The organism is Phyllobacterium lublinensis, assembly GCF_020164435.1.
Classification (GTDB): domain Bacteria; phylum Pseudomonadota; class Alphaproteobacteria; order Rhizobiales; family Rhizobiaceae; genus Phyllobacterium; species Phyllobacterium lublinensis.
Map to the genome: position 1 here is coordinate 1 of NZ_JAIUDQ010000011.1, position 115343 is coordinate 115343.

At 57.7% G+C, this 115343-nt stretch carries 105 protein-coding genes; 56 read left to right on the forward strand and 49 right to left on the reverse strand.

Going from position 1 to position 115343, the window contains the following annotated elements; translation table 11 throughout:
* Positions 1 to 26: 26 nt before the first annotated feature.
* The 5 genes from K9U38_RS14200 to K9U38_RS14220 form a co-directional block, all read right to left on the reverse strand.
* Positions 27 to 1496, reverse strand: a complete 1470-nt coding sequence (locus tag K9U38_RS14200) for a M81 family metallopeptidase (protein WP_224494997.1) — start codon at positions 1494 to 1496, stop codon at positions 27 to 29.
* Between the two features lie 164 nt (positions 1497 to 1660).
* Positions 1661 to 2029: a RidA family protein gene (locus K9U38_RS14205; protein WP_224495127.1), complete on the reverse strand. Its 369-nt coding sequence runs from the start codon at positions 2027 to 2029 to the stop codon at positions 1661 to 1663.
* A 19-nt stretch (positions 2030 to 2048) separates the two neighbouring features.
* Complete coding sequence (locus K9U38_RS14210; RefSeq protein ID WP_224494998.1) at positions 2049 to 2873, reverse strand: carbohydrate ABC transporter permease; 825 nt, start codon at positions 2871 to 2873, stop codon at positions 2049 to 2051.
* Entirely contained in the window at positions 2870 to 3739 is an 870-nt protein-coding gene (locus K9U38_RS14215) for a carbohydrate ABC transporter permease (protein WP_224494999.1), read from the reverse strand. The genes K9U38_RS14210 and K9U38_RS14215 overlap by 4 nt, the downstream gene beginning before the upstream one ends.
* Positions 3740 to 3816: 77 nt before the next feature.
* The gene (locus K9U38_RS14220) at positions 3817 to 5046 is read right to left on the reverse strand and encodes an ABC transporter substrate-binding protein (RefSeq protein ID WP_224495000.1); all 1230 of its coding nucleotides are present in this window, start codon (positions 5044 to 5046) and stop codon (positions 3817 to 3819) included.
* A 236-nt stretch (positions 5047 to 5282) separates the two neighbouring features.
* On the opposite strand from K9U38_RS14220, the gene K9U38_RS14225 reads away from it, so the two are divergent.
* The 4 genes from K9U38_RS14225 to K9U38_RS14240 are packed head-to-tail and all read left to right on the forward strand — an operon-like array spanning position 5283 to position 9091.
* Positions 5283 to 6065 (forward strand): SDR family oxidoreductase, encoded by a 783-nt coding sequence (locus K9U38_RS14225; protein ID WP_224495001.1) that lies wholly within the window; start codon positions 5283 to 5285, stop codon positions 6063 to 6065.
* Between the two features lie 9 nt (positions 6066 to 6074).
* Positions 6075 to 7142: an ABC transporter ATP-binding protein gene (locus K9U38_RS14230; RefSeq protein ID WP_224495002.1), complete on the forward strand. Its 1068-nt coding sequence runs from the start codon at positions 6075 to 6077 to the stop codon at positions 7140 to 7142.
* A 5-nt stretch (positions 7143 to 7147) separates the two neighbouring features.
* Complete coding sequence (locus K9U38_RS14235; protein WP_224495003.1) at positions 7148 to 8029, forward strand: MurR/RpiR family transcriptional regulator; 882 nt, start codon at positions 7148 to 7150, stop codon at positions 8027 to 8029.
* A gap of 3 nt (positions 8030 to 8032) precedes the next feature.
* The gene (locus K9U38_RS14240) at positions 8033 to 9091 is read left to right on the forward strand and encodes a D-TA family PLP-dependent enzyme (RefSeq protein ID WP_224495004.1); all 1059 of its coding nucleotides are present in this window, start codon (positions 8033 to 8035) and stop codon (positions 9089 to 9091) included.
* A gap of 40 nt (positions 9092 to 9131) precedes the next feature.
* On the opposite strand, the gene repC is transcribed toward K9U38_RS14240, so the two are convergent.
* The 5 genes from repC to K9U38_RS14265 form a co-directional block, all read right to left on the reverse strand.
* Entirely contained in the window at positions 9132 to 10442 is a 1311-nt protein-coding gene (gene repC / locus K9U38_RS14245) for a plasmid replication protein RepC (RefSeq protein WP_224495005.1), read from the reverse strand.
* A gap of 205 nt (positions 10443 to 10647) precedes the next feature.
* Entirely contained in the window at positions 10648 to 11724 is a 1077-nt protein-coding gene (gene repB, locus K9U38_RS14250) for a plasmid partitioning protein RepB (protein WP_224495006.1), read from the reverse strand.
* Positions 11724 to 13016: a plasmid partitioning protein RepA gene (gene repA / locus K9U38_RS14255; RefSeq protein ID WP_370631941.1), complete on the reverse strand. Its 1293-nt coding sequence runs from the start codon at positions 13014 to 13016 to the stop codon at positions 11724 to 11726. The genes repB and repA overlap by 1 nt, the downstream gene beginning before the upstream one ends.
* A 341-nt stretch (positions 13017 to 13357) precedes the next feature.
* Positions 13358 to 14800 carry a TRAP transporter large permease gene (locus K9U38_RS14260; protein ID WP_224495007.1) on the reverse strand — a complete coding sequence of 481 codons (1443 nt, stop codon included), beginning with the start codon at positions 14798 to 14800 and terminating at the stop codon, positions 13358 to 13360.
* Positions 14797 to 15405, reverse strand: a complete 609-nt coding sequence (locus K9U38_RS14265) for a TRAP transporter small permease subunit (RefSeq protein ID WP_224495008.1) — start codon at positions 15403 to 15405, stop codon at positions 14797 to 14799. Before K9U38_RS14265 ends, K9U38_RS14260 begins: the two co-directional genes overlap by 4 nt.
* A 329-nt stretch (positions 15406 to 15734) precedes the next feature.
* On the opposite strand from K9U38_RS14265, the gene K9U38_RS14270 reads away from it, so the two are divergent.
* Positions 15735 to 16565, forward strand: a complete 831-nt coding sequence (locus K9U38_RS14270) for an alpha/beta fold hydrolase (RefSeq protein WP_224495009.1) — start codon at positions 15735 to 15737, stop codon at positions 16563 to 16565.
* Positions 16566 to 16718: 153 nt separating this feature from the next.
* Here the strand turns inward: K9U38_RS14270 and K9U38_RS14275 are convergent, their stop codons facing one another.
* Positions 16719 to 18332, reverse strand: coding sequence for an acyl-CoA synthetase (locus K9U38_RS14275; protein WP_224495010.1), 1614 nt, complete (start codon positions 18330 to 18332; stop codon positions 16719 to 16721).
* Positions 18333 to 18336: 4 nt separating this feature from the next.
* A complete protein-coding gene (locus tag K9U38_RS14280) occupies positions 18337 to 19191 on the reverse strand; it encodes an IclR family transcriptional regulator (RefSeq protein WP_224495011.1) in 855 nt (284 codons plus the stop codon).
* Between the two features lie 188 nt (positions 19192 to 19379).
* Here K9U38_RS14280 and K9U38_RS22130 point away from each other — a divergent pair, with 188 nt between their 5' ends.
* A complete protein-coding gene (locus K9U38_RS22130) occupies positions 19380 to 20246 on the forward strand; it encodes a PCC domain-containing protein (RefSeq protein ID WP_224495012.1) in 867 nt (288 codons plus the stop codon).
* Here the strand turns inward: K9U38_RS22130 and K9U38_RS14290 are convergent.
* Positions 20243 to 21298, reverse strand: a complete 1056-nt coding sequence (locus tag K9U38_RS14290) for a LacI family transcriptional regulator (protein ID WP_224495013.1) — start codon at positions 21296 to 21298, stop codon at positions 20243 to 20245. The two genes, K9U38_RS22130 and K9U38_RS14290, sit on opposite strands and share 4 nt — an antisense overlap.
* A gap of 315 nt (positions 21299 to 21613) precedes the next feature.
* On the opposite strand from K9U38_RS14290, the gene K9U38_RS14295 reads away from it, so the two are divergent.
* The 8 genes from K9U38_RS14295 (at position 21614) to K9U38_RS14330 (ending at position 31166) form a co-directional block, all read left to right on the forward strand.
* Positions 21614 to 22855 carry an ABC transporter substrate-binding protein gene (locus K9U38_RS14295; protein ID WP_224495014.1) on the forward strand — a complete coding sequence of 414 codons (1242 nt, stop codon included), beginning with the start codon at positions 21614 to 21616 and terminating at the stop codon, positions 22853 to 22855.
* 67 nt (positions 22856 to 22922) lie between these two features.
* Positions 22923 to 23831 carry a carbohydrate ABC transporter permease gene (locus K9U38_RS14300; protein WP_224495015.1) on the forward strand — a complete coding sequence of 303 codons (909 nt, stop codon included), beginning with the start codon at positions 22923 to 22925 and terminating at the stop codon, positions 23829 to 23831.
* Positions 23828 to 24727, forward strand: coding sequence for a carbohydrate ABC transporter permease (locus tag K9U38_RS14305; RefSeq protein ID WP_224495016.1), 900 nt, complete (start codon positions 23828 to 23830; stop codon positions 24725 to 24727). The genes K9U38_RS14300 and K9U38_RS14305 overlap by 4 nt, the downstream gene beginning before the upstream one ends.
* Complete coding sequence (locus K9U38_RS14310) at positions 24724 to 25821, forward strand: ABC transporter ATP-binding protein (RefSeq protein WP_370631942.1); 1098 nt, start codon at positions 24724 to 24726, stop codon at positions 25819 to 25821. The genes K9U38_RS14305 and K9U38_RS14310 overlap by 4 nt, the downstream gene beginning before the upstream one ends.
* Before the next feature lie 23 nt (positions 25822 to 25844).
* Positions 25845 to 26591, forward strand: a complete 747-nt coding sequence (locus tag K9U38_RS14315; protein WP_224495018.1) for a sugar phosphate isomerase/epimerase family protein — start codon at positions 25845 to 25847, stop codon at positions 26589 to 26591.
* A 15-nt stretch (positions 26592 to 26606) separates the two neighbouring features.
* Entirely contained in the window at positions 26607 to 27746 is a 1140-nt protein-coding gene (locus K9U38_RS14320; protein ID WP_224495019.1) for a Gfo/Idh/MocA family protein, read from the forward strand.
* A gap of 78 nt (positions 27747 to 27824) precedes the next feature.
* Entirely contained in the window at positions 27825 to 30143 is a 2319-nt protein-coding gene (locus K9U38_RS14325) for a helix-hairpin-helix domain-containing protein (RefSeq protein WP_224495020.1), read from the forward strand.
* A 36-nt stretch (positions 30144 to 30179) separates the two neighbouring features.
* On the forward strand, positions 30180 to 31166 hold the full coding sequence (locus K9U38_RS14330; protein WP_224495021.1) for an aldo/keto reductase: 987 nt from the start codon (positions 30180 to 30182) through the stop codon (positions 31164 to 31166).
* 41 nt (positions 31167 to 31207) lie between these two features.
* Here K9U38_RS14330 and K9U38_RS14335 read toward each other — a convergent pair whose 3' ends face one another.
* The 5 genes from K9U38_RS14335 to K9U38_RS14355 all read right to left on the reverse strand — a co-directional run bounded on the left by K9U38_RS14335 (position 31208) and on the right by K9U38_RS14355 (position 36502).
* Complete coding sequence (locus K9U38_RS14335) at positions 31208 to 32128, reverse strand: sugar phosphate isomerase/epimerase family protein (RefSeq protein ID WP_224495022.1); 921 nt, start codon at positions 32126 to 32128, stop codon at positions 31208 to 31210.
* Positions 32129 to 32144: 16 nt separating this feature from the next.
* Entirely contained in the window at positions 32145 to 33263 is a 1119-nt protein-coding gene (locus K9U38_RS14340) for a sn-glycerol-3-phosphate import ATP-binding protein UgpC (RefSeq protein WP_224495023.1), read from the reverse strand.
* A gap of 12 nt (positions 33264 to 33275) precedes the next feature.
* A complete protein-coding gene (locus K9U38_RS14345) occupies positions 33276 to 34163 on the reverse strand; it encodes an ABC transporter permease subunit (protein ID WP_224495024.1) in 888 nt (295 codons plus the stop codon).
* Between the two features lie 9 nt (positions 34164 to 34172).
* Positions 34173 to 35069, reverse strand: a complete 897-nt coding sequence (locus K9U38_RS14350) for a carbohydrate ABC transporter permease (RefSeq protein ID WP_224495129.1) — start codon at positions 35067 to 35069, stop codon at positions 34173 to 34175.
* A gap of 89 nt (positions 35070 to 35158) precedes the next feature.
* Positions 35159 to 36502: an extracellular solute-binding protein gene (locus tag K9U38_RS14355; protein ID WP_224495025.1), complete on the reverse strand. Its 1344-nt coding sequence runs from the start codon at positions 36500 to 36502 to the stop codon at positions 35159 to 35161.
* A gap of 290 nt (positions 36503 to 36792) precedes the next feature.
* Between K9U38_RS14355 and K9U38_RS14360 the strand changes: the two genes are divergently transcribed.
* Positions 36793 to 37515: a glutathione S-transferase gene (locus K9U38_RS14360; protein ID WP_224495026.1), complete on the forward strand. Its 723-nt coding sequence runs from the start codon at positions 36793 to 36795 to the stop codon at positions 37513 to 37515.
* Positions 37516 to 37579: 64 nt separating this feature from the next.
* Positions 37580 to 37927, forward strand: a complete 348-nt coding sequence (locus tag K9U38_RS14365) for a gamma-glutamylcyclotransferase family protein (protein ID WP_224495027.1) — start codon at positions 37580 to 37582, stop codon at positions 37925 to 37927.
* Here the strand turns inward: K9U38_RS14365 and K9U38_RS14370 are convergent.
* Positions 37912 to 38577, reverse strand: coding sequence for an FMN-dependent NADH-azoreductase (locus tag K9U38_RS14370; protein WP_224495028.1), 666 nt, complete (start codon positions 38575 to 38577; stop codon positions 37912 to 37914). The genes K9U38_RS14365 and K9U38_RS14370 overlap by 16 nt on opposite strands.
* Positions 38578 to 38817: 240 nt before the next feature.
* Here K9U38_RS14370 and pdxR point away from each other — a divergent pair, with 240 nt between their 5' ends.
* The 3 genes from pdxR to K9U38_RS14385 all read left to right on the forward strand — a co-directional run bounded on the left by pdxR (position 38818) and on the right by K9U38_RS14385 (position 41244).
* The gene (gene pdxR, locus K9U38_RS14375; RefSeq protein ID WP_224495029.1) at positions 38818 to 40239 is read left to right on the forward strand and encodes a MocR-like pyridoxine biosynthesis transcription factor PdxR; all 1422 of its coding nucleotides are present in this window, start codon (positions 38818 to 38820) and stop codon (positions 40237 to 40239) included.
* Positions 40240 to 40365: 126 nt separating this feature from the next.
* Positions 40366 to 40851 (forward strand): carboxymuconolactone decarboxylase family protein, encoded by a 486-nt coding sequence (locus K9U38_RS14380; protein WP_224495030.1) that lies wholly within the window; start codon positions 40366 to 40368, stop codon positions 40849 to 40851.
* A 72-nt stretch (positions 40852 to 40923) separates the two neighbouring features.
* Positions 40924 to 41244 carry a DMT family transporter gene (locus K9U38_RS14385; protein ID WP_224495031.1) on the forward strand — a complete coding sequence of 107 codons (321 nt, stop codon included), beginning with the start codon at positions 40924 to 40926 and terminating at the stop codon, positions 41242 to 41244.
* A 38-nt stretch (positions 41245 to 41282) separates the two neighbouring features.
* Here the strand turns inward: K9U38_RS14385 and K9U38_RS14390 are convergent, their stop codons facing one another.
* Positions 41283 to 41963 carry a class I SAM-dependent methyltransferase gene (locus K9U38_RS14390; RefSeq protein ID WP_224495032.1) on the reverse strand — a complete coding sequence of 227 codons (681 nt, stop codon included), beginning with the start codon at positions 41961 to 41963 and terminating at the stop codon, positions 41283 to 41285.
* A gap of 205 nt (positions 41964 to 42168) precedes the next feature.
* On the opposite strand from K9U38_RS14390, the gene K9U38_RS14395 reads away from it, so the two are divergent.
* On the forward strand, positions 42169 to 43272 hold the full coding sequence (locus tag K9U38_RS14395; protein WP_224495033.1) for an LCP family protein: 1104 nt from the start codon (positions 42169 to 42171) through the stop codon (positions 43270 to 43272).
* Positions 43273 to 43327: 55 nt separating this feature from the next.
* Here K9U38_RS14395 and K9U38_RS14400 read toward each other — a convergent pair whose 3' ends face one another.
* The 3 genes from K9U38_RS14400 to K9U38_RS14410 all read right to left on the reverse strand — a co-directional run bounded on the left by K9U38_RS14400 (position 43328) and on the right by K9U38_RS14410 (position 46689).
* The gene (locus K9U38_RS14400; protein ID WP_224495034.1) at positions 43328 to 44317 is read right to left on the reverse strand and encodes a Bug family tripartite tricarboxylate transporter substrate binding protein; all 990 of its coding nucleotides are present in this window, start codon (positions 44315 to 44317) and stop codon (positions 43328 to 43330) included.
* A 152-nt stretch (positions 44318 to 44469) separates the two neighbouring features.
* On the reverse strand, positions 44470 to 45660 hold the full coding sequence (locus K9U38_RS22085; protein ID WP_304622562.1) for a M23 family metallopeptidase: 1191 nt from the start codon (positions 45658 to 45660) through the stop codon (positions 44470 to 44472).
* Positions 45661 to 45801: 141 nt separating this feature from the next.
* The gene (locus K9U38_RS14410) at positions 45802 to 46689 is read right to left on the reverse strand and encodes an alpha/beta hydrolase (protein ID WP_224495035.1); all 888 of its coding nucleotides are present in this window, start codon (positions 46687 to 46689) and stop codon (positions 45802 to 45804) included.
* A gap of 218 nt (positions 46690 to 46907) precedes the next feature.
* Here K9U38_RS14410 and ggt point away from each other — a divergent pair, with 218 nt between their 5' ends.
* Positions 46908 to 48638, forward strand: coding sequence for a gamma-glutamyltransferase (ggt, locus tag K9U38_RS14415; RefSeq protein ID WP_224495131.1), 1731 nt, complete (start codon positions 46908 to 46910; stop codon positions 48636 to 48638).
* Between the two features lie 80 nt (positions 48639 to 48718).
* On the opposite strand, the gene K9U38_RS14420 is transcribed toward ggt, so the two are convergent.
* Positions 48719 to 49894, reverse strand: coding sequence for an aminotransferase (locus tag K9U38_RS14420; RefSeq protein WP_224495036.1), 1176 nt, complete (start codon positions 49892 to 49894; stop codon positions 48719 to 48721).
* A 10-nt stretch (positions 49895 to 49904) separates the two neighbouring features.
* Positions 49905 to 50948: a transcriptional regulator GcvA gene (gcvA, locus tag K9U38_RS14425; RefSeq protein ID WP_224495132.1), complete on the reverse strand. Its 1044-nt coding sequence runs from the start codon at positions 50946 to 50948 to the stop codon at positions 49905 to 49907.
* 216 nt (positions 50949 to 51164) lie between these two features.
* Here gcvA and speB point away from each other — a divergent pair, with 216 nt between their 5' ends.
* From speB to K9U38_RS14475, 10 genes are all read left to right on the forward strand, one after another.
* On the forward strand, positions 51165 to 52226 hold the full coding sequence (gene speB / locus K9U38_RS14430; RefSeq protein WP_224495037.1) for an agmatinase: 1062 nt from the start codon (positions 51165 to 51167) through the stop codon (positions 52224 to 52226).
* 97 nt (positions 52227 to 52323) lie between these two features.
* A complete protein-coding gene (locus tag K9U38_RS14435) occupies positions 52324 to 53130 on the forward strand; it encodes a transporter substrate-binding domain-containing protein (protein WP_224495038.1) in 807 nt (268 codons plus the stop codon).
* 3 nt (positions 53131 to 53133) lie between these two features.
* On the forward strand, positions 53134 to 53802 hold the full coding sequence (locus K9U38_RS14440; RefSeq protein ID WP_224495039.1) for an amino acid ABC transporter permease: 669 nt from the start codon (positions 53134 to 53136) through the stop codon (positions 53800 to 53802).
* A complete protein-coding gene (locus K9U38_RS14445) occupies positions 53799 to 54449 on the forward strand; it encodes an amino acid ABC transporter permease (RefSeq protein WP_224495040.1) in 651 nt (216 codons plus the stop codon). Before K9U38_RS14440 ends, K9U38_RS14445 begins: the two co-directional genes overlap by 4 nt.
* A 74-nt stretch (positions 54450 to 54523) precedes the next feature.
* Positions 54524 to 55612, forward strand: coding sequence for an ABC transporter substrate-binding protein (locus K9U38_RS14450; protein WP_224495041.1), 1089 nt, complete (start codon positions 54524 to 54526; stop codon positions 55610 to 55612).
* Positions 55613 to 55679: 67 nt separating this feature from the next.
* Positions 55680 to 56717 (forward strand): ABC transporter ATP-binding protein, encoded by a 1038-nt coding sequence (locus K9U38_RS14455; RefSeq protein ID WP_224495042.1) that lies wholly within the window; start codon positions 55680 to 55682, stop codon positions 56715 to 56717.
* Positions 56714 to 57568 (forward strand): ABC transporter permease, encoded by an 855-nt coding sequence (locus K9U38_RS14460; RefSeq protein ID WP_224495043.1) that lies wholly within the window; start codon positions 56714 to 56716, stop codon positions 57566 to 57568. The genes K9U38_RS14455 and K9U38_RS14460 overlap by 4 nt, the downstream gene beginning before the upstream one ends.
* The gene (locus tag K9U38_RS14465; RefSeq protein WP_224495044.1) at positions 57565 to 58365 is read left to right on the forward strand and encodes an ABC transporter permease; all 801 of its coding nucleotides are present in this window, start codon (positions 57565 to 57567) and stop codon (positions 58363 to 58365) included. The genes K9U38_RS14460 and K9U38_RS14465 overlap by 4 nt, the downstream gene beginning before the upstream one ends.
* On the forward strand, positions 58362 to 59141 hold the full coding sequence (locus K9U38_RS14470) for a carbon-nitrogen hydrolase family protein (RefSeq protein ID WP_224495045.1): 780 nt from the start codon (positions 58362 to 58364) through the stop codon (positions 59139 to 59141). The genes K9U38_RS14465 and K9U38_RS14470 overlap by 4 nt, the downstream gene beginning before the upstream one ends.
* Positions 59138 to 60250: an NAD(P)/FAD-dependent oxidoreductase gene (locus K9U38_RS14475; RefSeq protein WP_224495046.1), complete on the forward strand. Its 1113-nt coding sequence runs from the start codon at positions 59138 to 59140 to the stop codon at positions 60248 to 60250. The genes K9U38_RS14470 and K9U38_RS14475 overlap by 4 nt, the downstream gene beginning before the upstream one ends.
* On the opposite strand, the gene K9U38_RS14480 is transcribed toward K9U38_RS14475, so the two are convergent.
* Entirely contained in the window at positions 60251 to 61162 is a 912-nt protein-coding gene (locus tag K9U38_RS14480) for a LysR family transcriptional regulator (protein WP_224495047.1), read from the reverse strand.
* 304 nt (positions 61163 to 61466) lie between these two features.
* On the opposite strand from K9U38_RS14480, the gene K9U38_RS14485 reads away from it, so the two are divergent.
* From K9U38_RS14485 to K9U38_RS14510, 6 genes are read left to right on the forward strand one after another with little or no spacing between them, the layout of a single operon-like run.
* Entirely contained in the window at positions 61467 to 62672 is a 1206-nt protein-coding gene (locus K9U38_RS14485) for an ABC transporter substrate-binding protein (protein WP_224495048.1), read from the forward strand.
* Positions 62672 to 63496: an ABC transporter ATP-binding protein gene (locus K9U38_RS14490; protein ID WP_224495049.1), complete on the forward strand. Its 825-nt coding sequence runs from the start codon at positions 62672 to 62674 to the stop codon at positions 63494 to 63496. The genes K9U38_RS14485 and K9U38_RS14490 overlap by 1 nt, the downstream gene beginning before the upstream one ends.
* Positions 63489 to 64193, forward strand: coding sequence for an ABC transporter ATP-binding protein (locus tag K9U38_RS14495; RefSeq protein ID WP_224495050.1), 705 nt, complete (start codon positions 63489 to 63491; stop codon positions 64191 to 64193). The genes K9U38_RS14490 and K9U38_RS14495 overlap by 8 nt, the downstream gene beginning before the upstream one ends.
* Before the next feature lie 4 nt (positions 64194 to 64197).
* A complete protein-coding gene (locus K9U38_RS14500) occupies positions 64198 to 65085 on the forward strand; it encodes a branched-chain amino acid ABC transporter permease (RefSeq protein ID WP_224495051.1) in 888 nt (295 codons plus the stop codon).
* Position 65086: 1 nt separating this feature from the next.
* On the forward strand, positions 65087 to 66070 hold the full coding sequence (locus tag K9U38_RS14505) for a branched-chain amino acid ABC transporter permease (protein ID WP_370631944.1): 984 nt from the start codon (positions 65087 to 65089) through the stop codon (positions 66068 to 66070).
* A 4-nt stretch (positions 66071 to 66074) separates the two neighbouring features.
* Entirely contained in the window at positions 66075 to 67679 is a 1605-nt protein-coding gene (locus K9U38_RS14510; RefSeq protein WP_224495052.1) for a GMC family oxidoreductase, read from the forward strand.
* On the opposite strand, the gene K9U38_RS14515 is transcribed toward K9U38_RS14510, so the two are convergent.
* Together K9U38_RS14515 and K9U38_RS22135 are read right to left on the reverse strand one after the other, a co-directional pair.
* Complete coding sequence (locus tag K9U38_RS14515; RefSeq protein ID WP_224495053.1) at positions 67676 to 68239, reverse strand: methylated-DNA--[protein]-cysteine S-methyltransferase; 564 nt, start codon at positions 68237 to 68239, stop codon at positions 67676 to 67678. The two genes, K9U38_RS14510 and K9U38_RS14515, sit on opposite strands and share 4 nt — an antisense overlap.
* A 102-nt stretch (positions 68240 to 68341) precedes the next feature.
* Positions 68342 to 69082 carry a DUF930 domain-containing protein gene (locus K9U38_RS22135; RefSeq protein ID WP_224495054.1) on the reverse strand — a complete coding sequence of 247 codons (741 nt, stop codon included), beginning with the start codon at positions 69080 to 69082 and terminating at the stop codon, positions 68342 to 68344.
* Positions 69083 to 69501: 419 nt separating this feature from the next.
* On the opposite strand from K9U38_RS22135, the gene K9U38_RS14525 reads away from it, so the two are divergent.
* The 6 genes from K9U38_RS14525 to K9U38_RS14550 all read left to right on the forward strand — a co-directional run bounded on the left by K9U38_RS14525 (position 69502) and on the right by K9U38_RS14550 (position 76373).
* The gene (locus K9U38_RS14525; protein WP_224495055.1) at positions 69502 to 70695 is read left to right on the forward strand and encodes an efflux RND transporter periplasmic adaptor subunit; all 1194 of its coding nucleotides are present in this window, start codon (positions 69502 to 69504) and stop codon (positions 70693 to 70695) included.
* 3 nt (positions 70696 to 70698) lie between these two features.
* Positions 70699 to 73857 carry an efflux RND transporter permease subunit gene (locus tag K9U38_RS14530; RefSeq protein ID WP_224495056.1) on the forward strand — a complete coding sequence of 1053 codons (3159 nt, stop codon included), beginning with the start codon at positions 70699 to 70701 and terminating at the stop codon, positions 73855 to 73857.
* A gap of 140 nt (positions 73858 to 73997) precedes the next feature.
* The gene (locus tag K9U38_RS14535) at positions 73998 to 74489 is read left to right on the forward strand and encodes an acyl-CoA thioesterase (protein WP_224495134.1); all 492 of its coding nucleotides are present in this window, start codon (positions 73998 to 74000) and stop codon (positions 74487 to 74489) included.
* 162 nt (positions 74490 to 74651) lie between these two features.
* On the forward strand, positions 74652 to 75248 hold the full coding sequence (locus K9U38_RS14540; protein WP_224495057.1) for a L,D-transpeptidase: 597 nt from the start codon (positions 74652 to 74654) through the stop codon (positions 75246 to 75248).
* Between the two features lie 198 nt (positions 75249 to 75446).
* A complete protein-coding gene (locus tag K9U38_RS14545) occupies positions 75447 to 75581 on the forward strand; it encodes an ABC transporter (protein WP_224495058.1) in 135 nt (44 codons plus the stop codon).
* A gap of 156 nt (positions 75582 to 75737) precedes the next feature.
* Positions 75738 to 76373 (forward strand): hypothetical protein, encoded by a 636-nt coding sequence (locus tag K9U38_RS14550; protein WP_224495059.1) that lies wholly within the window; start codon positions 75738 to 75740, stop codon positions 76371 to 76373.
* Between the two features lie 418 nt (positions 76374 to 76791).
* Here K9U38_RS14550 and K9U38_RS14555 read toward each other — a convergent pair whose 3' ends face one another.
* The 5 genes from K9U38_RS14555 to K9U38_RS14575 all read right to left on the reverse strand — a co-directional run bounded on the left by K9U38_RS14555 (position 76792) and on the right by K9U38_RS14575 (position 83301).
* A complete protein-coding gene (locus K9U38_RS14555; RefSeq protein WP_224495060.1) occupies positions 76792 to 77832 on the reverse strand; it encodes a glutamine synthetase beta-grasp domain-containing protein in 1041 nt (346 codons plus the stop codon).
* A 285-nt stretch (positions 77833 to 78117) separates the two neighbouring features.
* Entirely contained in the window at positions 78118 to 78573 is a 456-nt protein-coding gene (cueR, locus tag K9U38_RS14560) for a Cu(I)-responsive transcriptional regulator (protein WP_224495061.1), read from the reverse strand.
* An 86-nt stretch (positions 78574 to 78659) separates the two neighbouring features.
* Entirely contained in the window at positions 78660 to 81191 is a 2532-nt protein-coding gene (locus tag K9U38_RS14565; protein WP_370631945.1) for a heavy metal translocating P-type ATPase, read from the reverse strand.
* Between the two features lie 69 nt (positions 81192 to 81260).
* Positions 81261 to 81899 carry a response regulator gene (locus K9U38_RS14570; RefSeq protein WP_224495062.1) on the reverse strand — a complete coding sequence of 213 codons (639 nt, stop codon included), beginning with the start codon at positions 81897 to 81899 and terminating at the stop codon, positions 81261 to 81263.
* Positions 81892 to 83301, reverse strand: a complete 1410-nt coding sequence (locus K9U38_RS14575; RefSeq protein ID WP_224495063.1) for a sensor histidine kinase — start codon at positions 83299 to 83301, stop codon at positions 81892 to 81894. Before K9U38_RS14575 ends, K9U38_RS14570 begins: the two co-directional genes overlap by 8 nt.
* 232 nt (positions 83302 to 83533) lie before the next feature.
* On the opposite strand from K9U38_RS14575, the gene K9U38_RS14580 reads away from it, so the two are divergent.
* On the forward strand, positions 83534 to 83737 hold the full coding sequence (locus K9U38_RS14580) for a hypothetical protein (RefSeq protein ID WP_224495064.1): 204 nt from the start codon (positions 83534 to 83536) through the stop codon (positions 83735 to 83737).
* 41 nt (positions 83738 to 83778) lie between these two features.
* Here the strand turns inward: K9U38_RS14580 and K9U38_RS14585 are convergent, their stop codons facing one another.
* From K9U38_RS14585 to K9U38_RS14615, 7 genes are read right to left on the reverse strand one after another with little or no spacing between them, the layout of a single operon-like run.
* A complete protein-coding gene (locus K9U38_RS14585) occupies positions 83779 to 86871 on the reverse strand; it encodes a proton-conducting transporter transmembrane domain-containing protein (protein WP_224495065.1) in 3093 nt (1030 codons plus the stop codon).
* A complete protein-coding gene (locus K9U38_RS14590) occupies positions 86865 to 87233 on the reverse strand; it encodes a sodium:proton antiporter (RefSeq protein WP_224495066.1) in 369 nt (122 codons plus the stop codon). The genes K9U38_RS14585 and K9U38_RS14590 overlap by 7 nt, the downstream gene beginning before the upstream one ends.
* Positions 87234 to 87254: 21 nt before the next feature.
* Positions 87255 to 87944 carry a Na(+)/H(+) antiporter subunit B gene (locus tag K9U38_RS14595; protein WP_224495067.1) on the reverse strand — a complete coding sequence of 230 codons (690 nt, stop codon included), beginning with the start codon at positions 87942 to 87944 and terminating at the stop codon, positions 87255 to 87257.
* Complete coding sequence (mnhG, locus tag K9U38_RS14600) at positions 87941 to 88279, reverse strand: monovalent cation/H(+) antiporter subunit G (RefSeq protein WP_224495068.1); 339 nt, start codon at positions 88277 to 88279, stop codon at positions 87941 to 87943. The genes K9U38_RS14595 and mnhG overlap by 4 nt, the downstream gene beginning before the upstream one ends.
* Before the next feature lie 5 nt (positions 88280 to 88284).
* The gene (locus tag K9U38_RS14605; RefSeq protein WP_224495069.1) at positions 88285 to 88530 is read right to left on the reverse strand and encodes a Na(+)/H(+) antiporter subunit B; all 246 of its coding nucleotides are present in this window, start codon (positions 88528 to 88530) and stop codon (positions 88285 to 88287) included.
* A 4-nt stretch (positions 88531 to 88534) separates the two neighbouring features.
* Positions 88535 to 88795, reverse strand: a complete 261-nt coding sequence (locus K9U38_RS14610) for an MrpF/PhaF family protein (protein WP_224495070.1) — start codon at positions 88793 to 88795, stop codon at positions 88535 to 88537.
* On the reverse strand, positions 88788 to 89321 hold the full coding sequence (locus K9U38_RS14615; protein ID WP_224495071.1) for a Na+/H+ antiporter subunit E: 534 nt from the start codon (positions 89319 to 89321) through the stop codon (positions 88788 to 88790). Before K9U38_RS14615 ends, K9U38_RS14610 begins: the two co-directional genes overlap by 8 nt.
* 343 nt (positions 89322 to 89664) lie before the next feature.
* Here K9U38_RS14615 and K9U38_RS14620 point away from each other — a divergent pair, with 343 nt between their 5' ends.
* A complete protein-coding gene (locus tag K9U38_RS14620; RefSeq protein ID WP_224495072.1) occupies positions 89665 to 91389 on the forward strand; it encodes a hypothetical protein in 1725 nt (574 codons plus the stop codon).
* A 23-nt stretch (positions 91390 to 91412) separates the two neighbouring features.
* Here K9U38_RS14620 and K9U38_RS14625 read toward each other — a convergent pair whose 3' ends face one another.
* The 3 genes from K9U38_RS14625 to K9U38_RS14635 all read right to left on the reverse strand — a co-directional run bounded on the left by K9U38_RS14625 (position 91413) and on the right by K9U38_RS14635 (position 96231).
* On the reverse strand, positions 91413 to 93245 hold the full coding sequence (locus K9U38_RS14625) for an SLC13 family permease (protein WP_224495073.1): 1833 nt from the start codon (positions 93243 to 93245) through the stop codon (positions 91413 to 91415).
* 182 nt (positions 93246 to 93427) lie between these two features.
* Positions 93428 to 94630, reverse strand: coding sequence for a M20/M25/M40 family metallo-hydrolase (locus tag K9U38_RS14630; protein WP_370631946.1), 1203 nt, complete (start codon positions 94628 to 94630; stop codon positions 93428 to 93430).
* A gap of 50 nt (positions 94631 to 94680) precedes the next feature.
* On the reverse strand, positions 94681 to 96231 hold the full coding sequence (locus tag K9U38_RS14635) for an AbgT family transporter (protein WP_224495075.1): 1551 nt from the start codon (positions 96229 to 96231) through the stop codon (positions 94681 to 94683).
* Between the two features lie 689 nt (positions 96232 to 96920).
* Between K9U38_RS14635 and K9U38_RS14640 the strand changes: the two genes are divergently transcribed.
* From K9U38_RS14640 to gltS, 3 genes are read left to right on the forward strand one after another with little or no spacing between them, the layout of a single operon-like run.
* Positions 96921 to 98033: an efflux RND transporter periplasmic adaptor subunit gene (locus tag K9U38_RS14640; protein ID WP_370631947.1), complete on the forward strand. Its 1113-nt coding sequence runs from the start codon at positions 96921 to 96923 to the stop codon at positions 98031 to 98033.
* A complete protein-coding gene (locus K9U38_RS14645) occupies positions 98030 to 101110 on the forward strand; it encodes an efflux RND transporter permease subunit (protein WP_224495076.1) in 3081 nt (1026 codons plus the stop codon). Before K9U38_RS14640 ends, K9U38_RS14645 begins: the two co-directional genes overlap by 4 nt.
* A gap of 24 nt (positions 101111 to 101134) precedes the next feature.
* Positions 101135 to 102337, forward strand: coding sequence for a sodium/glutamate symporter (gene gltS, locus K9U38_RS14650; protein WP_224495077.1), 1203 nt, complete (start codon positions 101135 to 101137; stop codon positions 102335 to 102337).
* 20 nt (positions 102338 to 102357) lie between these two features.
* Here the strand turns inward: gltS and K9U38_RS14655 are convergent, their stop codons facing one another.
* Complete coding sequence (locus tag K9U38_RS14655) at positions 102358 to 102672, reverse strand: hypothetical protein (RefSeq protein ID WP_224495078.1); 315 nt, start codon at positions 102670 to 102672, stop codon at positions 102358 to 102360.
* 219 nt (positions 102673 to 102891) lie between these two features.
* Here K9U38_RS14655 and K9U38_RS14660 point away from each other — a divergent pair, with 219 nt between their 5' ends.
* From K9U38_RS14660 to K9U38_RS14690, 8 genes are all read left to right on the forward strand, one after another.
* On the forward strand, positions 102892 to 104556 hold the full coding sequence (locus K9U38_RS14660) for an alpha/beta hydrolase (protein ID WP_224495079.1): 1665 nt from the start codon (positions 102892 to 102894) through the stop codon (positions 104554 to 104556).
* Between the two features lie 153 nt (positions 104557 to 104709).
* A complete protein-coding gene (locus tag K9U38_RS14665; protein WP_224495080.1) occupies positions 104710 to 105201 on the forward strand; it encodes a DUF1269 domain-containing protein in 492 nt (163 codons plus the stop codon).
* A gap of 144 nt (positions 105202 to 105345) precedes the next feature.
* Entirely contained in the window at positions 105346 to 106371 is a 1026-nt protein-coding gene (locus K9U38_RS14670) for an AI-2E family transporter (protein ID WP_224495081.1), read from the forward strand.
* 281 nt (positions 106372 to 106652) lie between these two features.
* On the forward strand, positions 106653 to 107801 hold the full coding sequence (locus tag K9U38_RS14675; RefSeq protein WP_224495082.1) for a helix-turn-helix domain-containing protein: 1149 nt from the start codon (positions 106653 to 106655) through the stop codon (positions 107799 to 107801).
* Positions 107802 to 107816: 15 nt separating this feature from the next.
* The gene (locus K9U38_RS22040; RefSeq protein WP_255607277.1) at positions 107817 to 107942 is read left to right on the forward strand and encodes a hypothetical protein; all 126 of its coding nucleotides are present in this window, start codon (positions 107817 to 107819) and stop codon (positions 107940 to 107942) included.
* Between the two features lie 41 nt (positions 107943 to 107983).
* Positions 107984 to 108490 (forward strand): hypothetical protein, encoded by a 507-nt coding sequence (locus K9U38_RS14680; protein WP_224495083.1) that lies wholly within the window; start codon positions 107984 to 107986, stop codon positions 108488 to 108490.
* A gap of 109 nt (positions 108491 to 108599) precedes the next feature.
* Complete coding sequence (locus K9U38_RS14685) at positions 108600 to 109724, forward strand: alpha/beta hydrolase (protein ID WP_224495084.1); 1125 nt, start codon at positions 108600 to 108602, stop codon at positions 109722 to 109724.
* Positions 109725 to 110001: 277 nt separating this feature from the next.
* Positions 110002 to 110754 carry a hypothetical protein gene (locus tag K9U38_RS14690; protein ID WP_224495085.1) on the forward strand — a complete coding sequence of 251 codons (753 nt, stop codon included), beginning with the start codon at positions 110002 to 110004 and terminating at the stop codon, positions 110752 to 110754.
* A 10-nt stretch (positions 110755 to 110764) separates the two neighbouring features.
* On the opposite strand, the gene K9U38_RS14695 is transcribed toward K9U38_RS14690, so the two are convergent.
* The 5 genes from K9U38_RS14695 to K9U38_RS14715 all read right to left on the reverse strand — a co-directional run bounded on the left by K9U38_RS14695 (position 110765) and on the right by K9U38_RS14715 (position 115301).
* The gene (locus tag K9U38_RS14695; RefSeq protein WP_224495086.1) at positions 110765 to 111658 is read right to left on the reverse strand and encodes a TonB family protein; all 894 of its coding nucleotides are present in this window, start codon (positions 111656 to 111658) and stop codon (positions 110765 to 110767) included.
* The gene (gene exbD / locus K9U38_RS14700; protein WP_224495087.1) at positions 111658 to 112128 is read right to left on the reverse strand and encodes a TonB system transport protein ExbD; all 471 of its coding nucleotides are present in this window, start codon (positions 112126 to 112128) and stop codon (positions 111658 to 111660) included. Before exbD ends, K9U38_RS14695 begins: the two co-directional genes overlap by 1 nt.
* 9 nt (positions 112129 to 112137) lie before the next feature.
* The gene (gene exbB / locus K9U38_RS14705) at positions 112138 to 113049 is read right to left on the reverse strand and encodes a tonB-system energizer ExbB (RefSeq protein ID WP_224495088.1); all 912 of its coding nucleotides are present in this window, start codon (positions 113047 to 113049) and stop codon (positions 112138 to 112140) included.
* A gap of 210 nt (positions 113050 to 113259) precedes the next feature.
* On the reverse strand, positions 113260 to 114468 hold the full coding sequence (locus K9U38_RS14710) for an RHE_PE00001 family protein (protein WP_370631948.1): 1209 nt from the start codon (positions 114466 to 114468) through the stop codon (positions 113260 to 113262).
* 131 nt (positions 114469 to 114599) lie between these two features.
* Positions 114600 to 115301, reverse strand: a complete 702-nt coding sequence (locus tag K9U38_RS14715) for a L,D-transpeptidase (protein ID WP_224495138.1) — start codon at positions 115299 to 115301, stop codon at positions 114600 to 114602.
* Between the last annotated feature and the right edge of the window lie 42 nt (positions 115302 to 115343).

A 115343-nucleotide genomic window follows, 5' to 3' on the forward strand; every position in this document is an offset into this window, starting at 1 on the left:
GTCAAACACACCCGGTTCTTTGAACGTCAGAAAGGATTCTCCACCCGCGGCCAGATTTCCCGCGACAGCTTGCGATAGTCGGTCTTCTTGGGATTGGAAGGATACGGTGCCCCTGCGTCGATATAGATGATCTCCGCGGCGACGGGCTCGAAACCCGCATGGAAGTGATTGGTCGATTTGACGAGCAGAATGTCCTTTGCCCGCGGATCGATGCCAATATTCGAGAAGATATCCGGCTCGAAAGTCTGTGTCCGGTTGGTATTGAGGATCACATCAATCGTTGTTCCCTCAAGCTGGATGACCGCCGCAGGTCCAAGTGTCACGCGGCTCTTGCCGAAGCTCTGCCAGCCTTCCGCTACCGCACGCACAACTTTCACGCGTGCATCGATCGGCGCGCCGCCGTCCGGCCCTGCCTTCCCGCCAAACCGAAGTTGGATGATCGCACCCTCACCTGCCGCCAGACAGAACGTCACCGCAATAGGGTCCCATATCGTCGCCACGGCAACATTGTCGATCCCGCGTTCGATGATACGGCGAAGGATCAGCGTACCATCGCCCGCCACGCCGCCCCCCGGATTGTCCCAGACATCGGCAACAACAACCGGCTTGCCCGGACTCGTCGCAACGAGCGCCACGGCTGCGTCAAGTCCCGCCTCGGTGTCCAGCATCGGCATCGCTGTGGTGCCGCGCATGGCGAACAGTTCCATGCCGAGCTTCTCCGCCAGCTTGGCACCCTTCTCGGGCTCGTTGTCCGTAACAACCATGATCTGTGTGCCGAGCTCAGGGACATCGCCAGCCATGAAGCCATGAATGACCGAGACGGAGAGGATCCGATCGTGTCCCTCGAGCGCCTTCAGGCGGTCGACAAATGAGCGCATCGGCTCGCGGCTGGTCGGATAAACGCCGATCATACGGCAGTCGAACGTGGAGATAACAGGCTTGATCTCACCGCGCAGGGCGCGGAGGGCCAAGTCGACCACATGTTCGCCGCGCTCATAGAAATCCGTGTGCGGGAACTCAAGGAACGCCGCCAATATGTTGGCGTTTGCCACGCGCTTGCGGGTCAAATGACTGTGCGGATCGAGCTCGGAAGCGATCAACACACTGGGTCCAACAATGCCGCGAACATGTTCGAGCAGATCACCTTCGCAGTCGTCATGGCCCTGCGCCACCATGGCGCCATGCAATCCGAGGATAACGGCATCGACCGGCATGGCGGCCCTGAGCTGTCCGAGAATCTCGTCGCGCAGCCCCTCGTAGGCCTGCCGCTGCAACAGGCCTCCTGGCTCGGCCCACGTTGCAGTGCCCTCAACGAGTTCAAAGCCTTCGGCCTTCGCCCGTCGGCGTAGGACCACCATCGGCGCAGAGCAGAGGGTCGGCGTCTCCGGATGCTCGCCTGGCCCGGCATAGAATGCCATTTCAAAACTGGCGCGGTCTGTCGGCACCGGCGAGAATGTATTGGTTTCGGTCGCGAGGGACGCGGTAAAAATACGCATGATGGGCTTTCATTTTCAACGTTAGTGGCACGATTGCTGTGCGTGGTTCGATAAGCTCACCATGAGGGAGGTTGGGCGTGCACGATTATCAACCGTTGCAGAACTCAACTCGCTGCAATCAACCCTCCTCCCTCATGGTGAGCTTGTCGAACCACGCACGGCGCTCACGCCGGCTTATAGGCGATGGCCTCGATCTCGATCTTGATATCGATCATCAGCCGCGACTCAATCGTCGTGCGAGCGGGCGGATCCTTTGGAAAATAGCTCGCATAGACCTTGTTGAATGCGCCGAACTCCCGTGCATCCTCGAGGATGACGAACGTCTTCACAACATCGGAAAGATCGGCGTCGGCGAGTGCCAGCGCTGTCTTGATGTTTTCCATTACCTGCTTCGTCTGCGCCTCGATCCCGCCGACGACGACAGTCCCATCGGCGCCAACGGGAACCTGACCGGAAATGTAGATGAAATCCCCTGCCCTTACTGCCGGCGACAGGGGCACATGCGACGTTCCGAAATGTTGCTTGGTCATGATCATACGTCCTTGTCCTGGGTTATTTGACGGCGCCGATGGAGAGCCCGCGCACAAGATAGCGCTGCAGCCAGGCGAAAAGAATGGCGACGGGGACCGAGGCCACGAAGGCGGCGGCCATCACATAGTGCCAGTCGACGGTGTAGCGTCCGGCCACGAGCGAGAAGACTCGTATCGGCAGCGTGTACGTGCCCTCTGTACGCAACATCGTCAAGGCGATGACGAACTCGTTCCACGCATTGATGAATGTAAAGATCGCCGTGACCACCATCGCCGGTACGGCCAGCGGGAGGAAAACGGCGACGAGCGTCCGCCAGCGGCTGGCGCCCTCCATCCACGCGGCCTCCTCCAGATCCCGCGGGATGGTCGAGAAATAGCTCTGCAGCATCCACACGCAAAAGGCGATATTGAACGCTGTATAGATGATGACCAGCACGTTGAGACTGTCGATCATGCCGGCGCCCGCAACGAGCCGGAACAGGCCAATGACAAGAACGATCGGCGATAGCATCTGCGAGACCAGCAGGAACTGCCGGAACGCGTCGCGCCCGACGAACTGATAGCGGCTGAGGGCATAGGCCGCCGGTATCGACACGAGGATCGTCAACACAGTCGAAAGCGCCGACACGTAAAGCGAATTGGCCAAGGCCTCGGCAATGCCCGACGTGCGCCACATCTCTGGAAAATTCTGCCAACGCAGTTCAGACGGCCACCAGGTTGGATTGAGCACCTCCGTCGCGGATTTAAGCGACGAAATGGTCATCACCGCATAGGGAAACAGGATCACCACCACGATCGGCGACAGGACCAACCAGAACAGGATCGAACGCTTGAGTTTCTTGCTCATGCCTTCGCCTCGCGCATCGCCAGCCGCACATAGATGATCGTGAAGATCAGAAGGATGGCGAACATGATCAGGGACACGGCAGCTGCCTCGCCCAGTCTGCCGATCCGGAATCCGACCTTGTAGAGGTAGGTCACGAGAATATCGGTCGAATTGGCAGGGCCACCCTGCGTCGTCGCCCAGATGATCGGGAAGGAGTTGAAAACATAGATGGTGTTCAGGACGAACGCGATATTTATGAACGGCCGCAGCAAGGGCAGCGTGATCAGCCGAAATTGATCCCAACTCCCTGCTCCCTCCGTCGCAGCCGCCTCGTAGAGATCGTCCGGAACGGATGAAAGCCCGCCAAGGAATATCGTGACCGTGAACGGAACCGAGACCAGGATGCCAATGAGGATTTGCATGGGAAAGGCAGTCGATGCCTCCGCGAGCCATTGAATGTTGGTGTCGATAATGCCGAGACCACGCAATGCAGAGTTCAGCATGCCGCTTTCGCCGTTGAGTGCCCAGCGCCAGACAATGGCTGTCATGGTCAGCGAGATCGCCCAGGGGAGCATGATGAGAATACGGGCGATCCCGCGTCCGTAGAAATCCTCGTTGAGAATAAGCGCGATTGGAACCGAAACGATGAGCGTGCCCAGCACCACTGCCGCTGTCCAGACCAACGTGCGCCAGGTAGCGGCGATGAAATCCGGATCGGCAAACAGGACTCGGAAATGCTCCAGGCCGATGAAGTCGCGTATCATGCCGAAGCGGTTCACGTCGTGCAGCGACAGCGACACGATCTCCTTGAGCGGCCACAGGATGATGGCCGCCGCCAACAGGAAACTGGGCAGGATCAGAATGTAGGGGGCTGTGGCCCTTTGCATCGGCTTCAACTTCCCGGTTACAGCAATTGGGTCGGAGGAATCGGGAGGATCGCCTGAACGATCCTCCCGCCGCTGGTCTATTTCAGCGTCTCGTTGATCTTGGCGGCCGCTTCCTTCAGCGTCGCTTCAGGATCGCCTTGTCCCAGATAGATCTTCTGGATGGCGTTTGAGGTGGTTTGGGCGATATCTTCCCAACCTGGAATGACCGGCGCAAAGCGGGCATTGGGCAGCAGCGATGTAAAGACCTTCAAATCGGCATTGTCGGCGAAATAGGGGTCCTTGGCCTCTTCTGCATTGACCGGCAGGAAACCTTCCACCTTGTCGAACTTCGTGCGCTGCTCCGTCGTGAACAGGAAGTCGAGGAACTTCCACGCAGCTTCCTTGTTCTTGGAGTTCTCGAACAGAACAATCGAGTCCGTCACCCCGTAGGTGCCCTTGTCGCCGGATGGACCGGCGGGAATAGGGGCGACGCCATATTTCAGGTTTGGCGCCTCGGCCTTGATCTGGTTCGACAGGAAGGGTGCGGTGATGACTGTCGCGACCTTGCCCTGCTTGAACAGGTTCTGCACGTCCTCGCGCGAATAGGAGGTGACGCCCGGTTGGGTCAGGCCCTCGTCAATGAAGCTCTTGTAAAGCTTTGCGGTGTCGATGGCCGCCTGTGAGTCGAGGCCGGATTTACCGTCCTTGACGATTTCCCCGCCGTTCGACCACATGCCATAGTAGAAATAGACGTCCGTTTCGATCTCCTTGCCCTGGAGACCGAATCCATAGGTCTCGCCGCCAAGCGCCTTGATCTTTTCAGCGGCCGTCTTGAAATCGGCCCAGGTTGCTGGCGGATTTTCGACGCCTGCCTTGGCGAAGATGTCCTTGTTGTAATACATGGCTCTGGCGGAAGCGGCGATCGGCAGGCCATAGACCTTGCCATCCATCACCGAGGGGGAAAGGAACGTGTCTATGAAGCGCGCCTTGAAATCGGGAGTAATGTGCTCATCCAGGGGAGCAACGATACCCTCCTTGACATAGTCAAGCAGCCAGCGCGTTCCGATGATGGAAAGGTCCGCATTGGCTCCCGCCGAGATATCGGTGGTCAGCTTTTGTTGAAGGTTATCCCACGGCACCACTTCGATCTGAATCTTTGTGTCGGGATTGGCCGCCTCAAAGGCCTTGGCCGCCTCTTCGAAGTAGGGGCCGGTCCCCTTGCTATACTCGGCAATCGTCACCCGGACCGTACTTTCGGCGAATGCACTCGTGCTGAATGCGATTAGGCTTGCTCCCGCAAACAGGCACAGCTTCTTGATCGTCGTCATTCTCAATCCCCTTGTTCTGGCCACACGAATGGCAGCCATTTTTTGACGCGCCCGGAAAATTGCTCCAACAATCTTCCAACGCCAGTTTTCAAACAACGGCCTCATCTTCAAATGTAATTTAATTTCATGCAAGTCAGTATTTCTTCGAATGTGCAGAATTTTATGTTGCTTTTTTTCATATGTGGCCGTTAGCTGCTCGCAAAGCGCCATCCACGCGAATGGGACATTGACGAGTCATGAACTTAACATTGGACGACTTCCTGCAACTCAAGGAGCGGCAAGTGCTCATCACGGGTGCGGGCGGCGGGATAGGCCGGGCGCTGATTTCCGCATTCACCGCAGCGGGTGCGATCGTGTCCGGGGCGGATCAGGACCGGCATTGCTTGGAAGACCTTCAGCTCAGGCATCGTCTCGTCTTCGACCTGGCGAACCGCCAAGAAATTGAGGACGTCATAAAGGGATTCATCAACGATCATGGCGCGCCGGATGTGTTGATCAACAATGCCGGCTTTACCCGTGGTGAAACTCTGGATCAGGTCAATAGCGATACTTGGGAACGCGAAGTCGCCATCAACCTCAATGGGGCGTTTCACGTTACTGCACCGATTGTCGATGCGATGTGCAAGCGCAACAGCGGCAGCATTGTTTTCATATCCTCGGTCAATGCGCTCGGTCACTTCGGCAATCCCGCCTATTCTGCCGCCAAGGCCGGGCTAATCTCTTATGTCAAGGCTCTTGCAGTTGAACGCGGGCGTTATGGCGTTCGCGCCAATGCCATATGTCCCGGCTCGGTACGCACGCCTGCATGGGATCACCGGCTGAAAAGGCAGCCTGACCTCCTGACGAAGGTGCTGCCACATTATCCTTTGGGGCGTCTCGTCACGCCCGAGCAGGTCGCGTCTGCAGCGCTGTTCCTCGCGTCCGAGGCGGGATCCGGGATCACCGGTACTGCTCTTGCAGTCGATGCCGGGCTTACGGCCGGAAATCTTCGTTTCATCAACGACGTTCTAGCGGGATAGAGTATCGCCATGGCCGGACTCCAGATAAAGAAGCTCGTGAAATCCTACGGCGCAATGAGCGTGTTGCACGGCATCGACCTTGATGTCCGTGACGGCGAGTTCCTTGTCCTTATTGGGCCCTCCGGTTGCGGCAAGTCCACGCTGTTGCGGATGATCGCGGGCCTTGACGACATCTCCTCCGGAGAGTTGTGGATCGGCGACCGGTTATCGAACAGCCTTGCACCGCAGCAGCGCAATATCTCAATGGTGTTCCAGAGCTACGCGCTGTTCCCCCACATGACCACACGCAAGAACATCGGTTTTGGGCCTAAGATACGGCGCGAAGCTGCGCCCACGATAGACGCAAAGGTCAACAAGGCTGCCGAAACGCTCAATCTCCACGACTATCTGGACCGGCTGCCGCGGCAATTGTCCGGTGGCCAGCGTCAGCGCGTCGCCATGGGGCGCACGATCGTGCGCCAACCCGATCTTTTTCTATTTGATGAGCCGCTTTCCAATCTGGATGCCAAGCTGCGCGTACAGATGCGGACTGAACTCAAGGCCCTGCACCAGCAGCTGAAAACAACAATGGTCTACGTGACGCATGACCAGATCGAGGCGATGACCATGGCCGATCGTATCGTCGTCATGAATGGCGGTCGTATCGAGCAGTCCGGCTCGCCGCTCGAGCTCTATGACAGGCCCGTCAACAAATTCGTGGCAGGATTCCTTGGCTCGCCAGCCATGAATTTCATACCGGGCACGCTTGAGCGCGGCGACGGGGCTCCGAGATTGCGGACGGCCGAGGACATCACCATGCCGGTCGGCGAAACAACCGCCTTGTCAGGCCAGGAAATCGAGATTGGCATCCGCCCCGAACACTTCAGACTGGCCGAGGGGCCGGAAGGTTTTCCGTATCGTGTCGCCGTCGTCGAGCCAACAGGATCGGAGACTCACATCTTCGGCACTGTGGCCGGTATTGGTGTGCGCTGCGTCTTCCGTGACCGCATCGCACCCGAACCGGGCAGCCAGTTGATGCTATCCGTCGACCCTGCAAGGATGCATGTTTTCGACGGCGCCACGGGGAACCGGATTTGAGCGCTATGGCAGCACCTCACTTCGACATAGTCGCGCGACTGCGAGAAATCGCAGATACCGGGCAGCGATCCGACCAAAGGGTGGCGGCTGCAATATTGTCGGATGCCGATTTCGCAACCCATGCCTCGATCGAGCGGTTGGCCGAAAAAGCTGGAGTAAGCGAGCCGACCATCACGCGGTTCTGCCGTATGCTTGGCTTCCAGGGAACGCGCGAGTTCAAAGTGAAGCTCGCACAGTCACTTGCCGTTGCCGGCCGATTCATCGTTGCTCCGCCGGCACCTGAATTCAAGGGAAACGACATTCCCTCGACCATCGCAAAGAGTGCGAAGGAAGCGATCGATACCGTGGGTGAACTGATAGACCGCGAAGATCTGCTCCGAGCGGCGGCGATCATCACGGACGCACGCATGGTGCGCGCTTATGGTTCCGGTGGAGCCTCTTCCATGGCGGCGACAGAACTTGAAAACCGACTTTTCCGCCTCGGCATACAGGCTTCGTCCCACATCGACGGTGAAATGCAACAGATGACGGCGGCAACAAGCGACAAAGGAACGGCAATCGTAGCCTATTCGCTATCGGGTGAACTCAAGCCGCTGATTGAAGCGGTGACCATCGCTGGGCGTTACGGAGCGAAGACAATTGCGCTTACAGCGCCAAACTCATCGTTGGCGGCGGCCGCCCAGCTGGTTCTTCCCTTCCACATCAATGAAGGCACCAATGTGTACCGCCCCTCGCCCGCTCGCTATGCTTTGCTTGCGTTGACGGATATGCTCGCAATGACAGTCGCCGAAATGATCGGAGCACCTGCGGTGGAACGCATGCGGCGCATCAAGAACCTTCAGGGCATGCACAAGTCGGATGCGCCCAACCTACCGCTTGGAGATTGACGAGTGAAAATTACTGAAATTGACACGCCGGCTGTCCTGATCGATGTCGATCGCGCGGAAGCCAATATGCAACGCTTTCAAGCCTATGCGGACAGCCACAATCTGACGGTGCGTCCGCATATCAAGACGCATAAACTGCCGCGTTTTGCCAAAAGGCAAGTGGAACTTGGTGCGGTGGGCATAACCTGCCAGAAGATCGGCGAGGCGGAGGTAATGGCCGACGCTGGTATCCAGGACATCTTCCTCCCCTACAATATTGTCGGAGCGTCAAAACTCGACCGGCTTGTTGCCCTGAATACCCGTGTCAAGCTCGCTGTGACCGCCGATAGCGACGTGACGATCCGTGGCCTTGCCGAAGCATTCAAGGACACGGCAAAACCGCTTGATGTTCTGGTCGAATGCGACACCGGCATGGGTCGCTGCGGCGTGCAAAGACCTGACCAGGCCGTGGAACTGGCAAAGCTGATCGCAGCTTCCAAGGGTTTGAATTTCGCTGGCTTCATGACGTTCCCCAAGCCGGGGACAGTCGTGCAAACCGAAGCTTTCCTGGCCGAGGCCAAGCAAAAGGCGCTCGCTGCCGGACTCGATCCCCGCATCATTTCCAACGGGGGTTCGCCAGACATGTGGCAGGCCCATGAAGTCTCAAGCGCCACTGAACACCGTCCCGGAACCTATATCTACATGGACCGCTACCAAGTTTCGAAAGGTGTCGGAACCTGGGAGGATTGTGCGCTGACTGTGCTTGCAACCGTTGTCAGCCGTCCGACGGACGACCGCGCGGTTATCGATGCAGGGTCGAAAGCCCTGACCAGCGATACGCTTGGCCTCGATGGTTTTGGCAGAATCGTCGGCTATCCGGATGCAGTCATTGCTTCTCTTAGCGAGGAACACGGCGTGATCGACCTCACCGCTTGCAAGGACAAGCCACAGATCGGCGAACGTTTGCGTATCATTCCCAACCATTGTTGCGTCGTCTCCAACCTCTTCGACAGGGTGATCCTGATCTCCCGCGACGACGTCATTGAGATCACCCCGGTTGCGGCGCGGGGCCGGGTAGATTGATCCGGTCGTTGGTGGCTGTCGCAGCCTGCGGAGAATCTGATCACACACGACCCTCTCCTCTCAGCGCCTTGATGACCGGAATTACCGAGTACTGGCCAATCTCGGCCCGGTCGGTTAGCGCCCTCAGGTAACCGCCAGGCGAACGGATATCGTCAACCCGTTCAAGAATCGCTGCAATCGTGATCGAAGCCGTGATTTCGCCCATGGTCGAAAGCGCTTTTTCCCAAGCATCGGGGGATACGCCCAGCATTGATCGGACCAGACCGGCAGTCTGCGCAAGATCGCGCCAATCCTCGATCCCGTCCCGGGCATAGTCCCTGATTTGCGGGCACGCGCTCAGGACGGCCTCAAGTGCCATGGGCGCGGGCCTATCGTGGCCCGGCCAAACAGGATGGCCACCGTCCGCGCCGGATTTCCGGCTATAACGGGCATCCTCCAATCGCTTGCGCATCCTTGTCATTACTACTTTGCTACCGGGCTGCATGTCCCCACCTGCTTGCGCTGCCGGTTGCTTCTGGCCTTTTTCTTGGGCCCTTTCAAACGAGGGGTCTGGATTTGAATTCTGAATATGGTGCTCGAAATTGGAGTCATTGGCGCTCATTTCTTCGTTGGACAAAGTAGCCAAATAGGCTTGTTCCACCTTGACCCTGAGATAAGCTAACCCGTCACAACGCTGCTGTAGTACCGACAAGGGCAGGTGGCGGCTCACGCGACCCGAAAGCGCCGCCAGATCGTCGGCGTAAGCATCCCAATCGCCGGGCCGACCTTCGCTCAAACCCGCATCAACCGTTTTGGCGATATCACGCAGGTGTATGGTAATCTCACTGCGTACCCGCTGGATGGCCCGTGCCAGATCACGGGCTTCAACCGCGTGTGCTTCAATCTCGTCGGCCCTCAACGCCAGTGGCGACAGATCAAATCCGAAAGCGAACTCGATTTCGCCGGTCTCGCCGCGGCGCGCATAGCGCTTGCCGTTGGGACTGTCGCGGCGAATGATCAATCCGGTCTCGACAAGCGCCGCCAGGTGACGACGGATGGTCGCTGGCGACATGCCGCGTGTCCGCATCGAAAGTTCCGCATTGGACGGAAATACAATCAGTGGGGTTGCGCCGTTGAGTTGGGTTTCCGGGTAGAAGCTCAATAACGCTTCCAGAACCGCGATTGTGCGGTCAGAAAGGAAAAATGCGGCACGCGCCTCCGTCAGGGAGCGCAACAACGCCCACTTCTCTGGATGCTTGCCGGCACTATTCGCAAGCTTTTCGCGGGCTCGCGCCGTCTTTTCTTGCACCGCAAACATGGCGTGCGAAAGCGATCGCCCGCCAAACGGCGTCGTTGCAAAACGATCAGTCATAGTTCACTTCCTCAAATTGAGGCAAGCAAAAGCTGTTGCCGGAACGCGTCCGACTCTTGACAAGTCTGGGCGGAAGTGATTCTCTCGAATTGCTACATTGAAGAGGGCTTCCGGGGCGGTGACGTTCTGGGGGCCTTTTTTCTTGCCGTTTTTCCTTTTCTCTTCTCTTTGGATCTAACGCTCACACTTACTCAGAAACGGGGTGTCAGTTCTGCTTCTGCTTCTGGAATCGATCCAGCAGCAGATCGAGCTCAGACGCCACAAACTCGGCAAACCCGCTCGGTGCACGCTCATTGAAGGTAAGGACGTGTCTCCCCTTGTCCGTATCCAGCCGGGCAATTGCGTCGGCATGCCTGTCATTCTTCGGCGGCATGGTGGCTTTCAAAACTGCTTCTGCCGATGATGTCGGTGGGTTCGCCAGTTGCAACAGACGTTCAAAAATGCGGTTGAACCGAGAATTACTGTCAGCACTCTTGAACCCGTCAAGTTCGATCTCCCCTGAAGCAGCTAGCCGTGCGCTCTCCGTCTTGAGCAGTTCCGCCAGCCTGACCCAGCGTGGACGGCCGATTTTTGGTGCCGGGCCAATGGCCCTTACGATCGGCGCCGGGACCGCGGCGGCTACTTGGAGGAACCGCGACATTTCCGCTTTGTCGAGCGACAATGCATCCTGGATGAGACCTCTTTCGAAACCACGCTGAACAAGGTTACTTGCAAAGAAAGCACGCTCGATAAATGAAAGGTCACGCCGCTCGGTGTTTTCCTTGCCCTGCGCCAGCACCAACTGCATGTCGTTCAGATCGCGAATTATCGCCTGTACGGGTTTACCTACTCGGGCGGCGGCGCGCAGCCTGCGATGCCCGTAGGCCGTCTGATAGAAACCTTGCTTTTCCGGATGCGGCCGGACGAGGATTGGCACCTGTTGCCCGTTCAGCCGGATGCTTTCCACCAGTTCCTCGAAACTCTCGTCAAAGCCGGCTTCGTAGCTGAGCCTGTCTTCGACGAACGAACTTTCGACAAGGGATGGATCGAGCTCTGCAACCCGCTCGGAGCCTTCGAAACTTTCCTTCAGCCGTCGCGCATCCTCGATTTCTCGGGATATGCCACCAAGCGACAGCCCCATGGCCTTGACCGCACCTGAAGCTGCCCTCGGTTTCAACGGCTCGATCGTAGCGCCGTGATGGGACGGTGCTGCAGGCTCCACCGGCTTTGGTTCGGATGTTGGTGTGGTCTCCACCGTTCCGAATAAAGCCCTTAATTGGTCCCTGCGGTTCTTGTCTGCCATCACGACACCCTCGCAGACCTGTTCCAGGCCTTGAAAATGAGGCTCTCGATCTCGGAATTGACTGAACTCAGCGATTCAATCGCCCGGTCATAGGTGGCACGGGTAAAACTGTCGCGGGAAACCTCGTAGAGGGTTTGCTTGGTCAAGCCCGCATCCGAGAAAGCCGTCGACTTGACGACCGACGAGGTGAGAACCCGATCGCCGAACAGCGAACGCAGGAATCCGGCAATTTGCTGCTGAGGCGCATCGTTGGGTTCAAACCGGGTTATCAAATAGCGCATGAAGTCGAAATTGAGCTCACCGCCCGCTTCCCGTACCACTGCCAGCAGGTCTGCCGTCATGAACAGGAACTGGCTCATGGACGCGACATCGAGCATTTGCGGATGCACAGTCACCAGAACTGAGGTTGCTGCGCACAGTGCCGATAACGTGAGGAACCCCAGCTGCGGCGGACAATCGATGACGACTACGTCATAGTCATCCGCTACCGTATCCAACGCTGCCTGAACGCGTGCGAAGAACAATTGCTGCTCGACGCTTGGCTGTGTGCCGTGCTGGCGATCGGCCAGCATTTGCGGCGTCGTATGCTCGAACTCCTGGAGTTCCAGATTACCCGGAATGAGATCCAGGCCATCGAAATAGGTTTTGCAGATGATATCGCGCAGCGGACGGCGCTCGCCATCGTAACGGATCGCGCCATAAAGGGTGTCATTTCCCGTCAGGTCCAGTTCCGGCTGATAACCGAACAGAGCCGACATTGACGCCTGTGGATCAAGATCGACTGCAAGAACCCGAAAACCTGCCATTGCAAGATGCTGCGACAGGTGCGCGCTTGTCGTCGTCTTGCCCGATCCACCCTTGAAATTGGTGACCGCAATGACCTGCATGTGCTCGTTGGCGGCGGGATTGCGATGTGGCAGGTAAGTCTTCGCCTTTGCGCCGCCAGCTTCTGCCAGATGCCGACGCAGGGCATTGATCTCAGCCAGTGTATAGAGCCGGCGTCCCCCGCTTCCGGTTTCCGGTTGAGGGCCTTCACCGGCAATTGAAAGCTGGCGCAAGTAGCCATCGGAAACCCCGATCAGTTTCGCCGCCTCGCCGCTGGTAAATTTTCGAAGGGTCTTCTGCGCCGTCGGGGGAAAAAGACGGTTTCGCATTGCCTGCAATTGCGCCGAAAGCATCTCCGCATCCGCAGCTATTGCCCGGTCAGCCGATATGGCGGCAGACAACGATGGAGCGCCCGGCAAATGCGCATCCTCCTGTTGACTTGTCTGCGCCGCATTCATCATGGTCACGTGTTGATCCTAAGCAATTTCGCCAGCGCCTGGAACCATGCGCCGATTCGTCAGAAAGACCAAAAGGGGTAACGCTGGACCACAATTTAACGCTGCTTTGCAGTACTTACACCGCAGCTTTTGTGTAACGCTTAAATCACTCAATACCCCTGAAAGCCGTAACCAACCTGCGGAAAGAACCGAGTCGCGTCAAGAACTTTATAGTTAACGGAAATTAACCGGTAATCCGGCCCAATGTGACGTTGCGCACAACAGATTCGGCCACCCGCTGTCACTGGTCAAATCAAAGACGCAACAGCGAAAGGCCGATGCATATCGCATCGGCCTTTCGCTGTTGCGTGTCACTTAAATGAAGGCGGTTGCCCGAGATCGAATGACGGTGGGCTTCCAAGACTGTTCCCCGGCGCGTCCGGCAGATTGAGCTTGATGTCCTGCATGTCGATAACAGCTGCCGGCTCCAGGAAGTATGTTACCATTCCGGGGAAGGCGATCAACAATCCCACCAGAATCAACTGCAATACCAGCCAGGGAATGGCTCCCATATAGATATCGCTGGTCTTGATCGACTTTGGCGCTATGCCCCTCAGGTAAAAGAGCGCGAAGCCAAAGGGCGGATGCATGAAGCTCGTCTGCATGTTGGCGCAGATCATCACGCCGAACCAGATGAGATCGATGCCGAGTGCGCTGGCAGCCGGCGCAAGCAGCGGAATAACGATGAAGGCGATCTCAAAGAAATCCAGGAAGAAAGCGAGTACGAAAATAAAGATATTGACGAAGATCAGGAAGCCGACGACACCACCCGGAAGCGAAGTCAGCATCGTCTCGATCCAATGGCCGCCGCCAACGCCTTGAAACACCAGACTGAAGACGCGCGCGCCGAGCAGGATGAAGATCACCATCGCAGTCAGTCGCATGGTGATGTCCATCGCCTGATAAACGAGCTTCCACGTGAGGCGCCGATTCAGCCACGCAATGAACATCGCGCCGACGACGCCCATCGCTCCCGCTTCCGTCGGTGTTGCAAGCCCCATGAAAATGGTGCCAAGCACGATGAAAATAAGCGCGAGAGACGGGATCATGCCGCGTGCACAGCGCGCCAAAAGAGGCCAGCCACGCAAAGTACGTGCTTCAGGCGGCAGTGCAGGAACGTGGTCGGGCCTGATGATGCTGAGAATGAACACCCAGCCGGCAAACAAGAGGACCTGAACGATACTTGCGCCTGTCGCACCGATATACATGTCGCCCGGCGACTTGCCGAGCTGGTCGGCAAGCACGATCAGCACCAACGACGGAGGAATGAGCTGTGTGATCGTGCCGGAGGCCGCGATGACGCCGGTGGCATGACGAATATTATAGCCGTATCTTGCCATGACGGGCAAAGAGATGAGGCCCATGGCGATCACAGAGGCAGCAACGGTTCCGGTGATCGCTCCCAGAATGGCGCCAACCAAAATTACCGCATAGGAAAGGCCGCCGCGAACCCCACCAAATAGCTGCCCGAACCCGTCAAGCAAGTCCTCAGCAAGTCCGCACCGCTCGAGAATGACACCCATGAAGGTAAAGAACGGAATCGCCAGCAGCAACTCGTTCGAAAGCACCGAAAACATCTGATAGGTGAGATTGCCAAGGAAATCGGGGCCGATCACACCCATCTCGATGCCGATGAAGCCGAAGAAAAGTCCAACAGCTGCCAGGGAAAATGCCGCCGGATAGCCGATCACCATAAAGGCGATCAGCCCGAAGAACATGAACAGAGCAAGATTATCGGCGAAAAAAGTCATCATTGAACAGGTTTCTCGTAGGCAAATTCACGAACATAATCAGTGGTAAGGGCGAGATAGCATTTGATGAGTTCTGAAATGCCCTGAAGCCCGACGAGCGCAAACCCGACCGGAAGGCTTAGCTTGACTGGCCATAGCGGGAGGCCACCGGAGTTGGATGATCCTTCGTTGGTAACCCATGACAGGACAAACCACGGCCAGGTAAAATAGATCATCAGGCAACATATCGGCAGGAGGAAGAACAATCCGCCAAACAGATCGATCCAGGTCCGCGTTCTTTCACTGACCGAACCATAGACCAGATCGACGCGCACGTGCTCATTCAGCTTGAAGGTCCATGCGCCCCCAAGCATCACCATGCCGGCGAAAAGATACCACTGCAATTCGGAAAGGGAATTGGAGTTTCGTCCGTATACAGCGAGGATACCGCTAAACAGGCCACCGGCACCGAGGTTTTGGTCGAGCCAGATGATGCCACCGAGGCTGTAGCGCAAAATGGCATTGAAGGCGCAGACGAGGGATGCAAACAGCACGAAATAGATCGCGATAATGCCGATACGGCGATTGAATTCGTCAATCCATCCCGTGACCATAAGCCACTTTGCCATCGGGGACCCCTCCCATGTTCTTCAAACAGCCAAAAACAGCTTCCACTTTTGAGATTAAGCTATCTGGCGAGTTTGACAGAGGTAGCCCAAGGATTCGAACGTTGCAATGCGCACTCCTGACTTAATTGTGGTTTCTGAAGAAGCCGTCCGGAGGCGCCAAACGGGTATCAGGTGACTTCCAAAGCTGGAGGCCTCGTTCCGTAGTGTTTTCTGTCCCGACCTTTTGATATCATCCGCCGGCGCTCGGTATTGAGGCTTCGACTTTCTTAAGTTTGAGCCAAGACATGCCGTAAGAGCGGGAAACATCAACCGAACAAGCGAGTAGCCTCATGACCACCATTACCACAAAGGACGGCACGCAGATCTTCTACAAGGATTGGGGGCCGCGCGACGCCCAGGCAATCGTTTTCCATCACGGGTGGCCGTTAAGCGCCGATGATTGGGATGCGCAGATGATGTTCTTTCTCGACCAGGGTTATCGGGTCATCGCTCACGACCGGCGCGGGCACGGGAGGTCTTCGCAGACCTGGGAAGGCAACGAAATGGATACGTATGCGGCGGACGTCGCCGCGCTGACCGACGCGCTCGACCTGAAGGGGGCCATTCATGTCGGCCATTCCACAGGCGGCGGCGAGGTTGCCCACTATGTGGCACGCGCCAGACCCGGCCGGGTATCCAAGGCTGTCCTTATTGGCGCCGTACCACCTGTGATGGTCAAATCGGAGAAGAATCCTGGCGGCCTGCCAATCGAGGTCTTTGATGGATTTCGCGCGGCACTCGTCGCCAATCGGGCACAGTTCTATTTGGACGTTCCTGCCGGCCCTTTCTACGGATTCAACCGGCCGGGTTCGAAGGCAAGCCAAGGCGTTATCGAGAATTGGTGGCGGCAAGGCATGATGGGCGCAGCCAAAGCGCATTACGATTGTATCAAGGCATTCTCCGAGACCGACTTCACCGACGATCTCAAGGCCATCACGGTTCCGACATTCGTGATGCATGGCGACGATGATCAGATCGTTCCGTATGCCGATTCTGCGCCCCTTTCAGTGAAGCTGCTGAAACAGGGCACTTTGAAGACCTACAAAGGCCTGCCACATGGCATGTGCACGACCCACCCCGAAATAATCAATCCTGATCTGCTCGCCTTCATTCGGTCGTGAACCGAAGCACACCATTTGCAACTTTGGTGGTTAGGAGATCCTGCCTTTCAACAGATTGATCCACAATTCAGGTTCCCGGCGACGGGAACCTGGTTGCCCTCTGGTGCCAAGCCGCAATAATTGACCGCAGTCGCGAGAGAACACGACGCCCCATCAGCCGGGACTGTCAATCTCGTTGCGCTTGATCAATTCTTCACGGATCAGTTTCTTGGCGATTTTCCCATAGGCGGATTTCGGCATCTCCGGCCAGAAGACGAACCGCTTTGGTATCTTGTACCGCGCCATCTTGCCATCGAGCCACGCCATGACAGCCTCGGGTTGCAGATCGGTGTCCGGGCGAACGACACAAACCGCGAGGCCAACCTCGCCCCACACCGGATCCGGAATTCCGAGCACCGCAACCTCACTGATATCGGGGTGAGTCAGTATTTTTTCCTCGATTTCGAGCGGGTAGACGTTTGAGCCACCCGAAATATACATGTCCGATGATCGCCCTGTGATGAAGAGGAAGCCGGCCGCATCCATGTGGCCGAGGTCGCCGGTTCGAAACCAGCCATGGCGGAAGGCTTTGGCGTTTGCTTCCGGATTGTTGTAATAGCCCGCAAAAACCGCCGGACCGATAACGCAGATCTCGCCAGTGGTGCCGGGCGGCAGCTCATTGCCGGCATCATCCTGAATCGAAATCTGCATGCCGGTACGTGCATATCCGCAGGTGCCCACCCGCGCCTCGGGACCATCATCCAGATGGTGTTCGGTCGGCGGCAGCACGGTGATGTTGCCCGTCACTTCGCCAAGACCAAAATACTGCACAATGACTGGTCCCAGCGTTTTCAGGATACGGACCTGGTCGATTCTGTACATGGGCGCGCCAGCATAAATGACATAGCGGAGTGAGGAGCGATCGCGTCTGTCCAATCTTGGATGTTCGGTCAGCATTTTAAGAATGGTCGGCACAGTAAACATGTTACTCACGTGCCATTTTTCGATCAGACGCCAGGCCTCCTCGATGTCGAATTTTTCCGTTGGCAGGAGAATGGTCTTTGCCCCCCTTGCCACCTGTGTCAGTTGGTGGATGCCCGCCCCGTGTGACAGCGGGGCAACGACCAGTGACGCATCCAGATGTGTTGTACCCGGCATGAGGTCGCAAAGATGGTTGGTGACAACGAACCCCATTTGTCCATGTGTCAGCACTGCTGCCTTCGGACGCCCTGTCGTCCCCGAGGTGAAAAAGAACCAGCAGGGATCGTCATGTTCCACCGCTGCCATTGTAACCGACCGGCCATTGAAGCGATCGATAACCGCATCATAGTCCTCGCCAAAGCCGGCTTTCCCTATGGCTAGGACAAACCGCAGATCGGGGCTGGCCCGGCGGCAGGCCTGTGCGTGATCCGGGAACTGATGCCCGCAGATCATGCCCTTTGCGCCGCTCGCCTCTGCCAGGTAAGCAACTTCGTCGGCAGTCTGGCGAAAATTGGTCGGAACCCACACCGCGCCCAGTCGAAAGCAGGCCAACATGGACTCGAACATCTGGTTGCAGTTTTGCGATTGGACGAGAATACGGTCGCCCACGACAACGCCGAAATCCTCTTGCAGAGCAGCTGCCATCGCATTGACACGCCGCAGCATATCTGCCCAGGTCCATGTTTGCTCGCCCCACACCAAGGCCGTTTCGTCGGGAAAGCGGCGTGCCGATTGCACAAGAAAGCCGCAGAGATTCATCACCCGTTTCGACATTGGTTCAATGACAAGACGGTTCTTGTGCGTCATAGCCTCACCAGGCTGCTGTTGCTTTTTGCGATTGGAACGGACTGCCACATTGCCCGTCTTTCAAAGGTTGGAGATGAGCCAGTCGTGCCTCGATCTTCTTGACCTCTCCGCGCATCAAGGCAGCCAGTTCCAACTGGCGCGCAGGCTGCATGCGGCTATCGATGGCCGCAATACTCAGGGCACCGGCAGCGCGCCCATCCTGATAGCGGATTGCAAGGCCGATACCCCAGGAATTCGGAAGTATACGTCCCGGATTGAGCGCAAATCCCATCTCTCGAGCCGATGCAATATCATCGCGAATCTGGGGGGGAGCAAGATCAGGAAATTCGGCAAGGAGTTCCGCTTCATTGGCCGCAAGCACTGCCTCGATCTCGTCGTCCTCCATTGCCGCCAGAATGGCAAGCGAACCGGCGCCGACACCCAGAGGATGACGATACCCCGCCTGTAGTGCGTGCGTGCGGATGGGATAAGTACCCTCTTCACGGTGCAGGCAAACCGCATGATTGTCGCGTTGTATCGAAAGAAAGCTCGTATCCTGCGTTTTGGACGACAGGAAGCTCAGACTGTCGCGCGCTATTTGAAGCAATCCGTAACGGCGTGTGGCGAGTGTTCCGAGCACGTACGCTTCCTGACCAAGATAATAGCGTCTGGTCAGTCGATCCTGTTCCAAGAGGCCGGAACGTATGAGCGCAAGCAGAAGGCGCCGTGTCGTCGGTTTGTTGAGACCACTTTGTTCGACGATGTTACTGAGGGCGCCACCTTGGTCCCCGAAATAGCTCACGAGACTCAAAAGACTGAGTGCCCTGTCCACGCTTTGGGAACCGTTGAGGCCCGTTGTCCGGGATACTTTTTGCTCCATGCTCCTCCCCTTGCGATCCATAATATGGATCATGCGGTCACCCTATAAAACTATGACGCAAAATTGATTGCAAGCACGCAGCGTTCGTTTAAGGTTTTCACAACCGAAGCCAACGAATGCATTCTACAATATGGACCATATTCCTGCTGCCAAATTGAACAGTACCGCAATTCCAACGGCACGTTTCAGTGGCTGAACGCCGGCTGGGACAGCCCGGGCCATCACCGTTGGTCCGCTTCGAAAGTTTTGAAGGCGTAGGGCGCCGATTTGATTTCAGCCTTGAACCCGGTCTGAGCATCAATGAAGCGATCGCCCGTCCGCTGCGTGCCGGCGATATCAAGGCGGCGGCGCTTACCCTTAAGGGCGGCGCGTTCAACCCATTCCACTATTTGATGCCTGCGCTTGCAACTGACGGTTATCACGCCGCTTGGTATAGCGAAGCCTTTTCCCCTGTTGGCGAAACGCGGCTCCAAGTTGGCAACGCGACGTTCGGGGAACGTGACGGCGCTCCGTTCGTTCATTGCCATGCGATATGGACGGAGCCTGACGGAAGGCGCCGCGCCGATCACATCCTTCCCCATGAGACAATCATAATCCAGCCCATTGAAGTGACCGCATGGGGCGTGGAAACCGTTCGAATGATATCTGAGCCGGACGAGGAAACGGCCTTCACGCTGTTTCACCCCGTTCCCACTGAAGAACGTGATAGAGGCCAGGGGCCGCGTACTGTGATCGCGCGCGTTCGCCCGAACGAGGATATCATCACGGCGCTTGAGGCGATCTGTCGACGGCATGGCTTTGGGCACGCGGAAGTGCGTGGCGGCGTCGGCAGTCTTATCGGGGCACGTTATGTGAATGGAGAACAAGTTGACGACATTGCCACCGAAGTCTTCGTCACAAGGGGTCGGATATCTCCGAACTGCGCCGAGACCCGTCTCGAAATCGCAATGGTAGACACCCAGGGCAATCTCACCGAAGGCTCACTTCGACGTGGCGAAAATCCAGTTTGCATCACCTTTGAAGTCTGCCTTGAAGAAGGCTGGGATGCCAACTAACGCGGCTCGTTCTCATCGGGATAGCTGAGGCTCTGCAGTTCGCGCGCATCAACCCCCGCGATGCGGCGCAGCACGGCCCGCGCCAGTTCACGCCCCGCATGGCGAACGTCTTCATTGAAGACGATGATCTGCGGCCGAAACCATTTCAGAACATCGGTCGATTGTTTCGAGACCAGGTCGACATCCTCGCCGATCTTCAGGCCTGCCGCCTCGATGCCGGCAACCAGTGCGATTGCGGCGCCTCCAGTGCAGCATACGATGCCATCGGGGCGATTGGGCCCCGACATGATTTCCTCCATCCTGTCGCGAATGCGGCCGAGTGACGTATCGACATCGATACCGGAAAACAGCGCCGCCACAGCGTTGCCCTCCTCGATACCACGGGAGAAACCGCGATCCAGGTGCCGATAGTACGTCACTGCCGGCGACGGTCCAGCCAGCATCGCTATCCTGCGTCTCCCCCTTGCAAGCAGGCTCTTGACCGAGAGATAGGCGAATGCCTCATTGTCAAAATCGTGGAATGGGTGATCGATACCCATCTCGGTCCGGCCGTGGGTCGCGAAGGGAATGCCATGCTCTGTGAGATAGCGGACACGCGGGTCATCGGGCTCGGTTCGCGACATGATGATTCCATCGGCGGAGCCGGTTTCAACAATGTAACGGATCGGCTGCATTGGATCATTTTCCAACGAATAGGGCGTGACCGTCAAATGGTAGGGTGTCTGCGACAAGACTTCGGAAATGCCGTAGACCATGTTGGATGTTAGTCCCATGATCGAGGACTGTGCATTGAGAACGAGGCTGATTACATTGGTCTTTCCGGTACGAAGGCGTACGCCGGCGCGATTGGGCCGGTAGCCGATCTGCTTTGCGATCAGCTGAACACGGTTCTTGGTCGCCTGCCCTATCTCCGGCGCATCCTTCAAGGCTCGCGATACGGTAGTCACCCCCAGGCCCGCCATAAAGGCAATTGTCTTCAATGTGGGCCGCTCGCCTTCAGCAAGCTCGGCTGCATCCCCTGAGTGCCCCTGGCCGTCGTCCTTTACCTTCATCTGCAATTGACCATTCGGCCATCCTCGGTGACACCATTAATCTGTATCGTTACAAATTTTTCGTAATCACGCAATTGTCTTTTGCTCTGACACGAAACAACCATCTCGCTTTCCGTGCTTACGATTCCAGCTCAATTTAAGCTAGCGATCCGAGAAGATAGTCATCGATCACTCTTATCTAACTGATTATAAAGGTTTTTATATTCATCTCTCTGGTTATTTTCTGCGATAGTCACAAAAATTCCGAAATGGGAATTGCATCCATCAACACTTTGCACTAGCCTACCTGTAACGTTTCAGATTTGGGAGGATGCGATGCGTTACCGTTCAATTCTGGCCGCCTTGGCCACCTCTACGTTTTTCTTCGCCGGTCATGCCGGGGCCACGGACCTCGAGGTCACACACTGGTGGACCTCAGGCGGAGAGGCCGCGGCCGCAAAGGTGCTGGCTGAATCCTATGACAAGCTGGGCGGCGACAAATGGGTAGACGGCGCCATTGCCGGCAGCGGCACGACAGCTCGCCCGATCATTGTCAGCCGCATCCTTGGCGGCAACCCGATGGGCGCAACACAGCTCAACACTGGCCGCGACGCTGAGGATCTCGTCAAGGCAGGATTGATGACGGACCTGACTGAGCTTGCCACCAAGGAGGGATGGGCCAGTTTCATCCGCCCGTCGAAGCTGCTCGATGCATGCACGCTTGAGGGCAAGATTTACTGTGTTCCTGTGAACATTCATTCCTGGCAATGGATGTGGATCAACCCGAATGCCTTCAAGGAGGCCGGTGCATCCGTCCCGGCAAACTGGAACGAATTTGTCGCTGCCGCACCCAAGCTGAAGGAAAAGGGAATCATTCCGCTTGCGACCGGTGATGCCTGGCAAGTCGATGGAATTTTCCGAGTGATCTTTGCAACGCTTGGCGGCAAGGATCTCTACCTGAAGGTCATGGACAAGAAGGACAAGGATGCCGCTGCCGGCCCCGAAATGACAGCTGTCTGGCAGGCCTTCGCCAATGCGCGTGAGCTCGCAGATCCAGGCTATGTCGGGCGGCAATGGAACGAAGCTACTTCACTGGTACTGACCGGCAAGGCCGGCGGCCAGATCATGGGCGACTGGGCGCAGGGCGAGTTCGGGGTCGCCGGCAAGGTTGCCGGTACCGACTACGACTGCCTGCCAGGGCTTGGCGTCCATCCAGTCCTTGATACAGGCGGAGATGCTTTCTACTTCCCCAAGAACAAGGATCCTGAAGTTACACGGGCACAATTGAAGCTCGCGAGCATGCTGGTCTCGAAGGAGACGCAGGTCGCCTTCAACCTTGCCAAGGGCTCACTGCCGATACGCGGTGACATCGACATGGAATCGGCCAATGCCTGCATGCAGAAGGGCATCAAGATTCTCGCCGACGGCAACAATGTGCTGCCATCAGTGGAGCAGGCCTTCTCTTCGGACGCGCAAGGACAACTCGAAGACCTCAACACCGAGTTCTTCGCGAACAAGAACATGACTGTCGAAGACGCGCAGGCTCGCTTCGTCGAGATCATCAGCGAAGCACAGTAGACTCCAACCACATAACGAGATGTCGCCAGCCTTCGGGCGGGCGACACCGAGAGTTTCGGAGACTTCCATGGCTGTCAGCCGACGACCGTTTGCCCCGCTGCGTAATCTGAACGCCAAGGTGGCGGCGATACCGATGATCGTCACCGTGCTTGTCGTCTTCATCGGCTGCACGGTGTGGACCGTCGTCTATTCCTTCACGTCGTCGCGGTCTCTTCCGACGCTCGATTTTGTGGGAATGGATCAGTATGTGCGGCTGTTTCGTACGTCACGCTGGATCGTCTCGCTCCAGAACCTCGCAATCTTCGGGGTCCTCTCCTTGAGCATCTCGCTCGTCCTCGGATTTGTTCTGGCAGCGTTGATGGACCAGAAAATCCGTTTCGAAAACACGTTCCGGACCATTTTCCTCTATCCCCACGCCCTGTCATTCATCGTCACCGGGCTCGTCTGGCAGTGGATTCTCACACCGGCTTACGGCGTGCAGAAAGTCGTGCGCGATCTTGGCTTTGAGACCTTCAACTTTCCGATCCTGACCGACGGCAGGTTCACTATTTACGCCATTGTCATCGCAGGCCTTTGGCAAGGAACCGGCCTCGTGATGGCCCTCATGCTCGCAGGTCTGCGTGGCATCGATGACGAGATCTGGAAGGCCGCTCGCGTTGACGGTATCCCCGCGTGGCGGACATACCTTTTTATCGTCATTCCGATGATGCGGCCGGTTTTCATCACAACTTTGGTGATCATTTCCGCAGCGATTGTGAAAGTCTACGACCTTGTGGTTGCCCTGAGCAATGGCGGCCCGGGTATCTCGTCCGAAGTTCCCGCCAAATATGTGTACGACTTCATGTTCTCGCGCGGCAATCTCGGCCAGGGACTTGCTGCCTCCACGATCATGCTGACCACCGTCCTGATCATCCTGGTGCCATGGGCAGCGCTGGAATTCCGTCCCGAGAAGCGCCGTGGAGGTGGATCGAAATGAGTCTGAATCTCCCAAGCTCTGGGCCCCGCGGGCAGCGACCAAAGCGCCTTATCTCGCCCGCCTCGATCATGATTTACTCGGTGCTTTTCGTAGCGGCGGTTTACTATCTCATTCCACTCTACGTCATGGTCATGACATCGCTCAAGGGAATGCCGGAAATCCGGCTTGGCAACATCTTCTCCCCGCCGGTCGAGGTGACCTTGCAGCCCTGGGCGACCGCCTGGAACAGCGCATGCACCGGCCTCTATTGCGAAGGCATCAAGGTGGGCTTCTTCAACTCCATGAAGATCCTGGTGCCGAGCGTGATCCTCTCGATCATCATCGCTTCCGTGAACGGCTATGCCCTTTCCAACTGGCGCTTCAAAGGGTCGGAGCTGTTCTTCACCATCCTGATCTTCGGTGCCTTCATCCCCTATCAGGTGATGCTCTACCCCCTTGTCATTATCACGCGCGAGCTCGGCATCTTCGGTACGCTCACCGGTGTGATCGTCATCCATACCATCTTCGGCATGCCGATCCTCACCCTGCTCTTCCGCAACTACTTTGTGTCTTTGCCGCCGGAACTGTTCAAGGCGGCGCGTGTCGATGGCGCGGGGTTCTGGCGCATCTTCCTGCAGATCATGCTGCCGATGTCGCTGCCGATCTTCGTCGTCGCCGTGATCCTGCAGGTGACGGGCATCTGGAATGACTTCCTTTTTGGGGTGATCTTTGCCGGCACCAAGAATTTTCCAATGACGGTTCAGCTCAACAACATCGTCAATTCGACGCAAGGGGTGAAGGAGTACAACGTCAATATGGCGGCAACCATTCTCACGGGTGCCGTTCCCCTCCTCGTCTATTTCTTTTCAGGCAAATATTTCGTCAGGGGCATCGCCGCCGGCGCTGTTAAAGGGTGACCAAGTTGCATAGCGTTTCGATCAAAGACCTTTCCCTGAACTTCGGTTCCGTAAGCGTCCTCAAGGATCTCAATATCGAGGTGGCCGACGGCGAGTTTCTCGTCCTTTTGGGACCCTCCGGCTGCGGCAAATCCACTCTTCTCAACTGCATAGCCGGGCTTCTGGACATCTCCGAGGGGCAGATATTCATCAAGGGGAAGAACGTTACCTGGGAAGAGCCTAAAGATCGCGGTATCGGCATGGTCTTCCAATCCTACGCGCTCTATCCGCAGATGACGGTCGAAAAGAACCTGTCCTTCGGATTGCGTGTGGCCGGCCTGCCCAAAACGGAAATCCAGAAGCGCATCGCCGCCGCCGCCGAGATCCTGCAGATTGGTCCGCTGCTGCAGCGCAAGCCTGCGGAGCTCTCCGGCGGCCAGCGCCAGCGCGTTGCCATCGGCCGCGCGCTTGTGCGCGATGTCGATGTGTTCCTCTTCGACGAGCCCCTGTCCAATCTCGACGCCAAGTTGCGTTCGGAACTGCGTGTCGAGATCAAGCGGCTGCACCACAAGCTCGCGAACACGATGATCTATGTGACCCACGATCAGATTGAGGCATTAACGCTGGCCGACCGGATTGCAGTAATGAAGGGCGGCCTGATCCAGCAGCTGGACGACCCGCTGACGATCTACAACAAGCCACGCAATCTGTTCGTCGCGAGCTTTATCGGTTCGCCGGCGATGAACTTCCTGAAGGGTGAGATTGCCACAGCATCCGGCGCGCCCGCCTTCCGAACGGGAGACGTCGAGATATCGCTCACCACCTACTCCACCCAGTCAGAACTCGCCGCTGGCCATTCTGTTATCTTCGGTTTCCGACCCGAACACATCACTATAGGCGACCAACCCGGACCGACCGGGCAATCCTGTCCGGCCATCGTCGATCTCGACGAGCCCATGGGTGCGGACAGCCTCGTCTGGCTGAAGGTCGCAGGTAAGGCCATCTCAGTTCGCGTCGATTCCGGCCGGCGGTACCAACCCGGCGAAAAGGTCTTCCTGACGTTCAATCCGGCCATGGCTTCGATATTCGACGCCGAGACCGAAAACCGCCTCTAGATTCCAGCATACGGAGAAACGAAGTGACCGACTTTTCCTACCAGCTCTACAGCTCTCGCAACTTTCCCCCACTCGATACAACGCTGGGTATGCTGAAACGCAACGGCTACGCACGGGTCGAGGGCTATGGCGCCCTGTATACGGAGCCAAGGGCCATAAGGGCTGCGCTCGATGCGAACGGGCTGACCATGCCTTCCGGTCACTTCAGCATCGATCTGTTGGAGAACGAGCCGCAAAAGGTGCTCGATATCGCCGGGATGCTCGGCATGAAGGCAATCTATTGTCCGCATCTGGCCATTGAACAGCGCCCTGCCGACGCCGCTGGCTGGTCGGCGTTCGGTGAGCGCCTCGAAGCGGCTCACGCCGTCTACAGCAAAGCGGGTTATGTGTTCGGTTGGCACAATCACGATTTCGAGTTCAAGGCGCTCCCCGATGGCGCGATACCGCAGAAACTGATTTTCGATGCCGCCCCAAGTATCTCCTGGGAAGCCGACATTGCCTGGATCATCCGCGGCGGCGCCGATCCGTTCCAGTGGATCGAGAACCACGGTAAACGCATCAGCGCCGTGCACATCAAGGATATAGCTCCATCCGGCGAGAATGCCGATGAAGATGGATGGGCCGATGTCGGCCATGGGACGGTCGATTGGAAGGCACTGCTGACGGCGTTGCGCACAACGCCGGTGCGATACTTCATCATGGAACACGACAATCCTTCGGACCATGAAAGATTTGCACGGCGCTCTATCGCAACCGTGAAAGCATTCTGACAGAAAGACGGAAACATGGCCAAGACATTAGGCGTCGGCATTATCGGTGCCGGCAATATATCAACGACCTACCTGAGGCTTTCACCGCTATTCAAGGGTATTGAGGTACGCGCTGTCGCGGACATCAACAAGGCCGCCGCGACCGCCCGCGCCTCAGAATATGGCATCGAGGCGCGCAGCATCGATGCTCTGCTTTCGAGCGACGATATCGACCTTGTCGTGAACCTTACTGTGCCGGACGCGCATTTCGACGTGTCGAAGCAGATCCTTTCGGCGGGCAAGCACCTCTATTCGGAAAAGCCGCTGACGCTTTCGCTGAAGGATGGGCTGGAACTGCAAAAGCTTGCGGCAAAAAAAAACCTGAAGGCGGGATGCGCACCGGATACGTTCCTCGGTGGCGCCCATCAGCTTGCACGTAAGCTCGTCGATGACGGGCAAGTCGGCACCATCACATCGGGCACGGCCCATGTCATGAATCACGGCATGGAGCACTGGCACCCCAATCCGGACTTCTTCTTCCGTCCAGGCGGCGGTCCGATCCTTGATCTCGGGCCCTACTATATTGCCAACCTGATCAATCTGATCGGTCCGGTACGTCGGGTGGCAGCGCTCACGTCAATGGCAAGCCCGACCCGGACCATATCGAGCGAGCCGCGGCGCGGTGAGACGATCAAGGTGACGACACCGACGACAATCCAGGCCCTGCTCGAGTTTGAGAGCGGAGCTTCCGTCACCCTGTCGGCCAGCTGGGATGTCTGGGCACACCACCATCCCAACATGGAACTTTACGGCACCGATGGCTCGATTTTCCTGCCTGATCCCAACTTCTTTGGTGGCGAAGTGACGCTGGCGAAACCGGGCAAGAAGGCAAAGCTGGTCAAGGCCTGGGCACATCCCTTCGGAACACCGAACCAGAAACATCCCGCTGGCATGATGGCCAATTATCGGACCGCTGGTCTGGCCGACATGGCCGTCGCGATCCTGCAGGGACGCGATATACGCTGTTCGCTGGAACGCGCATTGCATGGGGTCGATGTGATGGTCTCGATTCTCAGGTCCGGCGAGGAAAGGAAGTTCATCGACATCAAGACCAGTTGCTCCAGGCCCGAAGCGCTTGGGATCAACGAAGCACGATCGTTGTTGAAAAAGACGTAAGTCTGCACCTCGAAGCGATTGCGGTCATGATCGGGCGGTCCTATGGTCACCGCCCGATCATGATTATGGGAATGCCTCGTGACTGCCAGTACTTCCAATACCGCCCGTATCGCCCGTCTCATCGCTGCCGAGATCAACGCAAGGCCCGAACAGGCCAATGCGGCAATTGAACTTTTGGACGGCGGGGCAACGGTCCCCTTTATTGCCCGCTATCGCAAGGAAGTTACCGGCGGGCTGGACGACACGCAGCTGCGTACGCTCGACGAACGCCTCATCTATTTGCGCGAACTCGACGCGCGACGCGACACCATCATCGAATCGATCCGCAATCAGGGAAAGCTTACGGACGAACTGGAGAGCAAGATTGCCGGTGCAGCGACCAAAGCGGATCTTGAAGACATCTACCTGCCCTATAAACCCAAGCGGCGGACAAAGGCGGAAATTGCACGGGAGCGTGGGCTTGGCCCACTTGCGGAAGCAATCCTGTCGGATCGGCGGACCATACCCGCGGAATTGGCGCTGAACTTCCTTTCGGATGATGTCACAGATGCAAAAGCCGCGCTTGAGGGTGCGCGCGATATTCTCGTCGAGACATTTTCGGAGAATGCCGATCTGGTTGGCCGCTTGCGCAATTACATGATGGATCGCGCGATCCTGCGCGCCAAGGTCGTTGAGGGCAAGGAAGAGGCCGGAGCAAAATTTTCGGACTATTTCAGCCATTTCGAACGCTGGGCAATTGTACCCAGCCACCGGGCGCTTGCCATGTTCCGTGGCCGCAATGAAGAAGTGCTTTCGCTGGAAATCGAAGTCGATGCAGATGACGTCGCTGCGATCAAGCCGGTCGAACGAATGATCGCCGACACATACTCGATCCCGGCGAATGGTGGCGCAGCCGATGCATGGCTGCTCGACGTCGTGCGGTGGACATGGCGTGTCCGGCTTTCACTCAATCTATCGATCGATCTGATGACAACGCTAAGGGAACGCGCTGAAGAGGAAGCGATTCATGTCTTTGCGCGCAATCTCAAGGATTTGCTGCTGGCAGCCCCGGCGGGATCACGTGCTACCATGGGTCTCGATCCGGGTATACGGACCGGAGTCAAGGTTGCCGTTGTCGACGGAACCGGCAAGCTGCTTGACACTGCTACCGTGTATCCCTTCCCTCCCCGTAATGATGTCCGTGGAACGCAGGCCGAGCTTGCACGGCTGGTTGCCCGGCACAAGGTCGAGCTTATCGCCATTGGCAATGGCACCGGCAGCCGCGAGACTGAACGTCTCGTAGCAGACATGTTGTCGGATATGCCTTCGCCCAAACCGCTGAAAGTCATTGTCAGCGAGGCCGGCGCTTCGGTGTATTCTGCATCGGCTGCTGCAGCTGCCGAGTTTCCCGGCCTTGACGTGTCCCTGCGCGGGGCGGTTTCCATTGGCCGGCGGCTCCAGGATCCGCTTGCGGAACTCGTCAAGATCGAACCGAAATCCATTGGTGTCGGTCAGTATCAGCACGATGTCGACCAGTATCGCCTTGCACGGTCGCTCGAAGGCGTGGTCGAAGATGCGGTGAATGCCGTTGGGGTCGATCTCAACACCGCATCGGCTTCGCTGCTTGCCCGCATCTCGGGCCTTGGTAATTCGCTCGCCGAAGCGATCATCGCGTATCGTGACGAGGTCGGTCCGTTCAAGACACGCCGCGATCTCCTGAAGGTCGCTCGGCTTGGTCCACGTGCCTTTGAACAATGTGCGGGTTTCCTGCGCATTCCCAACGGCACAGAACCACTTGATGCCTCGGCAGTGCACCCAGAGGCTTATGGTGTTGCCAAGAAGATCGTCAGTGCCTGCGGTCGCGACGTTCGTGCGCTCATGACCGACGGCAGTGCGTTGAAGGCGCTCGATCCCCGCGTTTTCGTCGATGAGCGCTTCGGCCTGCCAACTGTGCGCGACATCATCGCCGAACTGGAGAAACCCGGACGCGACCCTCGCCCGGAATTCAAGACGGCGTCCTTCGCAGATGGGATCGACGACATCAAGGATCTGAAGCCTGGAATGCTGCTGGAGGGCACCGTAACCAACGTCGCCGCCTTCGGAGCGTTTGTCGACATTGGCGTGCATCAGGATGGTCTCGTACACCTTTCGCAACTGGCGGATCGCTTCGTCAAGGATGCGCACGAAGTGGTCAAAGCCGGCGATGTCGTCAAGGTACGGGTTGTCGATGTGGATGTGAAGCGCAAGCGCATCGGGTTGAGCATGCGCAAGGATGGGGGAGGTTCCTCTGCGCCGGCGGCTCATGGAGCCGACAGTCCCAGACAGCGGCAGCCAGGCCCATCGTCTGCGCCGAAGTCCACTGCCGCTCCACAAGGTGCATTTGGCGCCGCATTGGCAGATGCGCTGCGCAAGAAGTGATTTCCCTGACTTAGAACGCTGCATGGGAGAAGGACATTGGATATCCATAGAATAGGAAAGACACCCCTGGCCGTCACAAGGATCGGGTTTGGCGGTGCCGCCATTGGCGGGCTGTACAGGGAATGTACCCATGAGGCGGCAGCGGAAACACTGCAGACAGCCTGGGACGCCGGACTACGTTATTTCGATACCGCGCCATTTTATGGCTTTGGCCTGTCCGAACGAAGGACGGGTGACTTTCTGCGCAGCAAGCCACGCGAAACCTATGTGTTGTCGACAAAGGTCGGCCGTTTGCTGCGGCCGGTGCCAGAGGACCAAGTCCCTGACTACTCCTATGTCAATCCGTTGCCCTTCACCGTCGACTACGATTACAGCTATGATGGCATCATGCGATCATTCGAGTTCAGTCATGCCCGGCTGGGCCTGAACCGGATCGACATTCTGTATGTGCATGATATTGGCGCTTATACGCATGGCGCAGAGAAGAACGCCGTTCATCTCGCCCAGTTGCTCGATAGCGGCATGCGCGCCCTGGAGGAGTTGAAATCATCCGGCGCCATTTCGGCTTATGGGCTAGGTGTCAATGAGGTGGAGGTCTGCCTCGACGTCATCGCCCGGTGCCCGATCGACTGCATTCTCCTTGCGGGTCGCTATTCACTCTTGGATCGTTCCGCTGAGCGCGGCCTCCTGGACGTGTGCCGCAAGCAGCAGATCTCGCTGGTGATTGGTGGCGTGTTCAATTCGGGAATTCTGGCCACCGGCCCTGTTGCGGGCGCGAATTTCGATTATGGGCCAGCCTCGGAGGATGTTCTCGCCCGTGTACGCGCGATGCAGCAGGTTGCCGAAGCCAATGATGTCCCGCTTGCTGCCGCAGCCATGCAGTTTCCCATGCGGGAAGCGGTGGTGGCCAACGTTCTCATAGGCACAGCCAAGCCGTCGAGCCTTACCCGCAACATGGAATTGTTGAACGTGAAGGTACCGGACGCAGTCTATGCCGCCGTGGAACCATTCACTATTCAATGAGCAAGCCGGCGTGACCGCATCGGCGGCCACGCCTGACCACTTCAAGCCGCGAGCCGGCGGCTGTTAACCAGGTCGACAAGCTTCTGGGCGCGAGCAAGGCTGTCTGCCTGCTCCGTTGCAAACCTTTCTCCGGTAATTTCCATGATCAGCATCGTGTCGGGCAGGAAAGTGAGTTCCGCGAAAATCTCCTCCCACGGAATATCGCCCCAGCCGATTGGAAGGTGCAGGTCACCAATGCCGAGCGCTGTCGCCTCGGCCGGATGATAGAACTTCGTCATGCTGTAGGGGCGGCCGAAACTGTCATGCACATGCAAATGACCGGTCACCGGCGCCATGGCACGAACTTGCTCACGCCAATCAAGACCAAGGCGCGTGCACTCGATATAGGCATGGCTGAAATCGATCAGGCCGCAAAGATTCGGGCTGTTGACAGCCTGGACAGTCTCTCCGATTTTTGCGGGAGTCTGGCGATATTCCGCATCGCTGAGCGCAAAGATGTTTTCAAGCGCGATGCGTACCCCATACCCCCTGGCAACTTCGGCCATCTCCGCCAGCGTGTCACGTTCCATCTGATCAAGTTCGCCAATACGCGTCAGCGACGGCATTTTCGCCTGGCCACAGTGGTGCACGAGAACCCCTGCCTCGGCACGATTGCACAGTTCAAGCATGGCGCGAACGACCGATTTCTGAAGTTCCAGATGCTCGCGATCCATGAAGTTGGAAACGATCTGCCCGTGCACGCTATATCTGAGGTCGAACTGGCGGGTGATCCCGACCAGTCGTTCTGCGCGACCGGAAATTATACGGCCGCCCGCGATCAGCTCTTCGCCGTAAAGAGAGAGTTCGGCCGCAGTTGCTCCAAGATCGCTAATAGTGCGCAACGACTGTTCAAGCGTGCTGAAATTGCCTTCGCCGGTATAGGTACAGAAACCGACGCTGGAGATAGTGGGAACTGCATTCATGATCAATCCTTTCAGGCTACGCCGCCACTGTGGTTTTCATTGTACGCTTTAACGAGGGCACGTCATCAAGGCGCAGGCCCGTCTCCAGCGAGAAGAGATGAATATGCTGGGCAGGAAGTTGCAAGCCGACCGTTGATCCCGCTTCCCAGAGTTGCCCCTCATCCATGGCGACCGCAAAGTCCTGGCCATCAATCTCCACATGAACGATGCGCCCGGCACCAAGTTCTTCGACAAAATCGACCACCGCGGGAATACTGTTTGCGGTCCCCGCAGTAATCAAGCGGCAGTGTTCCGGACGGATACCAATGGCAACCGCATTGCCGGCATTGGCAGAGCCTAACGCAGCATCAATTGCAACACGAATACCGTCAAGCAGCACGAAATTTCCGTCTGCCGCCACTGTACTTTCAAAGAAGTTCATGGCTGGCGAACCTATGAACGAGCCGACGAAGCGGGTTCGTGGCCGGTGATAGATCTCCAGAGGCGTACCAACCTGCTCGACATGTCCCTTGTTCATGACAATCAGCCTGTCCGCCAGCGTCATCGCCTCAACCTGGTCATGAGTCACGAAGACCGAGGTGGCCGACAGGCGCTTGTGCAGGCGCCGGATTTCGACGCGCATCTGTACACGCAACTTGGCATCAAGGTTGGATAGCGGCTCGTCAAACAGGAATACCTTGGGCTCGCGAATGATGGCACGGCCCATGGCGACGCGTTGGCGCTGACCACCGGACAATTGCGCCGGCTTGCGATCGAGAAAGTCCTCGAGCCCAACAATACGCGCCGTCTCAGCAATGCGGCGCTGGCGCTCCGCACGCGGAACACCTGCAACCTTCAGCGCATATCCGATATTCGCTGCAACGTTCATATGCGGATAGAGAGCATAGTTCTGGAAAACCATGGAACAACCGCGATCCCGTGGCTCAAGATCATTGACGACCCGGCCGTCAATCGAAATCTCACCGGCGGAAATTTCTTCAAGACCGGCAATCATTCGCAAAAGTGTCGACTTGCCGCAGCCGGATGGCCCGAGGATGACGACGAATTCACCAGATTTGAAGTCGAGATCGACGCCGTGCAGGATTTGTGTGCGGCCGTACGATTTGCGGACGTCCCTGATATTGATTTCGGCCATGGTTTGTTTCCCTTACTTCTCGGTCGATACAAGACCGCGTACGAACCAGCGCTGCAGGACAGCGACGACGGTCAACGGTGGCAACATGATTATGAGTGCACCTGCCATGGAGATATTCCATTCGGGCAAGCTGTTAACGGAGGGGATGAGCGAGCGCATGGCGACCATTGCGGTCTGGTAGTCAGCTTCGGTGGTCATCAGTTTTGGCCACAGATACTGGTTCCACGCATAGACGAACATGATCGTTGCCAATGCCAGCATATTGGTGCGTGACAACGGCAGCAGGATATCGATGAAGAAACGCAAAGGGCGCGCGCCGTCCATCTTTGCTGCCTCTGCCAGCTCATCCGGGAGCGTCATGTAGAACTGCCTGTATAGGAACGTACCGGTTGCCGTCGCAATCAAGGGAAGGACAAGGCCCGAGTATGAATTCAGCAGGTTCCACTGGAGTGACAATTCAACCCCCGTCAGGGTCTGGATGAGCCAGCGTACGGGTTCGAAAACATCGGCAGCAATATTGTAGGTCGGGATTACGCGTACCTCGAGCGGCAGCATCAAGGTGAGAAACACCATCCAGAAGAAGAAGTGGCGAAGCGGACTGCGGAAATAGACGATGGCAAAGGCGCTGAGCGCCGCTACAATGATCTTGCCCGTCATGACCAGCAACGACGTCACGAGGCTATTGAACAAGGCCGGACCCAGATTTGCCCGGTGCCACGCCTCTTGCACATTATGCAGAAAATCCGTCCCCGGCATGAAATTGAACGGAACGGTGTTGACCTCTGCCAACGACTGCGTCGACGCTGCGAATATCATCCAGAAAGGTCCGAGGATGAGCAGCAGACCGAGGAACATGATGAAATAGGTCACGGCGTTGAGAATGGGCGTGCGTTCGATCATCACCGGTTCCTATTTGTAGTGCACGCGCCGCTCGACATAGCGGAACTGGATGAAGGTAAAGAGCATGATGAGGGCGATCAGGACGAGACTTTGCGCGGCAGCACCGGAATAGTTCAAACCACGGAAGGCCTCGCTGACGATGCGGTAAACCATGACGTCAGTTGATTTGTTCGGGCCGCCCTCGGTCGTCAGGTCAACGATGCCATAGGTGTCCGGGCCGACGAAGCTCTCGGTCAAATTGAGAACCAGCAGGAAGAACAGAGTTGGCGCGAGCAACGGGATCTGCAGATCGAAAGCCCTGCGTACGGGGCCAGATCCATCCATTGCCGACGCTTCGATGAGGCTGCGCGGTATCGACTGGAGACCGGCAGTCATGAAGATGAAATTGTAGCCGATCCATTTCCAGGCAAAGCAGACAATGACCAGGATCATGGCGTGGCTTCCGAATTTCGCCGGATTCCAAAGGTCCGGCGACCAGGTGTTGACTACCGCGATCAGCCCGCTCTCAGGCGCAAAGATAAAGCGAAAGGCAAGGCCAACAGCCGGAGCGGCGATGGCATAGGGCCAGATGTAGAAGAAGCGGAACAGGCCTGATCCCTTCAACTGGCGATCGACGCAAATCGCAAGCACGAAGGCGATGAACATCGAGAGCGCGGTGGCGCTGAAGGCGAAGAACAGGCTGAGCGAAACCGATCGCCAATATTCGGTGTCGGCAAAGACGTCCCTGAAATTGTCCCAACCGACAAACAGCCGCTCGCCCACGCCACCGAATGCCGGCTCCAGCGAAAAGGCCCAAGTCAAAACTGACGTTGCCGGCCAGTAGAAGAAGAAGAAAATCAGCAGCAGTTGCGGCAGCGCGAACGCCATCGGCAACCACCAGCTTTTGAAAACAGCACGCTTGTTCATGAGATCGACCGGCCCAGCATTTCTATCGTAGACGAGAAAATACGATGGCCCGGACACATCAGAAGCTCCGGGCCATTGTAACGGCAGGACTAATTCAATGCACGGCCGGCATAGGTCTTTTCGAAGCGGCGAAGGATCGCGTTGCCGCGTTCGACAGCCTGATCAAGGCCGGCCTGCACGGTCAGCTTGCCGAAGAATATGCCTTCCATCGCATCGGAGATTTCCTTGCGTATCTGCGGGAAACCGCCAAGGCGAATGCCGCGCGTATTGGCCGAAGTCGGCGTGAATGTAAGACTTTCAATGGCCTTGTCGCGCCCCTTGTACGCGGGCTTATCATAGAAGCCGTTGGCCTTCATGGCGTCAAAGCCACTCTTTGTGACCGGAATGTAGCCTGTTACAGTCGACCACCACTCAACCATATCCGGCTGGGCAATGAAGTTGAGGAAGGCGGCGGCCCCTTTATATTCTGCCTCAGGGCGATTGTTCAGGACCCACAGCGACGCGCCGCCGACCAGTGAGTTCTGGCGTTCGGTGCCTTTCCATATCGGAAGCATGGTGACATCCCACTTGGTGCCGGGCTTGATGGTCTTGCCGATCGTACCGTGGTCAGCAACCGACGACTGGATCATCTGGCAGGTCTCGGATGTGAATGCCGGCACAACATCCATGCCGAGCTGCTTCGTCTTTACGACGAACAGGCCCTCATCGGTCATCTTTTTGAAGAAGGTCAGATGATCGACGAGTTTGGTCTTGTTGATCACGAGTTCTGTATCGAGACCGTCATAGCCATTGTTCTTGGTCGCGATAGGCTGATTGTGGATTGCGGAGAACTGTTCCACCGTGGCCCATGTGTCGAAGCTGAAGCCGAGCGGGCAGGAATAGCCGGCTGCCTTCAATTTACGCGCAGCAGCCTCCACGTCTTCCCATGTTTGCGGTGCTGCTTCGATTCCTGCTTTGGTGAACGCATCGACATTGTAATAGAACATGGCCGTCGATGAATTGAACGGAAATGAGTAAAGCTCACCCTTGGATGTCGCATAATAATTGGCGATTCCGCCGAAATAATTGGTCCAATCGATCTTGTAGCCGTTATCTTCCATGAGCTTCTTCGCCGGAACGAAAGCGCCAGACAACATCAGGTCAAGCGTGCCGCCATCAAATACCTGCACGACGGCCGGGTGCTTCTTGGCGCGGTATGCCGCGATCGCATTTTGCACGGTCTCTGGGTAGCCGTTCTGACTCGTGCAGGCGATTTCGTAGTCGGCCTGGGAGTCGTTGAATTTCTTGCAAGCGTCCTGCACGCGCTCGCCAAGGTCACCACTCAACCCATACCAGAACTCGAATTTCAACTTTTCCGCCAGAGCAGGTGTCATGCCGAGACCTACGCTTACGGCAGCGGCAGCCAAGCAAAATTTGATGGCACGTATTTTCATCTGAAGTCCCCGATCCAATGAGTGACAATGATTTTCAGAACGGTTCCGGGAAACCCCGTCCGCCTCGATCGGGACCATGTCTAGGACTGCTATGTGAAATTTTGATCGATCTGATGCGAAACTATTGTGACAATGCACAGCTGCTTAAAATGCCTGGTGAGCCGGCTCTGACGGACCTGAGGCATTTCAGACCGGTGCTTGAAACGGGACGGATTCCCGGTAACAAGGGCAATTGATGCCTGGACCTGTGCTTCGCTGCGGGCACCGCCAAACCAGCAAAGGAGACTTTCATGCCTTTCGAGCTCTACTATTGGGACGAGATTCAGGGTCGCGGCGAGTTCGTGCGACTAGCCCTCGAAGAGGCGGCTGCAGACTATGTGGACGTGGCGCGCCAGCCCAGCGGCATGGCTGCAATGATGAAGTTTCTCAAGGGCGCAACCGAAGCGTCCGCGCCGTTCGCGCCACCATTCCTGAAAGACGGCGACTTGATCGTGTCGCATGTCGCCAACATCCTTCTTTACCTCGGGCCCAAACTGGGCCTTGCGCCAAGCCAGGAGTCATTGCGGTTTGTCGCCAATGGCCTCCAGCTGACAATCACCGATTTTGTTGCCGAAGTTCATGACACCCACCACCCGCTCTCGACCAACCTCTACTACGAAGATCAGAAGGATGCAGCGAAGCAACGCTCGACTGATTTCATCGAGCACCGTATCCCCAAGTTCATGGGCTACTTTGAGCGCACGGTCGAGCGTAACGGCAATGGCGGTGATCATGCCGTTGGAAGCCAGCTAAGCTACGTGGACCTGTCGCTTTTCCAGGTCATCGAAGGGCTCCGTTACGCCTTTCCGCGCGCGACGAAAGGCTTTGGCGAGCGTTATCCGGCGCTGATGGCCTTACATGATGCTGTTGGGAAACGCCCTAACATCAAAGCCTACCTCACCTCCGAGCGCCGGCTCGCCTTCAACGAATCCGGTATCTTCCGCCACTATCCTGAACTCGACCAGGACGTATGATGCAAGCGACCTTGCCTGGGTTACACAGGCATCGATATCCCTGTCGAACGTAAGAAAGAGCCGCATGCCCGATCCAGAAATCATTCACCTTTTTTCCTACGGGACGCTGCAGCTCGATGCAGTACAGATCGCTTCCTTCGGACGGCTGCTTCATGGCATCGATGACAGCATGCCGGGCTTTCGAAAAGAAATGGTCGAGATCACTGACCCGGAAGTGCTTAAAACCAGCGGGGAGCGCTACCATCCCATCGTTATTCCATCCGATAATCCCGATGACGAAGTGGCAGGCAAGGTGTTTGAGATCAGCCGCAAGGAGTTGACCGCGGCGGACGCCTATGAAGTGTCCGATTACAAACGAATACAGGTAGTGCTCAGATCGGGTATCGTTGCGTGGGTCTACGTGAAGGCTTGAGAGGATAGCTGTTCCGCGGCTTTGATGGCATCTCCATGCCTGTCGCCAGCGACGGTGAAATACTCTTCCAGCGCCTGATCTGTTTTGGCCCTGGTCTCGGCCAGGGTATCGGGGCTGGACCCTGTACCCTGAACGGAAAAGAAAGTCAGATCATGCAACCCGATGAGGCCAAGGATCGCTTTGAGATATGGCGTCAGGAAATCGGGCTGGCGCGCGCGTTCTCCGGAAAATCGGCCCCCGGATGCAATCGCGATGAAGACTGGACGATCGCGCAGCGTGCCTACTTTGCCTGCCGGGGTGATATTGAAGGTCCTGCGGGCACGAACGACGTGATCTATCCACGCCTTGAGCACCGATGGTACGGTCAGGTTATGCATTGGTGTTGAAATGACGACAACATCCGCACATTCGAGTTCCTGGACCAATGTCTCGGACTGGGCCATTGAACCCTCCCGGGATACATCCTCGGACGATGCTTGCGATATCGCGTAGTTTTCATCGACATGCCCCAAGGAACCGCCGCCAATCGCCCGGCTTATGACAACCGCCTTTGGTTCCTTGCGCACAAGATGACCTATGATCTTTTGTGCAAGCTGGTAACTTTCGGAGGCTCGCCCGCGTGGGCTGCAACTGACATGCAGGATTTTCATGACCGATCCATTTCCTACGGCTGACCTTCTTGAAGTGCCTTATCCTACGAACCCGATGCCCCCCATCAAAGGTCCATGAATGGAAACAACGGCTGGTCCATGATGGAGTTAAATCGCGCGTGTTTGTCGGCATCCTACGGTCATTGGGAATACGGAAATATTTCACTTTTATGCACTTGACCCGGGCAGCCATCGCGTGACGTATTCACTCATCGAAAACATTGGCTGGGCCATGACATCGTGAAGACCAGCGACATCTCCCCTTTGGATCCAACGGCGGCCACCCCATTTTACCGACAGGTATACGACCGGTTTCGGGCTGCCATCGCAAGCGGATTACTGAAGCCGGGTGACCGGATTCCCTCTTCACGCGCGTTGACAAAGGAATTGGGGCTGGCGAGAGGCACGATCGAAACGGCCTATTCCCTGCTGGCCGCCGAAGGGTACATTGAAGCCCGCGGGCAGGCAGGTACCATCGTGACACCGGGTCTCAAGCCGCGGACATTGATCGACAGCCCATTACCCAGATCCAGTGTTGTTTCGACCAGCTTGCGACCAGATTCGATATTGCCTTTCCAGATGGGCCTGCCCGCTCTGGACGCGTTTCCCCGGAAAATTTGGGCGCGTTTGGGCGCGCGGTGTGTTCGGGCCATGCAACCGTCAGACATGGTTCACCCCTCTGTGCACGGATTGCCGGGACTGCGCAGCGAGATAGCATCGTATCTCCAGGTTTCGCGCGGGATCAGCTGCTCTCCATCCCAGGTATTCATAACCTCCGGATATAGGAATACGATTGCGCTGGTTGCCCACGTCCTATTGAGGGTCGGGGATCGCGTTTGGCTTGAAGACCCGGGATATCCCCCCACACGCGAAATACTGGGGCAGATGAACATTGCTTCCGTTGCGGTGCCTGTGGATCGGGATGGCATAGTCATTTCCGCCGCCATCAAGGCCGCACCACGAGCGCGTGCCGCTGTCACCACACCCGCTCACCAAAGTCCCTTGGGTGTTTCGCTAGCCTTGCCCCGCCGCCTCGAACTGTTGGACTGGGCCGTGCGGAATGGCGCATGGGTGATCGAGGACGATTACGATGGGGAATACAGATATGTGAGCCGTCCTCTGCCGGCTCTAAAGAGTTTGGATCGCGACGGCCGCGTGCTTTATGCCGGAACATTCAGCAAGGTGCTATTTCCCGGCATTCGACTTGCATACCTGGTCGTGCCGCTTGAGCTCGTCGAGCGATTCGAGCAAATCAGCGACGTTTTGGCCGGTGGCAGCCCTCAGATTACCCAAGCCATCGTAACCGCGTTCATCCGTGAAGGGCATTTCGCACGGCATATCCAACGCATGCGCAAGCTTTATGCCGGGCGTCGCGAGGCGGCGGCAGCAGGGCTGGAAAGCGTGCTCGGGAAGCACATGCGAATTGATGATCAGCCGGGGGGAATGCATCTGATCCTGCGGCTGTTGGGCCAACAGTCGGACCGTCGGCTTTCTGCCCGGATGCGCGAGGCGGGCCTCTATGCCGAAGCGTTATCGAATTGGACAACGGATGCCAGTTCAGGTTCGGCCTTGCTTCTCAATTTTACGAATATCGACTCTCAGCGCACCGCCGAAACCCTTGCGCGCCGAATATTGCCGCTGATCGATGGACGTTCATCGTAGCGGATGAACGCCAGCCATTCTCAGGAACGGAACCATGGCCCAGTCCGGAATGCCAGATATGGACCTTCTGATATAGTCCGAGATACAGCACCATGGAGCCCTCCAAACAACAAGTGAGAGCTCGTCATGAATAACCGTATCGATTATGCCAAAGCATCACCGGAAGGTTTCAAAGCCTTTGGTGGAGTTTACGTCACTGTTCATAACAGTGGTCTTCCCAAGGAACTTATCAATCTCGTGTATCTGCGCGTTTCACAATTGAATGGCTGCGCCTATTGCATAGACATGCACTCCCGCGACCTTGTCAAACTCGGCGTGGAGCTGGAAAAGCTCGTACTTGTCCCCGTGTGGCGCGATGCGGGTGGGGTCTTCAATCCTCGCGAACGCAGCGCCTTTGCCTGGGCGGAAACCGTAACTCGCGTCGCCGAAACAGGTATTCCCGATGCTGACTACGAGGCTGCCGCCGCCGAATTCAGCGAGAAGGAACTCGCAGATCTCACCTATGCGATTGGCTTGATGAATGCCTTCAACCGGTTCGGGATTGCCTTCCGCTCGACACCAGCTGCTGCCGCAAAGCTCGAAGCGCCAGCAAGGGCTCGGGCTTCCGCATAACGCTTCCTGAGCAAGAAACGCTTAACAACTTTCGCCAGCTGGAACGCTGGCGAACAACGAATGGATATGAACATGGCATGGGTACTCCTCAGCATCGCGGGAATTCTCGAGATAGCTTTCGCAATGTGTATGAAGTGGTCGGAAGGTTTCACGCGCTTGATACCGGCAATGGTTACGGTCGCAACCGGATTGTCGAGCGTCGTGCTTCTTTCACTCTCGTTGAAAACATTGCCAGTCGGAACTGGCTACGCGGTCTGGACTGGGATCGGCGCGGCTGGCACGGCCATTCTCGGCATGGCTGTATTCGGCGACTCCGCAGCGCCAATGAGGATATTCTGTATTGCGCTCATTCTAGGTGGAGTTGTCGGGCTAAGGCTCGTGTCGGGTAATTGAAGCGGTAGCCGACACAACCCGGGCCGGCCATGGAGTCATCAGTTTGGAGGTCGTTCCAGCAATGTCAGGCAGTCGATGTTGGAGCCATCGAATTTCCAGTCGACTATCTGTTGCTTGAGCACGCGCAGCCCCTCTTTTGCGGCGTAATGTTCGAACAGTTCCTTCGACATGAAGTTGCGCCAGCCGGGGCTCGCCTTGTGGCTCCCCGTCGGATTGTCGACCAGATTGGAATGATGCAGGAATGCGCGTCCTGTCCCTGGGCGCAGAACGCGCCGGAACTCCCTGAGATATTCCCGTACCACGTCACTGTCGAAATGGACCATTGCATCGAAGCAATAGGCGAAGGTCAATTCTCCGGCGTCGAAAAAATCAAGGGAATAGCCATTGGTTAGATGATAATGGACCGCCGGATTGTCACCGAACCGCGCCTGGCAAAAATCGATGTTCTCCTGGTTGATATCGACGATGTGCAGTTCTTCGACGAGCGGGAGGAGTTTCACCGAATTGCGCCCGTGCCCCGCCGCGAGGTCCATCGTTATCGAAAAATCCGTATGTTTCCTGTGGGGTCCGATGAAGGGCCAGATGATGCCGCTCCAGTGCTTGTCCATCCCTGTCTCGGCGTCGTCGTAGTAGGCAGCATGGCGCCAGTCCCGCCCGACATACTGGGCCGCGCTATCGAGGGAAGAAGGCTTTACGTTTACAGCAGTTTCCTCTGGCATTTGTCTTACCTCCAGGGTCTCTGTTTGCGTTTTGACCATGGCGTCCTGTGTCATGCCTGCACCAGGTCGTCACTAACCGAGAATTGAACTTGCGCTTGAAATCCGGCTAAGTCGCGTCAAGATGAGAAAAATGGAGCCGGGGATCGTGGATGCTGTGCTTCTCACGCAGCTTTGAACGTCCAGCCCCGCTCCGCGGAGCATGGACGTGAGCAGCGGGCCAAATGACGGGTCAGCCCCAAAGGGCAAACTCCAGCCTCGCCACTGGCTGTCACGGCTGGCTTTGGTGACCACCATCATTCTCGTGATAACCGGGCTGGCTTATGCAAAACTATCCGGCAACATAACGCATGTCGAGATTGCGCGGGAGGATTTGGGCGATGTCCGTCCCCCCAAGCCCTCGTCCCCGGTGCTGAACATTCTGGTGATAGGTTCCGACCAGCGCGCCGGCAATGATACCGTGCATGGCGATTTTTCCGGACAGCGTGCCGATACGATCATGCTCGTCCACCTCTCGCACACACGCAATGACGTCACCATCGTCAGCTTCCCGCGGGACTCGCTGGTCCAGCTTCCGGCTTGCCGCTCACGGGAGGGCCTGCCAGGCCAAAAGAAACGTCTCGGCATGATCAACGCCTCGTTCAACCTAGGCGGGATCGCCTGCATCTGGAAGACCGTGGAAAATCTCACCGGCATCCACATCGATCACGTCATCAAGTTTGACTTCGCCGGCTTCAAGGAAATGGTCGATGCGTTGGGTGGGGTGAACCTTTGCTTCCCTGAAGCCGTTCGCGACACCTATGGCGACCTCGACCTGCCGGCTGGTCTACAGACACTGCAGGGAGACCAGGCCCTGGCATATGTCAGGGCTCGGCACGGACTTGGCGATGGGTCGGATATCGGGCGCATCCAGCGCCAGCAGCAATTCTTCGCCGCCATGGTGAAGAAGGCAGTAAGCGCCGAAACCCTGTTCAACCCGGTCCGCCTCCTCCGCTTCTTGAATGCAGCGACCAAATCCGTCACCGCAGATCCCGGCCTCACCCCCGGCGTGCTCGTAGGGCTGGCAGTCGCCGCTCGAGGGCTGTCGTCCGACAGCATCCATTTTGTGACAACGCCATGGCGCTACTCTGCCATTTATCCTGGCCGTGTGGAGTGGGTGAAGGGCCCTGCCAGAAAGCTGTTCCGGCTCATCGCGGTGGACCAGCCCCTCATCCCTTCAAAGGCAAAGGGTGTCCAACCCGCCGCGGCTGCCCTACCATGCTCCGTCGGGTTTCCCAAGGCGCCTGCATTGGTGACAACCACTGAGCATTGACATGGCTGTCACCTTTTGCTGCGGAACCTGGGCGCACTGCTAGCCTCTGTAGCGGTCAATCCATCTGGACGTTGGCATCCTTCACGACAGGCGTCCACTTGGCGATTTCCGCCTTCACATGCGCCGACAATTCCTCCGGTGTAGAACCGACGATCGTGGCACTGAACTCTTTCATACGTTCGACTACAGCGGGATCCTGCATGGCCTTGTTCGCCGCTTCATTCAGTTTTGCGATCACTTCGGGTGGTGTTCCCGCCGGCGCAAACAGGGCGTTCCAGGTATAGGTCTCATATCCGGGAATCGTTTCTGCAATCGTCGGCAAGTCAGGGAAGGATTGTGCCTTGTCCTTGGTGGTCACACCGAGCGCGCGCAATGTTCCCGCCTTGATATGCGACGATGAGGAAGGCAGGTTGTCGAACATGATCGGCACCTGATTTCCGATCACGTCATTCAGAGCGGGTCCCGCTCCCTTGTATGGGATGTGCTGCATGGATACGCCCGCCATCTTCTTGAACAACTCACCGGACAGATGAAGCGGCGTGCCATTGCCTGAAGAGGCATAGCTGTACTTGTCTGGATTTGCCTTCAGGAGATCGACGAGTTCCTGGACGGTTTTCACTGGCAGTTCGGGGTTGACGACAAGCACGTTGGGAACAACGACCAGCAGCGATATTGGGGCAAAGTCCTTTTCGGCATCATATGGCTTGGTCTTCAGGATGAGCGGGTTCAGCGCATGGGTCGCTACCGTGCCCATGAGGATCGTATAGCCATCCGGCTCGGCCCTTGTAACATTGGCCGCACCAAGGCTGCCTCCTCCGCCGCCGACGTTTTGTACGATCACCTGCTGGCCGAGCAGTTCCGACATTTTTCCTGCGATCACGCGTGCGACAACGTCCGTCGAGCCGCCGGCCGCAAAGGGCACAACCATCGTCACGACGCGGTCCGGGAAAGTTTGCGATAGTGCCGTCCCACTAAAAGCCACTGCCGACAGAATTGAAATTCCAATGGCAAGACTCGCACGCCGGGTGATCCCAAATAAAGACATTCGCTTTCCTCCTGATGTCGACTCTGGTCGCTGACTTGATTGATTGTTGGATTGTTCGCACAAGGCCAATCAACAGTCTCCCCGACTGGAAAGCAAGACCTTTACCAGCCAGCACGCCGCCGAACGGAGGCACACTTCCCTAACTGCGACATCTAGTCGAAGTCCACGACCTGATTGTTTAGAGGCAGTTCCGCCATGTGTTCGCCCGTAAGCTTCGGGTCGATTTTTGCCGGTTGGCCCTCCTGGATCGCATCATCGGAACCGGGAGCGAGTACGCCCTGGCTCGAAAACCGAGTGAATACAAATGGCAGCCCATCGGCGTCCAAGGGTGAGGGACCATCCATGATATGGAAATGCAGGTGCGGTGCGGTCGAGTTGCCAGTATTGCCCAGCAGTCCCAGAACCTGACCGGTCTTGACCTGATCGCCCAGCTTCACTTTCAGGCTACCGCGCTGCATGTGCGCGTAGAAAGCGAATGCGCCGCCGCCAATGTCGACGACCACCATGTTTCCACCAATATTCTCGGTCGTGATGCCCTTCGCATCTGCACCGGGTATCTGCTCATCGGTTTCATCGTAGAGATTGACGACGACACCATCGGCTGCCGCATAAATTGGCGTTCCGTAGTAGGCGTAGCTTGATAGCTTTGAAATTTCGCCAGTAAAGAGATTGCCGGATTCGTCGATTTTCACCCAATCGATGGCAAAGCGCTCCGGTACACGCAGTTGACCGTTGATGGCCATGACGGCCCCGCGATGGGAGGTTATGCTGTCGCAGCAGCCATTTACCGCAACCCAGCCATTCCCTTTAAGGGGCGGTTCAACCACAATTGCTGGACGGCCGATGGGCGTCGCAGCCCCCGTAAATGTAAACGTTGGCGGGACAGGGCTGTCAGGTGGCATTGGCGCCGGCTTTCCATCAGTGCCTGAGGCCTGCCGTGTTGCCGCTATCCGTGCCAGTACCGAGGCAGGCAGCTCATCGCCTTTGCCGAAACTTACATCCATCAGCACCACGGACGTTCCGCCGGGCGGAAGAATATTGCCGGTCCCGCCGTAAGGAATTGTCATTGCCGCAAGCGCGTCACCGTCGATTGACCACAGACCCCGCCCTCCTCCGTCGACGGCCTCGACTTTGTCTAGCGTCACGAAGAGCTTGCTCGGGTTGACCACCAGAAGTTCGTAGGCAAGATGCACGCGGTTGTCCGCGCCGAGTACCGGCCCAGGCGCGATAAGCGGCCGCACTGCGATGGAACTGAAGATTTCATCGGACTTGAGCGATTGCCCCAAAGCCGTGAGGGGTGAAAGGAGCGCAACCGAAGCCGCAACAACAGGCAATATGCGCATGCACTCGTCCCCCTTGAGTTCCAGCCACACTGCGGTTCCTCTGGTGAACCAGGGCTGCATCAACCAGTTGATATGCGAATACGTCAAGGCAACTTATACGTTTAAGACAATCCCATCCTCGCGTTAAAATTGCAAGATTGCTCATGTCGCCAGACGTTCATTGATGAACGTGTTGGCAGAGGCGATTGCCCTTCGACCCGACTCCAGACGTGCAGCCCATAGATGCCACGCGTGGATCATGTGCGGCCAGATCTCCAGATTCGTCGCCACATCGGCCGCACCAAGCCGGCGAGCGATCCGAACAGCGTCGTCGAGTAGCGTCTCGGCCGAACCGACCTGAATGAGGGCAGGCGGCATCCCGGCAAGATCGGCATGGAGCGGCGAAACGAGGGGCTCCCGGGCGTTGGTGTTCCCGAGATAGGCACTTGCAAGCTCTTCGAGATAGTCGCGGTGGATCAACGGGTCGACGGCAGCCTTCTCGTCCATGCTCGCTCCGGTCATCTCCAGGTCAACCCATGGCGAGACCAGCCAGATGCATCCGGGCAACGGTTTACCGGCGTCGCGCAACCGTATCATGGTCGCCAGCGTCAATCCCCCGCCGGCACTATCGCCACCGACCGCGATGGACGCTGAGGACACACCCTGAGCGAGCAGGAACTCATACGCCGCAAGCGCATCATCCAGCGCAGCCGGGAACGGGTTTTCGGGCGCGAGCCGGTACCCTAGCGCAAGTGTGCGGACGCGTGCCGCACGACCCGTCTCGGCGACCATCCTGCGATGACTCTGGATCGAGCCCGAGCAGTAACCACCCCCATGGAAAAACAGCAGGGTCTTGGTGGCGTCGCTTCCCGGCGCGAGGGACCATTCCGCCTTGCACATGCCGATCATTTGAGGCTCGAACTCGATATCTGGCGCTATCGGATCTGCGGACGCAACGAGATCAAGGCGCTGGCGACGCTCTGCAAGGCTTGCGGGCCGTGGACGTGATTGCAGCAGGGCCCTGACCGCGTCGACCTCGTTATCAATCATTGTCGTAACCCTCCTCGCGGGCCGTCCCGGACACATGGAAACATAACATAGACAAGGCCGTTTGAATGGCCAGTCGATGTTGGACGAAAATGCCCTTGAGTTCCAGCGACCCAAGCTTCGTCTTGTCAGCCTGCTTACTTTTGCTGGACATGGCTCGTCGACAGGTTCCATTATTCACCCAGTCAATATGCGGAGGAAAGACGATGAACTGTCGCCCTATGAAAGCTGGTGGTTTGGCATTGGCACTGAGCATTGGCTTGGTGCAGGCTCCTGCCGTGTTTGCAGCCTCGCCAAATCCGGTAAAGGCCGAACACGGGATGGTCGTTACGGCGCAGCATTTGGCGTCGCAGGTCGGTGTCGACGTATTGCAGAAGGGCGGAAATGCGGTGGATGCGGCTGTGGCCGTCGGCTATGCGCTGGCCGTAGTTTACCCCACTGCGGGCAATATTGGCGGCGGTGGCTTCATGACCATCCGCCTCAAGGATGGCAAGACAACCTTCCTGGATTTCCGCGAGCGTGCGCCTCTTGGCTCGACCAAGACCATGTATCTCGACGAGAAAGGTAATATGGTCAAGGGTTTGAGCACAGATGGTTATCTTGCGGTCGGTGTCCCCGGCTCGGTCCTCGGCTTCGAAACGGCCAGAACGAAGTATGGCACCAAATCGCGGGAAGAATTGATGGGCCCGGCGATCCGGTTTGCCCGCGATGGTTTTGTACTCGACCAGGGCGATATCACATCCCTTCAGGGCGGCGCCAAGAAACTTTCCAAGGACCGCGCGGCAGCGGAAATCTTTCTGAAGCCAGAAGGCAAGACCTACGCAATAGGTGAGACACTGGTTCAGTCCGATCTCGCAGCGACGCTCTCCAGAATATCCGAGCAGGGGCCAGACGCCTTCTATAAAGGAGCAACCTCAGATGCGATCGTGAAGGCCAGCCAGGCGGGAGGCGGCATTCTCGCCAAGGCCGATTTCGAGCAATATACGGTGCGAGAACTGGAGCCGGTGCAGTGCAGCTACCGTGGCTATGATATCGTCTCATCGCCTCCTCCAAGCTCCGGCGGCGTCATCATCTGTGAAATCCTGAACGTCCTCGAAGGTTATCCGCTCGGCTATCTGGGTTATGGATCGGCCGAAACCGTGCATGCGATGGTTGAGGCCATGCGCCATGCCTATGTCGATCGCAACGCCTCGCTCGGCGATCCTGATTTTGTCGAAAACCCCGTCAAAAAACTGCTCGACAAGAAGTACGCCACAGAAATCCGCGAGAAGATCAATCCATTCAAGGCTGGCGTGTCTCAGGATCTGATGCCGAAAGGCTTTGGCGAAAGCACGGAAACAACCCACTATTCCATCGTGGACGACGAAGGCAACGCAGTCGCAGTTACCTATACGCTGAACGGGTCCTTCGGAGCAGGGGTTGTGGCCCCGGGGACCGGCATCCTGCTCAACAATGAGATGGACGATTTTACCGCCAAGCCCGGCGTTGCAAACCTGTACGGACTGGTTCAGGGAGAGGCAAATGCCATCCAGCCGAAGAAGACACCGCTTTCATCCATGAGCCCAACGATCATCTCAAAGGACGGCAAGCCATTCATGGTCATTGGCAGTCCGGGTGGAGCGCGCATTATCACGATCACGCTGGAAGCGATCATCAATGTCATCGACCACGGCATGAATATCCAGGAAGCCATCGACGCGCCGCGCATTCACCACCAATGGCTGCCTGACAAGGTCTACATGGAGCCCTATGCACTCTCCGCGGATACGCGCAAGATCCTCACGGAGATGGGCCACGACGTCGAGATCGATAAAAACTGGACAATCTGGGGACAGGCAGCCGGTATCCTGGTCGGCGGCGAAAGCCTGGCTGAAATCGAAGAGGGCGGCGGCGCGCGTTACAACGGTGCGATGGACAGCCGCTCGGGGTCGGGACAGGCGCTCGGATACTGATTGGAAGGCACTGTGGTTCGACTCGCTCATGGTGAGCCCTGTCGAACCACGCACGATGGCCATGCAGCAGGAACCTTCGCCTATAGACTGAAATCGACCATCCGGTGGCGCAATTGCCGGATGGTTTCGGCATCTGCATTGGCAAATGCGAACCGCAGGAACCGAGTGTGGCCTGCACCAAAATACTCGCCGGGAATACTGATGATCCCTGCCTGCTTTGCAAGTTGTTCGGCCACCTCCGTCGACGGACGGTCTTCAAACGGATGGCGGACAAAGGCAAAATAGGCGCCTATGGCCTCCAGCTTCCAGCCGCCAAGATCCGTCATTACCTCACGCAAGGCCCTGGCACGCAGGTCGATCTCGTGCCGGTTGCCGGCACGCCATTCGGTGAGTGCCGGCAAGGCCCGCGCAACTGCACCCTGCGCCGCCCGGGGCGCGCAGATTTGCAGGTTGTCCATGATCTTGGCCACCTCCTCCACGACGTTCTCACCCGCTGTCAGGGCTCCGAGCCGGTGGCCCGGAATACAGAACGATTTGGAGAAGCTGTAGAGCTGGACAAGATTGTCCTGCCAGTCCTTCCTGCCAAGAAGGCCGTGGGGCCTTTCCGATCCCTCGGGCAGGAAATCCCGGTAGGTCTCATCGAGGATCAGCCATATGCCGTTCCTCCTGCAGATATCGAAGATCGCCTCCAATCTTTCGGGAGGATATACCGCACCCGTGGGATTGTTCGGGGTAACGAGGGCAAGCGCACGCACGTCAGGCGTCAACGCACGCTCGAGGGCTTTTATCGTGGGTACAAATCCGTTGGCAGAATCGCACGCGACGAATCCTGTCTTTATGCCGAGCATCGACAGTGTCGTCTCATGGTTAAAATAATAGGGATCGCTCATCAATACCCTGTCACCCGCTGCTGCGACGGCCATGGCAGTGCTGATGAACGCCTGGTTGCAACCGGAAGTGATATGGATATTTGCGGCATCAATCTTGGCGCCATAGAGATCAGAGACATGTGCCGCGTAGGCCGTGCGCAACGAATCTTCTCCCTCGATCGGCCCATAATTGGTATAGGCCAGCGACGCCCCGGCCTCGCCAAGCCATTGCAGCATATCCGGATGAGGCGGATAGCCGGGTACTGCCTGTGACAGGTCTATCAATGGTCCACGCCCGCCGCCATAGGATTTACCCCATGCCTGTACGGCCGGTATCGGCGGTGGCGACAGGCGCGTGACAAGTGAATTGAGCAGTGCAGCGGTCATGGCAACAGTCCTATCGAATATCGATCTTGGCCCGGCGCTTTTGTGAGCGATCGGGACGTCTCGGGCGTGTCGTGGGTGCAGTCGGCGATGCAGCAAGGCGTTCCGGAGCGCTGACCTTGCCGTTGCGGCGGCGGATGATGCGTCGCGCCGATGTTTGAGGTTCTCTGATGGTGTCGTTTTCGAGCGAGGCAAACAGCCAGTCGATAAAGACCTTCACGATTGGAGCGTTGCGAACTTCATTGCGGCAGGCGACATAGAAGGCGAAGTTAGCCGGCACCGTGAGGTCGAATGGCACGATCAGTTCGCCCTTGGCTATGAGGTGGCTCGCGGTGATCGTATCGCCCAGCGCGACACCCTGGCCGAAGACCGCCGCTTCAGTCGACAGACGTGCATCGCTCATGAAATGGTGTGCACCGCGTGCATGCTCCGTTGCATCGGCAGCCGCCAGCCAGGTGTTCCATTCACGTCCATCATCGCCATGCAGCAGCACATGATTGCGCAGATCCCGCACGGATCGGAGGGGCCGCATATTGAGCAACGTCGGACTCGCGACAGGAAACAACTTCAAGGTGGTCCATAGCCTTATCCAACAGTCCGTCCAGTTGCCATGGCCATAAAGCACGCAGACATCGACATCCGAAGAGCGCAGATGATCCGACTCGTTGGAAGCGATCAGTGTCAGCCTGATATCCGGATACTGTTCCGTGAACTGGTTCATGCGCGGAATGAGCCAGAGCGAGAGCAGTGCCGGGACGCAGGTAACGGTAAGCTCACCGCTTGTCGTGGGGCGTTTGATGAGAGCCGTGGTGCTCGCAATATCCTGGAAAGCCTTTGAAACGGTCGGCAGCAGCAAAGCGCCCTGGGGCGTGAGTTTCAAGCGCTGTGCCCCCCGCTCGAACAGTTGGACGTCAAGCATGGCCTCAAGGGCCTTGATCTGGTGGCTGATCGCACCATGGGTTACATTGAGTTCACGCGCCGCTGCCGTGACAGAGCCATGCCGCGCCGTCGCTTCGAAGGCGCGTAGTGGATTGAGCGGGGGCAAACGGCCGGAAATCATGGAAGTCCCTTAGCGTTCAATCGTGATAAAGTCATGTGAGATTTTCTCACACCGAATGCTATAACAATGTCAATTGCTTTTCCATTCGTTTTGTATCGATAATGCGATCAACGAGGCAAAAGCCCGGGGAACATATAGCGACGGATTTCTCGCAACCTGACACAATCAAATCCGCACCTACGGCCCCGCGCTCGAAGACAATGGGATACTGTCATGGCATCATGGGACGAGAACAAGCTGAACGAACTGCGCGCCAAATATGGTGAAAGCCATGGCGGTGAACTGTTCGATCCGAAATTCCGCAAGGTCGCCGACAAGATCTTTTCGAAAAGTGGTACGCGCCTTGCGCCTTATGCAGGCATTCCAACTTTCCTGACGGCTCCGTACAGGCCCTTGGATGCCGCCAACCCGGATTTGGGCGACCTTCAGGTGGCAATAGTCGGTGTTCCGATGGATCTCGGCGTGACCAACCGCAACGGGTCGCGCTTCGGGCCGCGTGCCTTGCGCACGATCGAGCGGATCGGCCCCTATAATCACGTGCTCGATTGCTCGCCGGTATTTGATCTTCGCGTTGCCGATATTGGCGATGTGCCATTCGCCAGCCGATATCGGCTTGAACAGAGCCATGACGATATCGAGCGCCGCATCAACCAGGTCGTGGATGCCGGCGTCGTCCCGCTTTCTGTCGGAGGCGACCACTCGATTACACACCCCATCCTGAAAGCGGTCGGCAAGAATCGCCCGGTCGGCATGATTCATATCGACGCCCATTGTGACACGGGCGGCGCCTTCGACCAGACGAAGTTCCATCATGGCGGTCCTTTCCGCAATGCCGTTCTTGACGGCGTGCTTGACCCGAGCCGGACAATTCAGATCGGCATTCGCGGTTCAGCTGAATATCTTTGGGAGTTCTCATACGAGTCGGGCATGACTGTCATCCATGCGGAAGAAGTGACCGGCCTGGGCATCCCTGCGATCATCGAGAAAGCGCGGGCGATCGTCGGTGACGGTCCGACCTACCTGTCCTTCGATGTGGACAGCCTTGATCCGAGTTTTGCGCCGGGCACAGGCACTCCGGAAGTCGGCGGCCTGACGACCCGTGAAGTACTCGAGCTCATCCGCGGCCTGAAAGGCATCAATCTCGTCGGCGGCGACGTCGTGGAAGTCGCTCCGCAATATGATGCAACGACAAATACTGCCCATGCGGGGGCACAGGTTCTGTTCGAGATCCTCAGCCTGATGGTGTTCAGCCCGTTTGTTCAGGGCAAACGCTGATGCGATTTGTACCAGCCACCAACGAATGATGGGGCGACATATGGCTTAAAAGCCGGATCGTCCTGTTAATCACCAACAACAATGAAGGGGAATAAAAATGACAATCCAAAAGACGCTACGTTCATCCATTGCCGCGATGCTGCTGCTCGGCGCGAGCATCGGTGCAACAACCAATGCCGCCAACGCCGACGCGATCGATGACATCACCAAGGCGGGCGTTCTCAACGTCGGTGTCTTCGCCGATTTCCCGCCCTTCTCTTCGGCAAGTGCCGACATGTCGCTCAAGGGCTATGACATGGATGTGGCGCAAGCGCTCGCCGATGCGTTGAAGGTGAAACTCAATCCAGTTGCTGTCACCGGGCAGAACCGCATTCCCTATCTGACAGAACATCGTGTCGACCTGCTGATGAGCGTCGGCTACAGCAAGGAACGCGAAGAGGTCATCGACTTCGCAGCAGCCTATGCACCCTACTATATCGCCGTCATCGGACCCAAGGCCCTCGAAGTGAAGGGCAAGGACGACCTCGCCGGAAAAAGCATCGCGGTCAATCGCGGGACGCTGGAAGATACTTCGCTTACCGAGGTGGTTCCGGCTTCTGCAGACGTGAAGCGCTTCGACAACTACAATTCCGTGATCCAGGCGTTCATTTCCGGACAGACTCAATTGATGGTGGTCGGCAATGACGTGGGTGCCCAGGTGTTGGCGCGTCAGGAAGCCCTCGCCCCGGAGCAAAAATTCCAGCTGCTCACATCGCCGTCTCACATTGCCCTTAACAAGAAAGAGGATCGTCTCAAGCAGGCCATCAACGACACAGTGGCCAAGATGCTGAGCGATGGCAGCCTGAACAAGAGCTCGGAAGCCTGGCTGAAGACACCACTCAATCCTGAAAACCTCAAGGATTGATCCGTGGGATATGCGCTCGACTTCGGCTGGCTCAATGGCGCGATCGGAATGATCGCCCGCGGCGCGGCGATGACGATCTTCCTGATCACCGTCACCACGATCGCTGGCATCATTCTGAGCATCTTTGGCGCCGCGGCCAAGCGCAGCCGCTATCCCATCTTGCGCAAGGCCATCGGGGCTTATGTCGAACTCATCCGGAATACACCCTTTCTGGTGCAACTGTTCTTCATCTTCTTCGGACTTCCTCGATTTGGAATTCGCCTTGATCCTGTTGTCGCTGCCATGCTGGCAATGACTCTGAACATGACAGCCTATACCACCGAAATCGTTGGGGCCGGCCTCGACGCCGTGCCCAACGGTCAGAGGGAAGCCGCGGCGGCATTGGGCCTGCCGTCGTGGCTCGTCTTCATCAAGATCGTGTTGCCGCAGGCGCTGAAGGTCATTTTCCCGGCGTTGACGAGCCAGATCATCATCATGATGCTGGAGTCGTCGGTTGTCTCGCAGATTGCTGTCCGCGAGCTCACCTACGAGGCGGACATGCTGCAGGCACGAACCTTCCGGGCCTTTGAGACCTATTTTGTCGTGACCATTGTCTACCTTGGATTGAGCATCGGCTTGCGCAGGCTGCTGTTTGCCACAGGGCGGCGTGCGATTGCCGGAGGCATGGCATGATCGAGTTCACGTTCTGGGACATTCTGCGCAACCTGCTGCTGGCCGCTCGCTGGACGATCCTGCTTTCTGCCGTCGCCTTTGCTGGCGGGGCCATTGCGGGTATCGCCATTCTCCTCATGCGGATTTCCAAGCGTCGCTGGATCAGGCGAGTCGCGGAATATTACATCGGCCTCTTCCAGGGTACACCGCTGCTGATGCAGCTCTTCCTGCTCTTCTTTGGCCTGCCAATGCTGGGGTTCCGCATTGAGGCCTGGACGGCCGCCGTATTGGGGTTGACGCTCTGCGCAAGCGCCTATCTCGCCGAAATCTGGCGCGGCGGAGTGCAATCGCTGCCAAATGGTCAATGGGACGCCGCAAGCAGCCTCGGTCTGCACTACATAGCACAACTGCGGCTTATCATCCTGCCACAGGCGTTCGCCATTACCCGCGCGCCAACTGTCGGATTCCTGGTGCAGCTGATCAAGAGCACGGCGCTGACATCGATCATTGGCTTTGAGGAACTTGTGCGTACCTCGAATGCGATCAACAACGCAACTTTCGAACCTTTCACAGTCTACGGACTTGTGGCGCTGATCTATTTTGTTCTGTGCTACCCGCTGACGCGTTATACAAAGATACTGGAGCTCAGAACCGCGCGTCAGCATTGAAAAACAACCCGATATTGGACAAAAACAGAAGTGGGAATCGGCCAGCAAACTGGCTCACAAAAGGAGATACGACGATGGATAATATTCTGAAGACAGGTGTCAGCCGTCGCGCCGTGCTCGGCGCCGGTGTGATGGGAGCAGCGGTTCTCGCCATGCCGAACATCCTGCGTGCGCAGGACAAGTCGTTGAAGGTTGGCGTTTACGGTGGGTACTTCAAGGATTCGTTCGACAAGAACATCTTCCCGGAATTCACCAAGGCGACTGGGATCGCCGTCGAATCCGTTGCTGAGCCGACGGGTGAAGCCTGGCTTGTCCAGCTGGAACAGGCTGCAAAAGCTGGCGCAGCTCCCGCTGATGTATCGATGATGTCGCAGGTGGCAATGCTGAAGGGTCAGACGACCAAGCTGTGGACGCCACTCGACATGGCCAAGATTCCGAATTCGAAAAACCTGATTGATCGCTTCGTCAACAAATATCCGGATGGATCTGTTGCCGGCATTGGGGCCGTCTCGTGGTATATCACGCTCGTGACCAACACCGACGTCTACAAGGAAGCGCCGACATCCTGGGCGGCATTCTGGGACAAGGCCAACGCCGACAAGCTTGGCCTGCTCGCACTGGTTTCCAATTCGTTCCTGCTGGAAGTGACCGCGAAGACATTCTTCGGCGGCACCAACGCTCTGGACACCGAAGAGGGCCTGCTGAAGGCTTTCGACAAGCTTGCGGAGGTCAAGCCCAACGTACGTCTGTGGTATCGCGACGAAGCACAATTTGAGCAGTCGCTGAAGTCGGGCGAAATTCCAATGGGGCAGTACTATCATGACGTGACAGGCCTTGCCGCATCGGAGGGCCATCCGGTCCGCTCTACTTTTCCGAAGGAAGGCGGCGTGCAGGATTCGGGCTGCTGGGCACTCTCGCGCGCATCGAAGAAAGTTGACGAAGCCCATACCTTCATCGACTACATGAGCCAGCCCGCCATCCAGGCGACGCTGTCGCGCAAGGTCGGCACTGCACCGACGGTCAAACGTGAGCTGCTCGATCTCAGCGACAAGGAATTTGCGGCCGTATCTTCGGATATCGAGCCGGTCATTCCGCGCTACGATCTTTACACGACCAAGTCCGACTGGCTGAACCAGAAATGGACTGAGCTGATCGTCGGTTAGCTTCGGTGGAACACCCACCCTTTGCGTGGCCGCAAGGGTGGGTGCCAATCAAACACACGGGGGATTCATGTCCGGACTGGTTTTGAACAATGTCACCAAGCAATTCGGGGCGTTTACCGCCGTCGATAAGGTGCAACTTGCGGTACCTCACGGTACCTTCGTTTGCCTGCTCGGACCATCAGGCTGCGGGAAAACCACCTTGCTGCGCATGATCGCCGGACTTGAAGATCCCACAGCTGGCGCCATCCTGCTGGATGGAACCGACATCACCGGCGTGCCGACGCACAAGCGCAATCTCGGCATGGTGTTTCAATCGCTGGCGCTGTTTCCGCATCTGAGTGTCGGTGAAAACATCGCCTATCCGCTGCGTATTCGCGGCGCACCCCGTGAAGAGCAGAAAAAACGCGTCGACGAACTGCTGGCGCTCATACACCTGCCCGGATACGGGGACCGGCCCGTGTCGAAGCTGTCCGGTGGACAAAGACAACGCGTTGCAATCGCCCGTGCACTGGCGCTGTCGCCAAAGATATTCCTGCTCGATGAGCCGCTCTCGGCCCTGGATGCGAAACTGCGTGAAGCCATGCAAGTGGAGTTACGGCAGCTCCAGCAAAAGCTGGGCATAACCACGATCGTCGTCACTCACGACCAGCGTGAGGCGATGACCATGGCGGACACGGTCGTGGTCATGAATGGCGGCCATATCAGGCAGGCGGCCTCCCCGATCGAGATCTATCGCAAGCCGGCCGATACCTTCGTCGCCGACTTTATCGGCTCTACGAACCTGATCGAAACAGAGGCGGACAATACAGGAGCTGCCACGATATTCGGCCATCGGGTCACTGGTCTTTCACTCCCGGCAGGTGCACGAACTGCAACGATTTCCGTTCGTCCGGAAGATGTACATTTGACGGCACCCGGAAACGGCGCGATCGACGGAACGGTAACCTTCGTCCGTGACCTCGGCGGTACCATCGAAACCTTTGTCGAAGCCGGCGGGCAGCAGATCATCGCCGTTTCCACGCCACGTGAGCGGCCCGACGTGGTTGCCGGCCAGGCCGTCGGCATCGCCCTGTCCCCGGAAGTCTGCGTGGTGCTGAAGCAATGAAGCGCGAGCCCCCTCAATCCATCGCCGACTATGGACCGCTGTTCTTTCCCGCCGGCATGCTCCTCATCTTCTTCGTTGTCCCCTTCGGCACAATGATTGCCGTCAGCTTCTTTCAGCGGCAGGAAGGCGGCTTCTATACACCGGCGTTTGTCTTCACCAATTATGAGCGTTTCCTCAGCGCTTTTTTCGGGGGCGTGCTTGGCTTTTCGCTCATTCTTGCGGTGACTGTCGCCATTTGCTGCGTCGTGCTGGCGCTCCCTTTCACCTATCTTCTATCCACGCTTTCGCGGCGCTTGCAGGTGATCTGGCTTGTGGGACTTCTCTCCGTGCTTTCCCTGTCGGAAGTCATCATCGGCTTTGCCTGGTCGACACTGCTTTCGCGAACAGCCGGACTTAGCAATCTGCTCGTTAAGGTCGGCCTTCTCGACCAGCCGGTCGCGCTGTTCCCGAGTTTCGGCGCGGTGCTCACCGGTATGGTGTACCAGGCTCTGCCCTACACGGTCCTCGTCCTTTATCCTGCCATCGTCCGACTTGACCCCACTTTGATGGAAGCCGCACGTACGCTCGGTTCGTCGCCGATTCGCGCGTTCTTCAATGTGCTGGTGCCTGCCCTGCGCAATACCATCATGGCGACGCTGATCATGGTGTTCATCTTCGCGCTGGGCTCCTATCTATTGCCGCAGATCCTCGGCAGGCCGCAACACTGGACACTATCCGTCCTCATCACCGACCAGGCGATTTATCAATCCAATATGCCGTTTGCGGCCGCAATGGCGGTGTTTCTGGTTTTGGTCACGCTCGGACTGGTGGCACTCACGTTGCTCATAGGCCGCAAGGGAGAGAAGGCATGATGCAGTGGCTCAAGCGCTTTTATTTCCTCGTCATCGGGCTTTTCCTCAGCCTGCCATTGATCATCGTCGCCGGCGTCTCGGTCAATGCCAAGCAAACTCTCGCCTTCCCGCCGCAGGGCTTTTCCCTCAGCTGGTACGGCGAAATCTTTACCAATCCCGAATGGCGCAGCGCGCTCCTTGCCTCAGTGATCCTTGCAACGACTTCTGCCGCACTTGCCGTACTGATCGCGCTCCCCCTGTCGTGGTTTCTGTGGCGACGGATTGCACCGTGGGCGAACATCTTTCAGGTTCTCGGGATTGCGCCATTCACCCTGCCGCCGGTGATCACGGCACTCGGGCTGCTGACCTTCTGGGCGACGACGGGTTTCTATGGCCAGCCATGGACGGCAGTCATCGGCCACGCGATCTTTTTCGTGACCCTGCCATTGGTTACATTGTCGCTCGGCTTTTCCGCTATCGACCGTTCATTTGTCGAAGCGGCAGCCACCATGGGTGCCAATGACAGGACGATTTTCCGGACTGTCGTTCTACCCCTGATCCTGCCTTATCTGGTGTCCGGCTATGCGTTTGCCTTCGTGCTGTCGCTCAATGAATATATCGTCGCCTATATGACTGTGGGCTTCACGCTGGAAACGCTGCCGATCAAGATTTTCAACGCGTTGCGCTATGGCTACACGCCAACGATGGCGTCGGTGACGATCCTTTTCGTTTTCACCGCAGCCGTCATCTTTTCGCTTGTTGCGAAATTCGGTGATCTTCCCAAGTTGCTCGGCGCCATGGCTTCGGATGATAAGTGATGCGAATAGCTACTCTGCAAATGCAATCCATTTCCGGTGACGTGCAAGCCAATCTTGCACGCATCGAGCGCGCTGCCGCAGAAGCGACAAGAGGCGGCGCCGAGCTGTTGGTGGCGCCGGAACTCTGCGTAACGGGGTATGGCGCCGGCGAAGCAATCCCTGCATTGGCGGAGACGGCGAACGGAATTGGAATCAGGGGCTTGCGGGACATCTCGTCGACAGCCGGCATTGCGGTTGTAGCCGGGTTTGCCGAACGCGACGGGGCCGACATTTACAACAGCGCCGCATTCATCAACCGCGATGCCGTGCCTGTCATATACCGGAAATCGCATCTCTTTGGCGCCTATGAACGCTCGCTGTTCAAGCCCGCGAAACCAGGCAACTGCATTATCGACATGGGCGGCCTGAAACTGGGTCTGCTGATCTGCTACGATGTGGAATTCCCCGAGAATGTCCGCCGTCTCGCAATGGCCGGTGTGGACGCTGTACTCGTTCCGACAGCGCTTCCCGCCGGGCCATCAGGGACATTTATCGCCAGCCACATGATCCAGACCCGTGCCTTCGAGAACCAGGTCTTTGTCGCCTATGTCAATCACGCGGGCGCGGACGAGCGGTTTACATTTGCTGGGCAGTCACGTGTCGCTGCACCAGATGGCAGTTTGATTGCGGTCTGCACCGACGACCAGGAACATTTGATGTTTGCAGATATCGATCCTGCCGCTTTTGCCGCGTCGATTGCCGGCAATCCATACCTCAAAGACCTGGGTTCAGCATGACCGATACGATCGAAACCGATGTCCTTGTCATTGGCGCCGGTATTGCCGGCGTGGGTGTCGCTGCCACCCTGGCCGATACGCACAGGGTGGTGATCCTTGAGCGTGAGTCTCAGCCCGGATACCACTCGACCGGTCGTTCTGCCGCGATCTTTCTTCCTAACTACGGCAATGAGATTATTCGCCGCCTGAACCTCGCCAGCACGCCATTTTTCCAACAACCCGACCGTGACCTTTTTCCTGATCCGCTGCTCACCCTGCGCGGCTGCCTGACTGTCGCTGGCGAAGACGGCATTGACGCGTGCGCAGAGTTCGTCCGTGACAACGCTGGCGTGACGGCGATCGATGTCGATCGCGCCATCGCCATGGTGCCGATCCTTAACCGTGATCATGTAGAGGCAGCATGTTACCAGACAGATGCTTGGGATATCGATGTCAATGCCTTGCACCAGGGCTGGTTGCGCAAGGCAATGGCGCTGGGCGTCAAGCTCCATACAAAATCCGATGTTGCCAGCGCTGAACGGATCGCCGGTGAGTGGAAGGTCGAAGCGGGTGGCCGCACGTTCCGGGCCAGAACGGTCGTCAATGCGTCGGGCGCATGGGCTGATGTCACGGCCGGCATCTTCGGGGCCAAAGCAATTGGGCTCACCCCCATGCGCCGGTCAATTGCCGTTCTCCCTGCCCCAGAGGGCTATGACACCCGGGGCTGGCCGCTCGTCGACGATGTCAACGAAGCCTGGTACCTGAAGCCGGATGGCGGACGGCTTTTTGTCTCGCCTTGCGATGAAACGCCGGTTGAGCCGCATGACGCCTTCGTTGATGACATGATCCTTGCCGAGGGACTTTATCGTTATGAGCAGGCCGTGACCGTGCCCGTGACCCGTGTCGAGAGCAGTTGGGCAGGATTGCGCACCTTTGCTCCCGACCGGACGCCGGTAGCCGGCTTTGACAGCGATGTCGAGGGCTTTTTCTGGCTCGCGGGTCAGGGGGGCTATGGTATCCAGACCGCCCCTGCCCTTTCCACGTTGTCGGCGGCGCTTATGCGCGGGCAGCCTCCGGAAGCCGGCATGGACACACTCCTCGCGCAGTTGTCGCCGGTACGCTTCGCCTGATCAATCCAGCAACGCCTGGCCTGCGAATATCTCTGTCTGGTTTTCCAGTTCCGACTTTATGAAATTGCTCAGGGCACGGATGCGCGGTGTGCTGACAATGTCCTCGTGACAAATCAGCCAGTAATCGCGATCGAGGTGCAGTTCCCTGGGCATGACCGGCACGAGTTCCGAATGGTTGCAGGCAATGTAATAGGGCAGGATACACAGGCCAAAGCCCGAACGGGCGGCGCTCAGCTGCGCAAAGATACTCGAGCTTTGATAGGATGCGCGTAGCCCCGGCAGGATCTCACGCATGTAATCGAGCCCCGGCGTGAAGATCATGTCTTCGATATATCCGATGAAACGGTGGCTGGAGAGGTCCGACTGCGACCTGATCGCCGGATGGCGGGAGAGGTAATCCCTGGATCCGTAGATGAACAGCCGATAGGGCGCTAGCTTTTCCTGATGATACGGCCCCGTACGCGTCGCATGCAGGGTTATCGAGAGGTCCGCTTCGCGCCGGGAAAGAGAAACAATCTGCTGGATCGTAACCATCTCGATCGACAGACCGGGATAAGACTGCGCCATCCGTGGAAGACGGTCCGCCAGAAAGAAATTGGCAAAGCCTTCCAGGATGTTGAGGCGGACCACACCACTCAGTGAGATCGTACCGCCGGAGGCTTCATTCTGGAATCGATCGGCCTCGCGCTCCATGATCTCGGCGGTATCAATCAGTTTCTCGCCCAGCGCAGTCAGAATATATCCACGCGGATTGCGCTCGAACAATCGCGCCGACAACGCTTCCTCGAGCCGGTCGATGCGTCTCGACACGGTGACATGGTTCGTACGAAGCCTGCGAGCCGCTGTCGTTAATTGCCCAGTGCGGGCGACAGCCAGAAAGTATTGCAAATCGTCCCAGGTAAATTGCCGCATTGTCAAATCATCTTCATGTACGTTTTTGTACGGATTATGTGCAAAAATAGATGTTTGTGTACCTATTTGTCAATGTTAGAGTTTTTTGAGCATCATGGTTGCCGGTCGGGAGAAACAAGGCAATCATGGGTTGAGCATTGTCCGGCCGTAAAGGCACAATCGGGCCGAGGAGGAAATACGCCAAGGAAACCGTGGAAAGCATCCGCACCGTCTCCATGGGCAATTTTCAAGTGAACTATTTTCGTCCGCGACAGTTCATCATGTGATGATCCTGTGAGCGGCTAATCTTTGGGAGGAGATCTGAATGAAACTATTAGCGATCGCAACAGCGGCTTTGATGGCAGCAACTGTCATTCCGGCAGCGAGTGCCGAGGTTTCCGACGGCAAGGTCAAAATTGGCATCCTGAACGACCAGTCGGGCGTGTATGCGGATTTTGGCGGCAAGTGGTCCTATGAAGCAGCGAAGATGGCTGCCGAGGATTTCGGCGGCAAAGTGCTCGACGCACCGATCGAGGTTATTACCGCCGACCACCAGAACAAGCCGGACATTGCCTCAAATATCGCCCGCCAATGGTATGATACAGAGCAGGTCGATTCCATCATGGAACTGACGACATCTTCCGTTGCGCTCGCCGTCCAGGGCATCTCCAAAGAGAAAAAGAAGATCAACCTTGTGACTGGAGCGGCCACGACGGAACTGACCGGCAAGCAATGCTCCCCCTATGGTTTCCATTGGGCGTATGACACGCACGCACTTGCAGTTGGTACCGGCGGCGCGCTTGTGGCCCAGGGAGGAGACAGCTGGTACTTCCTTACGGCTGATTATGCGTTCGGATACTCGCTCGAGGAACAAACCTCCAAGTTCGTTACGTCCAAGGGCGGTAAAGTGGTGGGTTCTGTTCGCCATCCCCTGGCGACGACGGATTATTCTTCGTTCTTGCTGCAGGCCCAATCGTCAGGCGCAAAGGTCATCGGGCTCGCCAATGCCGGCCTCGATACCGCCAACGCCATCAAACAGGCGGCTGAATTCGGCATCGTATCCGGCGGCCAGCGCCTCGCTGCGCTGCTGTTCACCTTGGCCGAAGTAAATGGTCTCGGTCTTGAGGCCGCACAAGGTCTGACGCTTACAGAAAGCTTCTATTGGGACCGTGACGATCAATCGCGCGAGTTCGGCCAGAAGTTCTTCAAGCGTACTGGTCGCATGCCAAACATGATCCAGGCAGCGACCTATTCAGGTGTTACGCAATATCTGAAAGCGATCCAGAAGGCCGGTACTGACGACACGGAAAAGGTTGCCGCCGCAATGCACGAAATGCCGGTCGATGACGTCTTCGGGCGCGGTGCAAAGGTCGGCTTCAACGGCCGCCTGATCAGCGATGTTTACCTGATGGAAGTCAAGAAGCCGGATGAAAGCAAGGCACCTTGGGATTATTACAAGGTCCTCGCCACGGTTCCGGGCGATGAAGCCTATATCAAGCCGGCCGAAAGCGGCTGCCCGCTGGTCAACTAATGACCGCTTCGCCAACGACCGCTGCGTTCGGGGGAGGACAATCCACTCCCGACACCGGCTCTCAAGATCAGGAATCGCGGGTCGTGTTGTCGGCTCGCGGCCTGCGCCGTGATTTTGGCGGGTTCATTGCCGTCAACAACGTTGATCTCGATGTGCACCATGCGCGGGTGCATGCCCTGATCGGCCCGAACGGTGCTGGCAAGACCACCGTGTTCAATCTGCTGACCAAGTTTTTGCAACCGACGAGCGGAACGATCACCTTGCTCGACCACGATATCACGAGGACGGATCCGGCCAAGGTGGCGCGCATGGGACTCGTTCGTTCATTCCAGATATCAGCGGTGTTTCCGCACCTGACCATTCTCGACAATGTCCGCGTTGCCTTGCAGCGTCCCGGCCGTCTTGCGACCCAGTTTTGGCTGCCCATGAGCGCCTTGAACCGGCTTAACGAACGGGCGATGGAGTTGATCGAGGCGGTCGGACTGCAAGATGCCCGCAATCACCTGGCCGCTGACCTGTCCTACGGGCGCAAGCGGGTCCTGGAAATCGCCACCACGCTGGCGCTGGATCCGAAAGTGCTGTTGCTTGACGAGCCAATGGCCGGCATGGGGCATGAAGACGTCCATATCGTCTCCGACATCATTCGCGAGGTGGCGAAGGATCGTGCAATTCTCATGGTCGAGCACAATCTCAAGGTTGTCGCCGATCTGTGCGACAGGGTGACAGTTCTGCAACGGGGCGAGATCCTGACGTCCGGCGACTACCGCACCGTCAGCCAGGACGAGCGCGTGCGCGTTGCCTATATGGGAACTGAACATGAGTAACACGCTGCTTTCTGTCCGGGATCTCCATGCGTGGTACGGCGAAGGCCATGCCTTGCACGGCATCAATCTCGACATTCATCAAGGCGAGACAGTTACATTGCTTGGACGCAACGGCGTCGGCAAGACGACAACGCTGCGCTCCATCATGGGAATAATCCGCAAACGCACAGGGACGATCACCTTCGAGGGCAAGGACATGATGCGTGTGCCGCTGCATCGCACAGCACATGCGGGGATCGGCTTCGTGCCGGAAGAGCGAGGCATATTCGCCACGCTTTCCGTCGATGAAAACCTCAACCTCCCGCCGATTGTCGCCGGGGGCGGCATGTCCATAGCGGAGATCTACGACCTGTTCCCCAACCTCAAGGAACGTCGCAACAGCCCGGGCACCAAGCTTTCGGGCGGCGAACAGCAGATGCTGGCAATCGCCCGGATTTTGCGCACTGGCGTCAAGCTCCTGCTGCTGGACGAGCCGACGGAAGGCCTGGCACCGGTCATCGTCCAGCGCATCGGCGAGGTGCTCGTGACCCTTAAACAGCGCGGCATGACCATCCTTCTCGTCGAACAGAATTTCCGTTTTGCCAGCAAGGTCGCAGATCGCTTCTACGTGGTCGATCATGGCCGGATAATCGACAATTTCCATGTCAGGGAACTCCCCGACCGCATGGCCATGCTCAACGAAGCCTTGGGGGTATGACGACATGACCATGATCTTCGGCGTCCCCCTCCAGGCCTTCCTCGGTCAATTGCTGATCGGCCTCATCAATGGCTCATTCTATGCGATGCTCAGCCTCGGGCTTGCGATCATTTTCGGTCTGTTGAGGGTCATCAATTTCGCCCACGGTGCCCAATACATGCTCGGCGCCTTCGTCGGATATCTCTTGCTGGCAGATCTCGGCATAGGTTACTGGCCGGCCCTGATCCTGGCTCCCTTGATCGTAGGCATTGCGGGAGCGGTCATAGAGCGACTTGCCCTTTCGCGCCTCTACAACCTCGACCACCTCTATGGCCTGTTGTTTACATTCGGACTCGCACTCGTGATCGAGGGCACATTCCGCTATTACTACGGTGCTGCAGGACAGCCCTACGCCGTACCCCCCGGATTGGCTGGCGGCTACAACCTCGGCTTCATGTTCTTGCCGAAATATCGCGCCTGGGTCGTAGTTGCGTCGCTCGTCGTCTGTCTCGGCACCTGGCTGCTGATCGAGAAGACCCGCCTCGGGTCCTATCTACGTGCCGCGACCGAAAACCCGACGCTCGTTCGCGCGTTTGGGATCAACGTGCCTTTGTTGCTGACGTTTACCTACGGCCTCGGCGCTGGTCTTGCCGGACTTGCCGGCATCATGGCGGCGCCCATCTACCAGGTCAGCCCTCTCATGGGGTCAAACATGATCATTGTCGTCTTTGCAGTGGTTGTCGTCGGCGGCATGGGCTCCATTCTGGGAGCGATTGTCACCGGCTATATGCTGGGGATCTTCGAAGGACTGACCAAGGTCTTCTATCCTGAGGCATCGAATATCGTCATCTTCGTCATCATGGCCATCGTTTTGCTCGTTCGCCCCGCAGGCCTGTTCGGAAAGGAGGTCTGACATGACCGACACAACGATTTCCGGTGTTGCGAAGGGCCGGCTCCTGACGCTCGAAATGGCTCTGATTCTCGTTGGTATTGCCGGGCTCATCCTCGCGCCTTTCTATTTCTATCCTGTGTTTCTGATGAAGGTGTTGTGCTTTGCCCTTTTTGCATGCGCCTTCAACCTGTTGCTTGGCTACACTGGTATTCTGTCCTTCGGACATGCTGCCTTCTTTGGCGGCGCGGCCTACTTTACCGCTCATGCGGTGAAGGAATGGGGGTTCTCGCCAGAGCTGGGCATTCTTGTCGGCGTCGCGGGTGCCACGGTTCTCGGCTTGGTCATCGGGTTTTTTGCGATCCGTCGTCAAGGCATCTATTCCACGATGATCACGCTGGCGCTGGCTCAGATGTTTTCGTTCTTCTGCCTGCAGGCCTCCTTCACCCATGGAGAGGATGGGATTCAAGGCGTCCCGCGCGGTCATCTTTTCGGGTTTATCGATCTCAACCAGCCGCTGAACATGTATTTCTTTGTTCTTGCGGTGTTTATGATCGGCATGTTCATCATCTGGCGCATTATCAATTCGCCGTTTGGCATGATCCTGAAATCCGTGCGCGAAAACGAAAATCGCGCCATATCGCTTGGTTATTCCGTTGCCCGCTACAAACTTGCGGCTTTCGTCATGTCTGCGGCGCTCACCGGTCTTGCGGGCGGATTGAAAGCCATCGTCTTCCAGTTTGCCACGCTTACCGATGTCAGCTGGCAAATGTCCGGCGAAGTCGTGTTGATGACGCTCCTCGGCGGGATTGGAACGCTGGTTGGGCCCATCTTCGGCGCTGCGCTGATTGCAACACTGGAAAATTACCTGGCCACTTCGGAGTTCCCGGTTACGGTCATTACCGGCATCATCTTCATGGTCTGCGTGCTGGTGTTCCGCCGCGGAATCATCGGAGAGTTCTACGCTTCGCGCTTTGGCAAGAAACTTCAAAGCAGGTCCGAGCACTGACCCAATGACTACGGCGTACGACTATATCATCGTCGGCGCGGGGACCGCGGGCTGCACGCTTGCCAATCGCCTTTCCGAAAACAAAGACGTGTCTGTTCTTTTGCTTGAGGCCGGCGGCAAGGACAACTATCCATGGATTCACATCCCTGTCGGGTACCTCTATTGCATCTCCAATCCGCGAACTGACTGGTGCTTCTCGACCGAGGCCGAGCCCGGGTTGAACGGACGAAGCCTGAACTATCCGCGTGGCAAGGTTCTGGGCGGCTGCTCATCGATCAATGGCATGATCTACATGCGCGGCCAGGCGCGGGACTATGACATGTGGCGCCAGGATGGGTGTTCCGGATGGGGCTGGGACGATGTCCTGCCCTATTTCAGGAAGTCGGAGGACTATTACCTCGGAGCGGATGATTTTCATGGAGCGGGAGGCGAGTGGCGCGTCGAAGAGGCGCGACTCCACTGGGATATACTGGATGCGTTCAGAGACGCTGCTGAAGCTGCCGGGATACCGCGAACCGACGACTTCAACCGCGGTGACAATGAGGGTTCGTCCTATTTCAAGGTGAACCAGAAGCGGGGTATTCGCTGGAACACCGCGAAGGCATTCCTGCGCCCCGCGCGCAAGCGCTCGAACCTCAAAGTGGAGATCGGCGCGAAGGTTCGCAAGCTCCTGCTTGACGGGCTAAGGGTCAAAGGCGTCGAATTTGAACAGGCGGGTCAAATCCGCTCTGCCCAGTGCCGGCGCGAGGTGATCCTTGCGGCTGGCTCGATCGGGTCGCCGCATGTTCTTGAACTGTCAGGCATCGGCCGCGGTGATGTTTTGCAGGCCGCAGGAATTGAAACCGTCCTCGAACGGCGCAGCATCGGCGAGAACCTGCAAGACCACCTCCAGCTTCGTTGTGCCTACAAGGTGACCGGTATTCCTACCCTGAACGAGAAAGCCAATCGCCTTCTCGGCAAGGCCTCGATCGCGTTGGAATATCTGCTCAATCAATCGGGCCCAATGGCCATGGCACCAAGCCAGCTTGGGGTTTTCACCCGTTCCGATCCCTCTTTTGCGACCGCCAATTTGCAGTACCACGTCCAACCCTTGTCGCTGGAAAAGTTTGGTGAGAGCGTCCACGCCTTTCCAGCTTTTACTGCCAGTGTCTGCAATCTGCGTCCCGACAGCCGCGGGACTGTCCACATCAAATCGCCGGATCATCGTGCCCAGCCGGCCATCCAGCCAAATTATCTCGCGACTCCAAGCGATCGCCACGTTGCGGCTGACTCCATCCGCATCACCCGGAATATCGTAGCTCAAAGGCCTCTGCAGCGCTTCAACCCCGAAGAGTTCAAACCGGGTCCGGGCTACCAGACCGAAGACGAGCTGATAGAGGCAGCCGGCGCCATTGGCACCACAATCTTCCACCCGGTTGGGACTTGCCGCATGGGTGCTGATCCTGAATCTGTCGTCGATCCGCAATTGCGGGTGCGAGGCATTCAGGGATTACGCGTGGCGGACGCGTCGATCATGCCTACAATTACATCGGGCAATACCAATTCACCCACGATCATGATCGCCGAGAAAGCCGCCGAGATGATTGCCCGGAGAAACCACCAGAACTAAAATCCGAAGGACTTCTGTGCAGCTTCCGCTGGACCAACGGCGACTCCCTCCAGTTCGAGCATACGGAGCTTTGCAGTAGAGCCCCCCGGTGCCGAAAAGCCCCCTACCCGACCGCCCGCGGCCAATACGCGATGGCACGGGATAATCAACGGCACGGGATTCCTCGCCATGGCCTGGCCCACATCCCGCGCCGCCTCCGGGCCGGCACCGAGTTCTCTTGCCAGTGCACCATAAGTGGTTGTCTGCCCCCAGCCCAGTCGTCGAACGGCGGAATAGATCCTGGTGAAGAAGTCGCCCTGCTCGCCCAGATCCAGCCCGAGACCAGAAAAATCTGTTTCCTCGCCCTCGAAGTAACGCTTCGCGGCAGCAACGGCTTCGGCCACTTGTGGTGTTGGTGTCCCCGGTTCCGCCCCGGCCAGCCGGCGCAGCAAGTTTCGCTCGGTTGCCTCGGCGCTTCGGGTCGGCAGTTGAAAGCGCGTTATCCCGATCGTGTTCCAGGCAATGCCACAGAAGCCGCCCGCAGTCTGGAAGACAAGATAGTGGTGCACTGACTGGCCCATGTCCGTTATCCTCAAATTCCATCTGCCATGAAAATCATGCGGGCAGCCATTGAATTCAACCCGATTCTTGCACTTGCCTGGCAACACCGACCAGTTCTCCGGCTAATCCAGCGGCAATTCCCGTTTGCTCCATTCGGACCTCGGGACAGCTCCGCCGATTCCCAAGCGGAATGAAACCACTTTTGTCGTGTCGGCATCGACCTTGCATGTGAAATTGACATTGTACCAATTCGAACCACTGCGGAATGCTCCACCTCTGGCGTCGAGTGTATTGTTCGTGATCCGGCCACCGGTTGTGCCGTAGGGAACAAGAATATCGGTATAGCGTCCAAATGCCTGCTGACGAATCCGGTCCAAAGCCTCGATGGTGCAGAGCTGACGGATGCGCCCTTCGCGCGGAAGTTGGCCGAATGCCTGCATGACCCTCGGATCAAACAGCGATTTTGGCGACGCTCGCTCCCTTGAAGCAATGGATTCATCGGATTTCTGCTTCGATTTCGCTACTGCCGGTTTCTCGGCCGCACCGATGTTCGCTTCGTCGGGACGCGCCTTCTGCTCTGGAACCGGAACATTCTGGGGATCCGTCTTGGTATCGGCAGGGGCCGCGGGTTTAGGCTCGTCACGTTCGGTATCCGAGCTGGAGTTGGTTAACCCACCGCCGGCATCTGTTGGGGGTGTCGGGGCCTGTGTTGCCACGGGCCGCTCCGGTTCAGTATCTTTTTGTTCCGGTTGGTCCGGCATTGATTCGAATACCATCGGGCGAGCCGCCCTGACACTTGCTGGCTGTTGTTGCGGCTTGTCTTTGGGCTTGGCCGGGAGCGGTTCGACGAGTTCAACCGCCACCGTCTCCTCCAACGGGTAAGATTCGATGTGAATCCGAGATATCAGCAGGACCGCCACCGTGAGATGCAGCGCGACAGAGGCCAGCGTCCCCCATCCGATTTCCTTCCAATCGTTTATTGCTGACCCGTGCATTGCTTAATCGATAATGGCTGGCATGCGTTCAACTTAGCCGTTGGAACGATCGTCAACAAGTAACAGCAGCACTGCCGCCACAAAAGGCAACAAACCCTCTCGATTACGCATCATTCATTAAACATTGTTACAGTTACGTACTTGTACGGCTTCGACATGTCTAATCATGATTTTGTAATGGCGGCAGACAACGTTGCATTTTATGATCCAATTCGCACGCACGCAGAGGATTTTCCCATCAGAACGTGACCGTTTTTCCGGCATTCGACCTGAGGAGTTCGATCAACGTGAGTTCATTCTGGCGACGAGCGTCGTTCACCGGCGCAATGTTGTTTCTCGTGGGCAACAGTCTTGCACTGGCGCAGGAACCAGCCAACCAGCCACCGCCTGCGGTCGAAACATCAGCAGTCAAGCTAGCTCCAGTGACGCGACAAGGCGAATTTGTAGGAACGGTCATCGCCGACCAGCAGGTCCAGCTGATGGCGCGTGTAGAGGGATTTCTGGACAGCGTCGGCTTTACCGAAGGTAGCTTCATACCTGCCGGTCATATTGCATTTGAAATCGAAAAAGACGGCTACCAGGCGGCGCTCGATAGCGCGAAAGCAGCACTTGAATCGGCAAATGCTGGCCTGGGTGGCGCGCAGGCTAACCTGAAGAACGCCGAAGTTACGCTCACCAGACAGATTGAGCTGCTCAGGACCGCCAATGTGTCCCAGTCGACCGTCGATCAGGCGACGGCAACGCGCGACATGGCATCAGCACAGGTAGACCAGTCCAAGGCGCAGATTTCGCAGGCAGAGGCCAACGTCAAGACCGCCGAACTGAACCTTTCCTATACTGACATAATATCGCCAATCGCCGGCCGCATCGGCAAGATGCTTGTCACCCCAGGCAATCTGGTGTCGCCCTCCACCGGAACGCTTGCGACCGTCGTGCAGACAGACCCGATCCGTGTCCAGTTCTCGATTTCCGACAGGGACTACCTCGTCGTAATCAACGCCTTGAAACCCAATGACCAGGGCGTCCTGGAACAGTCCGAAAACTACAAGCCCATGCTTCGCCTTTCCGACGGAACGATCTACGAATCCCCCGGCAGGATTGCGTTCATCAACAACACGATCGATTCCACCACCGGGACGATCGCCGTCTTTGCAGAGTTCCCAAATCCACGCCTGCAACTGGTACCCGGCCAGTTTGTCACCGTAACGGTCCAGTCCGGTCAACCGACGCAGCTTCCCATCGTTCCGGCGGCAGCCGTGCAACAGGATCGTGACGGTGCGTTCGTCTTCGTGCTCGATGAAGGTAATCACGCTGTCGTCCGACGCGTGACACTCGGTCCGCGAGTCGGCATTGACTGGTCCGTCACGTCCGGATTGGCCAATGGCGAAGTGATCATCACAAACGGGATTCAGAAAGTGCGGGCGGGTATCGTCGTAACTCCGACTCCGGCTGCTCCCACACCGGCTGCCACGGGGAACTGACGCATGTTTGCGGATATCTTCATCAGCCGCCCCCGCCTTGCAATGGTCATCGCCATCATTATCACGCTGGCCGGCACAATCGCATTGGTGAACATCCCCGTTGCGCAATATCCGAATATTACGCCGCCGACGATCCAGGTGACGGCAAACTACCCCGGAGCGGACGCGCAAACGCTTGCAGATACGGTCGCAACGCCAATCGAACAGCAGGTCAATGGTGTCGAAGGCATGATCTACATGGCTTCGAACACGAGTTCGAGCGGTGTCTATACCCTGACCGTTACATTTGCCGTCGGTACCAACAGCGATATCGCCCAGGTAAACGTCCAGAACCGTGTCGCACTGGCGACTCCTCAGCTTCCAGATGCGGTAACGAGGTTGGGCGTCAGCGTGAAGGCGCAGCAACCGAACTTCCTGCTCATCATCAGCCTGTTTTCACCCAAGGGCAGCCAGGATGGCCTCTTCCTTTCGAACTACGCGCAGATCAATGTGGTGAACCCGCTATCGCGCGTGGCCGGCGTTGGCTCTGCGACCCTGATGGGAGCGCTCAACTATTCCATGCGCATCTGGCTCGACCCTCAGCGCATGGCGGCCCTCGGGATCACGGCTGATGACGTGACCAACGCCATTCAACAGCAGAACGTCCAGGCGGCGGCCGGCCTGATCGGAGCGCCGCCGATACCCGATGACCAGGTCCTGCAATACTCAATTACCGCACTTGGCCGACTGGACAGTCCCGACCAATTCAAGAACATCATCGTGCGCACCGGAGCGGGAGGCGCGATAGTCCGCATCAGCGATATCGGCCGCGTCGAACTTGGCGCGCAAACATACAACTCGGTCAGCCAGCTGAATGGTAGCCCGTCCGCCACGATCGCAATTTACCAATCCCCAGGCTCAAACGCCCTGGGGGTAGCTGACGCGGTTCGCGCCCAGCTTGAAGTACTCAAGAACCGCTTTCCGGCGGATGTCGCATACGAAGTCATCTACGATTCCACGGATTTCGTGAAAGCAACCGTTCATGAAATCATCCTCACACTTGTCATCACTGGTGTGATCGTTCTCATCGTTGTGTTCGTTTTCCTGCAGGACTGGCGGGCAACACTCATCCCTGCCCTGACGATCCCCGTATCACTGATCGGTGTCTTTGCCATTCTGCTCGCGCTCGGCTTCTCGGCAAATACAGTGACCCTGTTTGCGCTGATTCTCGCGATCGGCCTTGTGGTCGATGATGCCATCGTCGTCGTCGAGAACGTCCAGCGCGTGATGGAAGAGCATCCGGACATGTCACCCCCAGACGCCACACGTGTGGCAATGCGACAAGTGACCGGGCCTATCGTCTCGACCACACTCGTCTTGATTGCAGTCTTTCTGCCCGTCGCATTCCTTCCAGGCATCACTGGACAGCTATATCGACAGTTTGCCGTGACGATTACGGCGGCAGTGACGATTTCAGCGTTGAATGCGCTAACGCTCAGCCCGGCTTTGTGTGCCACGATTTTGCATCGTCCGCGACCAGCGCGCGGTCCGTTCCGCTGGTTCAATCTCGGGCTTGATAGCACGAGGAATGGCTATTCGCGCATCACTGGATTTCTGGCGCGACGTTCCCTCGTGGCCGGGCTGATTGTTGTGCTTATTGGTGGTGGAGCATATTGGTTGCTTTCGCGCACACCCACAGCCTTCATCCCGAACGAAGACCAGGGCGTTCTGTTCGTCAACGTCCAACTTCCCGATGCCGCCGCGCTTCCAAGGACGCAGGCAGTTCTCGACGAGGTCGGTAGTATTGCTCTCAAGACTGACGGCGTTGCCAACGTGGTCACAGTCTCGGGCTACAGCATTCTTTCAGGTGCGTCCCAACCTAACACGGGACTGGTTCTGGTCGTGATGAAACCCTGGGACCAACGCAAGACACCGGAGACCGGCTTGCGCGGAATTTATAACAGCCTCAACCGGGCATTCGTCCAGCTGGGTTCTGCAAATATCATCGCCTTCCCGCCGCCAGCAATTCCAGGCATCGGCAATGCGGAAGGCTTTGATTTCAGGCTCGAAGCGCTCGGCGGACAGTCGCCCGAGGAACTGGCTCAGGTGATGCGCTCATTCATTGTGGCCGCGAACGGAAACCCGGCAATCGGAAATGCCTATTCGACATTTTCAGCCGAAGTGCCAGGCGTGTTTCTCGACATCGATCGGGACAGCGCACAGCGTTTGAATACCCCCGTTTCAACCATTTTCAGCACGCTGCAGACTCAACTTGGCTCCAGCTACGTCAATAATTTCAACATTGTCGGCCAGGTCTACCAGGTGAACGTCGCTGCCGACTACCAGTACCGGCGAACGCCGGACAACATCCTGAACCTTTTCGTTCGCAGCACGACCGGGGCGATGGTGCCCGTGCGGGCCCTTGCTACCATCAGCACGCGGCTCGAACCAACGTTGCTGACCAGATACAACCAGTTTACTGCCGCGACGATCAATGGCACACCAGCGGCCGGAGCATCCTCGGGTCAGGCAATGCAGGCCCTTACGGATGTGGCGAAAACGGCGCTTCCGGAGGGCTACGCCTTCGAGTGGTCTGGACTGTCCTATCAGGAAGCGCTGGCAAGCACCCAAACGGTCGTCGTCTTTGCGCTCGCCATTATATTCGGTTACCTGTTTCTCGTTGGCCAATATGAAAGCTGGACTATTCCATTTGCGGTTATCGCGTCGGTGGTCGTGGCTATTCTGGGGGCAATCCTCGGCATTAGGGCGGTCGGAATGGGTCTCAATATCTACGCCCAGATCGGCCTCGTGCTTCTGATCGGACTGGCCGCAAAGAATGCAATTCTGATCGTTGAGTTCTCCAAGGAAAGCCATGAGTCTGGCAAAAGCCTCATTGATGCAGCCATCGAAGGTGGCCATATGCGCTTTCGCGCCGTGCTCATGACCGCTATTGCCTTCATTCTCGGGTCAGTCCCGCTCGTCATTGCAAGTGGTGCCGGTGCCGCCAGCCGCATATCGATCGGCGCGACTGTCGTTGCGGGAATGCTTGCGGCAACGGTCGTCGGTATCCTCGTTATCCCGGGATTGTACGTGCTTTTCGGCTATATCGGTGAACGTTTCTCCGCCATCGGACGCCGTCGGCGGGCAACGGTCGCCGCCAGTCACGAACCGCCCCAAGCCTGACCCAGCTCGGCGCCGTCCACGTTCGGCCGATAGTCTGCGTGCCGGGGTGCCGAGCGCGTGGTCTCACCCCAGTAAAATGATTTGCCAGTCAGGCCGCCATGGTGGACATAATAAAGCCGACGGCAATGACGGAGACTGCGATGGACGGCACGGATACAAGTCAAGTCGAGATGGTGGTGCTGATGACACCCGATATGGCCAATTTCAGCGGCAAGGTTCACGGCGGCGCTCTGCTCAATCTCCTGGACCGCGTTGCTTTCTCCTGCGCCTCACGGTTCTCGAAGCAGTATGCCGTTACCTTGTCCGTGGATCAGGTGGTATTCCGCCAGCCAATCCTGGTCGGTGAGCTGGTGACATTCCGTGCATCCATCAATTATGCGGGTCGTACGTCCATGGAAGTCGGAATAAGGGTGGAGGCCGAGAATATCCGCAGTGGCGAAAGGCGCCACACAAATTCCTGCTATTTCACCATGGTGGCGGTGGATGATGACGGCCGGCCCACGGAAGTGCCGTCATATCATCCAACGACCGAGGTCGCTCAAAAACGGTTGCGTGCCGCTGAAGTCAGGCGCAGCTTGCGCCGGGAATTTGAGAAGCGTTTCCGGGCCGCCGGGTCAAGCTCACCCGACTGATCGCGGAAGGGATATACGTACCGGTGAGAGTGTCCGATTCGACACAGTCTAATCAGAGGTTGTGCATATCCCGAAATTCAAGCAATCTACAAGGCTTGGCCGTCGGCCACTTGGATGCTACCATTAACGCTAATTGTTTCAAACATTGTCTGAGCAAACCGAATGAACAATGCAAAAATGACCCGCCGGGCACTCGTGCTGGGGAGCCTGGGACTGGCGGCTGCAGGATGCACGCCTGTCGTGCGTGAGGCCTTCGAACCGGTAACCACTGCCTTCAATGGAGAACCAGGCATTGCCCCGCGCTTGCGGCGGCAGCGCGTGGCCTATAGCTCGAGCGAGCCGCCTGGGACGATCGTCGTCAATACGTATGAACGATATCTTTACGCCGTCGAATCCGATGGCATGGCGACACGCTACGGTATCGCTGTGGGCGAAGAGGGTCTCACGCTCAAAGGCAGAGCAACAATCGGGCGCAAGGAAGAGTGGCCATCGTGGACGCCAACTGCAAGCATGATGAAGCGCAAGCCTCGCCTGCTGCAATATGCCGGTGGTGTCCCCGGGGGTCCAGATAACCCGCTTGGGGCAGCAGCCCTGTATCTCTATCGCGGCGGTCAGGACACGATGTTCCGGTTGCACGGCACCAACGAGCCGTGGTCGATTGGTCGAGCTGTGTCGAACGGCTGCATTCGCCTGACGAATCAGGATGCTGTCGACCTCTACGAGCGCACACCCCTGGGATCCCCCGTCGTGATCATCTGATGACGACTGCATAGCGCTTTATGCTTGCCGGCTTCGGATTTCCGATCGTGCCAACCCATTGCGTTGTCGACACAATACAGGGTTGTGGCAAATCGGACACAAGTGGTGCCTTTCCCTTACCGGGCTCTAGCCATCACTACCATTTATGGTACTCTTCCTCCTGTAGCCTACTCGCCGTTGAGGAGAAAGGATTTTCAGATGAGCAGAGTACTGATCGCCTTAGTTGCCGTGTTAGCAGTTGGCAGCCTAAGCGCCTGTGAGTCCATTGGGAAGGGGAAAGGGAAGGCTCCGCCACCCGTAGAGGAACCGGCACCAGCGCCAGTTTATAAGTAAGAACTTCACTCGGTGGGGGGAGTCACCTTTTGGTGCTTCCCCCACCAACATCTGATCTGGACTAGGCTGTCTTCACAACAAGCTTGTGGCAGCCCCGGTTCTTGAGTGTGGGCATGGTTGACTTCACGTCTGCGCTCTTCGGAGTTCGGGAACAAGATGACGCATCCAAATATCCGCCTTTTAGTCATGGTACTTTTCACTCTTTTGACAGCGGTCTGTCAGACGAGTGCCAAATCGGGACCCGGTGCTGGTGACGGCGCGGCTCCAGTCAAGACAACCGCAGCGACGACGCGAAGTAACGTCGCCGCCAAAACACCCAAACGCGAAGCCGGTCGCTATTTCATCGAGTTTCGCTCACGCTATGCGCTTACCTATGGCCACACCTATGTCGTGTTTGGCCGCATGAACAATGCCGGTCAGATGATCGATCCGGAAGTTGCCGGCCTTGCACCCGCCACGACCAGTGTTGTGCCGTATGTTCTGGGCCACTATATTCCGGTACCCTCGGAAACAGGGTGGACCGACGGCGATCTTGAAGATCGTTACAGATCGGCCAGCTGGCGCGTTACGCTGAACCAGTCGCAATACAACAAAGTCGTTGCATATATCCGTAAGCTGAAAGCCAGCTCTCCTGTCTGGCATGCAGTACTTTACAATTGCAATGCCTTTGTGGGGGATATTGCGAAGTCGATGGGGTACAAGGTTCCCAACCCTTTGCTCCGTCCGCAACAGTATATAACCAAGCTTCGCGAGATGAATGGAGGCGTCGGGTATACCGGCCCTCCAGGCTAAGTTCCCAATCCGGCCGCCCGCCCAGCTGCCGAGTTGGGCGTGCGGCCCGTCACAATTGCCGAACGGCCGTGTGGTGACATGTGCACATCACTGGTATTCAGGCTCAAGTGATCCCGGGCGTTTGTCGCCTGGATTTTTTTTGTTCCCTTCGCACTTGAGCGGAGCGCATATGCGTGATCGGGAGATCACCCCCATTGACAGCTTTGCAGTGGCAGCCATGCCTCGGCCTTAAAGGTCGGTACGGAGTTTCCCGCCTTGGCCATCTGGATACAATACCGGATATCGCACAAGGCACTTGGTGCGGCGGGTGTAGCAAAGCGCTCAAGCAATCCTTATGGGGACGAACCACGCAGGTTTATCATCAGTTTTAGGGATCGGTCACGGCGCGGCGGTAAAGTCCGCGCCGTAACCATCTGGATCAGGCGGCCACCGAAACCTCACTCTCGGTAGGAACCGAAGCGATCGTCTTCAGGATTTGGGACGCGATCTGATAAGGGTCGCCCTGCGAATTCGGACGGCGATCTTCCAGGTAACCTCTGTAACCATTGTTCACGAAGCTATGTGGAACGCGGATCGATGCGCCGCGGTCGGCAATACCATAGCTGAATGTATGGATGGATTGGGTTTCATGCTTGCCGGTGAGGCGCATGTGATTGTCCGGCCCGTAAACGGCGATATGGTCTGCCCTTGCTACTTCAAAAGCATGCATGAGTGCCTCGAAGTACTCCTTGCCGCCAACATCGCGCATGAACGCGGTCGAGAAGTTGGCATGCATGCCAGAGCCGTTCCAGTCCGTATCACCGAGAGGCTTGCAATGATACTCGACGTCAATGCCGTATTTTTCGGTCAGGCGCTGCATCAGGTAGCGAGCCAGCCAGATCTCATCGGCTGCCTTCTTGGAGCCCTTGCCGAAAATCTGAAACTCCCACTGGCCCTTTGCGACTTCCGCATTGATACCTTCGTGGTTCAGACCGGCGGCGAGGCAGATATCCAGATGCTCCTCGACGATCTTGCGCGCTACGTCGCCGACATTGCTATAGCCTACGCCAGTGTAATATGGGCCCTGGGGAGCGGGGTAACCAGCATCAGGGAAGCCGAGCGGGCGGCCATTCTTGTAGAAGAAATACTCCTGCTCAAAGCCGAACCATGCCCCCTCGTCATCAAGGATTGTGGCACGGGTATTCGACGGGTGCGGCGTCTTGCCATCCGGCATCATGACTTCGCACATTACAAGCACGCCATTTTTGCGTTCACTGTCGGGATAAACGGCAACAGGCTTCAGAACACAATCCGAGCTTCTGCCCTCGGCCTGCATGGTGGAGCTTCCGTCAAATCCCCACAGGGGAAGTTGCTCAAGCGTAGGAAAACTATCGAATTCTTTAACCTGGGTTTTCCCGCGAAGATTCGGCACTGGAGTGTAGCCATCAAGCCAAATGTACTCGAGCTTGTATTTTGTCATTTCAAACCTTCCATCATTGTTGGTGCGAGGCGCTAGGTTTCCCCACCGCTAATTGGGTTTCGCCAGTGGCGGACAATCTGGAACAAGCATATTTCGTGCCAATTGCCTTGATGGCGGGGAAATTACCTTAGTCGCGTCCAAAATGGCGGGTTTGATCGTAGCCGATACTTCACCGGTCTGTTAGCGGGTCCTGCGTAGCGTATCGCCGGTGATTAAATTGTCGGCACACTGAATTTTTCTTGGGCAGTCAGAATGCGTCCATCCGAGCACCCTACCCCCGGAGGTTCAGCCGGCCAGCGAACCCTTCAACACGCCCGGCCGTTTTGTAGCAGGAAGCGCGCCAGCGGGCTTGTCTGCATGCGCGAGATCCTTGATGATTGGGCAATCCGGCCTACCATCGCCGTGGCAGTGCATGGCAAGGTGTCGCAACGTATTCGCCATCTCTTCGAGCTGGCGCATTTTTGCCTCGAGCTCCTCCACGTGTTCGAGCGCTATGCGCTTGACATCCGACGAAGCACGACTGCGGTCGCGCCACAGGGCAAGTAGCTGGCGTATCTGTTCAACCGAAAATCCCAGGTCACGTCCCCTCCGGATAAAGCGCAGCGTTTCCAAATCGTTGCCCGAATAGATGCGGTAACCGGCATCACTGCGTTCCGCAGATTTGATCAAGCCGATTATCTCGTAGTGGCGGATCATCTTTGCGGAAACACCCGATGCCGCCGCTGCCTGGCCAATATTCATGGGACCTCCTGCTGTCTGGCGCAATAAACCAAGCTTAGGTTTCATATAGGTTGTCCAAATTCTCTAACCAACCTGGTCGCGCACACCTAAGCTTTCTGCTTCGCTGCCTCCGGCACAATACTGGCGGCGGCGTTGTCCCGCTGATCCGCGAGCGGTATGCGAAAGCGCTTCAGACGCAACGCATTCGTCAGGACGAACACGCTTGAAAGCGCCATGGCACCAGCTGCGAGTACGGGTGACAACAGCATGCCGTTTACTGGGTAGAGGGCGCCCGCGGCCACTGGTATGAGCGCCGCATTATAGGCAAATGCCCAAAAAAGGTTCTGGGAGATATTGCGGATCGTCGCCTTCGACAGGGCTATGGCGTTGACGACGCCACGCAGATCGCCCGATATCAGGACGACGTCTGCGCTTTCGATCGCGACGTCCGTGCCCGTGCCAATGGCAATACCCACATCCGCGGCGGCAAGCGCCGGCGCGTCGTTGATGCCGTCGCCGACAAATGCAACCCGTTTACCGTCCTTTGCCAGTCGCTTGACCGCTGTAACCTTCCCCTCTGGCAACACCTCAGCCACAACCTCATCGATACGGAGGCGCTGGGCGATGGCTTCCGCCGTGCGGCGATTGTCACCTGTGATCATCGCAACTCTTACGCCAAGCGCATGCAGGGCAGCGATGGCAGCAGGTGTCGTTGGTTTGACCGGATCAGTAACCGTAATGACTGCGCCCACCCTGCCATCGATGGCAGCATAGAGCGGTGTCTGACCCTCAAGGGCAAGGCGTTCCGCGTCGTTGGCAAATCCGGCCGCGCTATAGCCGAGCCTGGTCATGAACCGGTCTGCGCCCACCTCAACCTTGCGGCCCCCAATAACCGCGGCAACGCCAAAACCGGGTGTTGATTCAAAGTCTTCGGCCAGAACAAGCGGGAGGTTTTCCCGCTTTGCAGAGTCGACTATCGCCTCTGCAATCGGATGCTCGGAACGGGCCTCTAGAGACGCGATGAGACCTAATGCCTCGCCCCGGTCGAAACCTTCAGCCACCCTGAAATGAGCGAGCGTGGGCTTGCCCAATGTCAACGTGCCAGTTTTATCGACGGCAACCACCTCAACGTTGCGCAAAGTCTGCAAGGCATCACCGCGCCGGAAGAGCACACCCATTTCGGCCGCCCGGCCCGTGCCCACCATGATCGAGGTCGGCGTCGCAAGTCCCATTGCACATGGGCAGGCTATGATGAGGACAGCGACGGCATTGACCAGCGCAAAGCTCAGGGCAGGCTCAGGACCGAAAACCAGCCACACCACGAATGTCGCGGCAGCCGCCAGCATGACTGCGGGCACGAACCAGCTTGTTACCCTGTCCACCATGGCCTGGATCGGCAGTTTGTCCGCCTGGGCTTCCTCGACCATGCGAATGATCTGGGCAATCAGTGTTTCACTGCCCACTTTGGTCGCCCGAAAAGTAAAGGAGCCGTTTTTGTTGACCGTACCACCAACCACTTCAGAACCGGGATGCTTCGCGACCGGGACAGGCTCACCGGTGATCATGGACTCGTCCACATAGGAAGATCCTTCGATGAGGACACCATCAACGGGCACTTTCTCGCCCGGGCGAACGAGGATCACGTCGCCGGTCAGGACCGCCTGCAGTGCGACGTCGATGGTCTCGCCATGACGCAGGACGCGTGCTGATTTGGCCTGAAGTCCGACCAGTCGCGAGATCGCTTCACCCGTACGCCCTTTTGCCCTTGCCTCAAGATAACGCCCGAGAAGAATCAGGGTCACGATCACCGCTGCCGCCTCGTAATAGACATTGGCGGTGCCGCCCGGCAGCATCTGGGGGGCAAAAGTCGATACGACCGAGAAGCCCCAAGCCGCCAACGTGCCAAGCACCACGAGCGAATTCATATCCGGTGCCAGTCGCGCCAGTGCAGGTATGCCTTTCTTGAAGAACATGAGGCCTGGACCGAACAGCACCAGCGTGGTGAGTATGAACTGCAGATACCGGCTCTCCTGCATGCCGATTTCTTCCATGACAAACATGTGGATGGCTGGCACGAGATGCGATCCCATCTCGAGTGCAAAAACCGGTATCGTAAGCAGCGCCGCTATGGCGAGGTTCGTTTTCAGGCTGCGTGCTTCAGTCTCGCGTCGGTCGGCAACACCATCCACTGTCCTTTCGGGTGCGACCTCATTCGCCGTATACCCTGCGGCCCTGACAGCCTCTGCCAGGCGGGATGCGCTTGAACTGCCGTCGGCAACCCGGATAGTCGCACGCTCCGTCGCCAGATTGACGCTGGCGCTGGTGACACCAGGTACGGCCTTTAGCGCCTTCTCCACTTTGCCGACGCAGGAAGCACAGTTCATGCCCTCGACGTCGAGTTCTATGGTCTTTTCACCGACTTTGTACCCCGCGTTCCGAATCGCATCGACAACGGCCGGCATGTCCGGCTCGCCGGAGAAGGCGATGTCGGCTCGTTCGGTTGCCAGATTGACCGAGGCTCTGACAACGCCGGGAACCTTGCCAATAGCCTTCTCGACACGGGCCACGCATGACGCGCACGTCATGCCTTCAACTTCAATCTGATGGCTGGCTCGAACCGGCACGCCTGACATGTTCATGGGAGGACCTCTTTTATTCTACGGTCCTAAGATAGGGCTTCCCATCGTGGTAAGGTCAAGTCCCCAAGACTAACCGTTCCCCCATTCCTGGCGGGCGATCAGAGTCGCTTCGACCCGGTTGCGAACGCCGAGCTTGGCCATGGCTTTTGTCATGTGATATTTGACGGTTTTTTCGAGGACACCGAGAATTTCGCCCACCTCCCGGTTGCTCAAGCCGTTCGACACAAGCCGCAGCGTGCGTTCCTCCTGTCGGGAAAGCGATGCGAGTGCGCTTGCCTTTGAAGGCTTCTGCAAGTGGGAGAGGACACGCAGTGCGAGGTTCGGCGATATGAAAGACTCGCCTGCCGCAACGCTTTTGACTGCGGAAACAAGGTCCAATGCTCCGATACCCTTGAGCAGATAGCCCACGGCTCCGGCTTCAATGGCACGGATGATATCGTTGTCGGCTTCGGAAACCGTAAGCATGACGATCTTTGACGGCACCTGCATCTTTGTGATTTTCTCTGCCGTTTCTATGCCGTTTCCCGGCATCGAAATATCCAGAAGTGCAATGTCTGGAGAATGAGCGGATACGAGCTGCAAAGCATCCTCCCCCGACTCGCCCTCCCCGACGACCGCAATGGCTTTATCGGCTTTGAGGGCCTGGATCACGCCTGTCCTGAATAGTGAGTGGTCATCGACCACAATGACTCGAATTTGGTCAGCCATCGTACCCCGTTCCCATAATGAATACGCTCATTTCAATTCTGGTCTTCGCACCTGGTTCCCGATGAATTGAGAATGTCCCGCCAAGACTTTCCACACGGTCACGCAAGCCAGCCAGACCCATGCCCGCTTCCGAACTGGCTTGCATGTCTGGATCACTGCATCCGTTGTCTTCGACCACCACCACAAGTTGTGAGTTCTCGAAGTTGCATTTCACTTGCTGGCCCTCGCCACCGGCATGCCGGAATGCATTGTTCAGCCCTTCTTGGACAAACCGGTACACGCATATTTTGATTGCGTGGGAAAAGGGCTGCGCGATGACAGGGCAGTCGACACGAACCGACGTGTTCGTCCTCCGTTCGTGAATGAAAGCGACCCGCCGGATCACATCTTGCAGTTGCAAGTTTTCGATCTCGGGAAGCATCAGGCCCCTCGATATGGAGCGGATGTCGTCCAGGGCATCTGCAAGTGCCGAGGCCGTCATTTGCAGCTCAGCCGTGCGTATTGCCGCTGTGGCCGCGCGCCTAACCTGATCGACCTTTAGTGCCGCAAAACTGATCAGCTGGGCCGGTCCATCGTGCAGATCGGCACCTATGCTGCGAAGGAAGCGTTCGTTCAGCTCGGTGACACGACTCGAAGCCTGCTGGACCTTTTGGCCCAGTTGCCGGTTCTGGCGGGAGACATCCTCTATCTGATCGAGCCGTTCCCGCAGGTCGGCCTTCTGCGCCTCGATGACCTTGTTGCCGCGGTAGACGATACCGAACAGGCCAAGCATGATAAGCGCGGTGGATCCGATGATTGCGAGCCAGGTCTGTCGCTGGACGCTTCCAAGCTCTTGCTCCAGCAGCCCGAGAACCTCATGGATTTCTGCGACCGCAATTATTCGTCCGGACAGATGCTCCCTGATCGGCACATAAATCTCTAGATAGGTCTTGCTGAAATCGCGGATTGCATGTTCGGCTGCAGACAGGTCCGCATATCGTGCAGAAACGTCGCCGGCCAGCGCCGCAAGAACGCCTTCAGGAGGCGCAAACTTCCTGCCAATGAGGTCGGCGGATTTCGAATACACGACCAGACCATCGGCTCTCCAGATTTCGAGGTGTGGAAACCGGCTGCTGAACGCTTCCTCGCCAAGCAGACTGTCCAACTGGTTTACCTTGTCGGCGGGCAAGGCATCGTCCTTGGCCAGATCTTGGACAACAGGGCTAACAAGACTATTGAGAAACAGCGCGGTCGATGATGCCGTATTCTCAATGGTTACTTTGGAAACGACATTGGAGATAAGGACACCTGCCATAGCCATGGCCACGAGCATGAAGAAGCCACCGGTAAATGCAAATTGCTTCAGGAGGCTCCCGTTTGCAAACCATGATTTGGATTTACGAATGCCGCTCCCCCCGTCCAATCCTGGTCCTCTCCCTGCAGAATTCTTGTAGCTTTATCCATACACAAAAGCACATGGCCACCGCTAGGGTCTATGGTCCGCAGCCGGAATGCCATAGGTCCAGTTGAAACCTCGCCGTTGGTCCAGCATGCATCGATCAGGCGTGTTATCATCATTGAGCAGCGTCGCAACTGCTGATACCGTGAGGGTGCCGCCGGTTAAGGCGTCAGCTGTTATGCGGAGGATGTTCAGTATGGCCGTGAACGGTAACAACCAGGTTTCCCTGTTCAAGAAGCTTGGCGGATTGATCGTTATAATATTGGGTTTCCTGATAACTGCCTCGGGTTATCGATACGGATCAACCGAATACCTGACACTGGGTATTGCGCTGATTGGGATTGGTTTGGTTCTTCTCGTGCTCATGATCGTCCGACGGAACCAGAACCGGCAAGTGTGACATAAGCCCGGCACGCGACGCTTCCGAGATTTTGCCTGGCGTTACAGCAGGTCCATAAGTGTGCCGACCACATGGATGGCGATGACATACCACAAAACATAAAGGCAGTAGGTCTGACCATTACCGGTATAGAGTTTCCGAACTGATCCCGCGACGCCAAGCGTCAACTCCGACACGCCGCGCCACAATCCAATTGCGACAGGCCTTACCAGCTTGGAAAGCGCCGGCTGGTAAAACGCGTAAAAAACTGCGACGCCGGTCGTTGGCACCCGCCGATAACCATAGATATAACGCAGCCAGACGATGCCGAAGAGAACCGCTGCAATCGCCACGGTAATCGCCATTACGGGGATCGGGTTCCAATATCCGTAGATCGTTTCCAGTGACATCCCATCCCAGACCAGCGTCGCGGCGAAGGCAGGATCAATTGCTGCTGATATGGGCTCCATGAACGGCTTCGGAAAGAAGGACAGAGCAAGAATGGCTATTATGAGAACGTACTGCGGGAGAAGAAGTGCGAGTGGCGCCTCCCGAACTGTCGCGAATTCGGCCTTTCGCTCGCCAAGAAACACCGTATATGCCAGACGGAACATGTAAAGAAAGCCGACGAAGGTTGCCAGTACGGCGATTGCCGCCAGTCCATACCAGCCCTTTTCCACCATGGCACTGAGCAGCAGCCATTTGCCTCCGAACCCGGCGAGTGGCGGCAGACCGGACATCGAGATCAGTGCGGTCGCGACGGCGGCGAAGGTGAAGGGCATGCTTCGTACCAATCCACCATTTTCATCAAGAAGTCGCGTCCCCGTCCGCAGGATGACCCCTGCAGCGGCAAGAAACAATATGCCCTTTACCATCAGGTGGTTGGCGATGAGATAGAATGCCGTAACCCATCCCAAATGGCTCATGAGCGCAATGGCGGTTACGATATAGCCAAGTTGACTCATGCTTGAATAGGCAAGCATGCGTTTCATATCGGCCTGTTGCAGCGCCATTGCCGCCCCAACTAGTGTCGTCAACAGGCCAATCCAGCCCATGAGATGCGCCATGTCGAGGCCGATCTCGGATCGAATGGCGAGATACGTTACCAAAAACAGGCCGAACATTGCGACCTTGCTGACCACGGCAGACAACAGCGCCGAAAGGTCGTCGTCCGCTTCGGCATAGGCGCCGGGTAGCCAGACATGGACACCGACAGCTCCGGCCTTGATCAGGAAACCGACAGCAAGCATCACGAAGGCTGGCCAGGCATCCTTACCGGCGGCCGCGAATGCAGCAAGGTCAAGCGTTCCATTGGTCGCGGCTGCCATGGCGAAGCCCGCCAGCAGGCAGAACGCCGAGGCTATCGAGAACAGCAGGAATGGCAGCGCATGGTCATGGGCCCTGTGCGCCAGCGCGATCAGGAAATAGGACGAAAGCGTAATCATCTCCCAGGTGAAGAAGAATTCGAGGCTTGTCTTCGCGCGCAGGAGTGCTGCGATTGAAAGCAGGAGCAACGTAATCAGTGGGTAATAACCGGACCTCGGGTCAGTCCGATAGAAGCTCGCGGAGGCGACCACCAGACCACCCGAAAGCAGCAGCACCGCAAACAAGCGGTTGATGCCTTCGACGGGCGAGACAATCCAGATGCCAATCAGCAGAACAAGAACGAGCATGGACAATGACTTGACCCGGCCGGGAAGCCAGTCGAACAGGAAGAGCAGTGCAGCAGCGCCAAGGGGCGCCCATAACCAGAGCGAGGTAGCGCCGGAAAGATCGGCTGCCAGGTAGCCGGAAACAAAGAGAAGCAAGGCACACATTCCGGCCGGAAACATGCGAGCGGGCGAAATTCGAACGGCGACCTGTTCCGGTTCCGCCCGTGTCGCTTGCTTGAACCAACGGAACATGTACGCAATCTCGAACAGCGAGCCCGCAAGAATGACGGCGATCCAGGCATATTGCCCTGCCATTGCGGCGCGCATGACGAGTTCCCATTTGGACCAGAAGCCTGGGAAGGGTGGCAGGCCGGCGATTGCAACGAGAAGGACCGCGAAGATCACCAGGATCAGTGGACGTCCCGCTATAGCAGTCCATCCATCCACCTGCGGACGATTGACGGCGCCCGCCAGAAAGAACAGGCCAGCCTTGGCCAGAAGGTGATTGACGAACAAGCCGCCGACAACGAGCGGCATCGCCGCATCGGCGCCGAGCTGCCTCATCAGCGCAAGGGCGAGGGTCATGAGCCCCATTTGCGCGATGGAGGAATAACCAAGAATCCGTTGAGCATTCGACTGCCGCAGGCCGGCAAGGTTTGAGAACAAAAACGTTGCACCCCCCGAGACGGCAATGAGGGCAAGATAGCTGTCGAATAGTGGAAGCAGCTTGAACAGCGCAAAGAATACGCCCGCTGAAACCGCGCCGGACACGAGTGCAGCAACCCCGCTCGAGGCGGAATCATAGACGTCGAGTCCCCAGCCATTGGCTGGAAATGGCTTGAGCTCAACGATGAGGCAGGACAGCACGAGGAACAACGCCGTCGTTCCGATCGGCCCGGCTATCAGACCGCGGTGGGCAATCATATCATCGATATTGAGCGTTCCGGTCACATGATAGAGCAGGGTCGTTCCGAGCAGGAAGAAGGCGGAGGCGAGCACCGTCGCAAGGATGTACTCGAGGCCGGCCGCGAGCGCCGCCGGGGTACCATCGAAGCCAAGGAGGCCGTAGGTTGCAATCGATACGATTTCGAGGAACACAAAGAGATTGAACAGGTCGCGGGTCATCACCATGCCGTTGACGCCCATCACCAGGAGCAGAAAAAGCAACAGTGCTGCATAGCTCTGGCGCAGCCGGTCCCACATATGCCAGGCCGCCAGCAACGCGACAATGTTGACGCTGAAAGCGCATACACCCTCCCACGGGCCAACGCGAAGATTGATCGAATAGGGTGGCGTGCTGCCGGCCGTGAAACTCTCCAACATCGGCTGCCCATGAAACACGGTCCAAAGACAGGCCCCGGAAACCAGCGCTATACCGCCGAGCGCAAGGACGAACGCCAGGGATGGCAAGGGACTGGCGATGCGATAAAGCAACGGGATGAGAAAACTGCCGCCAAGGCCGAACAAAAAAATGTTCAACGGTTGGACAAGCGCCTCTACCATTTCGAATCCGTAATGGCATCGATATCGAGCGTTTTCTTGGCATCGTACAGCCGTATCGCGAATGACAGCATGATCGCAGTTACGGAAAAGCCGATCACGATCGCAGTGACAACCAAGGCGGACGGGATGGGATCAACTGCGTTCGCAGCGGCGTCGGCCTTTCCCAATGCGGCATCAATAATCGGGGCCGTTCCGCCCGTAACGTAGCCGGTTGCCACCATGACCACGTGGATCCCGGTGTCGATCAGGGAAAACCCGATGATGATGCGCAGAATATTGCGATGGGCGAGAATTCCCCAAATCCCGATCAGGATCAGCAGGAACCCCGTGACGAGCAAGATTTGCGAAACCGGCAGCCCCATCGCTCCACCCCTCCAGCCCGATCAGCTTCGGAAACGGTCGATGACGACGCTGAGTTCCGCCCCGACCTTGATGCCCAGCAGCGCCGAGATCAGCGGTATGGCGCCCGCACTCAACAACGTGCCAAATTTGCCAAGCGGCAGAACATGGCTATCCAGAAAACCGTCGGCGATAATGATGCCCAGTATCCCGATTGAGACGTACAGGACACCGGCAAGGGACTCCGTCACGCTCAGGAAGCCGTGATCCAACTTGCTTGCAGGCATTGCCAATATCAGCAGCATGACGCCGGACGCCACCACTGCGCCACCCTGAAAACCGCCACCGGCCGAAAGATGCCCGTTCATGATGACATAGGCGCCGAACAGGAAAATCAGTGGCAATATGACCTCCGCACCGGTACGGACGAGCTCGCTCGGCCCTTTCCCATCGGTGCTTGACGTCTTTGCCCGCTGCTCTTTTTTACTGCCCAGAAGCACACCAACCGCCGCGGCCACCATGAAGAGCACGGCGACCTCGCCCAGCGTATCGAAGCCGCGATAGGTGATCAGGATGCCGGTGACGACATTCGGCGCGCCCAGTTCGCGCGGAACCTGCGTGAGATAGTATTCCGCAAGGGGGGATCTTGCCTGTCGTTCGCTATATGCCTGGACCAGGCCAAGGAACATTGCTGCAAACATCAGCACGGCAAGAATGGCGCAAACACGTTTCATCCCGCGCCGCCCTCTTCCTTTTGCTCATTCTCCGCGTCGCGCAATGCATCTGTCATGGTTGAATCGGCCATGGGTGTACCGATCGCGTGCGCAGCTCGCGACAGGGCATGGGACGACAAGGGATTGGTCATCAGCACAAAATAGGCAACAACAAGCAGCTTGGCGCTCCAATCGGGATGGTAGAAGCCTAGTCCGAGCAGCACCAGGATATTACCCAGCGTCGACGCCTTGGTGCCGGCCTGGATGCGGGTAAAGGCATCCGGCATGCGCAACAGGCCAAGACCCGCCGAGAATAGAAAGAACGCCCCGGCCAGAATGAGGAGACTGCCAGCCATTTCCATCACGGCTCCCTCCCCCCATCTGTCTTCCGCATCGTATAAAGGAAAATAAGGGTCGCCAGGCCGGAGCCAATCGCCGCCTCCGCCATCGCGACGTCGGGCGCTGCAAGGAGGACGTAGGAAACGGCGGCGAACAGGCTCGACAGCCCGGCACTGATCATCGCCGCCAACAGGTTGCTGAGCCACACCGCCAGGACACCGCTCACCAGGATGCCGATGCAGACCAGGATGACGAGGAGCTCCAGCATCGCCCTACGACCTCCGTTCCAGGAAGCGTGCAATGGCGAGGACGGCCAGGAAGCTGAGTAGTCCGTAAACGAGCGCCACATCGATATAGACGAAACGCCCGGACAAATGGGCATAAAGCGTGATCAGCGAGATTGAGACCACCGTTAGCATGTCAATGGCAACGATCCTGTCGATGACCGTCCTGCCAATGATCAACCGCACCACACCGCACGTAATGCTTAGAAAAATCAATACACCGGCTATCTGCAGGATGATGTCAGCCAAAGACCGCTCCCAGGTGTTTCTCGAATGGCCCGGCAATCATCTCGCTTGCGAGTTCAGGATCGACGGTCTTCACGTCCAGCCAGTGAATGAAGAGCGCATCGTCCTTGATTGCCATGACCAGCGAGCCAGGGGTAAGCGCGATGGAATTGGCAAGCGCCAGCCTACCGATCGGCGATTTGAGGCGGATGTTGATCTTGACTATGCCGGGGTGGATGTCGATGCGCGGCGCATAGACGTACCGCAACATGTTCAGGTTGGCTTTCACCAGCTCAACAAAAAACACGCCCGTATAGACGATGAAGTGGAAGGCGCTTCTCGGTGTCAGCACAACCTGCCACCACGTTCCGCTGCGGCGCATGAAAATCCAGTCGATAACCAGCGCGATCAATGCGCCGCTAATCAGGATGGGTGGAGCAACGCTGGAGTTCAGTATCAGCCAAAGTGAAAACAACAGGAGCCACAGACTGATGGCGCCCAACGGCGAACCCGAAATGTTAAGGTCATCTGCCTGCTGGTTTGATGCCATTGAAGCGACCTTTATAGCAAACCGAAATGATCTATCCGGCTGGCGGAAGCGATCCTTATATAACCGCGACCATTATAAACTAATGTTTTGGAAAAATGCTTTCAATTTATTGCCAAGCCTTTCGTTTTATTTGGTAAAAAGAATAATTCTATTAAGTTTAATGGTATTTGAAGCAAATATTTGGGACTGGATGCCAATCACAGCGGCCTAGTCGAAAGTTAAAGTGCTTGAACGGCCACTTCGGGACGACGTATCTTACTGGCCGCCTGAGCGACGATTCAGCGGGACGATCGAGGCGATCTGGTTTAAATGCCTACCCAAATTCGAAGTGGACATCGCAAGCATGGACGAGAACCCTCCGAAAACTGAACCGGGCAAACCCGGGACGTCCAGTCTCGCAGCTTTCGAGCCGCTGAGCTCAGCGGAAGCCAAAGTCTTTGCGCATCTGAGCACGGGAGACTTCGACAGGCTTGGAGACGGCTTGCGCCCGGAACAAGACAACCCGGAGCGCACTGTTCGCGCGGAGCTGCTGCGCTTTCTCATCCTTGGCAACAATGACTTCCGTTTGCATGAGAAAGGCTTGCGACTCAGCGGTGCGTGGGTAACCGGAATTCTCGACCTTGAAGGCTGTCGGATTCCCCGCGACATAGGCCTGAAGGACTGCCACTTCGAAGCTTCGCCCGTATTGCGTTCGGCCATCATTGACAGCCTGTTTCTGGATGGTTCGGCCATGCCTGGCTTGCAGGCTGATCGGCTCGAAGCGCGCGGGGGGCTGTCCCTGCGCGGTGCGACAATCATCGGGGAAATCCGTCTGGCCGGGGCACGCGCTGGCGGCAACATCGAGCTGGACGGTGCAACGATTGCCTCGCCTGCCAGCATCGTGATCGATGCTGGCGGAATGGAGGTCCGCGGTGCGATCCTGTTGCGCGGCGCGGACGTGCGCGGGGGGATCAATCTTTCGGGCGTCCGGCTTGGCGGCGATCTCAACGCCGTCGGCGCACGCATTGAGCGCAGCGGTGAAGTCGCACTGAACGGAGACGCAATCGTCGCCGGGGGTGACCTTGCCCTGCGAACCGCAACCATCATCGGCGAGGCGTGCCTGCTCGGCGCACGCTTTGGTGGAGACATCGATTGTACTTCTGCGACACTCTCGCAGCCGGGTGGCTACGCGTTGAGGCTTAATAGGGCAACCGTCGATGGCGCCTTCTTCCTTCGCCAGGGCGCATCGGTTGAAGGCGTGCTTGATTTGACCGCCACATCGATCGGAGCGATCGATGATGAAGGGTCAAGCTGGCCGAAGAGAGGCGACCTGTTGCTGAACCGCTGCCAGTATGGCGCGTTCATCGGCGGTCCCGTCGATGCTGCAAGCAGGCTCGATTGGTTGTCGCGCCAGACACCCGAACGCTGGAATGCTGACTTCTGGCCACAACCCTACGAGCAGCTTTCCACGGTGCTGCGGGAAATGGGCCACGACGAGGATGCTCGTGCCGTCCTGATCACCAAGGAACGGCTGCAGCGGCGGGCACGGCGGGCACGCGCCAAAAATCCGGCGCTGCGGCTCGCCCTGGCGGCAACCGACGGTATATTGGCCGTAACGCTTCGTTACGGACGCCAACCACTGCTCGCTCTGCTTTGGCTGATCCTGTTCTGGGTGATCGGCATCGGTGTGTTCGCATTCGCCCATGCAAATGGTGCCATCAAGCCCAACAGCCCGGTCATTCTGCGTTCCCTTGAATGGACCATGTGCGGTATCCAGCAAACCGACAGCCGGTATATGCCTTCCAGTGGGCAGACCTTCGCTGGGCGAGCCGCACCTGGAGAAAACCAGCTCTCCTGTTTCCTCAACCAGCCGGAAGCGGCCAGCTACCCGGAGTTCAATCCGCTCATGTACTCCCTGGATGTCCTGTTGCCCGTGCTATCGATCGGCCAGAAAGAATATTGGAGACCGGATCCCGCCAAACCCCACGGCCAATCCACCCTGAAATACTACTTCTTCCAGTCAGTCGTTGGCTGGGCGCTCAGCCTGCTGGCCGTTGCCGGATTCTCGGGCCTGGTGAAATCGAATTAAATCAGATGCCAGCTCCGATCGTCTCAGAAGCGCCAAATCAACGGGACGAGGAATACCGACACCACAAAGAACCAGATCAACAGCGGCAATCCGAGCTTCCAGTAATCGCTGAAGGCATAGCCGCCCGGACCCATGACCATCAGGTTGGTCGGCGTGGCGATCGGCGTCAGGAATGCCGCTGCAGCCGCCACAGCTGTGCTCATGAGCACGGGACGGGGCGAGATGCCCATCGCCGTGGCAGCTGCCACGCCGATCGGAATGACGATAAGCGCCGTTGCCGTATTGCTGATGAGCTGGCCCATGATCGCCGTCAGCACGAACAGGCCGGCAAGCAACGCGACCGGACCGGCATCGCCGACGAGGTTGACAAGATGTTCGGCCATCAGCTTTGCCGCCCCTGTTTGCACCATGGCCGTGGAAAGCGGCATCATTGCACCAACGAGAATAACCGTCGTCCAGCCGATGGCGCGATAGGCCTGCTCGACGCTCATGATTCCCGAAAGGACGATCGCACCGGCGGCGAGCAATCCAGCGACGGCTGGCGGCACAATTCCCGTTGCGAGGAGCAGCACCATTCCAATCAGGATGATGATGGCCTGGCGCGCGCCGGGGCCCATAGGAACTGCCTGTCGCCGCACCAGCTCGGGCGAGTTGACGACAAGAACGTCCGGATCATCGAGGTGAATGTCGAGGGCTTTCCAGGTTCCCTGCAGCAGCATGGTGTCACCGGCCCGCAGCTCAATTCCGCCGCCATCCTTGGCAGCGTCTCCGGCTACGATTTCCGAGCCGGCACGCTGCACCGCAAGCACGATCAGGTCGCCACTTTCGGTAACCATACCCGGGAAAACCTTTTCCCCGATGAGGCCTGAGCGCGGCGGAATGACAACTTCCGCCAGTCCCGAGCTGCGGTTGAACAACGTGTCCGCACCCTGCCCGGATGCCTTCTCATCTCGAAAAGCGAGATGCATCTGTGCCGCGAGCACCGCCGCCGCTTCAGACTCACCGCGTATCAGCAGATGGTCGCCCTCAGCCACCGCCCGGCGCAGCGGGCCAGCCGTTTCACCGTCCTGGATGGCAACTAGCTGCAACCCGGGATGCGCGGACAGGTCCAGTGACGAAGACGCCACGCCAACATAGGGCGAGCTTGCACGGACCCGCAACTGGTAGATTCCGCTGGCGAGCCCGTATTGCTCGACCAGCGTTTTGGCGTGACGGCTGAAATCGGCGGGCATGGTGGCGCCGTTGCGTTCGGGAAGCAGCTGCTTTCCAAACAGGATGATGATAGCCATGGTACCGGCCAGAAGCGGCACGCCAACGAGTGCAAATTCGAAGAAGCCGAATTCGCCAACACCGGCGTCAAGACCGGCATCGGAAACAAGCACGTTCACCGGAGTGCCCGTCAATGCAAGCATCGAGCCGGCATGGGCGGCGAACACCAGCGGCATGAGCAATTGCGACGAATTCCGCCTGAGGCGAACCGCAATGACAACCACGACAGGCAGGAGCGCCGCTACGGCGCCGTTGACACTGATCAGAGCGGTGAGCAGTGCGACCAGCGCCATTGTCAGAAGCAACAGCCGCGTCCGGCTCTCTTCGCCTGCGCCACGAATAAGCAACTGGCCTGCCCAAGCCGTCACCCCGGTGACCTCTAGTCCTGAACTGACAACGAAGAGCGACGCGATGAACACGACGGCGGGGTCACCAAAACCACCGAGCGCCTGGCCGATTGTCAGGACACCGCTCGCCCACAGCGCCAACGCGGTCAGCATGGATACGATGACAACCGGTAACTTATTCCAGACGAACAGAACGACGGCAACGGCAATGATGGTACCTGTGTACGCTATCGGGCTCAATCACTCAGCTCCTTGTTTGGCCTGCACGGGCCGTCCCACCCAATCGGACACGCCATAAATTGCTGCCACGCCGCCCCTTACGGAGAGTTCGCCTCAAGCCAATTGCCCGACATTGATAAGGGCTGCCATTGACCGCAGACCCCAGAGATTGACCACCTGTTGGCGGACGGCCCGCCAGACCATCAGTCATCGAGTGTCGCCATGAGCACGCCGATGCGGCAGCCTTTTTCAAACTCCGACAGGTTGACATACTCCTTGATGGTGTGGATCTCGGCCTGGCCGGAACCGATGGTGATGGTGGGAACACCGTGCTTGTCAAGCCAGTTTGCATCGAGTCCACCATTGGAGAATACAAAGACGGGCTTGATGCCGAGTGTCTCGAGCGCCCTGGCAGCGCGTTTCACGATGGGGCTGTCCTTTCCCAGTTCGAACGGTGGGTAGGATGCAACATGGCTGAATTTCAGCCCGGCCGTGTCACCCGTATCATCGGTGACTTCACTCTGCGCTTTGGTGAAGGCCTCCTCGTAACCCTTGGCGATCTTCGTAGCGAAGGCTGATTCTGGACTGCGCGCTTCTCCCTTGATGAAGGCGTAGTCGGTTACGACATTGGTTGCGTCGCCTGCAGGTTTGTTGTCCTTGCCACCGAAGATGCCGACATTGCTCGTTCCGCGGCCGTCTGACTTGACGACCTTGCCGAACCAGCCGGCCCGGCGTGCTTCGGCAAGGGCCATGGCCCCGACCATCGTCGCCGAGATACCCTTTTCAGGCGCGACGCCTGCATGTGATGCGCGGCCGGTAATTTCTGCTTCCCAGTTCTCCTGGCCAACCGCACCTATAATCAGGTCCGATGCCATCTGGCCATCGACATTGATGCACATGACCGCGCCGCCGAGATCGGCAGGGTTGAGCTCACGCGCACCATGCAGACCGCTTTCTTCGCGGACGGTGAACAGGAGCGTGATTGGCGGATGCGGCAGTTTGTTCTTGATAAGCGTTTCGGCAACCACGACGAGGACCGCGACCCCAGTCCGGGCGTCACCGCCGAGCGCAGTTGTGCCGTCAGAGACAATGCGGTCGCCCTCGCGACGCGGCTTGGCACCCGCACAGAGCGGCACGGTATCGAGGTGGGTGGAAAAGAGGAGCCGTGGTCCCGGCCGCGTCCCGGGCAGGTCCACAATCAGATTGCCTGTCTCGGTCGGCAACGGAATACGCTTGTTGGCGTCGTCGAAACGTATGGCCGACGCCGGTACGCCAACCTTCTTCAGAGCATCGCTGACGGCCGCTGCAATGTTGGCTTCCTGTCCGGTTATGCCTTCGACCGAGAGGAACCGCATCAGATGATCCTCCGCCGCTGCGACGTCGAGGGGAATAGAGTTGTTGCTCATGATGTCCATCCAATCATTCGAGTTTCAATCGCTGAGGTCCGCACTTCCTGCTACAGGCCCCACGGCAAGCCGAGAGCCTTCCAGACCGCAAAGAGCGCCGTCCACAGCACGAATATCAAAACAACATACGGTAACATCAGGGACACGATGGTACCGACGCCCGCGGACTTGTCGTATTTCTGGGCGAATCCGACCACGAGCGCAAAATAGGCATTGAGCGGAGTTATTGCGTTCATGGGCGAGTCGCCAACACGGTAGGCCGCAAGAACGGCTTCCGGCTCGACGCCGAGCTTCATCAACAGCGGGACGAAGACGGGCGCGAAGATCGCCCACTTGGCAATTGCGCCGGTCAGCAACAGGTCGATGATTGCGACCACCACGATGAAGCCGATCAGCAGCGGCAAGGCACCAATATTTGCAGCCTGCAGCGCTCCGGAAAGGCTGAGCGCCATGACCGTGCCTATGTTGGTATAGGTGAAGTAGGCGACGAACTGGCTTAGGACGAAAAACAGGAAGATCGTACCCCCCATGTTCTTGATGGACTTCTCGATTGCGGCGATCACCTCGGACAGTGTCCGCAAGGTGCCGGCGCCAATGCCATACGCCCACCCCGTTACCAGGAACATGAGCATGATGAGCGCGATGAGCCCGTTCATGAATGGCGAGTTGCCGATCAGTTCCCCGGTCTCGGGATTTCGCAATGGCGCGCCACTGGGGAGGGTCAACAGCAGGAACACCACCAGCAGGCCTATGAGGCCGTAGAGCGCAAACCTCAGACCGCGCGATTCCTGCTCCGACAAAACCGCTCCTTGATCTGGAACAGCTCCTTCAGCCGATGCCTCCGGTTTGTATTCCCCCAGTCGCGGCGAGATCATGCGATCGGTGATGAATGCTATGAGGAAGGTGAGGAAGATCACAGATGCGATGGAGAACCAGACATTCGACGCCAGTCCGATCGTCCGGTCGGGATCGACCAGCCGGGCCGCATCATTGGTAAATTCAACGAGCACGGCATCGAGTGGCTTGATCAGCATGTTGACGGTGAAAGCCCCCGCCACCGCCGCAAAACCGAGCGCCAGACCAGCGAGCGGATGCCGTCCGACTGCGAGATAGGCGACGCCGGCAAGCGGTATCAGGACCAGGTAACCGGCATCTGCTGCAATACTTGCAAGGATGCCGACGAATGCGAGAATATAGGTCAGCGCCCAACGCGGTGACACAATGACGAGTTTCCTTATCAGCGCCGTGACCAAGCCGGACTCCTCGGCTACACCTGCACCGATCATGGCGGCGATCATAAGCCCCACTGCAGTGAAACTCATGAAGTTCGGAATGAGCGAAGAATAAAGGAAGCGGATGCCTTCCACGTTCAGAAGGCTGCGTATTTCCGTCGAGGCGGTTTCGATCTCGTGCGTGTCGGGGTTTATGCGCTCAAAGCTGACCGCCGCCCCGAAGGCACCCAGAATGGCCGACAGAAGAATGACGATGCCGATCAGGATCAGGAAAATGATGACGGGATGGGGAACCATGTTTCCCACCCTCTCGACGCCATCCAGCAATCTTTGCATCACGGTCTTTGGCGCAGTACTGGCAGTGGTCATTTCATGTCTCCCGTTAAGTCAACCGGCTGGGCCTGAATGGTGAGGTGCAGATGGCGCGTTTTGTGGATGTGCTCAATTTGTGGTGGCCAAGACGGTGAGCCAATATCGATGTCGCGGAAGCTCCGCCAAAAGGTTGAAGAAGTCTTTGGTTGCTGTACCGCCCAAGATCGCATCGAGGTCCGATGCTGGCTTCCCTTCAGTCATGGCGCTTGCCAGCGACATGCCAAACGATGAAAACAGTTGCACCTCCTTCGTCCCCTGCGTGAAGGTCACCAGTCGTGCAGCCTGCGGTAGGTGCCGCATTCTACTGTTCTGAATATAGTGTCGCTCCAATTGTCTGTGATGGGCAGGGAATCCCAAAACCAAGCTTTCAGTTCAAATTTCCCGACTTTGAGCCCGTAATTTTGGCATGGCGACGTCACCGGGCTCAGCTCTTCGGCACGCTTAAAAATCCTCGCTGGTCAGAGGGTTACGTCCGAAAGCCAAGGCCTTTCTCGGATTAGACCTGTTGCGAAAGTCCCAGTACACAAATGGTGTCGCACATCGCTCCCTTCGCCGCCGAAATTGGGATTCAAAGCAGCGATTTGGGATTTCTGACCAATCACAAAGCTTGGACAGACGTTATAGTCGAAATGCCCCTCAGACACACGCTTTGTCCCATTTGGTATAGATTCCTGGAGTGCATGAGAATGCTGGTATCAGTGAACAGGTCGATGCGAAGGGTGCGCGCGCTGGGCGCGCTGTTTGGCTTTCTGATGGCGGGTGTCATGCTTGCCGGTTGCCGGGAGGCAGACAAGGAACCGGCTCCTGTTGTTCGCCCTGTCCGAACTGTCACGGTTGAGCAGCGCAAGCTCGACGACAGCGTCAGCCTTACCGGTCATATAGAGGCAGAAAACCAGGTGTCCTTTGCATTTAGGCTTGGCGGGCGGGTGATCGAACGTTTGGTCAATGTTGGCGACCAGGTTGAGCCAGGGCAAATCCTGGCCAGGCTCGATCCGCAGAACGAGATCAGTGCTCTGCGCACGGCGCAGGCAAATCTGGTCGCAGCAGAGGGCCAGCTGGTCAAAACCCAAAACGCGTTTGAACGCCAGGACGCCCTTTTGCAGAGGGGGTTTACGACCCGCGCGCAATTCGACGCCGCCCAACAGGCAGTGCGTGCGGCCCAATCACAGGTTGACAGCTCGCAAGCCCAGCTGGACAACGCCGAAGATCGCGTAGGTTTCACAGAACTGCATGCCGATGCCGCAGGCGCAGTCACCGCCGTCGGCGCGGAGCCGGGTGAGGTTGTTCAAGCAGGTCAAATGGTCCTGCAGGTTGCCCGGCAGGACGGTCGCGACGCCGTATTCGATGTCCCCGCACAGCTACTGCGACAGGCCCCGGAAACCGCCATCATAGACGTTGCCCTGACCGATGATCCAACGGTTAAGGCGACGGGCCGGGTCAGGGAAATCGCACCCCAGGCGGATCCGACAACACGCACGTTCCGCGTGCGCGTCGGCCTGACCGATACACCGGCGGCCATGCGGCTCGGATCGACGGTCACGGGCCGCGTGACGATGGCTTCATCGCCGGAGATAGCATTGCCCGCCTCAGCGCTGACCAAGTTCAACCAGCAACCCGCAGTGTGGATCGTGGATCAGGACAAGAAAACCGTTACAACGCGCAATGTCGAGATCCTGCGCTTCGACCCGGCCACGGTCATAATTTCCCAGGGCCTCAACCCCGGTGAGGTCGTCGTGACTGCCGGTGTTCAGGCCCTGCACGATGGCCAGGAAGTCCGCTTGCTCGGATCGACCCAATGAACGGCTTCAATCTGTCAGCATGGGCATTGAAAAGCCGCTCACTCGTCATCTATGCAATGATCGCGGTCGTAGTGGCCGGTGTTGCCGCCTTCATCAATCTCGGGCGCAACGAGGATCCGGCGTTCACGATTAAAACCATGGTCGTCAGGGCCGCCTGGCCCGGTGCGACGCTTGATGACACGCTGAAACAGGTCACCGAGCGACTGGAACGCAAGCTTCAGGAAATACCGGAAGTCGACTTCCTGCGCAGTTTTACCAATGCGGGCGTGACCACCATCTTCGTCAACTTGAAAGATGCGACCACATCGGCGGAAGTGCCGGATGTCTGGTATCAGGTACGCAAGAGCATCGGCGACATTCGCCCTACGCTGCCCTCCGGCATTGTCGGACCAGGCTTCGATGATGATTTCGGCGATACGTTCGGCATCATCTACGGTTTCACGGCGGATGGTTTCACCCAGCGCGAACTGGCCGATTACGTCGACGATGCCCGGTCGCGCCTGCTGCATGTGCCGGATGTTTCCAAGATCGATGTGCTTGGCGCCCAGCCGGAACGAATCTTCATCGAGTTCTCCACCGAGCAACTGGCCGGCCTTGGCATAGACAGGGCGGCGGTAATCGCGGCGCTACAGGCACAGAATGTGGTCAGCCCGTCTGGTATCCTGCGCACTTCGGACGAGAGACTGACACTGCGCGTCAGCGGAGCCTTTGATTCCGAGCAGGACCTGCGGGATCTCAATTTCGTTGCGAATGGACAACTCATCCGGCTGCAGGACATTGCCAACATCCACCGTGCCTATGCAGATCCGCCGCTACCAATGTTCCGTGTCAACGGCAAGCCTGCCATGGGACTGGCGGTTTCAATGCGCGAAGGCGGCGATATTCTGGCACTTGGTCGCAACATTACCGCCGCCATGAACGAGATCTCCGGGGATATGCCAATTGGCATCGATACCATTCTCGTGGCCAATCAGCCGCAGGTTGTCGATGACGCAATCGGTGATTTCACGACGTCGCTCTGGCAGGCAATTCTCATCATCATGGCAGTGAGCTTTATCAGCCTCGGCATCCGTGCCGGCACCGTCGTCGCCCTGGCCATTCCGCTCTCGCTCGCGATGGTCTTTGCGATCATGCAGATCGCAGGAATCGACCTGCAACGCGTATCGCTCGGTGCCTTGATTATTGCACTAAGCCTGCTCGTGGATGATGCCATGACGACCGTCGATTCCATGACGACGCGTCTGGCAGTTGGCGATGAAAAGGAAGAAGCCGCGAGCTTCACCTTCCGGACGCTGGCCGCGGCCATGCTGACGGGCACGCTCGTCACCGCAACGGGTTTCGTTCCAATCGGATTCGCGAGAAGTTCGGCTGGTGAATATACCTTCTCGATCTTCGCGGTCGTCAGCATTGCCCTGGTTGTCTCCTGGCTCGGCGCCGTGATCTTCTCGCCACTCCTCGGCGTCGCCCTACTCAAGAAACCGGATAACTCCGGACCCGGCAAACCATCCGTCATACTCGGTTTCTTCCGCCGCCTGCTCGTGGGTGCCTTGCGCATGCGCTGGCTGACCATCGGCGTGACGCTCGCCTGTTTCGTTCTTTCACTGCTGGCTCTTCCACTCGTGCCGCGACAATTTTTCCCGTCGTCGGATCGCCCGGAACTGCTTGTCGACATCAGGTTGCCGCAGAACGCGTCGATCGAGGCCAGCCAGAAGGCTTCCGACGTGTTGGACGCCCTTCTGAAGGATGATCCGGACGTCGCCCACTGGAGCACCAATGTCGGGCGCGGCGCCATTCGTTTCTATCTTCCGCTCAATGTTGAATTGCCCAACGAGTTCTTCTCGCAGGCGGTCGTCGTGGCGAAGGATGTGCCCGGCCGCGAGCGGCTGCGCGAGCGGCTGGAACAGGAACTGGCGGAAAAGGTGCCGAGCGCCATTTCGCGTGTCTCGCTGCTTGAACTCGGACCGCCAGTGGGTTGGCCGGTGCAGTATCGTGTGAGTGGTCCCGATCCGAACGAGGTGCGGGAAATCGCCCAGCGCCTGGCCCAGGTGATGGGCGGAAACTCGCAACTCAAGCGCATCAATTTCGACTGGATAGAACCCGCGCGGACGATCCGCGTTCATATTGACCAGGACCAGGCGCGCCTGCTGGGCCTCAGTTCTCAGGCCTTGGCCACTGCACTCAACACCGTGGTGTCCGGGACCGCTGTCACCCAGGTGCGCGATGAAATCTATCTGATCGATGTCGTCGTCCGCTCGACCGATGAGCAGCGCGTCTCGCTCGACAATCTGCGCACACTGCAGTTCCCACTTCCCAATGGCCGCACCGTTCCGCTGAGCCAGTTCGCCACTTTCGAAGTCGATCAGGAATTCCCAGTGATCTGGCGACGTGACCGGATGCCTACACTCACCGTTCAGGCAGATGTCAGCGCCGGTTCGTCGCCGGAAGCACTCGTCCAGGAAATGGAACCGGAGATCGAGAAGTTGAATGCCGGCCTGACCGGCTCCTATCGTATCGTTCCGGGTGGTACGGTTGAGGAAAGCGCCAAATCACAGGCTTCGGTCATCGCCGTGGTTCCGGTCATGCTGTTCCTGATGATCACAATTCTCATGATCCAGTTGAGGAGTTTCAGCCGACTGTTTCTCGTTTTGAGTGTTGTGCCTATGGGGTTGATCGGTGTCGTGGGCTCGCTGTTCATCTTCAACAGGCCTTTGGGATTTGTGGCAATTCTGGGGATTCTGTCCCTGCTCGGATTGATCGCAAAGAATGCCGTTATCCTGATAGAGCAGATCGAGACCGAGCGGGCAAAGGGGACAGATGTGTGGAATGCGGTCATAGACGCCACGGTATCGCGCTTCCGCCCCATCATGCTGACAGCCATCTCCACGGTTCTCGGCATGATTCCGATCGCCTGGACCATATTCTGGGGACCAATGGCGATTGCAATCATGGGTGGATTGCTGGTGGCAACTGTTCTGACCCTGATCTTCCTGCCTGCCCTGTACGTGGCCTCATTTCGAGTCAAGGAACCGAATACCAAAAGCGCCACCGTACAGCCCGTTTCACACAACCCGGCCTAGGCTGAAGCGCAAGACGAGGTTCGATTGCCAGTCACAAATATCGAGTTCCCAGGTTTTGTCAGTCTGACCATTGCGATTGTCGTTTTCTTTATCGGCGCAGGGCTGAACGGCAAGATTGCCGCATTGCGCCGGTGGAATATCCCGGAAGCCGTCACCGGGGGTCTGCTCGCAGCCCTTGCTACGTTACTTGCCTATCGTGTTCTGGGAATTGCGATCTCATTCGACCTCGCCGCACGGGACCTGCTGCTCCTGTATTTCTTTACCGGGATTGGCCTCAACGCACGCCTGGCTGACCTCATCGCTGGCGGCAAACCCCTTGTCATCCTGCTTTCGCTGACCCTGGTCTTTCTCGTCATCCAGAATCTCATTGCCGCCGGCAGCACCGCCGCCCTTGGATTGCCCGAAGGTATTACCGCGCTCCTCGGTTCCGCATCGCTGATCGGTGGCCACGGTACGACGATTGCCTGGGCACCGATACTTGCCGACCGGTTCGGCCTTACCAATGCCATGGAAATTGGCGTGGCGGCAGCGACGCTCGGTCTGGTCATTGCGAGCCTTGTCGGTGGTCCGGTCGCAGGTCTCCTGATCGCACGCTACCAGCTCAAGGGGCCTGAGGCTGCTCCATCCATAGGAATGCCGGACGATCAGGCGGTCGAAGAGGATCTCAATCACATCACTCTGCTGCGCACGATCCTGGTCCTCAATGTCGCGGTCCTCGTAGGCTACACGGTCGACGAGCTGCTAGCCGACCTGGGGTTTCGCCTGCCCCTCTTCGTTGCCTGTCTGCTGACGGCGATTGTCATGACCAATGTCATTCCGCGGATCATGCCGAACATGTTCTGGCCGACCCGCACGTCCGCACTGGCGCTTGTCTCCGACCTGTCGCTGAGCATTTTCCTGGCAATGTCGCTGATGAGCATGCAGCTCTGGACGCTTGGCGGGCTGGGGCCATCTCTTCTGCTTGTCCTGGCGCTCCAGACCGTTGCCGCAATCGCCTATATACTTTTCGTTGTGTTCCCGCTCATGGGGCGGAATTACGACGCTGCGGTGATTGCCGGGGGATTCAGCGGCATAAGCCTTGGGGCAACGCCGACAGCCATCGCCAACATGACAGCCATTACGAAGGTCCACGGCGCAGCGCCGCTGGCTTTCATCATCCTGCCGCTTGTTTCGGCATTCTTCATCGACATCGCGAATGCCTTCGCGATCGGTTTTCTCGTCAATTGAGCGGGCAGGTCACACCCAGGCTATCGCCTCCTGCTGATGCGGCGCATGTCAACGATGCGGCCGTCCCTTTGCCTGATCGCAATCTCGAACCGGGTGCCGCCGCGCCAGGCTCGGTAGACAAAGAAGCGGCTACGGCAATCGATGCGACGGATATCGCGGAAGCCTCGATTGCGAAGCCGTCTTTCGCCTTCCGAACAGGAGATTCCCCTGCCACTGCTGACGCTTGAACCGATGTTGATGGTAACGCTGGCAGCGCTCGCTGCGCTTGGCAGCGCCACGGGAGTGAGGAGGAGGCTGCTCGCAACAACAAGAAAGACCCATACCGATTTAAGCAAGATAAACTCCAAGGTCCATTTAAACCATGTTGGCGGTGCTTGTCGCCCAACCAACTGTGAGACCACACTAGGTGAAAAGCAACGCAATTGCCAAAGGATCCGTGCGATGAACTATTGGATGGTTAATATCCGCGTGACACCCATTCAAATTGACTTCACTATTCAACGGCATAGCAGGTCAACACCGTCGGTCCGGGGGAAGCGGGTTTGAAAGCTTACATGTCAGTCCTCGCAAAATCGTTTTCCGCCATTGGTCTCCTTGTCGGCATACTTTTCTTTGCCGCATCCCTCACGCCCAGCCTCATGCCGCGCTCCTATCTCGTGCAGGGCGCATTGTCCGGATTTTGTGCGGCGCTCGGCTATGGCGTGGGCGTGGCGATGGTATGGCTATGGCGCTATCTGGAAATTCCCGCGCCTTCCCGGCGCATCCAGAGAGGCGCCAAATGGGTCGCGGTCATCCTGTGCATCGCAATAGCAGGCATCTTCCTTTGGAAGGCAGCCGAATGGCAGAACACCGTGCGCAGCCTGATGGGGCTCGGGCCGGTCGAAAGCGTCGAGCCGATCGAACTTGCAGTGATCGCGCTTGTCGTTTTTCTGGTTGTCATCATGCTTGCCCGCCTCTTCAGGCACACATTCCGTCTGTTTTCGCGCTGGTTGAACCGCCTCGTGCCGCGCCGCGTATCCAAGGTCATTGGCGGTGTTCTCGCGGTTGCACTTTTCTGGTCGGTAGCCCAGGGTGTCCTGTTCAAGGTCGTCCTGCGGATGGTCGATACATCCTTTCGCGAACTCGATGCCAGGATCGATGATGGTTCACCCCGCCCGTCAGACCCACTCAGACCCGGTGGCCCAGGTTCACTCCTCGACTGGCAGGACCTCGGACGGCAGGGGCGTGCCTTCATTGCAACCGGACCTACCGGCGCGCAGATCGGCAGTTTTTTCAACACCAGGGCGCTTGATCCCATTCGCGTCTATGTCGGGCTGAATTCTGCCGAAACCGTGGAGGAGCGAGCGCATCTTGCCCTTGAAGAATTGAAACGCGACGGCGGGTTTGATCGATCGGCCCTGATCGTTATCGTGCCGACGGGAACCGGATGGGTTGATCCCGAGGGCATCGATACAGTCGAGTACCTGCACCATGGCGACATTGCCAGCGTCGCCATGCAATATTCCTATCTCAGCAGTTGGCTGTCCCTGCTTGTCGAACCGGGCTATGGCTCGGAAGCAGGCCAGGCACTCTTTCGCGAAGTATATCGCCACTGGACTACGTTACCGCGTGACAGCCGGCCCAAGCTGTATCTGTACGGGTTGAGTCTTGGCGCGATGAATTCTGAACTGTCGGCTCACCTCTACGATATCATCGGCGACCCGTTCCAGGGCGCCCTGTGGAGTGGGCCACCCTTCCAGAGCCGCATCTGGAACTCCGTGACTGTCGGCCGAAATCCTGGTTCGCCAGCATGGCTCCCACAGTTTCGCGACGGTTCCATCATACGGTTTACCAACCAGAACAATGCGCTGGACCTACCCGGTGCGGTCTGGGGGCCGCTTCGCATTGTCTACCTCCAATATGCAAGCGATCCCGTGACGTTCTTTGATTTTCATGCGCTCTACCGGGAACCGGAATGGATGAAGGTCCCGCGCGGTCCGGACGTGTCGCCGAGCCTGCGCTGGATACCCGGGGTGACGATGCTGCAGCTGCTTTTCGATATGGCGATCGCAACGACATCGCCAATGGGATACGGCCACGTGTATGCGCCCGAACACTATATCGATGGCTGGATGGCAGTTACCGATCCGCAGGGCCTCCAGCAGGGTGATGTTGACCGGCTGAAGGCATTTTTCATCCAACAGTCGCGGAGCGACGATAATCCACCGCCGAGCGATTGACCATGCGCAGAGCATGCGTTGGGTTTCGGAAGAAAAAGAAACGCGATGCATGGCTGTGGGATTCACTGCTAATCTCTTGGACGCGCTGGGCAAGATATAGTTTTTCCAGCCCGTCCCGCCGTTAATCACCACCCATGAAGAACTGGAGGCAACATGTCTGATCTTATTGTGATCGTATACCCCACGGAAGCAAAAGCCGAAGAGGTGCGCCATCGCCTCGTCGAACTCCAGAAAGAATATCTGATCACGCTCGGAGATGCCGTGATCGCAACCAAGACGGACGCCGGCAAAATCAAGCTCAACCAGATGGTGAGCACGACGGCAGCCGGCGCGGTATCCGGCAGTTTTTGGGGTCTCTTGATTGGCGTGCTCTTTCTCAATCCGCTGATCGGTGCCGCGGTGGGGGCCGCGTCGGGGGCCCTTGGCGGGGCCTTGATGGATGTCGGCATCAACGACAACTTCATGAAGGAGCTCGCCGCCAATATCCAACCTGGAAACGCAGCATTGTTCGTGCTTGTGCAGTCGATGACAGCCGACAAGGTGCTGAAGGATATCTCCGGTTACGGTGGTGTCGTGCTCAAGACGTCACTGGACGAAACCAAGGAGCAGGTGCTGCGCGAAGCTCTGCAAAAGCACACATCGTGACGCCTTGGGTACAGCAGCCTCGACCATCCCGATGATCATCGGGGTGGTCGGCGGAGCACTGCCGAAGCCGCATCGTCGGCGATGCCGATTGCAAGGGCGATGGCACGACATACCGGTTTGGAGTAAGGGGCGGATGACCAAGGCATGGCTGTTCACGATGCAAAACCGATGATTGGCTACCTTGCAACCGGCATCCTCGTTCTCGCGCTGCTCCGCCTGGGCCAGACAATCTTCGTCCCGCTCGTCTTCGCCTTGTTCATCATTGCACTCGTTGCGCCGCTCCAGGTCAGGTTGCAGCGCTGGATGCCCCAGCTGCTTGCGCTGCTCGTGACACTCTCGGCCACGATCGTCATCATCATGGCCGTTGGATCCTCGGTGGCCTGGGGCCTGAGCAGACTTGGTCAGTGGCTATTCGTGAATGCGCGCAAATTCCAGGATGTCTATGTGCACTGGACCGATTGGCTCGAGGAACACGGGATTGCAATTGCGGGCCCCCTCGCCGATCGTTTTGACGTGACATGGCTGGTCGGCTTCACTCAGGGACTGGCCGGGCGTCTCAATAGTTTCGCAGGATTTGCGCTGCTGGTCTTTGTTTTCGTCATGCTCGGTCTCCTGGAGATCGAGGATTTCAACAGGCGCCTTCGCTCAGCCGCCCTGCAGCCGCATGGTATGAACATGCTTCATGCAAACAGCGACATATCGAGGAAATTGCGCCGGTTCATGCTTGTACGGACGTTCGCCAGCATCCTGACCGGCCTGATCGTGTGGGCCTTTGCATATATCGCCGGCCTCGAGCTGGCCGCAGCCTGGGGCGCAATCGCCTTCACTCTCAACTACATACCATTCCTCGGGCCGTTCGTTGCAACTGTCCTTCCGACGCTTTTCGCCATAGGCCAGTTTGATTCCTGGCAGATGGCCCTTGCCGTCTTCGCCGGACTGAACCTGATCCAATTCCTGATCGGGAGCTACCTTGAACCATTGCTGATCGGGACATCGTTGGCGATCTCGCCGTTCGCCGTCATCTTTTCGGTGTTCTTCTGGAGCTTCATGTGGGGCGTGCCGGGAGCATTCCTTGGCGTTCCCATACTCATCGCATTCATCATCTATTGTGAGAAATCGCCAAGAGCAAAATGGATAGCCGTTTTGCTGTCTGCGAAGGCTCCCGACTAATCCGGCAAAGCTTCCAACTGAATTCAAGCGGTTCCAGGCAGAGAGTCCACAAGTTGTGCAAAGCGTTTCGTAACTGTTACGTACTGAACAGGCAGCCTTCGTTGTGTCATACTATACAGAACCTGCAGCTGTAACTGCGCGATTTCCACTTCGGTGACTTATTGGAGTAGCAATGACTGCACTTCCCCAAGCAAAAATGGATCGAAGCAACAAGTCCAGCTCTAGCACAGAGGAAATTCCACCCGTCTACACGTCGTTCGGTTACGACGAATGGTGAAATCATGAACGCTCATGATCATAACTTGACATCGAATGCGCCACTCGATCAGAACCTCGCCCAGGCAGCCGCGGCGAACGCTGCCGCCGGCCCTCCATCAAAAGCAACGCCGCCATCTTGCAGCACATCCGTACCTGCCTTCAAGTTTGACACCCGGGGCGTACCGCTCGAGCATCAGTATGACTCGTGGCGCAACAGCTTCTCGTCAATGCTCGAGTTCAGCGAGAGGAAAGACCGGTCAAGTGGCTTTGAGGGAAAGCAAGTCGTCTGGGATCTTGGCAATCTGGCGTTCTCCCGGATCAGGACGAGCGCGCTGGAATTTGCCAGTGTACCCGGGCATACGCGCAGGCAGGCGCTTGACCACTGGACTCTGACCCTTCCGCTCGACGGAACCATCAGCACAGACGGTCCGGCGGGAAGCTTTGAGGGCGGAACCGGCATAATTCAGGTCCATTCGCTTGGCCGGTGGTTCGAAGGACACGTAACAGACAGCGAAATGCTCATGCTGTTTGTTCCGCGTGACTTCTGCCCGGAGGCTGCCCATATCCTCAGCGCTTCGGAGTTTTCCACGATTGATACGGCGATGGGCAGGCTGCTGTCCGATTACTTTATCGGATTGGCCAAGCGGTTGCCATCTGTGGAGGCATCGAACCTCCCCGAAGTCGTGAGCGCCACGCAGGCGATGATCCGAGCATGCATATTGCCATCCCGCGACAGTATCGAGGAGGCGCAGGCACCCATCGCTCGCGTTCTGCTTGAAAAGGCCCGAGGGATCGTGCGCTCGAAATTGTTCGATCCGACATTCGACGCCAAGGCCCTGTGTCGCGATCTCGCGATTTCACGTACAGGCCTTTATCGGATGTTCGAGCCGTTCGGGGGTGTCATGCATTATCTGCAGCACCAGCGCCTCCTCGATGCACACGCAGCATTGGCGGATCCGAACGACAAACGCCGTATTATCGAGATTGCCGAGCAGCGTTGCTTTAGCGATGGCGCAGAATTCAGCCGAGCCTTCAAGAGGGAGTTCGGCTACACCCCAAGCGAAGTCAGAGCTGGCCGCAAGAGCAGTGTTCCGCAAAGATCCGCTAGCGAGCTTACAGCGGTTGCCCCCGAGGAACGGCTTGGCTTGCTCCTGCGCAAGCTGCACGGCTGATCCGGGTGTTCAATGATGCGCGATGACGACGTGAACGAGCGACTGAGAAAACTCGGCGTGAATGTTGGCCCCTTCACGTTCACGGTATTGTTGCTGATCGGCGTTGTCGTTGCGATGGGGCTTGGTTGGCTGTTGTACTAGCGCCCGCCGACGTCCTTGGTTGCTGGAGGGTGTTGATTCCAATGTTTGATGATGATGACTGGAAGCTGGCCATTGAGGATACGAGATTTCGGCAGAACGCCATCGTTGCCCTCATCTATTCAAGCAACAACCAGGCTCTAGGCCTTCTCCGACTGTTTTCCGTTATAGCCCTTGCCACGGCGACCGGTACTGTCACGTCGCTGGCAGCCGGCGAATTCTCGACAACCGTCGGATGGGAGCTTGCATCGCTGACACTGATTCTCGTGTGGTCGTCCTGGCAGTGCTTCCGAGCCCTGGAAGTAGGGGACATCGACCTGCCTGGTCGTGACGCCGAATTTTGGCTCCTTGCCGCCGACAGCGGAAACGACCGCCCCACCTTCTCTCGCCGTTACCTCGAGGTTTTCCGGGAACGGTACCGGACGAACCGGAGGGTAAGCGAGCGGCAGGCCCGCGCGCTCAGAAGGGCAAAGCTGGGAGGAATCATAGCCCCACTCGTCGGCATTGCCGTAGGTACGATCTTGGGGTTCTTTCAATTAAGTCCGCTTTGAGCTTCCGTACGATCGCTCACTGTGGCATTGGTCGTGGTGGCGAATTGGATATTTACACCCTGTGTTCAGTCGAAGCGTCTTGATACTGCGGACTATCATACTGGGACTCATGGCGAGTGGTGTAGCGTCATGTGCGTCTCCGGCCCGTGGCGTCCTGTCGCCCGTGACCCCTCCGCCATCCAATACGGCGAAAGTCGATCTTCTGGTCGCGACGACCCGCGCCCCCACGTCGGAGAGGGGGGTCTTCTTTACGGGGGAACGCGGCAGCGATCTCAGTCTCGCAAACGTCGTCGTCTCAATTCCGCCCAATCGCCGGCCGGGCACGATCCAGTGGCCGCGCCGCCTGCCGGGCGATCCAGAACGAAGCTTTGTGACCACGGCAGTTGACACCATCAATGTGGGCGACATTCGAACCTGGTATCGATCGCATGCGACGAGCGGCAGGCGTGTTCTGATTTTCGTCCATGGGTTCAACACCCGCTTCGAGGACGCGGTCTTTCGTTTCGCGCAGATCGTTCACGATTCGCGGGCCGAGGTGACTCCCGTCCTGTTTACCTGGCCATCGAGAGGTGCCCTGCTTGACTATAATTACGATCGGGAAAGCACCAATTTTTCACGATCGGAATTGGGCTACGTCATCCAGCAGGCGGTCAAGAGCCCGGATGTGTCCGAGATCACGATCGTGGCTCATTCGATGGGAAGCTGGCCCGTGATGGAAGCACTGCGTGACATGGCGATGCAGGACCGGCGGATTTCACCCAAGATTACGGACGTCGTTCTCGCCTCGCCGGATCTCGATATCGATGTCTTCCGCAAACAGCTCATCGATATCGGGCAGGATCGCCCGCATATTTCGATATTCGTATCGGCGAATGATCGGGCGCTTCGGCTTTCCCGGCTGATATCGGGTCAGATGACACGGGTGGGTGCTGTCGACCTTACAAATGCTGCTTACAAGGCCCAGCTCGAGGAGGCATCCGGAATTACGGTGTACGATCTCACTGCGCTGCGCAATGGCGACAGTCTGAACCACGCCCAGTTCGCCACCAGTCCCGAGGTCGTCCGCCTCTTCGGCGAGCGGCTGCTGCGGGGTCAATCGCTTTCCGACGCGGACCCCGGTTTACCCGGCAATTTTGGTGCAACCGCTATCGAAGCCGGCCAGACGATCGGGACGGCGACGGGTGTCGCCCTGAGCGCGCCCATCCGTATTTTTGAAGGCGCCGTGCGTCGATAGCCAGATGCCTGTTCATGGATGCCGCTCGATAAGTGGTCATTGCCACCGGTCGCGCAGAAACGTATTCTCACATCCGTGCTTGGTTGGATGCAGGCCAGGGCAGGTTCGTCAGGAGGTCACTATGTTGCGTGGCGCTACGGCTATCATCGTTGCCATCGTCCTGGCCCTGGTGGCCTGGAAACTCGTACTTGCATACATGATCCACCAATAGCCCGCTTGCTGTCGCAGCGGCGGGAGGTGCTGCATTGGACGTCTTCCCTCACTTCGAGGAAAACCGATGAACGCCATATTGTTCGCCATCGCCAGCATTCCGATCGCCATTCTGCTTGCGCTTCTTCTCAAGCGCTTCCAGATCGGCGAAAGCACAACCTTCATAGCCTTGCTGCTCCTGCCGCTCGGCGTATGGGGCATAGCTTCGGGCGCAATAAGCGAGTTCTCAGCCGGTGGCGTCGGACTGAAATTTCGCGAGGCCGCCAATGCAGAAGTCAGGACATTGCCGCTGACCGCCATCGTGGAAGACTTCCAGATGGTGGAAAAAGGTGGGTTGTCGGCGATCGAAAGCTTCACCCGCACCATTACACCCGGCAAGCCCATTGCCCTTACCCTGCAGCTTGGCCGGCCGGGCTATTACGTGCCGTCCGCAATCGTCAGCTACTTGCAGGCATTGTCGAGCTTCGATCCGGAGCTGACCCTCGTCGTGACGGATGCGGCGGGGAAATTCGCAGCCGCCGCTGACGGACGGGCCGTCCTAAATTTCCTCACAAGCCAGAACAATGCGTCGGAGGCCGAACAACGCTTCCGGGAGGCCATCGACTTTGCCGATGCGAGCAAGCTTCTGCAGATACCCGGGTTTACCAATGCGGCTATTGCAGCGGACGCAACCAACGCCGACGCGTTGACCAAAATGGATGAGACGACGAGGCGAACTCTGGTTGCACTGGACGCTGAAGGCAAACCGACCGGCATTGCCAAGCGCGATGCCATTGTAACCCACCTTCTCGTGCAACTCACCTCCGGCAGCCCACGATGAAGCTTGCCACCTACTGAATGCGGAAGGGCACCGTAAAGCTTTGCCGCGAAACCGTGACCTCGTCTGGCGCGGAGGGAACCGGTGAAGCACGCCGAACTGTGTCCAGTACGCTTTGATCGAGCTGCGGCGAGCCAGAACTGCCGACGACGCTGGCAGACACAATGTCGCCCTGACGCGTTACGACAAATCGTACGCTAACCGTACCCTCACCGCTGGTTCGTGCCCGTTTTGCACGGCGCGCCAGATAGGCCTCAACTCTCGATTGCCATTTAGCAGCCTGTCTCGCCGTCGCCGCACTCGATGCCGCCGGGCGCTGCGTTACCTCGCGCGGCGTCTCGTCCCTCACCGTACCAGTCGGCCTCTCCGGCCTGCGCTCAGCTTTCTCGACAGGCTTTTTCGGAGCGTCGGGATTGCGGGCTTCCGGTCGCATCGCGGGCAACGGCACTTCGACATTCGGCAGTTCGACCACTTCCTCTGTCGGCTCATCCAGGGGCGCGGCCTCTTCGGGTGCGGGCGCTACCGCTTCGGCAATGTCGGGTTCCGGTTGGTCCTGGGTGATTTCTTCAACCGGCTGGGTCAGCTCTTCCGGCTCCGGCTGTATTTCCTGTACGGGTTCAGGCGCTGCCGCCTCCTGCTCCACGGGCTCGGGGGCAACTTCCTCCGGTTCGATCGGTGCCTCTTCAATGACCGGTTGCGCCATCACCGGCGCAGGAAGCGGCTCCATGTCGATCATGATCGCAGCAGCAATCTCGCCGGCGGGCTCACTCGCCTGATGGTTCTGGATATACCAGCCCCCCCCAGCATGAAGGCAAATTACGATGAGGCCCGCGCCGGACCAAAGACCGATCTCGCGCCAGTCAGGACTGAGGAACCCGCGCTTTGGTGGCGTTATCCGCGCGTGCATTACTGCGGATTTCCGGCAGGTGCCGCTGCAGGAGCGCCCTGTACTGCGGGTGCGCTTTCAAGCCCGACCAAGGCAATCTTGAGATACCCGTTGTCCCGCAAGCCATTCATGAGATCCATGAGCGAGCCGTAGTCGACCGCCTTGTCCGCGCGCAGGAAAATACGCGTTTCCTTGTTGGCCTGGGTTCGTTGATCCAGAAAGCCGCCAAGCGTTTCGGGCGTCAGGATGTCATTGCCAATGGCAATCGAACGATCTTCCTTCAGCGTGAGCCAGACCGGTTGGTCCGGACGCGGGGTCGGTGTTGCTGTCGAAGCGGGCAAATCGACATTGATATCGACTGTAGCCAACGGCGCGGCCACCATGAAAATGATGAGCAGTACCAGCATGACATCGATGAACGGCGTCACGTTGATCTCATGGTTTTCCTGCAGGTCATCGTCCGAGATATTGTGCTTGATGCCACCAGCCATGACAGGCCCCTACTCTGCTGCCGCAGCGCGCCGCGTCTGTGTTTTTGGGACCGAAGCGAAATCCACGTCGCGGCTGACCAGCCGTTCGACACCAGCCGACGCATCGGCGAGCAACTGTCTGTAGCCGGTGATCGACCGGGCGAATACGTTGTAGATCACCACTGCCGGAATTGCGGCCACAAGGCCGAGTGCGGTCGCGAGCAAGGCCTCGGCGATCCCGGGCGCAACGATGGCAAGGTTGGTCGTCTGTGATTGCGAGATACCGATGAAGGAGTTCATGATACCCCATACGGTACCAAAGAGACCAACAAAGGGTGCGGTCGATCCGATGGTTGCCAGCACACCTGTGCCCCGGCTCATGCGGCGACCCGCCTGTGCCTCGATGCGCGCAAGCCGCGAAGAAACGCGCTCTTTCAGACCATCCGCACTGGCGTGACCTTGCACATCAAGGGACAGGCGCACCTCTTCGCGGGCGGCTTGGACAAGCATCACACCGGGGCCCCCCTTCCCGTCAAGCGCGCTTTCGGCATCGGCAAGTGTGCGGGCATTGCCTATGGCCCGCAACGCGCGGTACGCACGCAACCTTGCACCGGCCAATTCAAGCGTCTTTGCAAGCCAGACCGTCCAGGTAACGAGCGAGGCGAAGGCGAGACCAATCATGACGCCTTTGACCACCCAATCCGCCGCCAAGAACATGCCCCATGGCGAAAGGTTATGCGGCAAATTTCCTGCGGCGACCTGACCAGTCTGCGCAGGTGTCACGGCTGTTGTTGGGGCGGCCTCGAGTTCAGGTTGCGGTGTCGGCTGCGGGGCAATTTCCGACTGCGCAGCAGGTGCCTGTTCCTGGCCTTGCGCGACCGAATAGGGCGCCATGCAGGCGAGCAGCAGGCAACCAAGTGCCCCTACCCTCAAATGTGCCATGGTCCTGCCGGCTGTCGAATGCCTGTTCGGCCTTGCTCGCATCGCTCCGCAATCCTTCAATAGGTTCACCGCGGGAGACCTGGATAGTTCCAATTGAAACCAGGTTCCGCATGCGCGGCGCATCTTCGTTCGAGAGCGGCTTAGTATTTATGAGTAAAACAATCAACTATTTTTTAACCCGCCGGCACACCCATTATCAATGCGTGGAACCTAGACAATGCCCCAGGCACGATAACGTCCCCTGCCCGTCATTTCGCGGATACCCAGTTCCGCGATGAGATTGAGGGCCCCACGCTGCGTGACCTTCAACTCCTTTGAAATGAGTGTTGTCGATACCATGGGGCGCGACAGAACGAGCTCGATCATGCCCGGCAAACTCGAGGTGGACCGGCGATCCTTCAGCTTCCTCTCCATCTGCATCCGCGCCAGCGCGAGGCGTTCGACTTCCTTCAGGTTGGTCGTGCTCGACACCTGTACAGCTTCCAGGAAGGCGACCAGGCGAGTGGTGCGATCGCGTGCCCTCCTGCGGTCCCGCGGGATGGTGCGCAATCCCGCGTTCAGAGCGGCAAGATGCGCTTTGGTTTTGCCGCGTTCCCTTAGCAACGCGGCGACAAGCATAGGGCCGAGCCAGTGTTGATGTTGCAGTGGCTCTATATCTTCCCATGCGTCCCAGACGACTGCCGCTGCAAGGAGCGGCGGTAGGTCGCGCGCGCGGTCATGGATCGCGAGCCATTGCTCCATCCGCGCCTCTTCATCCCATTGCGGATCGTAAACCAGCGGATCGCCATCGGGCGTCGCGGCGGTGGAAACCCGCTCTGTGTCCCCCCTCCCCTTCCTGTCGTATGCTGCTGCCGCCGGCTGCCCAAGCAGAAAGGTCGAACGATCAAGTAAAGCGTCGAGCCTGGCTAACTCATCTTCAAAATCGGCTTCCGCCTGCGATCGGGCCTCGCCGTCAGGGGGTGTCATGGCCTTGGTCTCAGGGGCGCGTTCAAGCGGTACGACCGCAGTTTCCAAAAGTCCGCGCCCTCGCAAACTGGCAAGGCCCTTTGGACTGAGCGCCCACGCAGGCGGGTTTCCGGCGATCTGACGCCGGCTTCTCAGGATGGCGTGAGCCCGCGTCAATTCGTGCGTGGGGGTTCGAATATCCATACGGGCATCGTGCAGGACCAGATCCTCCACATGCACGAGCTCGCCCGCCAGCCACAAGGCATTGCATGCTTCCATGAAGTGGGCACGCGCGAGCCACCCGTCATTTTCACGCAAAAGCCCCTCTCGCGACCGGCGGGCATCTGTCTCCGCAAAATCGCTCTTTCGTCCCAGCCGGTCATCAAGTCGGGCCAGCGCATCTTCTGCCGCAACCAAGGGCTGAAGCAGAAGCTTGAGGGATAAATCATGAGAATCATAAACCATTGAAAACATGGTAAACGATTGATGAAGCGGAAGATATATGGGATTTAACTTCCACTGCCCGGTGCAACGGTTTTGCCCGAACTCTTCGTAAGTGAATCATAGGTGTGGAAGTCAGATCATTAATAGACGCTTTTTCGGAGTTAGCCAACCACAACCGTCGCCCTTCCAGGCACGCGATTATAAAGATCGATAATATCCTGGTTGATCAGGCGTACGCAGCCGGACGACATGGACTGTCCGATGGACCACCATTCTGGCGAACCATGAATTCGGTACCCCGTATCAACGCCATCCTTGAAAATATAGAGCGCGCGGGCGCCGAGCGGATTCTGCGGGCCCGGCTCCATGCCGTTTTCAAACTTGGCAAGCTCCGGCTTGCGCTGGATCATTTCACGGGGCGGCGTCCAGCGCGGCCACTCCTTCTTGTACTGGATATTGGCCCGGCCGTTCCAGAGGAAGCCCGCTTTGCCTATGCCCACACCGTACCGAATGGCATCGCCACCGGGCTGCACGAGATAGAGATACCGCTCCTGCAAACGCACGACGATGGTCCCCGGCTGCTCTCCTGTTGGATCGACAACAATCTGACGACGGAACTGCGCCGGAATTTTTTCATACGGAACTGCAGGCAGTGCGTACGGACCTTCCTGGACCGCCGCATACATCACATCCGGCACAGTCACGGATTTATCGATGCTGATCTGTGGGCGAATGCCACTGGTCGGCATCGGGTCGATGTTCATCTCCGGCAGCTCCAAGGTTGTCTGCGTGCAACCTGAAGCGCCTAGCACCGCCACGGATCCAGCACCGAGGATAAGCTGGCGGCGGGATATTTGAGGCATCTGCAATTGATGTGGGACTGCCCGTTTACGCTTGAACAATTT

Excerpts from the sequence above, each read along its gene's own strand:
- K9U38_RS14200 (WP_224494997.1), bottom strand. The coding sequence starts at position 1,496 with ATGCGTATTTTTACCGCGTCCCTCGCGACCGAAACCAATACATTCTCG.
- K9U38_RS14210 (WP_224494998.1), bottom strand. The coding sequence starts at position 2,873 with ATGAGCAAGAAACTCAAGCGTTCGATCCTGTTCTGGTTGGTCCTGTCG.
- K9U38_RS14215 (WP_224494999.1), bottom strand. The coding sequence starts at position 3,739 with ATGCAAAGGGCCACAGCCCCCTACATTCTGATCCTGCCCAGTTTCCTG.
- K9U38_RS14220 (WP_224495000.1), bottom strand. The coding sequence starts at position 5,046 with ATGACGACGATCAAGAAGCTGTGCCTGTTTGCGGGAGCAAGCCTAATC.
- K9U38_RS14225 (WP_224495001.1), top strand. The coding sequence starts at position 5,283 with ATGAACTTAACATTGGACGACTTCCTGCAACTCAAGGAGCGGCAAGTG.
- K9U38_RS14230 (WP_224495002.1), top strand. The coding sequence starts at position 6,075 with ATGGCCGGACTCCAGATAAAGAAGCTCGTGAAATCCTACGGCGCAATG.
- K9U38_RS14235 (WP_224495003.1), top strand. The coding sequence starts at position 7,148 with ATGGCAGCACCTCACTTCGACATAGTCGCGCGACTGCGAGAAATCGCA.
- repC (WP_224495005.1), bottom strand. The coding sequence starts at position 10,442 with ATGACTGATCGTTTTGCAACGACGCCGTTTGGCGGGCGATCGCTTTCG.
- repB (WP_224495006.1), bottom strand. The coding sequence starts at position 11,724 with ATGGCAGACAAGAACCGCAGGGACCAATTAAGGGCTTTATTCGGAACG.
- K9U38_RS14260 (WP_224495007.1), bottom strand. The coding sequence starts at position 14,800 with ATGATGACTTTTTTCGCCGATAATCTTGCTCTGTTCATGTTCTTCGGG.
- K9U38_RS14265 (WP_224495008.1), bottom strand. The coding sequence starts at position 15,405 with ATGGCAAAGTGGCTTATGGTCACGGGATGGATTGACGAATTCAATCGC.
- K9U38_RS14270 (WP_224495009.1), top strand. The coding sequence starts at position 15,735 with ATGACCACCATTACCACAAAGGACGGCACGCAGATCTTCTACAAGGAT.
- K9U38_RS14275 (WP_224495010.1), bottom strand. The coding sequence starts at position 18,332 with ATGACGCACAAGAACCGTCTTGTCATTGAACCAATGTCGAAACGGGTG.
- K9U38_RS14280 (WP_224495011.1), bottom strand. The coding sequence starts at position 19,191 with ATGGAGCAAAAAGTATCCCGGACAACGGGCCTCAACGGTTCCCAAAGC.
- K9U38_RS14290 (WP_224495013.1), bottom strand. The coding sequence starts at position 21,298 with ATGAAGGTAAAGGACGACGGCCAGGGGCACTCAGGGGATGCAGCCGAG.
- K9U38_RS14295 (WP_224495014.1), top strand. The coding sequence starts at position 21,614 with ATGCGTTACCGTTCAATTCTGGCCGCCTTGGCCACCTCTACGTTTTTC.
- K9U38_RS14300 (WP_224495015.1), top strand. The coding sequence starts at position 22,923 with ATGGCTGTCAGCCGACGACCGTTTGCCCCGCTGCGTAATCTGAACGCC.
- K9U38_RS14305 (WP_224495016.1), top strand. The coding sequence starts at position 23,828 with ATGAGTCTGAATCTCCCAAGCTCTGGGCCCCGCGGGCAGCGACCAAAG.
- K9U38_RS14320 (WP_224495019.1), top strand. The coding sequence starts at position 26,607 with ATGGCCAAGACATTAGGCGTCGGCATTATCGGTGCCGGCAATATATCA.
- K9U38_RS14335 (WP_224495022.1), bottom strand. The coding sequence starts at position 32,128 with ATGAATGCAGTTCCCACTATCTCCAGCGTCGGTTTCTGTACCTATACC.
- K9U38_RS14340 (WP_224495023.1), bottom strand. The coding sequence starts at position 33,263 with ATGGCCGAAATCAATATCAGGGACGTCCGCAAATCGTACGGCCGCACA.
- K9U38_RS14345 (WP_224495024.1), bottom strand. The coding sequence starts at position 34,163 with ATGATCGAACGCACGCCCATTCTCAACGCCGTGACCTATTTCATCATG.
- K9U38_RS14350 (WP_224495129.1), bottom strand. The coding sequence starts at position 35,069 with ATGAACAAGCGTGCTGTTTTCAAAAGCTGGTGGTTGCCGATGGCGTTC.
- K9U38_RS14355 (WP_224495025.1), bottom strand. The coding sequence starts at position 36,502 with ATGAAAATACGTGCCATCAAATTTTGCTTGGCTGCCGCTGCCGTAAGC.
- K9U38_RS14360 (WP_224495026.1), top strand. The coding sequence starts at position 36,793 with ATGCCTTTCGAGCTCTACTATTGGGACGAGATTCAGGGTCGCGGCGAG.
- K9U38_RS14365 (WP_224495027.1), top strand. The coding sequence starts at position 37,580 with ATGCCCGATCCAGAAATCATTCACCTTTTTTCCTACGGGACGCTGCAG.
- K9U38_RS14370 (WP_224495028.1), bottom strand. The coding sequence starts at position 38,577 with ATGAAAATCCTGCATGTCAGTTGCAGCCCACGCGGGCGAGCCTCCGAA.
- K9U38_RS14380 (WP_224495030.1), top strand. The coding sequence starts at position 40,366 with ATGAATAACCGTATCGATTATGCCAAAGCATCACCGGAAGGTTTCAAA.
- K9U38_RS14385 (WP_224495031.1), top strand. The coding sequence starts at position 40,924 with ATGGCATGGGTACTCCTCAGCATCGCGGGAATTCTCGAGATAGCTTTC.
- K9U38_RS14390 (WP_224495032.1), bottom strand. The coding sequence starts at position 41,963 with ATGCCAGAGGAAACTGCTGTAAACGTAAAGCCTTCTTCCCTCGATAGC.
- K9U38_RS14400 (WP_224495034.1), bottom strand. The coding sequence starts at position 44,317 with ATGTCTTTATTTGGGATCACCCGGCGTGCGAGTCTTGCCATTGGAATT.
- K9U38_RS22085 (WP_304622562.1), bottom strand. The coding sequence starts at position 45,660 with ATGCGCATATTGCCTGTTGTTGCGGCTTCGGTTGCGCTCCTTTCACCC.
- K9U38_RS14410 (WP_224495035.1), bottom strand. The coding sequence starts at position 46,689 with ATGATTGATAACGAGGTCGACGCGGTCAGGGCCCTGCTGCAATCACGT.
- ggt (WP_224495131.1), top strand. The coding sequence starts at position 46,908 with ATGAAAGCTGGTGGTTTGGCATTGGCACTGAGCATTGGCTTGGTGCAG.
- K9U38_RS14420 (WP_224495036.1), bottom strand. The coding sequence starts at position 49,894 with ATGACCGCTGCACTGCTCAATTCACTTGTCACGCGCCTGTCGCCACCG.
- speB (WP_224495037.1), top strand. The coding sequence starts at position 51,165 with ATGGCATCATGGGACGAGAACAAGCTGAACGAACTGCGCGCCAAATAT.
- K9U38_RS14435 (WP_224495038.1), top strand. The coding sequence starts at position 52,324 with ATGACAATCCAAAAGACGCTACGTTCATCCATTGCCGCGATGCTGCTG.
- K9U38_RS14445 (WP_224495040.1), top strand. The coding sequence starts at position 53,799 with ATGATCGAGTTCACGTTCTGGGACATTCTGCGCAACCTGCTGCTGGCC.
- K9U38_RS14450 (WP_224495041.1), top strand. The coding sequence starts at position 54,524 with ATGGATAATATTCTGAAGACAGGTGTCAGCCGTCGCGCCGTGCTCGGC.
- K9U38_RS14455 (WP_224495042.1), top strand. The coding sequence starts at position 55,680 with ATGTCCGGACTGGTTTTGAACAATGTCACCAAGCAATTCGGGGCGTTT.
- K9U38_RS14460 (WP_224495043.1), top strand. The coding sequence starts at position 56,714 with ATGAAGCGCGAGCCCCCTCAATCCATCGCCGACTATGGACCGCTGTTC.
- K9U38_RS14465 (WP_224495044.1), top strand. The coding sequence starts at position 57,565 with ATGATGCAGTGGCTCAAGCGCTTTTATTTCCTCGTCATCGGGCTTTTC.
- K9U38_RS14475 (WP_224495046.1), top strand. The coding sequence starts at position 59,138 with ATGACCGATACGATCGAAACCGATGTCCTTGTCATTGGCGCCGGTATT.
- K9U38_RS14480 (WP_224495047.1), bottom strand. The coding sequence starts at position 61,162 with ATGCGGCAATTTACCTGGGACGATTTGCAATACTTTCTGGCTGTCGCC.
- K9U38_RS14485 (WP_224495048.1), top strand. The coding sequence starts at position 61,467 with ATGAAACTATTAGCGATCGCAACAGCGGCTTTGATGGCAGCAACTGTC.
- K9U38_RS14490 (WP_224495049.1), top strand. The coding sequence starts at position 62,672 with ATGACCGCTTCGCCAACGACCGCTGCGTTCGGGGGAGGACAATCCACT.
- K9U38_RS14495 (WP_224495050.1), top strand. The coding sequence starts at position 63,489 with ATGAGTAACACGCTGCTTTCTGTCCGGGATCTCCATGCGTGGTACGGC.
- K9U38_RS14500 (WP_224495051.1), top strand. The coding sequence starts at position 64,198 with ATGACCATGATCTTCGGCGTCCCCCTCCAGGCCTTCCTCGGTCAATTG.
- K9U38_RS14505 (WP_370631944.1), top strand. The coding sequence starts at position 65,087 with ATGACCGACACAACGATTTCCGGTGTTGCGAAGGGCCGGCTCCTGACG.
- K9U38_RS14510 (WP_224495052.1), top strand. The coding sequence starts at position 66,075 with ATGACTACGGCGTACGACTATATCATCGTCGGCGCGGGGACCGCGGGC.
- K9U38_RS14515 (WP_224495053.1), bottom strand. The coding sequence starts at position 68,239 with ATGGGCCAGTCAGTGCACCACTATCTTGTCTTCCAGACTGCGGGCGGC.
- K9U38_RS14530 (WP_224495056.1), top strand. The coding sequence starts at position 70,699 with ATGTTTGCGGATATCTTCATCAGCCGCCCCCGCCTTGCAATGGTCATC.
- K9U38_RS14535 (WP_224495134.1), top strand. The coding sequence starts at position 73,998 with ATGGACGGCACGGATACAAGTCAAGTCGAGATGGTGGTGCTGATGACA.
- K9U38_RS14540 (WP_224495057.1), top strand. The coding sequence starts at position 74,652 with ATGAACAATGCAAAAATGACCCGCCGGGCACTCGTGCTGGGGAGCCTG.
- K9U38_RS14545 (WP_224495058.1), top strand. The coding sequence starts at position 75,447 with ATGAGCAGAGTACTGATCGCCTTAGTTGCCGTGTTAGCAGTTGGCAGC.
- K9U38_RS14550 (WP_224495059.1), top strand. The coding sequence starts at position 75,738 with ATGACGCATCCAAATATCCGCCTTTTAGTCATGGTACTTTTCACTCTT.
- K9U38_RS14555 (WP_224495060.1), bottom strand. The coding sequence starts at position 77,832 with ATGACAAAATACAAGCTCGAGTACATTTGGCTTGATGGCTACACTCCA.
- cueR (WP_224495061.1), bottom strand. The coding sequence starts at position 78,573 with ATGAATATTGGCCAGGCAGCGGCGGCATCGGGTGTTTCCGCAAAGATG.
- K9U38_RS14565 (WP_370631945.1), bottom strand. The coding sequence starts at position 81,191 with ATGAACATGTCAGGCGTGCCGGTTCGAGCCAGCCATCAGATTGAAGTT.
- K9U38_RS14570 (WP_224495062.1), bottom strand. The coding sequence starts at position 81,899 with ATGGCTGACCAAATTCGAGTCATTGTGGTCGATGACCACTCACTATTC.
- K9U38_RS14580 (WP_224495064.1), top strand. The coding sequence starts at position 83,534 with ATGGCCGTGAACGGTAACAACCAGGTTTCCCTGTTCAAGAAGCTTGGC.
- K9U38_RS14585 (WP_224495065.1), bottom strand. The coding sequence starts at position 86,871 with ATGGTAGAGGCGCTTGTCCAACCGTTGAACATTTTTTTGTTCGGCCTT.
- K9U38_RS14590 (WP_224495066.1), bottom strand. The coding sequence starts at position 87,233 with ATGGGGCTGCCGGTTTCGCAAATCTTGCTCGTCACGGGGTTCCTGCTG.
- K9U38_RS14595 (WP_224495067.1), bottom strand. The coding sequence starts at position 87,944 with ATGAAACGTGTTTGCGCCATTCTTGCCGTGCTGATGTTTGCAGCAATG.
- mnhG (WP_224495068.1), bottom strand. The coding sequence starts at position 88,279 with ATGGCTGGCAGTCTCCTCATTCTGGCCGGGGCGTTCTTTCTATTCTCG.
- K9U38_RS14605 (WP_224495069.1), bottom strand. The coding sequence starts at position 88,530 with ATGCTGGAGCTCCTCGTCATCCTGGTCTGCATCGGCATCCTGGTGAGC.
- K9U38_RS14615 (WP_224495071.1), bottom strand. The coding sequence starts at position 89,321 with ATGGCATCAAACCAGCAGGCAGATGACCTTAACATTTCGGGTTCGCCG.
- K9U38_RS14620 (WP_224495072.1), top strand. The coding sequence starts at position 89,665 with ATGGACGAGAACCCTCCGAAAACTGAACCGGGCAAACCCGGGACGTCC.
- K9U38_RS14630 (WP_370631946.1), bottom strand. The coding sequence starts at position 94,630 with ATGAGCAACAACTCTATTCCCCTCGACGTCGCAGCGGCGGAGGATCAT.
- K9U38_RS14635 (WP_224495075.1), bottom strand. The coding sequence starts at position 96,231 with ATGACCACTGCCAGTACTGCGCCAAAGACCGTGATGCAAAGATTGCTG.
- K9U38_RS14640 (WP_370631947.1), top strand. The coding sequence starts at position 96,921 with ATGCTGGTATCAGTGAACAGGTCGATGCGAAGGGTGCGCGCGCTGGGC.
- K9U38_RS14645 (WP_224495076.1), top strand. The coding sequence starts at position 98,030 with ATGAACGGCTTCAATCTGTCAGCATGGGCATTGAAAAGCCGCTCACTC.
- K9U38_RS14660 (WP_224495079.1), top strand. The coding sequence starts at position 102,892 with ATGTCAGTCCTCGCAAAATCGTTTTCCGCCATTGGTCTCCTTGTCGGC.
- K9U38_RS14665 (WP_224495080.1), top strand. The coding sequence starts at position 104,710 with ATGTCTGATCTTATTGTGATCGTATACCCCACGGAAGCAAAAGCCGAA.
- K9U38_RS14670 (WP_224495081.1), top strand. The coding sequence starts at position 105,346 with ATGGCTGTTCACGATGCAAAACCGATGATTGGCTACCTTGCAACCGGC.
- K9U38_RS14675 (WP_224495082.1), top strand. The coding sequence starts at position 106,653 with ATGAACGCTCATGATCATAACTTGACATCGAATGCGCCACTCGATCAG.
- K9U38_RS22040 (WP_255607277.1), top strand. The coding sequence starts at position 107,817 with ATGCGCGATGACGACGTGAACGAGCGACTGAGAAAACTCGGCGTGAAT.
- K9U38_RS14680 (WP_224495083.1), top strand. The coding sequence starts at position 107,984 with ATGTTTGATGATGATGACTGGAAGCTGGCCATTGAGGATACGAGATTT.
- K9U38_RS14685 (WP_224495084.1), top strand. The coding sequence starts at position 108,600 with ATGGCGAGTGGTGTAGCGTCATGTGCGTCTCCGGCCCGTGGCGTCCTG.
- K9U38_RS14690 (WP_224495085.1), top strand. The coding sequence starts at position 110,002 with ATGAACGCCATATTGTTCGCCATCGCCAGCATTCCGATCGCCATTCTG.
- K9U38_RS14695 (WP_224495086.1), bottom strand. The coding sequence starts at position 111,658 with ATGCACGCGCGGATAACGCCACCAAAGCGCGGGTTCCTCAGTCCTGAC.
- exbD (WP_224495087.1), bottom strand. The coding sequence starts at position 112,128 with ATGGCTGGTGGCATCAAGCACAATATCTCGGACGATGACCTGCAGGAA.
- exbB (WP_224495088.1), bottom strand. The coding sequence starts at position 113,049 with ATGGCACATTTGAGGGTAGGGGCACTTGGTTGCCTGCTGCTCGCCTGC.
- K9U38_RS14710 (WP_370631948.1), bottom strand. The coding sequence starts at position 114,468 with ATGTTTTCAATGGTTTATGATTCTCATGATTTATCCCTCAAGCTTCTG.
- K9U38_RS14715 (WP_224495138.1), bottom strand. The coding sequence starts at position 115,301 with ATGCCTCAAATATCCCGCCGCCAGCTTATCCTCGGTGCTGGATCCGTG.